Raw genomic sequence first — 115,343 nt, 5'->3', positions numbered from 1 at the left:
TCTGCCACCATTTGGCGTTGGCGGGCGGTGGGCGACCGATGGCGAATGCCGGTCATGGCGATTACCTTGTCCCACAGCTTGTCCGTACCGCTTAGGTACAGCAGCTTTTCGTCTGCGTCCGCCACGGTGCGCACCCCGTCCTCGGACCAGGAGTTGGCCATTTTGTTAATGTAGGCCAGGTTGATGGAGCGGCCCTTTTCTTTTTCGCCACGGTAATAGCCCAGGAGCATCAGGATCACTTCCGGCGGCAGCTCGTAATAGATGTGCATATTCACCAGCATTTCCTGTTCGGCAGTGCTGATGGTGCGCCCCAGCACGGTTTGCGCCTCGGTCAGCAGATCGGACAGGGCACTGTTTTCCCGGCACAGGGTCACAATATCCCGCGGGGTCAGCCGGGGAGGAGACAGGGTCTCTTTTTTCGGCTTTGGCGGTTCCGCTACCGGCGGGTGCACGGTCAGGCTGGCCGGTGCGCCCATAGTGGGGGGTACTTTTGTCATAACCGGGATCTGTACTGTGCTGGGCTCGGCGGGCGCAGGGGCTGCCGGGCTGTTGCCGCTTTGCAGCAGACCCTCGGCCACCCAAAAATCCATAATACTGTCTGCGTCTCGCTCCGGGATACCCAGCGCGCCGGCCAGCTCCCGGGTGCTGAGACTGCCGCCGTGGCGCAAAAGAAGCAGCAGCGCCTGGAGTTGGTAGGCGCTGGCCAGTTTTAAGTAACGATCGGCCACGCAGGTGGGCACGGTAAACACGCCGTCCGTCCACAGGGGGCCAAAGGGGGGAATGGTGTATTGCATAGGTGGAATTTTCCTCTTTTCTGCGCCGGTGGCGCTCTGCTTTTTATTGTAGCAAATCCGCGCTCCCTTGTAAAGCCGCAAGATATGGCGGTGCCGGTAAATTCGGCCACAAGCGGGGTGGGGGCGTGATTTTGTGGTGGACAAATCGGATCTTGCGTGCTATAATTTTGCTGATTTTGAACGGTAGGAGGCGAAATATATGGACAGTTGTGATCACCGAAGTGGCTTGGACGATGGGCAGGTGCCGCCGGAGGGCGCAAGTGTCTATATCGGTTCGCTTTAATTTTTTCGGCCCGGTCCATCGTAGGCAAAGAGTATCACAACGCTTAACGGAATTGTGTATCTTTACACGATGGATTTTTTATGCCCTTTTTGGGCGGAATAGGAGGCTGAATTGGAAAACAAAGCACCAAAGATTGTAGAAGAAATTGTTGCCGTGATTCGGAGCGGGGCAGAAAAAAAGCAGCTGCTCCAGCGGTTGGATGATTACCACGCCAATGATATTGCGCAGAGCTTGTCCTATCTGTCTCAGACGGAGCGGCTGTCCCTGTATGCGGTTTTAGGGGTCGAATGGGTCTCTGAGATCCTGGCGTATGTAGAGGATCCGGAGCCGTACGCCCGCGAGCTGGGCACGGAAAAGCTGGCGGCCATTATCAACGAAATGGACGCCGATGACGCGGTGGACTTGCTTCAAAAATTAGACGCGGCCGACAAGGAGAAGCTGCGCCCTTATTTGGACGAGCATGTGCGGGCGGATTTGCAGTTGATTGCCTCCTACGATGAGGACCGAATCGGCAGCTTGATCACCACCAATTATATCTGTATTCCGAAAACGCTGGATATTCGTACGGCCATGCATGAGCTGATCCGTCAGGCGGGGGAGCACGACAATATTTCCACCCTGTATGTGATGGACGAAAGCGGCAAATTCAGCGGCGCCATCGATCTGAAGGACCTGATCATCGCCAGGCAAAACGATTCGTTGGACGCTCTGATCATTTATTCTTATCCGTATCTTTTCGCGGATGAAAAAATATCCGATTGCATTGAGAAGATTAAGGACTATGCCGAGGATTCTTTGCCGGTTTTGAATCAAAGCCGGCAGATCATAGGGATTATTACCGCCCAGGATGTGGTGGAAGCGGTGGACGATGAAATGGGCGAGGATTATGCAAAGCTGGCCGGCTTGACTGCCGAAGAGGATCTGAATGAGACCACCAGGCAAAGCATAAAAAAGCGCTTGCCTTGGTTAATGATCTTGCTGGTTTTGGGCATGCTGGTTTCCAGCGTGGTGGGTGCCTTTGAGGGCGTGGTTGCCATTTTGCCCATTGTGATTTGTTTTCAGTCCCTGGTGCTGGATATGGCAGGCAATGTGGGCACCCAGTCCCTGGCCGTGACCATTCGTGTGCTGGTGGACGAGGAGCTGGGCGCCAAGGAAAAAAGAAAGTTGGTGGCAAAGGAAAGCAAAGCGGGGATGTTCAACGGATTGCTTTTGGGCGCCTTGGCCGTGGCTTTTCTGGGGGTGTATGTGCGCTTGTTTAAGGGTTATGCGCCGGCACAGGCTTTTCTTATCTCTTTTTGCGTGGGCGTGGCTTTGCTGTTGTCCATGATCGTATCCAGCCTGGTGGGTACGCTGGTGCCCATGTTCTTTAAGAAGATCAAGGTGGATCCGGCCGTGGCCTCCGGTCCGCTGATCACAACGATCAACGATTTGGTGGCAGTAGTGATCTATTACGGCTTGGCGTGGGTGCTGCTTATCCATCTTGCGCATATTGCAGGGTAAACGGCGTGGCGATTTTGCAACCGATTTGCCTTCCCTGTTCGAGTCTCGCGCAAAGATACTACGAACAAAAAAGCACAAGGCATTTCGCCTTGTGCTTTTTGTTGGAGCGGATTACGAGACTCGCCCGGTGCGCTTCTGCGCGCACCGGCACGCACGCGGGCACCGCAACAGTCCCCCGGACTGTTGCTACCCTGGCGGGTTGCCCTGTTCGAGTCTCGCACAAAGATACTACGAACAAAAAAGCACAAGGCGAAATGCCTTGTGCTTTTTGTTGGAGCGGATTACGAGACTCGAACTCGCTACCTCCACCTTGGCAAGGTGGCGCTCTACCAGATGAGCTAAATCCGCAAACGATAGTGTTATTATACCCAGCAGGGACGGGTTTGTCAAGTCCTTTTTTTGCCGATGGGAATAAAAAGTGCCGCCCTCTTGTGGGCATAACGATCGGCACCACAACATATAGGTAAGAAGTGGGGTTTCTCTAAAGAATTTGCCGATATAGTTGCGTACCGGGGCGATCCGTGTTAAAATGAGGGAAGAACCGGGCAGCATTGCCGAAGGGAGGTGGCACCGTGAAGCCGTATAATTACTTTGACGACGAGGAAGAACAGCCGCAGCCGTCTGCGCAGGTGCGCTTGGCTCAACTGGTTGCTGCCTTGCGAAAGGACGGCGCCAAGCTGCGCCGCATGGTGCGCCGGGACGAAGAAATTGTAGAAGAACTGCGGGATTATCCCAACCTGCGCCGGGCTGCGTTGAAGTGGCTGGCGGTGGCGCTGTTTGTGCTGGCAGTGGTGATTGCCATTATCTCCTTTGCCGTGTCCCTGCACAACCAGAGCAAGTGGAACGAGCGTTTTTGCGATCAGGCGGGGCAGGTGTGCACCGATTATATCGCCAAGTACGGCGCCTGCCGCTGGGAGTCCATGGACGAGCGCTACGGCAAGAAAATGGCGCGAATGACCGGCGTGTCTTATCTGCGGCGGATGGATTTTAACGGCGACGGTCGGGACGAACTGCTGATCTGCTATTTGGAAAAGGGCCTGTATTTTTTTGATATTTGGGGCTTTGACGGCAAGAACTTCAGCAAGTTCTACTCCGCCAACGCCTGCTATGCCACCGGCGATGGCAAGCTGGGCAGCTGGGTGGTACTGTACCACACCGGGCGCCGCTACCAGGTGGGGGTGTGCGACCCGCAAAAACCCACGGAAGTGACCCTGTATGCCATGCGGGGCAAGAAGTTCAAAAAGGCCGGCAACTGCCAATATAATGTGGATACCGGCGTGTTTTCCCAAAATGACAAGCCCAATACCGAGGATTTTGAGCGGCTGCAGCTGTCCTGTATTCGGGAGACCCGGGCGGAGGTGCTGGTGGATACGGTGACCGCCGCTATGGAGGAATTCAACACCAAGACCACGGCGGAGATTGAGGCCAGCCTGCCGGATGCCACGCTGAAAAAGCAAGCCTACTATGATGTGGTAGACGATCTGAACCGTCAGTACGGCTCCGCTACCTACAAGACCGAGGGCGGTATCGGCTATGTGGACGGCCTGGCTGTGGTGGAAGAGATTGATTTTGACGGCGACGGCAACAAGGAGCTGCTCACCGTCTATCGCCGCCAGGTGAAAAAGACGGAGAAGAACGACTGGACCGGGGAGCAGACCCTGATCAATGTGCCGGTATACAGCCTGCGGGTGTACAACTGGAACGGCAGCATTGCCAAGTGCATTTTTACCCGGGATCAGATTTGCCAGCCCTTTACAGATGATGAGGAAACGGCCCAAAACACCCAATTTTATATCCTGCGCAAAAGCGGCAAAAAGACGGACTTGTGCTTCAATGCCTATCGGCGGGAGAGCCAGTCGGCGTATACGGCGGCCTCTCGGATCTTTCGGCTCAAGGGAGAGCAGTTCTCTGTGGTGTATGACGCGAAGATGGAGTACGAGTACGGCTACAAGACCTATTATCTGGACGGCGAAAGTGTGTACGAGTCCACCTTTAACACCAAGGGCTATACTGTGCCGTACTTTATGAACGACGCCGGGTACGATGCGGGCGTGTTTACCGTGGTGTACCTGTCCGGCGACAAGACGCACCAGGACGCCATCCGCAGCCGGGTGAGCACCGTGGAGCAGCATATCCAGTCGCTGAACGACGAGTATGTGCCGGAGCGGCTGCAAAATGTGAATTAACATAGGTTTTGTTATCGCACCGGCGGGCGGCAGATTGCCGCCCCTACGATCGGCGGATACAGACCCTGCCGCAGGATTTGCCAGCGGTGACAACAAAAAAGAGGCTTGAACATTGCGTTCAAGCCTCTTTTTGCGCTCTCTAATCATCACACGTTCAGGTGCAATTCTTCAATTTTATCCCGCACTTTCAGCCAGTCGCCAAAGGCGGCTTCTTTGTTATTGGGGTTGCGGAGAATGGCCGCCGGGTGGTAAGTGCCCATAAACAGGGTGCCGTTTTTGTCGATAAATTCGCCGTGCTGGCGGGTGACCCGGAAGTCCTTGTCAATCAGCCGCTGGGCGGCAATGCGCCCTACGCAGATCACCAGCCGTGGGCGAATGATTTTAAATTGCTCCCGCAGCCAATGCAGGCAGGCCTCCTGCTCCTCCGGCTTGGGGTCCCGGTTTTTAGGCGGGCGGCACTTGACCATATTGGCAATGTACACATTCTTCTCCCGGCTCAGGTCAATGCTCTCCAGAAATTGATCCAGCAGCTTGCCGGAGCGACCCACAAAGGGCTGGCCTTGCAGGTCCTCGTTCTCTCCCGGGCCTTCGCCGATTAGGAGAATGTCTGCCGCCGGGTTGCCTACGCCAAAGACCACCTGGGTGCGGGTCTTGCACAGTTCGCATTCGGTGCAGCTGAGGCAGTGGGTTTTCAGTTCGTCTAATGTCATTTTTATCACCTTGCTCATTGTACCAAAATAATGGTTGAAAAACAATAAAAAAAGGTATAAAATATGTGCGTAAGCGAGAATTACAACTTTTTGGAGGTATTATCATGGACAATCAAGTGACTGTTGAGATTTCTGCCCGCCATGTACATTTGAGCCAGGCAGATCTGGAGACCCTGTTCGGTAAGGGCTATGAGCTGACGGTGAAGAAAATGCTGTCCCAGCCCGGCCAGTATGCCAGCAACGAGCGCGTGCGCGTGGTCGGTACCAAGAGCGAGTTCCCGGCTGTGTCTATCCTGGGCCCGGTGCGTAAGGCCACCCAGGTGGAGTTGAGCCTGACGGACGCCCGCTCCATCGGCGTGACCGCCCCGGTACGGGAGAGCGGCGATATTGCCGGTTCCGGCGCCTGCAAGCTGGTGGGCCCTGCCGGTGAGGTGGAGCTGACCGAGGGCGTGATCGCTGCCAAGCGCCATATCCACGCCACTACGGCAGACGCAGAGCGTATGGGTCTGGAGAATGGCCAGATCGTTAGCGTAGAGATTCCCTCTGCCAACGGCCGTAACCTGACCTTTGGCGATGTGGTGGTGCGTGTGTCTGACAGCTATGCCCTGGCTATGCACATTGACACGGACGAGGCCAACGCCGCCGGTATGGCACCCAATACCCCCGGCACGATTATTAAATAAGTATAGGTATTCGGTAGTAAAAAAGAGCACCCACGCGGGTGCTCTTTTTTATATGGAAAATGTGGGCGACGGATCAGCTGCCTTTGTGCCGCCCCTACGATCGGCGGGAGCAAGCCCCCGCCCTACGAAAATCTTGCAACCGCAATGCCTCCCTTGAAAAGGGAGGGGGACCGCCGTTAGGCGGTGGAGGGATTGTGCGCCGTTAGGCGATGCGGGAATTATCACAGCGGCTGCCCTGTGGTTTGATTTCATTTTTTGAGTATTTTATTGGAATTTTTATTTGCTTTTGGTGTGCAAAGCTCGGGGCGTGGTTCGTCCAATTCCCAGGGAAGTTTTATGTTCTCTACGGAAATTGTAAAGTATCTCCCGGTTTGCTCGTTTGGGGAGGCAAAACCGTTGGTGATCACAACGCTTAAAGGAAAATGGTCATTAATTTCAAAATTATGTCCTGTTGATGCGATGCTTCCACAAACGGTATAATCAATGCTGATATAATCTATGGCATTGTCTGTCTCCACAGAAAGCGTTTCATCCGGTTTGGCGGTATCTACCCCAAATTCACTTAAAAAAGCAGATAATTTTGGGAATTTATCTTTTGCTTGTGCGTAAAAATTGCGGCAATATGCGCAGTTGCAAAGCGTATGGATCTCATAATATTTTTTGGTTTTTTCGGTGTCGACAGAAAAAACATAGTCAGCCTTTTGAATGGTTGTCATAGGCACACCTCGTTTTTTGCTATGCGTGCAGTTGGAAATATCGTGAGTGGCAAATTTATATCGGTACATCGTAGGGGCGGATATTATCCGCCCGCTTTTTTGTGCGTTTATCCCCGCAGTCACTTCGTGACAGCACCTAACCGGTGCCCGTCCCCTCTGTCGCTGCGCGACATCTTCCCACACTGTGGGGAGTCACCCCTGGATAAAAACAGGGGGCGCCAAATTTCGTCGGCGGTGGTGGGATTGCACCGAGTGCCGTATTTATTTCACAAACCGGTCGATGGCGTCGGACAGTTCGGTGAGCATTTCCGTATCGCCGTCCTCCACGGCGTGAACGATACAGTGCTCCAGGTGGTCCTTGAGGATCACCTTGCCGGTGCTGTTTAAGGCGGACTTGACCGCCGCCAGCTGCACCAGCACCTGGGAGCAATCCTCGCCGTCCTCTACCATTTGCTTCACCTTTTGCAGGTGGCCGATGGCCCGGGCCAGTCGATTGACCACCTCCCGGGTATGGGTGTGGTCGTGATTGTGATTATGCGCCGGGGTGGGTGCGTGTTTTTCGTCCATCGGCGTCAGATCTTTGCCAGGGCCTGTTCCAGGTCTGCCAAAATGTCGTCAATATCCTCAATACCTACGCTCAGGCGCACCAGATCCGGGCGCACGCCGCAGGCCTCCAGCTGTTCGTCCGTCAGCTGGCGATGGGTGGTAGATGCCGGGTGCAGGCAGCAGGTGCGAGCGTCTGCCACATGGGTGACGATGGCTGCCAGCTTCAGGCTGTCCATAAAGGTGGTGGCAGCTGTACGGCCGCCCTTGACCCCAAAGCTCACCACGCCGCAGGTGCCGTGGGGCATATACTTCTGCGCCAGATCGTACTGGCGATCGCCCTCCAGCATGGCGCACTCCACCCAGGTTACCGCCGGGTGCTGCTTTAAGTAGGCCGCCACTTTCTTGGCGTTCTCGCAATGGCGGGGAATCCGCAGGTGCAGGCTCTCCAGTCCCACATTCAGCAGAAATGCCTCGTTGGGGCTTTGCACCGCACCCAGGTCCCGCATCAGCTGCACCACTGCCTTGGTGATGTAGGCGCCCTTGCCGAATGCCTCGGTGTAGGTAATGCCGTGATAGCTGTCGTCCGGGGTGGTTAAGCCGGGGAACTTGTCATTTTGGGTCCAGTCAAAGTTGCCGCTGTCCACAATGGCACCGCCAACGGTGGAGGCGTGGCCCTCCATATACTTGGTGGTGGAGTGGGTTACAATGTCGCACCCAAAGTCAAAGGGGCGGCAGTTGATGGGGGTGGCAAAGGTGTTGTCCACGATCAGTGGCACACCGGCCTTGTGGGCCACCCGGGCGAACTTTTCAATATCCAAAATCTCCAAGCTGGGGTTGGAGATGGTCTCACCAAAAATAGCCTTGGTGTTGGGGCGGATGGCTGCCGCCAGCTCCTCCTCCGTGGCGCTGGGCGACACAAAGGTAAAGTCAATGCCCAGCTTGCGCAGGGTCACGTTAAACAGATTGTAGGTGCCGCCGTAAATGGCGGTAGAGCTGACAATGTGGTCACCGGCGCCGGCAATGTTAAAGACGGCGTAAAAGTTGGCCGCCTGGCCGCTGCCGGTGAGCATACCGGCCACGCCCCCCTCCAGCATAGCGATCTTGGCCGCCACCGTGTCGCAGGTGGGGTTTTGCAGTCTGGAGTAGAAGTAGCCGCTTTTCTTTAGGTCAAACAGGTCGCCCATCTCCACGCTGGAGTCATATTTGTATGTGGTGCTTTGCACAATAGGCACCACCCGGGGCTCGCCGTTTTTGGGGCGGTAAGCCCCCTGTACACAAATCGTTGACAGTTTCATATCTTTTCCATCTCCGTTAAATTCATATTTTTTTTGCCTTAGGCGTCCTGCCCCAGGAAGTGGGGCATCATCGCCGGGCCGTTCTCCATATAAATGCCGGTGGCCTTAGCGGTCTCCTCATTGATGGTGTCTACCCCCGTCTTGGGCGCGGACTTTTGGTACAGCAGGTAGGGCACCGGGTCGCTGGCGTGGGTGCGGGTCACAATGGGGGTGGGGTGGTCCGGCAGCAGCAGGATCTTGTAATCCTCGTACTGTTCCAGTCCCTCTTCCAGAATGGGCAGTACCCGGCTGTCGATCATCTCAATGGCTTTTACTTTGTTTTCCGGTTCGTTGCGGTGGCCGCACTCGTCCGGCGCCTCAAAGTGCACATACACCAGATCGTTGCGCGTCAGCAGATCCAGCGCCGCCTTGGCTTTGCCCTCAAAGTCGGTGTCAATATAACCGGTGGCGCCGGGCACTTCTGCCACTTCCATACCGGCGCAGTTGGCAATGCCCTTGAGCAGGTCTACGGCAGAGACCATACCGCCCTTGATGCCGTACAGCGCCTCAAAGGGCCGGAGCGCCGGGCGCTTGCCCTCGCCCCACAGCCAAATGCAGTTGGCCGGGCGACGACCGGCAGCCACGCGGGCTTTGTTCACCGGGTGGTCCTTTAGCAGGTCAAAGGACTTTTCCATCATCTCCAGCAGAGGGCGTGCCGTCTCTGCGGTGGAGAGATGGGGGCCGATTACCTTGCCGGTAATGTCATGGGGTGGGGTCATATTGCCTAGCTCTGTGGTGCCGCCGTGCCAGATCAAACAGTGGCGGTAAGATACGCCGGTGTAAAAATCATATTCTCCGCCGCCAAAGGCTGCCTGCACCGCTTCTATCAGCTGGCGAGCCTCCCCGGTGGAAATATCGTCGGCGCAGTAGTCCTCGATCACCTTGTCGGCAAAGGGCTCGCCCTTGTCACTGAGGGTCACCAGGTTGGTGCGCAAGGACACATCGCTGTCTTTCATATCAATGCCGATGGAGGCGGCCTCCAGCGGGCTGCGCCCGGTGTAAAATCGGTGGGGGTCAAAGCCCAGCACGCTCATATTGGCTACATCGGAGCCGGGCTTCAGTCCCGGCGCTACGGTGCGCACCAGCCCTACCTCCGCCTTGGCGGCCAGGGCGTCGATATGGGGCTTCTTTGCCACCATCATGGGGGTTTTGCCGCCCAGGGCGGGCACCGGGTAGTCTGCCATGCCGTCGCACAGCACTACAACATATTTCATACGGATCCTCCTGAAAAGCCTATGCCGCCTGCGAGAGCAGACGGCGGCTGAAATTGCACTTATTTGAAGTATTTAACGCCGGACTCAAAGATCTGCATATCCTTGTTAAAGGGTACGTTCTTGTATAGATTTTCGCCCTTGCGTTCGCAGTGACCCATTTTGCCCAGCACGCGGCCGTCCGGGGAAGTAATGCCTTCCACCGCCCATACGGAGCCGTTGGGGTTAAAGGGCATATCCGTGGCCACATTGCCGTCCGGGTCCACATATTGGGTAGCGATCTGGCCGTTCTCCGCCAACCGGCGCAGGGTGGCCTCATCTGCTACGAACCGGCCCTCACCGTGAGAGATGGGTACGGCAAACATATCGCCTGCCTGGGTGCCTGCCAGCCACGGGGATTTGGTGCTGGTAACCCGGGTGTAAGCCATTTGGCTGATATGGCGGCCAATGGTATTAAAGGTCAGGGTGGGGTCGCTCTCCTGAATGTTCACAATCTTGCCGTAGGGCACCAGACCCAGCTTGATCAGCGCCTGGAACCCGTTGCAGATACCCAGCATTAAGCCGTCGCGGCAGTTGAGCAGCTGGGTGACCGCCTCGGCCACCGCCGGGTTGCGGAAGGTGGTAGCAATGAATTTGCCGGAGCCTTCCGGCTCGTCACCGCCGGAGAAGCCGCCGGGCAGCATCACGATCTGCGCCTGCTTAATTTCCTCCACCATCTTCTCAATGGTCTCGTTAATGGCGGCAGGGGTCAGGTTGCCTACGACTAAAATATGGGGATCCGCACCGGCCTGTTCAAAGGCGCGGGCGGTGTCTACCTCGCAATTGGTGCCAGGGAACGCGGGAATGAATACCCGGGGCCGCGCCACCTTGTTTTGGCTGACGAAAATGGAGCGCTCTTTATAGAGCGGCACATCCTCCACTGCCGCGCTCTTGCCGCTGTCTGTGGGGAACACGCTCTCCAGCTTGCTGCTCCAGGCGGCGATCAGTTCGTCCGCGGTCAACACATCGCCGTCCAAAATAAAGATTCCGTTGCCGTTGACGGTGCCCAGGGCGGTGGCATAGGGCGCCAGGCTGTCGGCCAGGACGCCATCCTCGGGAATTTCTACCACAAAGCTGCCCTCATAGGGTGCAAACAGGGTGGCAGCGTCCAACCCCTGGGCAAAGGTAAAGCCCAGTTTGCTGCCGAAGGCCATCTTGCACACGGCGGCAGCGGCGCCGCCCTCTTTCACCACAGCGGCAGAGAGAACGGACTTGTCCTGCACGCCGGCGCAAACCGCCTGCATCAGGGCCATAGCGTTTTTGTAATCCGGCAGACCGGTGGCCTCATTTACCGGAATTTGCAGCAGATACACTTTGCTGCCCGGGTGCTGCAGCAGGGCGGTGCCGGTGTGAGACGCCTTGCTCATACCCACGGCGAAGCTCACCAAGGTAGGCGGTACATCCAGTTCGTTAAAGGAGCCGCTCATAGAGTCTTTACCGCCAATGGAGGGGGTGCCATACCCGGCCTGTGCGGTCAGGGCGCCCAGCAGGGCAGCAGCGGGTTTGCCCCAGCGCTCCGGCTTGTTGCCCAGGCGCTCAAAATATTCCTGGAAGGTGAGCCGTGCTTCTGCCGGGTCGCAGCCCACGGCAGCCAGTTTTGCAAGGCTCTCCGTTACCGCAAAGGCGGCGGAATGGAAGGGGCTCCAGCGAGATACGCCGGGGATAAAGCCGTAGGCCATCACCGTAGCGTCATCCGTTTGGCCGTGCTCCAGGGGCAGCTTGGCCACCATGGCCTCCTCCGGGGTCAGCTGGTACACGCCGGCGTAAGGCATATTTACCGTGGCGGCGCCGATGGAGGAATCGAACCGCTCCACCAGTCCCTTTTGGGAGCAGACTTCCAGTCGGCACAGATTGGCTTTCAGCGCAGCGGACAGAGACAACCCTTGCAGCTCTGCCGGTACGGTATGTAAATAGTTTTTGCTCTCGTCAATGGGGGCGATGGACGCGGTGGCGTGCTGGGTCACACCGTTGGTGTTCAGGAAATCCCTGCTGATGTCCACGATCTTGTCGCCACGCCAGGTCATTTCCAGTCGATTGTTGTCCGTAACCACGGCCACCGGGGTGGCCTCTAAGTTCTCTTTATAAGCTGCGGCAATAAAGGCGTCCACATCCTTGGGATCCAGCACCACAGCCATGCGCTCCTGGCTCTCGGAGATGGCCAGCTCTGTGCCGTCCAATCCCTCGTACTTCTTGGGTACCTTGTCCAGATCCACGGTCAGGCCGTCTGCCAGCTCGCCGATGGCTACGCACACACCGCCGGCGCCAAAGTCGTTGCAGCGCTTAATGCGGGTGGATACATCCTTGTTGCGGAACAACCGCTGAATTTTGCGCTCGGTGGGAGGATTACCCTTTTGCACCTCGGCGCCGCAGGTCTCGATAGATTCGGAATTGTGGGCCTTGGAGGAGCCGGTGGCGCCGCCGCAGCCGTCACGGCCGGTGCGCCCGCCCAGCAGCACAATGATATCGCCGGGAGTGGGACACGCCCGCACCACATTCTCTTTGGGAGAGGCGCCGATCACTGCGCCGATCTCCATACGCTTGGCCACATACCCGGCGTCGTACAGCTCAGTGACCTGGCCGGTGGCCAGTCCGATCTGGTTGCCGTAGCTGCTGTAACCTTGGGCAGCGCCGGTCGTGATCTTCCGCTGGGGCAGCTTGGCCTCCAGGGTGTCTGCAAAGGCGGTGGTGGGATCGCCGGAGCCGGTAACCCGCATGGCCTGGTACACATAGGCGCGCCCGCTCAGCGGGTCACGAATGGCGCCGCCCAGGCAAGTGGCCGCGCCACCGAAGGGCTCAATCTCCGTGGGGTGGTTGTGGGTCTCGTTCTTAAACTGCACCAGCCATTGCTCGGTCTTGCCGTCCACCGTTACCGGTACTTCAATGGAGCAGGCGTTGATCTCCTCGCTCTCGTCCAGGTTGTCCGCCTTGCCCTGTGACTTCAGATATTTGGTGCCGATGCAGGCCATATCCATCAGGCAAATGTCTTTGTTTTTGCCGGCATACAGGGCGCCGCGCATATCCAGGTACAGGCGCAGGGCGTCCTCTACTGCGGCGGCGTATCTGCTTTCCTCCACGGTGATCTTGTCCAGCTTGGTAGAAAAGGTGGTGTGGCGGCAGTGGTCGGACCAGTAGGTGTCAATCACTTTCAGCTCCGTTAAGCTGGGATCCCGGTGTTCTTCGTTCTTAAAGTAGTCCCGCACCCACTTTAGGTCCTCCACACTCATGGCAAAGCCCATTTGGCTGTGGTAAGCGGCGATTTCGTCATCGCTCTTGGTGATAAAGCCGGCAATGCGCGCAATGTCCGCCGGTACATCGGCAGTCAGATCCAGGCTCTCCGGTTTGGCCATGGTGGCCTCCCGGCTCTCCACCGGGTTGATCAGGTAGGATTTAATCTTATCAAACTCCGCGTCCGTAATGTCGCCGGCAAGGGCGATCACCTTGGCGCTGGCTACCCGGGGACATTCTCCTGCGGTAAGCAGCTGAATACACTGGGCGGCGCTGTCTGCCCGTTGGTCGTATTGGCCGGGCAGGAACTCCATGGCAAACACCCGCTCGCCGGGGGCGAAGGTTACGTCGTCTGCCGTATTGTCCAGATTGTCCTCGGCAAAGACCCCGTGCACGGCACGGCGGAACTCCGCCTCGCTGACGCCCTGCACATCGTAGCGGTTAATAAGCCGCAGGCCGGTGAGCGCTGTAATGCCCACATTTTGGCGCAGATCCGTTAAGATCTGCATGGCCTCAATGTCGTTGCCTTTCTTCTTTTCCACAAAAATCCGATAAACATTTGCCATGGGGGTTCTCCTAACTGATAGTATTCACTCCGGGTGTATAGAATAAAGATATAATAGCACAAATCCGGCCGATTGCCTACCGTTTTATGAAATTTTTACGGACTTTATGAAAATTTTACTAACTTGTAAAAAATCGTTCGCAAATGGGGGAGAAAGTGTGCTATAATGGCTATGGCGCGCAGGCAGGTGGTCTGCCGCCGTTTCAGAAAGAATTTTGCAGAGATACACAGCGCAGAGAAGCAGAGAAAGAGAGGTGGGAGCCACGCAGCGGGAAAATATGGACCCAGCCCCCTATGAAGTTGAATTTATGAATGTGGTGGTGGATAAGGCCAACGATTTGCAGGTGACAGACGCAGACAGTCACTTTGCCCAGTTTGCCGGTGTGCACCCGTCTAAGATCAAACAGGGCAAGCTGTTCCTGTACGACAAATTAAAACCGGCGGACCGGGAGCGGGTGATGCAAAACATCTGCAAAAAGGGCGCCCGATTTACATATATGACCATGGACCTGCTGGACAAAAAGGGCACGCCGCTCTTTGTCCATTGTGTGGGTCAGAATTACGAGGACTCCACCCTGTGCCGCATGACCTTTGCGGATGTGTCCGAGAGCCGGCGGCGCCAGGAGCAGCTGCGGGCCCAGGCGGTGGAGATGAATGAGCTTATCGACCTGGTGTGCGGCGGCGTGTGTCTGTTTAAGGTCACGCCGGAAATGCACATTGAGTGCCTGTATCTGAACAAAGGCTGCTGTCGGTTGTTCGGCACCTCCCAGGAGAGCAGCCGCCTGCGGGCCTATCGGCTGGACGAACTGCTTCACCCGGACGACCGCTCTGGGGTATTCCAGGCCATCGGTCGCGCTATGGCCGTAGGTGAGGAAGTGGATTGCGAGTGCCGGGTGCGGGTGCATGAGGGCGAATTTATTTGGTGCCAGCTGCGAGCGGGTATTCAGCGCTACCAGGGCGAGTGCCCGGTGTTTCACGCCGTATTTACGGATATTACCCGCATTAAGGCGGCGGAGGAAAAGGCGGACCGAGAGGCGCAGCGGATGGTGAGTCTGTTTAAGAACCTGCCCGGTGCCACTTTCTTTACAGGCACGGCCGACCCTTTGCAGCTGGACTTGGTCAGCGAGGATTTTATCCAGTTTATCGGCTATTCCAGAACGGAGTTATTCCAGTTGTTCTCCGGCAATTTGGCGCGACTGATGGATGAGAACGAGGCGGCGGCTGTGGCCGTGCAACTGCGCACCGGCGCAGCGGATCGGCGGCTCTTAACGGTGGAATACACCCTTTATATCGGTGACGCCTGCGCCTTGCGTGTGCGGGACAGCCGCAAAGTGATTGAACATCCGGACGGCTCTAAAGCCTTTTTGGGTGTACTCAATGTAATATGAATGTATACAAAAAGTTAAAGGACGGATATTCGCATTCCGTCCTTTATTTATTTTTCGTTCATTTTTCTTTGTCGATAATCCACAAAAGCCGGTGCCAAAGTTTGGCATGTTTTCGGGGCAAAACCGCGGAAAGTGCGTTGCAATAACTTTATTCATGTTTTATAATTATTATGTATAAATGTTGTCGCGGTGCGCCGAAATACAGGTGCTAAGCGGGCAGTGCAAGGGGTGCTGTCGTTGCGGCAAAGCGGAAGGATGGTTCTATGAAGTTTATGTACAGCAAGAAGCGCTTGCTCAGCGTCTTTTTGTCCGTGCTCACGGTGATCACCGTGCTGACCCCGGCGTTTTCTGCCTGGGCTGGCGACGTGATCGGCGTGTACAACATTCAGCTGTTTTATGAAGACGGCAATGCGGTACAAGATACGGACGAGCAGGGCAACGCCTACCATGAGACGATGAAGGAGGGCGACACGCTGCAGCTGAGCTACAAGCTCATTGACTGCGAGATCCCGGACAACGGCTATGTCAAGTGGTACAGCGAGGCGCCCACTTTGGTGGATGTGGACCAAAATGGCTTGGTCAAGGCCTTTGACTCCTCTAAGGGTGCTGTGATCCACAACTGGATTGACAATGAGGTAAAGCCGGTGCCGCTGGTGGGCAAGATCGCTGGCGCCGCGCTGGAAAAAGCCCTGTTCAATGATAAGGTAAATGTGGACACCATGGACACGGACGAGATCATTGCCATGATTGAAAAGACCATGGGCGCGGATTCTGCCCTGGGCAAGATTTTTGAATCCTATTCCGCCAAATGGATCGAGTCCCTGCGCAAATACCTGGACAATATCAATTCCGTTGTTCATGTTACCCTGTATGACGCCAACGGCGAAGTAAAGGCAGACGACAAGCTGGCTGTGACGGTCACGAAGAACGATGCGTTTTATGCCAACTTCCTGCCCAACGGTACCCATATCACCAATAAGTCCCAGATTGAGACCACGGTAGCCAAGGGCACCACCTGCCAGCTGAGCGCCGTGACCACCCCGGTGCGGCTGCACATGGGCGTGGTCTACTCTGTAAAGAGTTCTTCCGTCTTTACCCAGGGCAAGGTGATTGCCACGGTGGATGACAGCGGTTTGGTAACCTTTAAGAACACCGGTACGGTGACCATCGTTGTGTCGCCGGATACGGAAGGATTTATCAACAATCTGTTAAAGCTGGTCAACTATATTTACAAGTTGGACCATACCGGCACCATTGATACCAAAAAACTGGCGGATATTCTGATCAAGTATTTGGGTATCGACATTGACCGCAATGTGCTGGCGGCACTGTTGGACGCTTGCTTTGCCATTAAGGATATTGTGGGCGATTCTGCCGACGCTGTACAGCTGACGGCTACTGCGGTGAAGATCATCGCCAACATTCTGCTTAAATTGAAATATAATGATACCATCACTTTTAACGTTGTAGACGGTGTGCCTTGCACGGACTTTAACATTACCGGTCCGGATACGGTGCAGGAGGGCGCCCAGATTCAAATGGCCATTACGGACGCAAAACCCGTTGCGGCCGATGTTTCGGATATTACCTGGTCCTCCTCGGATGAAAGCGTGGCCTATGTAGATCCCAAAACCGGTATCATCACCGGTCGTGACGCCGGGGGCAACATGGGCACGATTGCAAACAGTCAAAAGTGCACCATCACGGCGACTTCCGCTGCCAATCAGGTGGTGCGAACCAAAGAGCTTACCGTAACCGGCAAAACCGGGCGGGTGCTTAGCGACGCGGTGATTCACGCCCAGCGGGACTGCAATATCGGCGATCAGCAAACGCTGACCTACACGGTGTACCCGGTGCGTGTAAGCAAGGCCAATAATTTGAACATTACCTGGGGGCTGCTGGACGGTACGGACGCAGACGGCAATCCCAAGTATCTGTGGGCAGGCGACGCCTATGATGAAACGGTGACCGACGAGACCACCGGCGAGACCACCACGGTCCACCACGACGGCTCGGTAGAGGACGGGATCGCCAGGCTGGACAAGGACGGTAACTACACGGCGCTGTCCGGCGGTACCGCCACGGTGGTACTGAAAGCCTCCACCGGCTACAAACTGCTGGATGGCAGCTATTACACCATCTCTGAGGTGCAGACCCAGACCACGATTTTCAACGGTCTGCCGGTGTCCGGCATTGATGTGACTGTTGAAAGTGCCGTAAAGAGTGCTGTTTTGGCCAATAGCGTGAAGTTGCAGCAGCAGCAGACGGAGGTGGCCGGTGAAACGCTGGATTTTGCCACCGTTACTGCCAGCACGGTGTACGATGGCTCCGGTGTGCTGGTTAAGGCCAATGTGGACCCGGCAGACGCCACCAATAAGAATGTAAAATGGTATATTGATAATAAGGATCAGTTTGAACTGAAGGACGAGGACAAGACCGCCGGCACCGTAAAGGTGGTGGCTAAGGCTTCTTGCACCAGCGCCTCCAGCGTACATATTTGGTGCGTGTCTGAGGACGGCGATATTCAGTCCGATGTGGTGACCCTTTGCGTGGTGCGTAACGCCGCAGAGACCAATACCATTAACGGTGACGATCTGTCCGTGATCAACGGCAAGACCCTGGATGTGTCTCACACCATGACCTTTAGCGGCTCCACCTCCTCGGCACAGGCCTGCTACGGCGCCAACTGGTATTCCTCCGATGAGGGCGTGCTGACCGTAGCCCCCAAGGGCAACGACAACGGCGACGCGGTGGTTACCGGTGTGGATGTAGGCACCGCTACCCTGTACTGCGTGTCTGCTTCCGGCGGTATTGTGGCGGAGAAGCAGGTGACCGTGTATCCGGACAAGGATTACTTAAAGCAGGTGATTAACATCTGCGAGGACACGGTGATTGAGCGCACCAACGAAAATAAAACATTATATAAGGACTTCAGCCGAAAACTGGACTATGCTTATTATGTCTATTATGATGAGCCTATGGCTGCCCAGGACAGCTGTAATACTTACGCCCGTGAACTGCTGTACGCTTTCTACAAGCTGGGCGGTTATATCGGCTTGACCGGTGTGACCCTTGTAAACAAGGACGGCTCGGACGCCGGCGCGTTCCGCAGCGTGAAGGTGTCTACCTCTAAGCGGTATGACAGCTACTCTGTGGATTTGGACGCCCAGGTGGCACCCAAGACCGCTATGTATCGCACCATCAAGTGGAGCAGCGATAACGACAGTGTAAAGGTAGACGCCAACGGTATTGTGAAGCCCGCAGGTAACAAGGCCTGCCAGGCCAAGATTACCGTTACCGCCACCGACTATATGGATAATGTATACACCGATAGCATGTATGTGGCCTTTGCCAACGATCCGGTTACCGGCGTTAAGCTGGACACCACGGAGATCGTCGGCGGCAAGGTAGGCGAAAGCCAGACCTTAAAGGCAACGGTGGAGCCCACCGGCTTTGGCATCGTGGGCAAGGCCTCTGTGGCAGATGTGATTTGGTCCACCTCTGACCCGGAGATTGCCACTGTGGATCAGAGCGGCGTGGTTTCCTTTAAGAGCGGTGGCGACTGCGTGGTGACTGTGACCACCTGTGACGGCGGCTATACCGCCCAGTGCAAGGTGAATGTGGTGACCAACTATGATGCCCTGCAAGCCCAGATTGATACCTATAAGTCGCTGGAGCTGACAGAAACCAACTATTACCCGGCCACCTGGCAGGCCTTCCAGGATGCCATTGCCGAGTCTCAGGCGCTGATCGACGCCAACGCATCCAGCCAAAAAGAAGTGGATGCCCAGTTGGAAAAGCTGATCGCCGCTTACAAGGGCCTGGAGAAATATACGCATATTAATAATGTAGAGATTTACTTGGACGGCGAGGAGGCCAGCAACTTCTATCAATATGATGTGTCGCTGCTTACCGACGGCGCATACAAGGATGCTAAGCTGGATCTGAATGTACGCCTGTACCCCAACAATGCCAACTATGCGTCCGTTACCTGGACCTCTTCTACCGACAAGATCGTGATTTCTGAAAATGGCGTGGCCTCTCCCGCCAAGAACACCTCCTTTAATGTGTTGAAGAACGAGGGCTACTACGGTAAGATCACCTGTACGGTTACGGATCACTTTGGCCAGTCTTGGACGGACGATGTGTGGGTCTCCTTTGCGTACACACCTGCCACCGGCATTACCATTTCTGAGTCGGCTGTCAGCGGTTCCATTGGGGATACCCATCAGCTGACGGCGACGGTACAGCCATCAGGCACCTTGGGCGTGGGCAAGGCATCCATCTCTGACTTCTATTGGGAGAGCGATAACGAAAATATCGCCACCGTAGACGATAAAGGCTTGGTGACCTTTGTGTCCACCGGCGCCACCACCGTGCGTGCCATTGCCTATGACGGCGGCTACACCGCCACCTGCTCCGTATCCACCGGCGGTGATCGCAGCGCGCTGCAGGCCGCATTGGAGAAGTATAAAGATACGGATTATCAGGACTATGAGTACACCGTAGGCATTACCTTTAAGCAGGCCTATGAGGAAGCCCAGTCCGTGATGAACGACAACACCAAGACCCAGGACGAGATCAACCAGGCCGCACAGGCATTGATAGAGGCCGGTGCTGCGCTGGAAGGTCATCAGGTCATCAAAGCGCAGTCCGTTGATGTAAGCTATGTGGGTTACAGTCGCAACACCGCCATAGGCAGCTATAATCAGCGCACCAGCGGTACGATTGGTGACAACGATGCCTTGTCTATTGACCTGAGCAAGAACGGTTACGCCAATACGCTGCATGAGAACAACAAGCTGGAGCTGAGCGCCGCCGTCGTGCCGGCGGGTGCAGACAGCAATGGCATCAGCTGGACGGTGGACGACAGCAAAAACATCAAAGCCACGCAGACCGATGGCAAGCTGGTGCTGAGTCCCTCCTCTGCCACTGCCAACGGCTGGGCGAAGGTGACGGTGACCACCACAGACCATTACAGCCGCACGCTGAGCCGCAGCTTTACCGTTGTAATGAGCGGCAGTGTGATCAGCGGCGTTAGCCTGGATCAGACCCAGTTGAAGTTGCTGGTGACCCAGAAGCCGGTACAGCTGAATGCAACGCTTGCCGGTTCCTCTAACAGAACCTTTAATGATGTAACCTGGACCTCCTCGAACCCGGCTGTGGCCACGGTAGAGAACGGACTGGTTACGCCGGTGGATGTGGGCGACTGCACCATTACCGTAAAAACCCTGGACGGCGGCTACACCGCCACTTGTGCCGTAACCGTGCGTGCGGACTACTCCGTGCTGGAAGCCAAGTACGCCGAATACCAAATCCTGGTCAATCAGGCAAAGGGCCAGTATATATACACGGAGGATTCCCTGGCTGTGCTGGAGACCGCCTGTGGCCAGGCCAAGGCGATGATTGACAGCGGTTTGTCCACCCAGGCTGAGATAGACGCCCAGGTGGAGCTGCTGGAGAGCGCCCACAACGGTTTGGTGAAGTACATTATCGCCGAGGGCGTGAGCCTGACGGCAGATACAGAGGCCCAGGCCAATGTGACCATTCCCAATCCGGGTCATATCCGCTACCTGCACAATGAACTGAGCTTGAAGAACAAGACCGTTCAGCTGTCTGCTGTAACGGCGCCTGCCGGCGGTCTGTACCAGAGCATTACCTGGTCCAGCTCCAACGACAAGGTCACCGTCAGCGACACCGGGCTGGTGACCAATACAGACAGCGGCAACCAGTGGGCAGAGATCACCTGCACCATCACCACCGTGAAGGGTGACAGCTTTACCGCCACCACCACGGTTTGCTTCACCCGCTATGCGGTGACCGGTGTAAGCATGGACACGGATATGGTCCATGGCTCACCGCAGGATACCGTGACCATTACGCCCACGGTAACCTCCTCTGCCACCATTGCTTCCTTGGCGCTGCGGGACTGCACCTTTACCAGTGATCACCCGGAGATTGCCACGGTAGACAACAGCGGCAAGATCACCTTTGTTTCGCAGGGCAAGGCCACCATTACCGCCACCACGGTGGACGGCGGCTACACCGCCACGGTGATTGCCTATACGACTTATGATTTCTCCGCCTTGCAGCAGGCTATTGCGGATGCCGGTGCGGTGGATTACAAGGATTACGCTTACGATTACGGTATGGCGTTTAAGACCGCTTACGATAAGGCCGTGGCGGTCAATGCGGACTATGAGTCCTCACAGGATGTCATTGACGCTGCCACCTCCGCACTGAAACAGGCCCAGAATGCCCTGGTCGGCCACGAGTTCGTCGGCCCCGGCGAGATTGGCTTTACCAGCGGCGGCGCTGCGGTGACCGAGGGCAAGGCGCTGGTTGTGGATGACAACCAGCAGGTGACCCTGTCTGCTGCCTATGCCGACGGCGCGATGGTGCAGGATCCGTCCTGGACCACGGCGGCAGAAAACAATGTAACCGCTGCTACGGATGCTGCCGGTAACTTGGTGCTTACCAAGACCAACGCAGATGCCTCCGGCAGCGTGAAGGTGACCTACACCTTGAAGGACGCTTACGATCGGACTTATACCAAGACCATCACCGTCAAGCTGGTGAACCAGAAGATCAACATTGACAGCTTCAAGTTCACTTACGACGGCAATGAGGTAGAATCTGTGTCTTACGGCTGCAGCGGTGTGTACACCAACAAGAGCATTCAGCTGGGCGTGAGCACCTATCCTGCAGACGCAGACGCCTATGTGTCCGCTTTGTGGACCTCCAACAATAAGAACCTGGTGGTGGACCAAACCGGTAAGGTTTCTGCCAGCGGCGCCATGTTCGGCACCAAATACACCGCCACCATCACCTGCACCTTGACCCTGGAGGACGGCTCCACTGTGACCAACTCCATTCAGGTGACCTTTAACAGATTTTAACCCGTCAACGAAAGGACTCTAAGTTATGCAACAAAAAACCAAAAAATGGCTCAGTCTGGTGCTGGCCGTCTTGCTGGTGTCCGCTTGTTTTACGGGTACACTCCTTGTACGGGCGGCGCAGGATGTGGCGATTGATGAGAGCCATTTCCCGGACGCCGGCTTCCGTCAAATCGTGGCAGAGAAGTGCGATAAAAACGGCGACGGCATTCTCTCTGATTCTGAGCGCAGCAGCATCACCCGTATGATGCTGCCTGCGTGGCAGGAGGATGTGCTGGGGGAAGGTACCCCCATTGTCAGCCTGGAGGGCATACAGTATTTCTATAATCTGCAAAATCTCTATTGCGCAGACATTGGGCTGACCTCGCTGGATGTGAGTGCCCTGTCCAAGCTGACCCAGCTGACCTGTATGGACAATGCGTTGGGCACGCTGGATCTAAGCAAAAACACGGCGCTGACCCAGATCAACTGTGCTGCCGACCAGCTGACGGAGCTGAAATTACCTGCCGGTGTGCAGCGCCTGCTGTGCGAGAACAACGCGCTTACCGCCTTGGATTTGTCCGGCTGCACAGCGCTGACTTATCTAAAGTGTGCCAACAACCAGCTGGCGACACTGAATTTGGGTGCCAACACAGCGCTTTCCACCCTGATCGTGTCCAATAACCACCTGTCGTCGCTGGATCTGCGCGCCAATACGGCGCTGGCCGCCGTGACCCTGGGCCAGCAGACCATTACGGTGAACGCTACGCAACAGGATAATGTGTTTTATGCCCCGGTGGACGGTTTGGCTGCGGACGGCGTGGTGTACCAGGATACGGAGAAGTATGAGAACGGCAATTTTGTCACCACGGATTATGCGCTGATGCAAAACGGCTTTACTTATGAGTACGCCACCGGTTCGGATCTGGCCGGCGCCATGACGGTAGATGTGACGGTTGTCAAGGACTTTTATCAGGTGCGCTTTTATGGGGACGAAACCAAGAATGTGCTCCTTTCTGCCGTAGCGGTGAACAGTGGCCAAACGGCGGTTGCACCTACGGACTTTGCTTTGCCCCAGTGTAAGGCGCTGGCCGGTTGGAGCGACACGCTGGAGAATATCACGGCGGATAAAGAGGTGTACGCCCTGTACACGGACGATCACCACTACGCAGTTACCGCCTTTAGAACCGATGGCGTGGCCACCATCTCCTGCACCGGCGGCTGTGGGGTAGACACGCGCACGGTCACCTTCCTGGACAGCCTGAATGCCAAGACCGGCAGCGACCGCTATGAGCGGCTGCTGGATGTGAACGGCGACGGGATCATCAACGCCCGGGATTACGTGCTGCTGGATCGCCAGTTCAACGCTGCTAAATAAAGACGGACAAAATAGCAAAAAGAAACGGACCACCCGTATAGGTGGTCCGTTTTTCGTTGTTATAAAATGGGGCAATGTATTTGCGTAAAATATACATTTGTAGGGTGCGATGAGTGAATTGCACGCAGTGCGGGCGGCAGGTTGCCGCCCCTACGGTCAATCGGTTACAAAAGTGCCCTCGTAGGGGCGGATAGTATCCGCCCGCTGTAAGAACCGTCCGTCAATGCCCTTAAATTATATTCCGATAAAATCGAATGGTAAAGGTGGTACCGACGCCTACGGTGCTTTGCACCTCCACGGTGGCGTTCTCCCGGTTCAGCACGGATTTGCTCAGCGCCAGTCCAATGCCAACGCTGTCTGGCCCGGCGTTTTTGCCCTTGTAAAACCGCTCAAAGATATGGGGCAGGTCCTCTTTTTCGATTCCGCAGCCATCGTCGGCGATCACCAGCTGGCAATAGAGGGCGGTCTGGGTGCCGGTTAGGCGCAGGGTGCCGCCGTTGTCCATGTGTTCCAGGCAGTTTTTGACAATATTCTGTACCGCTTCCACCGTCCACAGCCGGTCGCCCAAAAATTGCCCTTGCCGGCAGTCCACGGCCAGCGTCATTTGGCGCAGCTCCGCTTGAATGATAAAGGGCGCCAGCGCCTGCTCCACCACTGCGGCCAGCTCCACCGGCTCCTTGTGCAGCACTGCCGTGCCCGCGTCAAATTTGCTGATTTTCAGCAGAGAGGTGATCATCCACTGCATTTTTTCCAGCTGGGCGGAAATGCCCTTTAGAAATTCCAGCCGCTTTTCGGCGGGTAGATCCTCTTCCAGCAGCAGATCCGTCATCACCGTCATGGAGGTGATGGGAGTCTTTAGCTGGTGCGAGACGTCGGCCAGCGCGTCCGCCAGGTAGGTTTTGTCCTTTTGCATCAGCTCCGCCTGGGTTTGCAGCTTGCGGGCGGTTTTGTAAATGTTATTCTCCAAAAGGGACAGCTCGCCTTCCTGGTTGTTGGCGGGCACCAGCAGCGGCGCCGTGCCGTTGACCAGGGTGGTCAGGTAATCGGATAGCCGCCGAATTTCTCGGGTTTGATTGCGGGTGTACAGGCAGAATATCGCCAGCAGCGCCCCGCAGCTCACCAGGCAGACGATGCCCATGGTGATGCTTTGCCAAAAGCCCACGCCGATAAGCAGGGCGCTGATCACCAGCCCCAGCACCAGCGCGCGGCGAAAATGTTTGTCCTCGCTCATTCGTCCACCTTGTAGCCCATGCCCCGCACGGTCTTAATGATCTGCGGTTCCACCGGGTCATCCTCGATCTTCTCCCGCAGCCGCTTGATGTATACGCTCAGCGTGTTGTCGCTGACAAAGTCGCCGGCCACATCCCAAATGCTCTCCAGCAGCATATTGCGGCTGAGCACCCGGCCACGGTTTTGCAAAAAGGTCAGCAACAGCTTGTATTCCAGGGCGGTTAAAATCACTTCCTGCCCGTTTTTCAGCACTTTGCCCTCTTTCATCCGCACGGTCAGACCGCTTATACGGATTTCCTCGGTGGCAGCGCCCTTGCTGCGGCGCAGCACCGTCTTGATCCGCGCCATCAGCTCCCGCAGGCGAAAGGGCTTGCTGATGTAGTCGTCGGCGCCCAGCTCCAGGCCCATCACCACATTCACTTCATCGTCAAAGGCGGTGAGAAAGATCACCGGTGTATCGTCCTTGGCTTTAATGGCCTTGCACACATCGTAGCCGCTGCCGTCCGGCAGGGTCAAATCCAGCAGGCACAGGTCGAATCGGCCGGCGCCCACCGCCTCCAGCGCCCGGGCCACCGTGGCACAGTGGGTGACCGTGTAGCCCTCACTCTCCAACGAATAACGCAGCCCCTGGGCAATGGCCGGGTCGTCCTCCAGCATTAGAATATTCATACCACACCTCCTTGGCGTTCTCTCTCCATAGTACCACATTCCGCCCCGCCGTGCAATAGGCATAGGTTGCCGTGTGTTCGCAGGCGGAAGATATCCACGCCTACCCTTTGCGCCATACGCAAAATACGGTGTTGTTGAGATAGAATGAGCATTGCACTTTGTGTGTTCCTGTGTTAAAATCAGGATAGTATTGGCGAGTGTTGAACCGATTTGAGGTTGAATGGATGATCAGAGAAGCAAATGTAAACGACTATATCGATATTCACAAAATCTGCTGTCAGGATTTGGGTTATAACTGTAACGCCGATTTGGTCAAGGAAAGATTGAAGAATCTGGATGCAAGCAGAGAAAAGGTTTTTGTTGCCGTAATAGATGGTAAGGTCGTCGGTTATGTTCATGCGGAGCAATACAACACGCTTTATTTTGAAAGCCTGGTCAACATTTTAGGTTTAGCCGTGTCAAAAGCATATCGCAGAAGGGGCTGCGGCAAAGCCCTTATGCGCGCTGTGGAAAATTGGGCAAAGGTATGCGGCATACACGCCGTTCGGCTGAATTCCGGAAAGGCCAGAACAGAGGCGCACAAATTCTATCGTTCCATCGGGTATGACAACGAGAAAGCGCAGATTCGGTTTTTTAAAAATTTAACAAAATAGATGATGGATCAAATGAAGAATAACCGTGTGAAAACAGATTTCATCGTCAAAAAGCAGTTGCTCGAAATTTTTTGGGCAGCTGCTTTTTCATTTGTCGATTTTATAGCGCTGAAACGGCACGCAATCGGATCATGCCGCAATGGGTAAAGAAAAACAGCACTTCCGTGTTGGAAGTGCTGTTGGGATAATCTGTATAAATTATCTCTTGGAGAACTGAGGAGCACGACGGGCCTTTTTCAGACCGGGCTTCTTTCTCTCCTTCATTCTGGGGTCACGGGTCAGGAAGCCGGCCTTCTTCAGTGCAGGACGCAGGCTCTCGTCATACTGCAGCAGGGCGCGGGACAGACCGTGACGGATGGCACCGGCCTGGCCGGTTACGCCGCCGCCGCTTACACGGCAAACGATGTCAAACTTCTCGGTGGTGTCGGTGATGGCCAGAGGCTGACGCACGATCAGCTTCAAGGTCTCCAGACCAAAGTAATCATCAATATCTCTGTCGTTGATGGTGATCTTGCCGGTACCTGCATAAACGCGTACACGAGCAACAGATTCTTTTCTGCGGCCGGTGCCGTAGAAATACGGATTCGTTTCGTACATAATTCAGATACCTCCCTTACTTATTCCAAGCTTCCGGCTTCTGGGCCTCGTGCTTGTGGTCTGCGCCTTTGAAAATGCGGCATCTGGTCAGCTGCTTGCGACCCAGAGTGCTGTCCGGCAGCATACCCTTAATAGCCAGTTCCATGGCGAAGTCGCTCTTCTCGGCCATCAGGGTGCCATACTTGACTTCCTTCAGGTTGCCGATGTAGCCGGTGTGGTGCTGATACAGCTTCTTGTTCAGCTTGTCGCCGGTGAGAACGGCCTTATCGGTGTTGATGATGATGACAAAATCGCCGCAATCCACATGGGGGGCGAAGATCGGCTTATGCTTGCCTCTCAGCAGGGTGGCAGCCTCAGCGGCTACGCGGCCCAGGGGCTTGTCAGCAGCGTCGATCACATACCATTTGCGTTCGATCTCGTCCGCTTTAGGCATAAATGTTGACATAATCGCTAGTCCTCCGTTGTTCAAATTCTCCGCAGAGCGCTTGGCTCTTTCTGCGTGCCGAAATATAATAGCACAGGCGAGGGGCAAAGTCAACATTTTTGGCAAACAAATTTAATATATCCTGTTGTTGCTCGCTTATTCTCTTGTTATCTCGATTATTCTTGCTAAATGCTCATTTTTAATTTATGGAAAAAAGGAGCGAAATGGATTCTTGCGCGGCGCATTTGGCGGTCGGCGCTTTGGCAGCGTGCGCCGTCGGCGCCAGTGCCCCAGCCTATGGTGCGTATACCGATAATATATAGGAAAAACCGCCGGTGCAGTTGAATTCCTACCTTTTTTGTGGTATTATTGCTGCGGTGATGTGAAATGATGATTTCAACAAAGGGTCGTTACGCCCTGCAAGTGATGCTGGATTTGGCCCAGCAATGCCCGGACGCTTATATTTCGCTGCACGATATTAGCCAGCGGCAGGCAGTGAGTATGAAATATTTAGAGGCCATTGTGGCTATGCTAAATAAAGCCGGTATGGTAGAGAGCCGCCGGGGCAAAAGCGGCGGTTACCGCCTGACCCGGGCGCCGGAGGACTATACCGTGGGCGCCATCTTAAAGCTGACGGAGGGCACGCTGGCGCCGGTGGCCTGTATGGACTGTGACAGCGGCTGCACCCGGGTGCACGCCTGTATGACCCGCCCCATGTGGCAGGAACTGGACCGGTTGATTGACGATTTTTTAGAGAGCAGGACCCTTGCCGACCTGCTGACGGAGGATAAAAAGCATGAAGATTAAAGCGATTTTAGAGCAAAAGCCCACCGTATCCTTTGAGGTGTTCCCTCCCAAGCAGTGGGACAAGATTGAGGGCACCAAGGCAGTGGTCAAGGAGATGGTAAAGAGCCACCCGGCCTTTATGAGCGTTACTTACGGTGCTGCGGGTACCACCAGCGGCTTTACAACGGAGATTGCAAGAGAGATCCTGGATGACGGTGTGACCCCACTGGCGCATCTGACCTGCCTGACCTCTACCCGGGATAAAATTCATCAGGTGGTAGCGGAGCTGCAAGAGAACGGCATTGAGAATATTTTGGCCCTGCGGGGAGATATTCCCCGGGACTTTCAGTTCCCGGCAGAGCAGTATTTTGAGCACGCTTACCAATTGGTAAACGAAATTCGCACGCTGGGCGATTTTTGCATTGGTGGCGCCTGCTACCCGGAGGTGCATCCGGAGAGCAAGAACCGGGTGGAGGATCTGGAGCACTTAAAGCAAAAGGTGGACTGCGGCGTGGACTTCCTGACCACCCAAATGTTCTTTGATAATACGGTGTTTTACAATTTCCGGGAGATGTGCGCCATTAAGGGCATTGATGTGCCGCTGATCGCCGGGATCATGCCCATTACCAAGGCCAGCCAGCTGGAGCGAACGGTGAAGCTGTCCGGCTGCTCTCTGCCCACCAAGTTTGTAAAGATCGTGGAGCGCTTCGGCGATCGGGACGACGCCATGCAGCAGGCAGGCATTGTGTACGCTGCCGAGCAGATCATCGACCTGATGGCCAACGGCGTGGATCATATTCATATTTACACCATGAACAAGCCGGATGTGGCCGGTGCCATTGTGCGAGAGTTGGGCAGCATTATTCATGAATAAGACAGAGATTTTACACTATCTGCGTACCGCCTCACGGGTGGATGATCCCCGGTTGCTGGCGTTGATCGACGACTGTATGGCGGAAGTGGACGCTACGGTGCAGCCCCGCACCCTGGAGCGGATCTTTCCCTGCCGGGTGACGGCGGACGCGCTGGAGGTGGAGGGATTTACTCTCAAGAGCCGCCGCCTGGCGCAAACCATTGCCGGGTGCGATCGGGTGTGCATTTTCGGTGCCACTTTGGGCTTTGAGTGCGATCGGCTGCTGCGCACCTACTCGGTGGACGGTATTGCCCGAGGCGCGGTGATGCAGGCAGTGCTGGCCTCTAAGATCGAGGAGGTCTGCGACGGTATAGAGAACCGGCTGCGCGCCCAGGGGCTGACCCTGCGGCAGCGATATTCGCCGGGCTATTTTGATTTGGATATTACCGAGCAACGCAAGATTTTTGCTCTGTTGGATCTGACCAAGCGCATTGGGCTGACCCTTAGTGACACCTGCCAAATGATCCCCACCAAGAGCGTAACGGCCATTATCGGTATTGAACCCCAGGACGGAGGACAAGCGCATGAATAAGATTCGCTTTTTTGACGGCGGCATGGGCACCATGCTCCAGGCAGCCGGTTTGCTTGGCCCCGGTGCGCTGCCGGAGCCGCTGAACCTGACCCACCCGGAGGAGATCGCCGCCATTCATCAGGCGTATGCGGACGCCGGAGCAGAGTTTATCAGCACCAATACCTTTGGCGCCAACGGTCTGAAGTTTGACAATGTAGAGGAACTGGTGCAGGCAGCCACTGCGCTGGTGCGCCGCACCGGAAAGAAAGTTGTGCTGGACATTGGCCCTTTGGGCAAGCTGCTTCAGCCCATGGGGGAGTTGGCGTTTGACGACGCCTACGACCTGTTTGCCCGCACCATTCGTGCCGGTGCCCCCGGTGCGGACTTGGTGCTTATTGAGACCATGAGCGACACGCTGGAGTTGAAGGCGGCGGTACTGGCGGCCAAGGAAAATTGTGACCTGCCGGTATTTACCACCATGATCATGGACGAAAAAGGGCGGCTGCTTACCGGCGCGGATATTGAAACGGCAGTGACCATGCTGGAGGGACTGGGGGTAGACGCCCTGGGCTTTAACTGCTCCATGGGACCGGATCAAATGCTGCCCCTGGTGGCGCAGCTGCGGGAACTGACTTGCCTGCCCATCATCGTGAACCCCAACGCCGGGCTGCCAGAGTCTGTCAACGGCGAGACGGTGTATAATGTGGACCCGGAAGCCTTTGCGGAGAAGATGGAGGCCATTGCCAAGCTGGGGGTCAGCTATTTGGGCGGCTGCTGCGGCACCACCCCGGCGCATATTGCAAAGATGATCCAGCGGGTCAAGGATATTCCTGCAGTGGTGCACACCCCGGCGCCCCGCACGCTGGTGAGCAGCTATTCCCAAACGGTGGAGCTGGGCAAAAAGCCGGTCATTGTAGGCGAGCGGATCAACCCCACCGGCAAAAAGTTGATGAAAGCCGCCCTGCGGGAAAAGGATATTAACTATCTTATCAAAGAGGGTATTGCCCAAAAAGATAAGGGCGCCCATATTTTGGATGTGAATGTAGGCTTGCCGGAGATTGACGAGCCGGCAATGATGCAGCAGGCGCTGTTTGCCCTGCAAGGGGTGCTGGACCTGCCGCTGCAAATCGACACCTCCGATGTGGAGGCTATGGAAGTGGGCCTGCGCCATTATAACGGCAAGGCGATGCTCAATTCTGTGAACGGCAAGCAGGAGAGTATGCACGCCGTCTTTCCGTTGGTGAAGAAGTACGGTGCGGTTGTGGTGTGTTTGTGCCTGGACGAGAGCGGTATTCCCCCTACGGCAGAAGGGCGCATTGCCATTGCCAAGAAGATCATTGCCACCGCTGCGGAATACGGTATCCCTAAGCACCAGCTGGTGTTTGACGCGCTGGTGATGACCGTCAGCACGGACAAACGCAACGCCATTGAGACGCTGAAGGCGGTGCGGGTGCTGCGCCACGAGCTGGGCGTTGCCACCACCCTGGGCGTCAGCAATATTTCCTTTGGTCTGCCCAAGCGGGAGATGATCAATACCGCGTTCTTTACCCTGGCGCTGGAAGCGGGGCTGTCTGCCGGAATTATGAACCCCCTCAGCGACGCCATGATGAACGCCTATTATAGCTACAACGCCCTGGCGGGGCTGGACGACAACTGCCAGGACTATATCGCTTCGGTGACGGAGACGGCAACAGCTACGCCCGCAGGCACCACGGTGGATCTGAAAACCGCCATTATCAAAGGTATGCGCAAGGAGGCGGGCCAGTGCGCTGCCGGGCTGCTGGAAGAGCAGGACAGCTTGCAAATCATCAACGAGCATATTATCCCGGCACTGGATGTGGTGGGCGACGGCTTTGAGAAGAATAAAGTATTTCTGCCCCAGCTGCTGATGAGCGCAGACGCGGCCAAATCTGCTTTTGATGTGATCAAGGAAAAGCTGCGCACCACCGGCCAGCAAAAGAAAAGCCCCCATAAAATTGTGCTTGCTACCGTGCACGGCGATATTCACGATATTGGCAAAAATATCGTGAAGGTGCTGCTGGAGAACTACGGTTTTGATGTGCTGGATCTGGGCAAGGATGTGCCGGAGGAAACGGTGCTCCAGGCGGTGCAGGACAATAACGCCACGCTGGTGGGACTGTCTGCGCTGATGACCACCACTGTGCCGGCCATGGAGCGTACCATTGAGCTGGTGCACAAGAACACCAATGCCAAGGTGATCGTTGGTGGCGCGGTGCTGACCCGCTCTTATGCGGAGATGATTCACGCGGATCATTACGCCAAGGACGCGATGGAGACCGTGCGCTTGGCAAAGGCGCATTTTGGGATTGAATAAAAGGCAAATCTCTCCGTCGGGCAGGGATTGGGGCACCTCCGGTGCAATCCCCCCTGCGGCTGCGCCGCTTCGCCTAACGGGCGCCCGTCCCCTCTGTCGCTGCGCGACATCTCCCCGCACTGCGGGGAGTCACCCTTTGCAAGGGGGGCAAACCGATCAGGCTCCCTTGTAAAGGGAGCTGTCAGCGTAGCTGACTGAGGGATTATTCTTTTATAACTCTCCCCTCAATAAAAAAGACCGATACCGTAAGTGGTATCGGTCTTTTGTTATACGATTTTACGCCTTATCTGCGGGGACGGCGGTCGCGGCGGTCACGATCATGACCGCGGTGGTCGTCTCTGCGGGGACGGCGGGGGGTATCGTCGATCTCGTTCTCCGGGGTCATACCCTCCAGCTCAATGAGTGCATCCCGACGGGACAGGTTAATGCGACCCTGATCGTCAATCTCAATGCACTTAACCACAACGGAGTCGCCAACATTCACGACATCCTCTACATGCTCGGTGCGCTTTACATCCAGGCGGCTGATGTGAACCAGACCCTCTTTGCCCGGTGCAATCTCTACGAATGCGCCGAAGCTCATCAGGCGGGTTACTACACCGTTGTAGAAGGCGCCCACTTCCGGGTCGGTGGCGATCAGCTTCACCACTTCCACAGCGCCGTTGCACTTGTCCATATCTATACCGCTGATGAACACGCGGCCGTCCTCTTCAATGTTGATCTTCACATCGTAGGTGTTCTGGATCTCCTGGATCACCTTGCCGCCCTTGCCGATTACATCGCCGATCTTGTCCGGGTCGATCTGCAGGGTGAGCATCTTGGGTGCGTAGGGAGACAGCTGCTTGCGGGGCTCGCTGATCACCGGCAGCATGATCTCGTCCAGAATATAGTTGCGGGCCTTATGGGTCTTGGCAAAGGCCTCTTTGATGATCTCCGGGGTCAGGCCGTGCACCTTCAGGTCCATCTGAATGGCGGTGATGCCCTTCTTTGTACCGGCAACCTTAAAGTCCATGTCGCCGTAGAAATCTTCCAGACCCTGAATGTCGATCATGGTCATAAAGTCGCCGTACACGCCGTCGTCACCGGTGATCAAGCCGCAGCTGATACCGGCAACCGGTGCCTTAATGGGCACGCCGGCAGCCATCAGAGACAGGGTGGAGCCGCAGATGGAGCCCTGAGAGGTGGAGCCGTTGGAGCTGAGCACCTCAGACACTACGCGGATGGCGTAGGGGAATTCGTCCACAGAGGGCAGAACCGGCAACAGTGCCTTCTCTGCCAGTGCGCCGTGGCCGATCTCGCGGCGGCCCGGGCCTCTGGAGGGCTTGGTTTCACCCACAGAGTAGCTGGGGAAGTTGTAGTGGTGCATATAGCGCTTTTCGGTCTGCTCGTCCAGACCGTCCAGCTGCTGGGCGTCGTTCATGGGGCCAAGGGTGGTCACAGACAGCACCTGAGTTTGGCCTCTGGTGAACATACCGGAGCCGTGGGCTCTGGCCAGCAGGTCAATCTCTGCGTTCAGGGGACGAATTTCGTCAATGCCGCGGCCGTCCACACGCTTGTGCTCGTCTTTCAGCCAAGCACGCACCACATGCTTCTGTACCAGGTACAGGATCTCCTCGATCTTGCCCTCTTCGCCCTCGAAGCGATCATCGAACTTCTCATGTACTGCGTCATAGATGGGGCGCAGGCGCTCGTCGCGCACATTTTTGTCGTCGGTATCCAGAGCCTTCTTCACATCTTCAATGCAGAAGTCCTCGATCTCTTGCAGGATCGCCGGATCCGGGTCGGAGGACTGGAAGCTCTTCTTGGGCTTGCCCACTTCCTCAACAATACCGTTGATGAAGGCAACGATCTTCTTATTCTCCTCATGACCGGCCATAATGGCGTTGAACATGGTGTCGTCGTCGATCTCGTTACCGCCGGCCTCGATCATAGCCACCAGGTCACCGGTGGAAGCCACGGTCAGGTTCAGATCGTTATGGGCGCGCTGCTCCAGAGTGGGGTTGATGACGATCTGGCCGTCTACCAGACCCACATTCACACCGCTGATGGGGCCGTCCCACGGAATGTCGGAGATGGCAATGGCAGCGGACACGCCGATCATGGCGGTGATCTCCGGAGAGCAATCCGGATCCACGCTCATTACGGTAGCCACAACGCTTACATCGTTGCGCATATCCTTGGGGAACAGGGGACGAATGGGGCGGTCAATGCAGCGGGAGGTGAGGATGGCCTTCTCGGAAGGACGAGCCTCACGGCGCTGGAAAGAACCGGGGATCCGACCCACGGAATACATCTTCTCTTCATAATCCACGCTCAGGGGGAAGAAATCCACGCCCTCGCGGGGTTTGGCGCTCATGGTCACGTTACACAGCACGTTGGTGTCGCCGTAGCGGGCCATAATGGACGCACCGGCCAGACCGCACATTTTGCCGGTCTCCAGGGTCAGCTTTCTGCCGGCCAGTTCCGTTTCCCAAACTTTGTAGTTCTTGAAAAACATTTGGTTACCTCTTTCATAAATAATATTTATCATCAAGGAGGCACAATAGTAATAAATTCAAGCCGCCGCACCCGGTGACCTCAATTTACTACTATTAGTAGAACCTCCTTGGAAGATACGATTTTGCCTTGGACAAAAAAGGCAGACGACAGAAGTGCTCCGTCGTCTGCTTGCGCGTTCTTACTTGTCGATGGTATCGCGGATACCCAGCTTCTTCACCAGGCTACGGTATCTCTCTACATCCTTGTTGTAAAGATAAACCAGCAGGTTGCGTCTGTGACCAACCATTTTCAGCAGACCGCGGCGGGAGTGATGATCCTTCTTGTGGGTCTTCAGGTGCTCGGTCAGCTCGTTAATACGAGTGGTCAGCACAGCTACCTGTACCTCGGGAGAACCGGTGTCGCCCTCGTGGGTTGCGTAAGCCTTGATGATTTCTTGCTTCTCAGCTTGTGTCATAATCTTTCACCTCATTACAGTATTTGCCGATTGGCGGAGGACACAGTTACGGGATCGGTGACTCTCCGTAGGAGCTTGCACCCGATACCGTGTGATCCGTACACAGCGAGCCAATTATAGCACAAACCCCCGCCGTTGTAAAGAGATTTTGCAAAATAGTGGGTGCTTGCCAGGGGCATACAAGATATGGTATAAAAGAAACGGAGCAAAGCCGGTTCTTATCTCCCGCAGGGGGAAAGATGACAAAATTGTCACCAAAACTGTCACCGAACTGACACTTTGGCCGGGTATAATGAGGGCAACAAAGCGAAAAGGAGAGCCATTATGGACATTTTGAGAATTGAGCACTTATCCAAAATTTACGGTAAGGGCGATACGGAGGTACGGGCGCTGGACGATGTGTCCTTTACCGTGCCGAAAGGACAGTTTGTGGCTATTATCGGACCGTCCGGCTCCGGCAAAAGCACCCTGCTGCATATTCTGGGCGGTGTGGATACGCCTACGGACGGGCATGTGTATGTGGACGGAACGGATATTACCACCTTGGACGAGACGGCGCTGGCGATCTTTCGCCGCCGCCAAATCGGTCTGATTTATCAGTTTTACAATTTGATTCCCATTTTGACCGTAGAGGAAAATATGACGCTGCCCTTGCTGCTGGATGACAAAAAGGTGGACCGGGCGCACTTTGATTCCTTGGTGCAGGTGCTGGGCTTGCAGCACAGACTGGGGCACCTGCCCTCAGAGCTGTCCGGCGGTCAGCAGCAGCGGGTGTCTATCGGCCGTGCGCTGATGAACAATCCTGCCATTTTGCTGGCGGATGAGCCTACCGGTAATCTGGACAGCAAAAACTCAAAAGAAATTGTGGAGCTGCTGCGTCAGTTCAACAAGGCACTGAACCAAACGGTTATTATTATTACCCATGACGAGCGCATTGCGTTGGACGCAGACCGGGTGATTGCCGTTGAGGACGGCAAAATTGTGAAGGATGAGGTGATCCGCCAGTGAAGATCATCAATAAGTTAACTTGGCGCCACTTATGGGCGAACAAAAAGCGCACCGTCATCACCCTGTTTGGCATTATCATCAGTGTGGCGATGGTGACGGCGGTGTTTACCAGCGTGGAGTCACTGATGAACACCATGGGTGAGATCACCGCCTCTTATGACGGCGCCTGGCATGCCCAGTATAACGAGCTGAAAAGCAAGGATGTGCAGACCCTGGCAAAGCAAAAGAATGTAAAGGCCATCGGTTTGTCTATGGATCTGGGCGAGATCAGCAGTAAGGCAGATTCAAACAGCAGCAAAAGCCGCACCGATGTGCTGGCTTGCAACCAAAATCTTTTTACGATATACAGTATGAAGCCCGCCACCGGCCGCCTGCCGGTAACCGCCCGGGAGCTGCTGGTGACCAAGAGCTTTATCACCCGCAATGACTTAAAGTGGAAAGTGGGCGACACGGTCACTTTGCCCTTTACCACCTATTCCGCCGATCCGCAGGTTGAGCCGGAGACGGCACAGCGCACCTATACCATCTGCGGGATTTTGGAGAATGACAACCAGCTCACCGGCTTTTACAGCGCCTTTTGCGGGCTGGATGATACGGTAACGGACGCCATGGGCACTTACATTGCCCAGGTGCAGTTTGCCCCTTTGGGCAGCAACACGCCAACGGACATAAAGGCTGCCGCCAAAGCCCTGTACGGTGCTGAGGCGGTAAAGGCGAATGACGGCACCCGGTTCTCTACCCACACGGACTACCTGATGTACAGCGGGGTGCAGATGAACAGTGAGATCACCCGGGCGCTGTACGGCTTTATGGCCATTATTTTGCTGATTATCGTATTTGCCTCCGTGTTTATGATCTATGACAGCTTTGCGGTGTCTTACCAGCAGCGGGCACGGTACTTGGGTATGCTGGCCAGCGTAGGCGCTACCCGGGTGCAAAAGCGGGGCAGCGTGTATTTTGAGGGCTTTATTTTAGGCTGTATCGGTATTCCCATCGGTATTCTTTGCGGTATCGGCGGCATTGCCGTTACCCTGCGTGCCCTTAGCGACAGCTTTATGCAGACGGTGACGGTAGCTACCGGCGACAGTGTGCGGCTGCACGCCATTGTGAACTGGAAGATTTTAGTTGGCAGCGTGCTCATCAGCGCCCTAACCATCTTTATCTCTGCCTGGATCCCGGCGCACCGGGCGTCCAAGGTGACCCCCATTGAGGCGCTGCGCCAAACCAACACCGTGAAGGTGAAAAAGGCAAAGAAGCTGAAAACCTCTCGCCTGCGCCAAAAGCTCTTTGGCTTTGAGGATGTGCTGGCGGTAAAGAACTACAAGCGCAACGCCAAGCGCTCCCGCACGGTGGTGTTTGCCCTGGCAGTCAGCGTCATTCTGTTTCTCAGCACCGCCAACTTTACCGGTATGCTCACCAACGCCCTTGACAATGAGTACGACGGTATGAGCTTTGATGTGTACGAGTGCATTTTTAATACCGACGGGCCGTTGACCGCCTCTCAGGTGGAGCAAGTTAATCGGAAGGTCAGCGATGTGCCCGGAATTGAGAGCATGCGTATTTGTGCCGACAATCAGATGATGGTGGACGGCTTGGATAAGCAGCTGACGGCGGAGGCAAAGAAAGCCAATATGGACCGCTCCGTGAATGTGCTGGGTGTGGACAACGACACCTTTGCCGCCTTGGCAAAGGAGGCAGGCATAGCCCCGTCTGTTTGTCAGGATGACAAAATCCCCACGGGTATTTTAATCAACCGGGTGCAAGTGGCAACGGAGAAGAAGCAAAGACTGGTGTTAAACCCCTTGCAAGGCAGCTTGGCAGGTCAAACCCTTACCGGCTCTATGGAGGGCTATGACAGTGAGGGCAACGAGCTGTATGCCAAGTACACGGCAAAGGTGGCTGCCCAGATGAACAAGGAAGCAAGCAATCTTTTAGGCAGCTTTATGCGCCCCACTTTGGTGGTGCCCATGCACAGCTATCTGGTGCATTTTCCGTCTGTTTTGGCAAAGGGCAATACTGTCAGCTATGCCCGGTACTATATCACTGCCCAGGACCATGACGATGTGTATAACCGGGTGTCCGATGTGCTGGATGAGGTACAAAACGGCATCAGCCATACCGGCTATGACGCGGCGGCACAGGCTCAGACCATGCAGGCGCTGAATGTGGTGGTGATGACCTTTGGCTATGGCTTTATTACGCTGATTACCCTGATTTCCGTTATGAACATTATCAATACCATTTCTTCCGGTATGGAGGAGCGGCGTCGAGAGTTCGCTATGATTAAGAGCGTGGGTATGACGCCCCGTTCCTTTAAGAAGTCCATTTATTTGGAGAATATTCGCTACGGCGTTATGGCGCTGGTATGGGGCTTGCCGGTTAGCTTGGGACTGGATTACCTGATGTACAAGATATTGGGCGGCTCCTTTGACTACGGCTATACCTTCCGCTGGTATTATTATCTGGCGGCGGCGCTGGCGGTGTTTGCCGTGATTGCGATTGCACTGCTGTACGCTGTGGATAAAATTAAAAAGGACAACATCATTGAGACCCTGAAGCGGGACGATATTTAAGCAGTATCCTCCATACCCCGCTTTTGGCAGGCGCCCGGTTTTGCCGGGCGCTTTTTCTGCTCTGCGCTTTGCAGCGGGCATGTTGGGGTTTTCCACACAGCAGCCGGCTTTATTTGGGGAAAACGCGGTGGAAAATGTGCAAAATTACAGGCAGCACAACACAATAGGTATAAAGGCGTTTGGTTGTGCAAAAAAAGGAAAGCAGGCAGACAGCGTGCTTTCCTTTTTGCTTTTTTTATGATTTCGGTTTTTGCTTGTGTTCGTTTTTTCGGCAATGGGCGCAGCGGTTACAGCTTTCGCAGCCGGTACAGCCGCAGTTTTTGCGCCGAATCAAGGCGCGGACAGCCAGGAACAGCGCCGTTCCAATGGCTGCCAGCAGCAGAATGTCCCAAATATTCACAGCAGCGCTCCGATCCCGTGGAACACAAAGGCAACCACCCACGCAATCAAACACTGCCACAGCGCCAGTCCGGCAGCCCACTTGCCGCCCAGTTCCCGCCGCACGGAGGCCACCGCCGCCACGCAGGGGGTGTACAGCAGGCTGAATACCAGCAGCGACCCGGCGGACAGCGGCGACAAAATGCTGCCGATAGTGCCGCCGAACAGGACCTCCAGGGTGGAGACGACGCTTTCCTTGGCCATAAAGCCGCTGATCAGGGCGGTGCAAATGCGCCAGTCGCCCAGACCCAGGGGCGCAAACAGCGGAACCAGAATGCCGGATATCCGGGCCAAAATGCTGTCGGCCGAGTCGGAGACCATATTTAGCTGCAGGTCAAAGCTTTGTAGGAACCAAACCACCACCGTGGCAATGAGAATGACGGAGAATGCCCGCTGCAAAAAATCTTTGGCCTTTTCCCACAGCAGTTGACCCACATTTTTTACACTGGGCAGACGGTAGTTGGGCAGCTCCATGACAAAGGGGATGGGCTCGCCGCGAAACAGGGTGTCTTTATAGAGAAAGGCGGCTCCAATGCCTACCAGGATCCCCAGCAGGTACAGCCCGGACATGATCAGCCCGCCCTTGCCCGGGAAAAAGACGCTGACAAAGAAGGAGTAGATGGGCAGTTTGGCGGTACAGCTCATAAAGGGCGTGAGCAGAATGGTCATCTTTCGATCCCGCTCGCTGGTTAAGGTGCGGGTGGCCATGACCGCCGGCACGGTGCAGCCAAAGCCGATGAGCATGGGCACGATGCTCTTGCCGGACAGGCCGATCCTGCGCAGCAGCTTGTCCATTACAAAGGCCACGCGGGCAATATAGCCGCTGTCTTCCATTAAAGACAGGAAGAAAAACAGGGTGACGATGATGGGCAGAAAGCTGAGCACACTGCCCACGCCGGTAAAGATACCGTCGATCACCAGACTGTGGATGACCGGGTTCACATGCAGTTGGGTCAGCGCCGTGTCCGTTAGGGCGGACAGACGGTCGATCCCCAGTTCCAGCAGCTTTTGCAGTCCGCCGCCGATTACATTGAAGGTTAAGTAAAATACCAGTACCATAATGCCGATAAAGCAGGGAATGGCAGTATATCGCCCGGTGAGAATGCGGTCGATCTTTTCGCTTCGAATCCGCTCCTTGCTCTCCTGGGGGCGGATCACCGTCTGTGCACACAGCCGCTCGATAAAGTCAAAGCGCATATCCGCAATGGCGGCGCTGCGGTCCAGCCCGCGCTCCGTTTCCATTTGGCGGACAATGTGCTCCAGCATCTCCTGCTCGTTGCGATCCAGCTGCAACTGCTGCAGGATCAGCGCGTCGCCCTCAATGGCCTTGGTAGCGGCAAAGCGTACCGGCAGCCCGGCGAGCGCAGCGTGGTCCTCAATCAGGTGGATTACGGCGTGAATACACCGGTGCACGGCACCACCGTGGTCGTCTTTGTCGCAAAAGTCCTGCTTCAGCGGCGGCTCCTGCTGTTTGGCCACATGAACGGCATGGCGAATCAGCTCGTCTACGCCCTCGTTCTTGGCGGCGGAGATGGGAATGATCGGCACCCCCAGCATGGCCTCCATGGTGTTTACATCAATAGAGCCGCGGTTGCCCACCAGCTCATCCATCATATTCAGCGCAATGACCATGGGTATTCCCATTTCCAGCAGCTGCATGGACAGATACAGGTTGCGCTCAATGTTGGTGGCGTCAACAATGTTGATGATGGCCGTGGGCTTATCCTGCAGTACAAAGTTGCGGGAGACGATCTCCTCGCTGCTGAAGGGCGACATGGAATAGATGCCCGGCAGGTCCGTAACCTCCGTGTTTGGGTAGCCGCGAATGGCGCCGCTTTTGCGATCCACGGTTACGCCGGGAAAGTTGCCCACATGCTGCTTGGCACCGGTCAGTTGGTTAAACAAGGTGGTCTTGCCGCAGTTTTGGTTGCCCACCAGCGCATAGGTCAGCACGGTACCGTCCGGTAAGGGGTGCTCGTCCGCTTTGCTGTGGAATTTGCCGTTTTCGCCCAGCCCCGGGTGGTCCTGGTCCTTGGCTCGGTCTTTGAATGTGTGACTGCGGCTGCGGCGCCCAATGGGCTGAATGTCGATTTGCTGCGCTTCTGCCAGGCGCAGGGTCAGCTCATAGCCGTGCACCTGTACTTCCATCGGGTCGCCCATGGGCGCCAGCTTGATGACCGTTACCTCTGCTCCGGGGATCATGCCCATATCTAAAAAATGTTGGCGCAGCGCGCCCGCGCCGCCCACGCGGCGGATTACGGCGCTTTTGCCCACTTCCAGTTCTTTCAGCGTCATCGGTCGGTCTCCTTTTCTCCATATATTTCTATCTCTTTACTGTACTGGATTGCCTGGCTGTTAGTCAAGGCTTACCTGTCTGCGGCAGCCAAATTTCTGCCGTGGAAAAGCAAAGAAAAAGCCGCAAGGCCGGGTGGCTTGCAGCTTTTGGCGTCCCGTAGAGGATTTGAACCTCCGGCCTACCGCTTAGGAGAAGTCTCGGAGGGGCTTTTCTTATTCCCTCGAAATCCTCAAAAATCCTTGATTTTACTGGCTTTTCCGAAATTTTAGTGTTAATAATTTCTCTTATGAAATCTGCTAATTTTACGCCGTCTTTTCCCTTCATTTTAGCAAGGTATTAGCAAATGCAAAGATTTTTGGGGGACATCATTCAGTTAATCTGATACTCGTTGCGAGTGCTAAATCGCCGTAGCACTTTTTCGTTATTTTCGAGTATCTTATCAAATTCGTGTTTTTATTATACTGATTTTGAGTATCAATTTCAAGGCTTTATTTGGGCATTAAAATGGCAACCCTTGCGGATTGCCATTTTTTCGGTCTATATTGTTTTTGCCAATGCCTTTAACAACGCCGCTGCTTCCGGGTTGGATAACAGTTTTGCAATCAGAGAAGCATTTTCTTCTACACTGTTGTCATCGGAATTTTCTTCTTCCTCTACAGGAGTTTCCTGAACCTCTGCCATCGGGTCAAGCAATTCAACGGAGGTTTCAAACTTTGGCATAGGAGCAGTTTTGCCTTCTTCAACATTTTTCAGTCCTTTGGCATTGTAGAACTGTTCCTCAAATTTCTGTGCATTGTAGCGTCTGTCCTCGTCAATGATATGGCTGTAAACATCGGCTACCATATCCATTCTTGCGTGTCCTGAGTCGCCCTGAACGGATTTCATATCGCCGCCGTTCCATTTCAGCTTGTAGGTAATACTTGCGTGGCGGAAGCTGTGAAACACTATATCGGGGAGGTCATTATCCTTTATCAGCTTTTTCAAGGCACGGTTGATTACCTGACCTTTCATCGGTCTGCCTGACGAATGACAGAATACCAAGTTGTAATCAAAATACTCGTCTCCAAAAAGTTCTTTCATTTCATCAATCTGCTTTTTCCTCTCCAACAGCATTTGAGCAACGGTTGACGGTAAGAATATTTTTCTCACACTCGTTTTCGTCTTAGGTGTTTTCAAAACGAGAGAGGTGTTTGTATTTGATAAGGTTCTCGGAAATATACGGATAATATCTTTGTTTTCAAGAACCTCCATTACATCTCTGTTTACACGCTGAAGCTCCTTATTTACATAGATGGAAGCATTGTTGTCTTTCAAGTTTTCCTCAGATATATCAACACAATCCCAAGTCAGTCCAAGCATTTCTCCCATTCGTAGTGAACAGGCGAAGGAAAGATTGATAGCTAAAGAGAGAATGTCATCGTCGCACACTTCGAGAGCGTGCATAAGCGTTTCCGCTGTCCAAATCTCTCGTTTTTGATGTTCCTCTTTCGGTAGGGTTGCATTGAGAACCGGATTTCTTGTCATCAGCTCCCATTTTACTGCCTGATTAAAGGCACTTCTTAAAAACTTATGGATTTCTCTTACGGTATGTACAGTCAGATATTCGTTTTTTGGCTTTTTGTTCTGCACCGATTTTGTCTTGACTTTCAATAGGCTCTGATAGAACTTATCCATTAGTCTCGGTGTCAGTTCTTCAAGCTTCACATCTCCGATAAGCGGAATAATGTAATTATACATAAGACCTTTCTTTGAACGGTAGGTTGACATCGCCCAGTTGTTTACCCCATACACGGAGCAATATTCTTCAAGCAGGTCTGCTACGGTTGTAGCTGTGGGAACGATAAATGTACCGGTTTGCTGTTCAAATTCTATCTGAGTTTTTCTCTTTTTCGCATCTGCATTTGTATCAAAGGTTTCCCATTTCTGATGTTGGGTACCGTCATCATCCTTGTAGGTATATACAACAGAATAACGGTTCTTTCTTTTTACGATAGAAGCCATTCTTCAATCCTCCTTATTCATTATCTAACCACTTATCAAAACTTGATTTTGTAATGCGGTAGCCGTTTTCAAGCATTATCGCCTGAAAACAACCCTGTTTGATAAGTTTATATACAGTCTGACGGGTGATACCTAAAATGTACTGTACTTCTTCTACTGAGTAACTCTTTTTGGAAAATGTACCGCCATTTAATTTGCGGACTTTATCTTCAATCGACATAGTTTTCCACCTCCTCGATTTCCTTGACCTTGGTATATTTAGTCTGTGAACCGTACCATTTATCGAAACTCTCCCTTTTAATACGACGCTTGCCTTCAACCCAGATAAACTCAACGATACCGTCATTCATCAGGTCATTTGCTGTACTCCTCGGGATGCCAAGCACCTTTGCGACAGCAAGAGGAGAGAGCGTTTTGCCGTATTTCTTGCCGGGTCTTTCACCGTTCACTTTTTCATAGTGGAATTGACCTGAATACCAATCTTCAAAGCTGTCCACATCAACCCTCATTTTGCCCATAACCAAGTAAGTCTTAAAACGGCATTGATTGATGAGTCGATATGTTGCGGTCTTTCCAAGTCCGAGTATTCTCATTACATCGGGTACGGACATAGTCTTTTTGTCCTGATAGGTTAGAACTGCCTTTACGACCTTTTTGTTTTCCTCAACACTTTTCTTCGAAGCTCTGTATTCATTTCCGACACGGTATGTTTTGAATATACCGCAGTTCATAAGCTTCAAGGCTTCTTCTTCGGTAACGGAAAGCAGCTTGGATATTTCCTTTACGGAGTAGGCTTCCCACAGAGTTTCCCCCTGAAGCTTTTCGTCGCTGAACAGCTCTGCTAAACGCTCGTTTTCCTCTTTTAGATTGAATAACTCCACTCTCTCGTTGAACATATTAACAAATGCCATCTTCAATTCCTCCTTCCTTACCATCAAGCCAGTTATCAAAGCTCTTTTTTGATATTCGATACTGACCACCGATACGAACATAATGAAAACACTTGCTTCTTAGCAATCTATATACAGAAGTTTTGCTGACCTTCAGAATGTTTCGTAGGTCATCTACTGTATATGCCCGGTTGTCAGTCCCAGCTGGAACGAATGTATCTTGCTTATGATTTAATTCTCCGTTCATTGCATTTACCTCCGATTTAATAATCGTCACTCTGACTACCATATAGCCAATTGACTTTGCAATGGTATTTTCAATCACACATCGCTGTGTGAATTTTATCAGGGCAAGCTGTTACTCCATTTAACGATACTTTTTGAAGAAAAACCAAAGACCAACTTACCGAGCGACAATCTCAAGTACTACCGTCAGCGAAAACGGATGACAACAAGACAGTTGGCGGAAAAGCTGGATATTGTACCATCAACTGTTGTGATGTATGAAAATGGAAAGCAGCCCATCCCTTATGATGTAGCTGTCAAACTGGCGGATATTTTGGAAATTAAAGAGTCTTTACTCTATGATGATTTCTCTCATTTCCTTGCCACACCATATACGGAAGCTTTAAAGAGCGTTAGAATGGTTCTGGGGCTCTCGCTGAAGGCTTTTGCAGAGCAAATAGAGATTGTACCCAGTTACTACTATAAGCTCGAAAGAGGCAATCGCAGACCGTCACGAAAGGTTTATCAGAAGATATGCGCTATGCTCGAAGCCACCGGTCTACAAACTTCACTTTTATGGGAGCATCCATTACAATGAAGGTGAAAGAAAAAATGATTGGAGGAGTGACCTATGGCACAGAATTTGACTTATACCCGTTGCGGTGATTATCTTATCCCTGATATTCAGTTGAACCACACAAGTGATAAACCGCTTGGGAAGTATGGCAGGATGCGCAGAGCGTTTCTTGTGGAAAACAATCCAATACTCTTGGACGACATGATTCTGACGGGGACCTTGTTTCCGCACTTATGGGAAATTGACGAAACAGCTCGCCGTAGAGTAAAACAGATAATGACTGAACTTCTGGAGAAAAATCCGGCTCCGGATAAGGTAATTCAGCAACTTGCCTGGGTGCAACACATGAGTAGTCTGAAATCACAGGCAGAAGAAATCGTAAATGCAGAACTGATTTTTGGCTAACAGAATATAGAATTTTTACTTAGGGCTGACTGTAACAGGTCAGCCTTATTTCTTTGATGGGATAATTCTTGAATTGTATTTATGGCAGTTCCAGAATTGTGCTTTTGACAATTTAGCTATATGGTAGGATGGCAGGAATGCGGATTGGATCAAAATATTTATCGATTGAGAATTGCAATTTGAAATTGAAATTTGAGAAAAAAGAGGTATAATGTTTTTATAGCACAAAATTATGAGAAGTTTACCTGAGAAGTTGCGTTTGTGGGAGGTTGAAACATGGCTGTTTGTTATAATAAATTATGGAAAATTCTTATTGATCGTGGTATGAGCAAGACGGAACTTATTAAGGCAGCAAAAATTAGTACAAATGCCATGGCAAAACTGGGAAAGAACGAAGATGTCCGAGTGGAGGTTTTGGTTAAAATATGCGGAGTGTTAAATTGCTCCATAGATGATATTCTGGATATCATTCCAGAACAGACAGCTTAAGGCAAGGAGGATATACTGATGAGTATTGTTTTATCAAAGAAACAAATGACAGAAGAAGATATCAAATTGAATTATATTACTCCTGCTATTCTGAAAGGCTGGAAAGGTCATATCACGATGGAGACCAGAATCACAGATGGTCGCATCAACATCAGGGGCAATATCGTAGTTCGCAGTAAACCCAAGTTTGTCGATTATTTGTTGTACTTAAACGATGGCAAGCCGATTGCCGTTGTGGAAGCAAAGGATAACAATCACTCTGTATCTCATGGATTGCAGCAAGCGATGACCTATGCTCAGATGATGGATTTGCCGTTTGCATATTCGTCAAACGGTGACGCTTTCTATGAGCATGATTTTCTGACCGGACAGGAGCAACAGATTGAATTGGAGAAATTTCCGACACAAGATGAGCTGATTGCACGTTACTATGCGGAGCTAAATGGTGGAAATGGCATTTCTGTCGTGGAAAAGAAAATTGTTTCCCAGCCGTATTATTCATCTCAGAGTACTTATCCGCCAAGATATTATCAGCGAAATGCAGTGAACAGAACGGTGGAAGCAATTGCAAGAGGACAGCAGAGATTGCTGCTTGTCATGGCTACCGGAACAGGCAAAACATATACTGCTTTTCAGATTGTATATCGTCTGCTCCGTTCTGACCTTAAAAAGAGAATTTTGTATTTAGCGGACAGAAATATTCTTGTAGACCAAAGTATTGCACAGGACTTCGCACCGCTTGAAAAGACAATTTACAAGGTTGATTTTTCTGACAAAGAATGTTTGAGAGAAATTGCATCCCATGAAGTGAATTTTGCCCTCTATCATCAGATGGTGGGTCAGAACGATGAAGAACATTTCAGGCAGATACCGGCAGAATATTTCGATCTTATTATTGTAGACGAGTGTCACCGAGGAAGCGCAAAGGAAGATAGTAACTGGCGCAAGGTTTTGGAATACTTTTCTTCTGCCACTCAGATCGGTATGACCGCTACTCCAAAGGAAAGTGAAAAGGTATCGAACATAGATTATTTTGGAGAGCCGGTTTATATTTACAGCTTAAAACAGGGCATTGAGGACGGCTTCCTTGCCCCGTTTAAGGTCATCAATATCACAACCAACATCGGAGACGGCTGGAGACCATATCAGGGGCAGACCGATATTTTCGGCAATGTCATTGAAGACCGCATTTACAACAACCGGGATTACGATTACACTATCATTCTCCAAGACCGCATTGATGAGGTTGCAAGGGAAATTACGGAATATCTGAAAAGCACCGACAGAATGCAGAAAACTATCGTCTTCTGCGCTTCCGAAGATCATGCAGAACGCATGAGAATTGCCCTTACCAACTATAATCAGGATATGGTGAAGGAGAACCCGGACTATTGCGTGAGAATTACTGGCTCAGATGTATACGGCAAGTCCAAACTTGACTATTTCATCTCTGTATCCGAACCGTATCCCGTTATTGCAACAACATCGGAACTGCTTTCCACCGGAGCTGACTGCAAGATGACCAAGCTCATTGTTCTTGACAAGACGGTTGAGAGCATGACCACTTTCAAGCAGATTATCGGGCGTGGAACCCGTATCAGAGAAAAAGACGGCAAAACACATTTTGTTGTCATGGACTTTCGGAATGTGACAAGGCTATTTTCCGACCCGGATTGGGACGGCCCGGTTGAGCAGGATGAGGGCTTCCAGCATGGCGGCTCCAAGCCAGAGGGTAGCGGTCGTGGCGGTGGTGGAGGTATGCAGCCTCCTGATGACCCTGTGGAAACGCCCGTCGTTGACAGAGATGGCTGCAAGGTAAAAATTATCAACAAGACCGTTTCAGTTTATGATGCGAATGGAAAACTCCTCAGGCAGGAGGACATTATCGACTACACCAGAACCAACATCAAGGGTGAATACGCTTCGCTGTCCGATTTTATCCGCAAGTGGAAAGCGTCGGACAAAAAGAAAACTATTGAGGAATCTTTCACGGCGATGGGCATTGATCTAAAAGCATTGAAAGCAGACCAAGGTATGGAAGATGTGGACGATTTCGATTTCATCTGTTATGTGGCATATGGTAAAAAGCCGCTGACCCGAAAAGAACGGGCTAACAATGTTAAGAAAAAAGACTTTTTCAGCAAGTATTCTGCCGACGCACAGGCCGTTCTTGATATATTGCTGGATAAGTATATGAACCAAGGTATCACAGAAGTTGAGGATATTAAAGTTCTCTCCCTTGCGGATTTTGCCAATTACGGTAAGCCTGCAAAAATTGTCAAGCTGTTTGGCGGCAAGGCTCAATATGAAACCGCTGTTAGAGAGCTTGAGGCAAGTATCTATGAAGAAGTAGAGGTAGGATAAATATGGCGATGCAGTCAGGTTTTATAAAAAGAATTAGAGATATAATGCGTATGGACGCTGGTATCAACGGCGATGCGCAACGAATTGAGCAGATGGTATGGATGCTTTTCCTCAAAGTCTATGACGCAAAAGAAGATGATTGGGAGCTGAATGAGGATAATTATGAATCCATCATTCCCGAAGACCTTAGATGGAGAAATTGGGCGAAAGCTGATGGTAGCGGTCATGCTATGACTGGAGATAAGCTCCTTAATTTTGTCAACAATACCTTGTTCCCGGTTCTGAAAGGCAATGATGTGAAAGATGGTGATTCGGTTCTCTATGAGGGTATCAAGGTGACACCCGATACTCCAATTAAGAAAGCCATTGTCAAGTCCACCTTCGAGGATGCCAACAACTATATGAAGGACGGCGTTTATCTTCGTCAGGTCATTGATGTCATTGACGAGATTGAGTTTGACGATGTGAAGGAAAGCCACGCTTTCGGTTTTGTCTATGAGGAGATTTTGCGGGAGTTGCAATCTGCTGGTTCTTCCGGTGAATTCTATACGCCGAGAGCAGTCACCGAGTTCATGGCATTGATGATAAAGCCGCAGCTGGGCGAAAAGATGGCAGATTTCGCCTGTGGCACCGGTGGATTTATCACCTCTTGGCTTGGACAGCTTTCCAAGCAGGTAACGGACACCGCCGCTCAGAAGCAGCTGGATGATAGCATTTACGGAATTGAAAAAAAGCCTTTTCCCTATCTGCTGTGCGTAACCAATATGCTGCTGCATGACATTGAGATTCCGAACATCTACCACATGAACTCGTTGAAACACAATTTGTTGGACTATACGGATGATGATAAGTTTGACGTAATCCTGATGAATCCTCCGTATGGCGGACATGAGGACAAGTCCATTCAGGGCTTCTTCCCCGACGATCTGGCAAGCTCGGAAACCGCCGATCTGTTCATGTCGGTCATCCTGTACCGATTGAAGAAGAACGGCAGGGCTGCTGTTGTCGTGCCGGACGGCTTTCTGTTTGGTCTGGACAACGCCAAGGTAAACATCAAGAAGAAACTCATTTCCCAGTTCAATCTGCACACGATTGTCCGGCTGCCCGGCTCTGTGTTTAGCCCTTATACCTCAATCACCACCAATCTGCTGTTTTTTGACAACACCAAGCCGACCACAGAGACATGGTTTTATCGGGTAGATATTCCGTCTGACAGAAAGCACTTCTCCAAGACGAAGCCCATGGAGCTGAAGCACTTTGATGACTGCATTGCCTGGTGGAATGACCGAAAGGAAATTACGGACGGCGAAAACTTCAAGGCGCAGAAGTTTACCGCAGATTATCTGCTGAATGAACAGGGCTGCAATATCGACCTGTGCGGCTATCCCCATGAGGAAGAAGAAATCCTTGACCCAATGGACACTATCCGGGAATATCAGGAAAGACGGACTACCCTCAATGCGGAGATCGACAAGGTGCTTGCAGAGTTGGAAGCCCTATTGCCGGGAGGAGTGAGCGAATGACACCGGAACAGTTAAAAGCGAGTATTTTGCAGTATGCCATTCAGGGCAAGCTGGTGGAACAGAGAGCCGAAGAAGGTACCGGCGAGGAACTCTATCAGCAGATTCAGGCGGAAAAGCAACGGCTGATACAGGAAAAGAAAATCAAAAAGGAAAAACCGTTGGCGGAGATTTCCGAAGATGAAATTCCTTTTGATATTCCAGAGAATTGGAAGTGGTGCCGTTTAAGCTCATTGACTTACAATTGGGGACAAAAAACACCAGATAAAACATTTTGTTATATTGATGTTGGCTCAATAAACAATATCTCTCATACCTTAAATATTGAGAATACGGTAGTAGAAGCGAAAGATGCATCATCACGAGCAAAGAAAATTGTCCAAAAAGGCGATGTGATCTTTGCAACCATTAGACCGTATCTTAAAAACATCTGTATTATTGACAGAGATTTTCCGTATGAGCCAATCGTAAGTACCGCATTTGCAGTTATGCATTGCCCCAAGGGTCTGCTTAATAAGTACCTGTATTACTATTTACTGTCTCCCACTTTTATGCGTTTTGCCAATGCAAGCGATAAATCAAAGGGAGTTGCTTATCCTGCAATTGGAGAGAAAGACTTTTTTAATGGGCTTATTGCGCTCCCACCCCTTGCTGAGCAAAAGCGCATCGTTGCCAAGATTGAGGAACTCCTTCCTCTGGTTGACCGCTATGCTGTTGCCTATGAAAAACTGGAGCAGTTTAACGCCAAGTTCCCGGAGGATATGAAGAAGTCCATTCTGCAATATGCCATTCAGGGTAAGCTCGTTGAGCAGCGCCCCGAAGAAGGAACAGGCGAGGAACTGTATCAGCAGATCCAGACAGAAAAACAGCGGCTGATCAAAGAAGGCAAGATAAAAAAAGAAAAACCTCTGCCTGAAATTGCAGAGGATGAAAAGCCTTACGATATTCCTGACAATTGGACATGGGTGAGGTTTGGTGATTTGGGCAGCTATAAAAAAGGGCCTTTTGGTAGTGCAATAACTAAAAGTATGTTCGTCCCAAAAGGAAATGGTGCAATTAAGGTCTATGAGCAGAAGAATGCTATACAAAAAGACGCTACTCTTGGAGATTACTATATCCGCAGAGATTATTTTGAATCTAAAATGAAAGGATTTGAAGTTTTTTCGGGAGATATAATTGTTAGTTGCGCTGGTACAATTGGAGAAACATATGTAATGCCTGACAAATTTGAACAAGGTATTATTAATCAGGCGCTAATGCGAATGAAGATTTTTGAACCATTGTACATACCATACTTCTTAACCTTTTTTGATTTTGTATTGAAAAAGAACGCCAGAAGCGGTAGTAAAGGCTCTGCAATTAAGAATATTCCGCCATTTGAGATTCTTAAAAATTATCTCGTCCCTATCCCACCCCTTGCTGAGCAGAAACGTATTGTTGCCAAACTGGAAGAAATTCTGCCGTTGTGTGAACGGCTAAAATGAGGTGTTTTAATGAAAAATTTAGATCGTAAAGTCACGCTATTGTGTCCTCTTTGCGGTAATGATCAATTTGAGTCGTTAGATGAAGAATTTGAAGATCTTCTTCATGCAAGTGACGATGTACGAGTACGTTGCTCTGATTGCGGTTCGGAATACACGAAACGAGAGTTGCTCGATAACAATGCCGCAATAATTGATAATGCTGTAGATGAGCTTGCGCAAGACGCAATCAAAGAACTGGAAAAAGAATTAAAGAAAGCGATGAAAAAATGGAAGTTTTGATTGGCATATTGAAGGAAGTGGTGCCCTTCATAAAAGATTGGGGTGCGCTAATCATCGCAGGTATATCTCTGTTAGTTGCCATCATTTCGCTGTTTAAATCTTCAAAGGCACAACGTCTCCAGAACAAGGTTAATGAACTGGAGCTCAAGATTAAGCAGAATGAACTGGACAAGATAGCCAAGGAGAAGGAAGATTCGGTACTTGCATGCGTTGAGGCAAGATTTATTACTGTGGGCAAAGGTAAGCATAGACTGAAAGTTTGGAATTCCGGAAATGCGACCGCTTATAATGTAAGCGCTCGATTTGATGGTGATGTTGGAATTATGATTATGGATCGTGAAAAGCAGCCTTTTGAAGAATTGGAGGCAGGAAAAAGCTATGAATTGATTTTAATCACGCATAATGGTTCTGCATCAAAGTTTAGAATAATCACTGAGTGGACAGATTCAAGCGGCAAACAGCATACCAAAACACAAATGGGCGATTTTTCGTAAATTTAATTGCGGTTGTTTTGTTTCGGACTACAAATCACATTTGATAATTAAAAGGAGGGGCATCAATGAATCACAGTGAACGAGAACAATTCTGGCAAACATTATGTTCTTTGCCTGGAAATGATATTGTGGCAGAACGCGAACAACTATTCAAATCAATTAAGTATCCGAAGCTGCTTTTCCGGTATCGACCTGTCAGCACAAAAAGCTTGGAAGCACTCAGAACTAACAGGCTCTATTTTTCTTCTGCGAATTATTATGACGATCCTTTTGATACCTTTCTTCACATCGATATTGAAGCGATCCGGAAAGAGTATTTAAGTGCATTCCAGACTCCGGAAAGTACAGAAGCTGTTGTGGATGGTGTTAAGTCATTGCTTGGAAATATTCTCTCTGAGGAGCAAGCAGCGCAGTTTACGGTTGAGAATGTGACAAACGCGCTTTCTCACGGGCTTACCGAAAGCTTTCTGAATGCAGCGCTTTCACTCCGTGATGAAGTTAAAAAGGATACGTGGTCAGTTTGTTTCTCCGAAAATGGGTTTAATGAGGTTCTGTGGCTGAAATATGCAGATCAGCACAGAGGTTTTGTGCAAATCTACGATCTTGAAAATGAAGACAACTTTTTATGCGGTAAACAAGAAAAATGCGCAAATTGCGGAATCAAGAACTACGGAACGCCGCTATATCCGATTTATTATTCGGACACGCCTTATGATGCAACGAAATTTGCAAAATTCGTTATGCTCCGCAAAATAGCAGAGACAGCAAAAACTCAGATTCCTCAAGAGCTATATGTAGAGATGGGAAATGTGCTATGGGAACAAGAAAGAACGACTCTGATCAAAAAAGAGTGCCATAAATATGATGAAGAATGGCGAATGATTACCGGCTGCATTATGAAACCGCCGATTATGATGGAATGGATCCCCAATGGCATAATTCTTGGTCTGCGAATGGGCGTAGCAGAGGAAAATCTTGTTGTAAGCATGGCAAAAGAAGCCGGAATCAAAAATATTTATAAATCCTACATAAATGCGCAAAACAAGCTGGATGCTTATCCTTTGAAATTGTAATCTTTCCAGCGGGTAAGTGAGTAGTTGAAATGAGGTGAAAGCAATGAGGAGAGAAGAATACGCTTGTCCTAATGGGTGTTCTCTTCCACCCAGAAAAAAGCAACTTAGGGAATATCGCAACGGTACATATGGGTTTAACTTTTATGATTTTACATTCTGTCCTTGTTGCGGCAGTTTAATGCCATATTCGCTAAAGAAGCTCAAAGGATTTTTTGAGGTATACAATATCCACGCAGCGTTATCGGATGCGGTGCAACTCATATATAAATCCGAGTTTGAGTCGGCAGCACGTGAAGCCTTCGTGGCTGTGGAAAATTATCTCAAAAAGAAGTCAGGCCTGGATTCGCATGGATTCGATCTGGCGACAAGAGCACTTTCTTTTGAAATAGACAAGCAAACCGGCGAAATAAAGAGGGCTCCCCTTATTGCAATCAATGATCTGAAAAACGAATCGGAGCGCAATGAGCAGGACGGCATCAGGTATATGCTTATGGGTTTCTTTCAGGGGCCTCGTAATCTGTACCAACACAATCATATTGGCTCCGGTGTAAGCAATTCTATTTCCGTAATCATCGAAGCATCCTTCTTCCTTCATCTGCTTGATGGGCACAGCATTACTCAAAACGGACGGTGGATTCCAGAAACAGTAGATTATCGGGAAATTTATCAAAAGATGCCTAAGCGAATTGATCGCTGGAGGCTGGTACGTCTATTGAAGAAGCGTGCTCGTATGTTGAAGAAGAATCCATGATGTACTAAAAAGATAAAATCTGCCGTTGTGTGAACGGCTGAAATGAGGTGAGCCGCAATGAAGAAATGGGCAAAGAATCCTTGGGTTCTTGGAATTGGAACAACTGTAATAGGTGGCATACATCTTTCTTTGCTACTGGATTGGATTCAGGGTATTGATTGGTTAAGTACCTTTAAGAATGTTATGAGATTTATTTTTAATGGTGTCGTTTCTTTCCTGAATTTTGAAATTAAAGTATGGTGGTTGCTTATTGCTATTGCGATTATCGTAGTTGGATTGTTTGTGGTTGCAAAAATATCGGGTTCCCAGTCAAATAATATACCCCCCCCACATTTTTACAATACACCAAGGATTACATGTTGGGTTATTCATGGGAGTGGACTTATTCTAAAATGTATGATGGGAAATACACCATTAGCAACCTGCATCCAGTTTGCACAAAGTGTGGTATGAGGCTTAAACAAGGCGGTCTGCATGGAACAGAAATGGAGTGCCTCTGCTGCAATACAACTCAAAATTGGGAAGATTCTGTTGCATATGATGCCCAGTTACTGATTGAGGATAATATCAGAAAGAATTACTCGCAAAGCCAGTAACCGATATTACTAAAATATATTTAACTCATTTGATTGGAGGGAAAAATTATGATGCAAATTGACAGTGCAATACTGGCTACAGACAAAGTGATTTGTAAAAATATCAGTAGATTTGATGACTCAGAACGTGGGTTATTGAGTCAGAATATTTTGTCGCAGTTACGTAATTTTGTAGAATATATTGCAGATAAAGTATATGCTAATGGTTCAGACCTCGACCCCAATAATTATGCTCTAAATGTTGAAGCGTTGAAGTATTTGCAAACAAGAGGAGACCTCCGTTTTTTACACCAATTTCATGAGCTTCTTCAAAAGTCGGTGTCACATTACACTTTAGATGAAAATGGTTCTGAAAGACTAATGTTGAAGTACTATGAGTATCTCCTAAAAATAAAAATCTTTCTTAATGATACTTATGGGCTTCATGTTCTGGATAATATTGAAGATTTTCCATTGGATACGGATACAGAACTGTCAGAGTATCATGAGAAAATTGCAGAAAAAATTTACAGTCCAAGTCCGGGATTTTCAACAAGTACATATTCAGATAGATATTATATTCAGAAGATTAAGCCGTTCTTTGTAAACCAGCGAATATACTACGAAGTTACATTTACTGCGGCGAACAGTAAAATGAGCAAATTTGACCGAGTAATCACTTTTTCACGTTATGAAATACTAAGTAACTATGCGGTAAAACTTTCGATTCGTAATGATTCGATCAATGTTTTAGGAAAAGACATGACTATTCAAATTATCGATGGGTGGAATGTATCAATACGTCCCTGCGAATTGGATAATTTTGCAGATATTATCGGAAAACATTCTAAAATCAACACAGGAACAAAAGAGTATTCCGAATTGATGCGATTTTTGACGGAAACTAAAATGCCACTATCCGAGTTGGTTGTGTGCTCAGAACAGTATTATAGTTTTGTAAAAAATCAGATTACAAGTCAGGCAAGAACGACTTATATTTTTGACACCCTTGATCAGTGTAGAGAGATAATCTTATCCAATAAGCCTGGATGTAATGTGCTTAAGTATCTACTGTACCATTTGAATAACAGAATTATTAAATGGCAGCGTTGGAATGATGGCTGTTCGTTGTTGTCAGGGCTAAATTTAAGTTATGGATGTATTCCGTTTGATAGAATGCCGTTTTGTACATCATTGAGAAATCATAATCCACGCATATACGATTTGCTGGATTGCCTATCGGAAAAAGGTAGAGAACATGAACTATTCGCACGCCATATTCAAAATAATACAGAGATAGAAGGGATGTTGTTTACACCCCAAAAGGATATAGTAGGTTTTGATAATATTGATGCGCTGATTAGTACATATAATCGCAAGTTATATCTTCCAAAACACGAACACAGAAAGCTGATGACTTTTCATGATTTTGTGTATATCAAAGGATATGCTGATGATAGCGCATTCATAATTCAAAAATTACGAGATCTAGCAACAAGTGGAATAGCACAATATACCGGATCTGTAGATTCATGGCTGAACAAAGGCTCATATTCTATTGATTCGCCAGAGAAAAAAGACGCATTGCGAAATATGTTTGCAAAATCGCAGGTGGCACTTATTTATGGTTCTGCCGGAACTGGAAAATCAACGCTGATCAATCATATTTCAAACTTCTTTTCTAACCAGAAAAAGTTGTATTTGGCGAATACACATCCAGCAGTAGACAATATGCGCAGGAAAGTAACCGCCAGCAATAGAGAGTTTAATACCATTGCAAGTTTTATTTCCGAAAAGAATCAGCACACAGAATGCGATGTTCTTATTATCGATGAGTGTAGTACAGTAAGCAATTCTGATATGCGAAAAGTCTTAGAAAAGGCAGAGTTTAAGCTTCTGGTTCTTGTAGGAGATGTTTATCAGATTGAATCAATCTATTTTGGAAATTGGTTTGATATTGCACGCAATTTCATTTCCAAAGACTCTATCTTCGAACTAACACATCCATACAGAACGCAAAATGAAAACCTTCTCACCGTGTGGGAAAGAGTGCGAAATCTGGACATTGCAATTTTGGAGCCTATGGTTAAGAGCAAATATTCCATCCGTCTGGATGAATCTATTTTCTCCCATGCAGAAGAAGATGAAATCATTCTCTGCTTAAATTACGATGGATTGTACGGAATTAATAACATCAATCGCTTCTTACAGAACAGTAATCCGAGTCCAGCGATTCAATGGGGTATTGGATTGTATAAAGTTGGCGATCCTGTATTGTTTAATGAATCAGACCGCTTCTCTCCTTTGATTCACAACAATTCGAAGGGGCGTATTGTTGGTATTGCAACAGAGGAAATGAAGATTTGGTTCGAAATTGAGTTGGATTGCGTGATTAATGAATTGGATGCATGGGGGTATGATTTTGAATTGATGGATGCATCTAAAAGCGGAAATTCTATAATTAAATTCAGCGTTGATAAATACAGAAGCACCGATGAAGATGATGATTATTCTGACACAGTTGTTCCATTTCAAGTTGCTTATGCGGTATCCATCCACAAGGCTCAGGGTTTGGAATATCGTTCTGTGAAAATTGTAATTACCACCGAAACTGAAGAACGCATTACACACAATATTTTCTATACTGCAATCACTCGTGCAAAAGAAAATCTTAGAATCTATTGGAGCCCGGAAACGGAAAAGAGTGTGTTGGAAAATCTAACAGTTAGAGATTCCAGGCGAGATGCCAATCTATTGAAGCAACTATATTCTCTGTGATTTTCGGATGTGCTTCTATTGTTCTTGTAAGATATAACAAATATAGCGTTCAGAATGAACGAGCAGCCATCAATGAAATTGATGTTCAAAGGGTATCAGGTAGTTTTCCCTGGTAAGTCATTTTGCAAATTGAGCCGAAGGAGAAAATGCAAAAATGAGCAAAGTGCTATAACTTTGCCCTGCTTGCCAGTTTTCTTCGCACAATATAACTTGTACCCAACTTGGACACAAGTGTAGATTAACTTCTGCTCTAATCGGGCAGAAGTCGGATTAGGAACTTCCGCCCAATTTGGGCGGAGGTGTATCAGTTTTTATTCCCAACTTGGGAATAATTTTGCCCACATATTATAGGCGTTACAAATTGGCAAGCAGTGTAAACCTGTACAGGTTCACTTATTTACGAAGATTCCCCCAGAGGAGAAATTTTCGCAAATTGCTTGTTGGGGAAGCATCCCCAATCCCCTTTGAACGCCACCTGCGGTGTCGGCTGCGCATTCATTCTGAATACTTTTACTTACTAACTTCTGCGCAATTTGCATAGAAGTTCAATTTTCCATAAACGAAAAAATGAAAACATGGGAGAAGTTTCCCCTGATTATTTATGTGATGTATGGCAATCCACTTCCCAACAATTTGTCGGGAAGTCTTGTGGGAAACCCGCCCACAAGTAACAAAAGTGGCAATGCTCGGATACAACTTCATCCCAAGTTGGGTGAAAACTTCGTGCCAACTTGGCACAAAGTTAAAAATGTAGGAAACAAAAAAAAGAAAATCACTTCGACATAATTTGTGTAGAAGTTGAAGGGCTGAGCTTTATGCTTGCGGACGAATTGGACACAAGACAGTGCTACTATTTTCTGAAAATCAACTTCGTCCCAGGTTGGGATGAAGTGCTACGGTGTAACTTGCACCAAAGTAAGGCGTAGAGATTTTGTGTTGCAAATTCTTGATGAGGCGTCTGGAATTTCGTAAATGTCAAAATGACTTCTGGACAATTTGTCCAGAGGTATCATCATGCTTCAATTAGAAAATCAAAAATATCCTTACTACAACTTACGGTAAAATGAAAATCTGCTATTAGCTGCCTGTTCTCAACTTTGGGATATGCTCTTTGGCTGAACTTGACAAGATTGCTTATTTCGACATTTCATGCTATGATAGTCACAAATGAAAATTAAATACTGCTTCATACAAGATTTTATTGATGGGCAAGTCCCATATTTATACAAATATATTTTTAGTCAGTCCGAACTGTCGGAGCTGTTACATGGAAGCATCAAGTCAGATACAGAATCTTTTGTGTCTGTTATTGTTGCATCTGTGTAGCAGCTTTTTTCATTATCTGACCTTGAACCAAGTTGGTCCGAGGTCAGAACCACAGACAGAAACGGAGGGAACTATTTGATTGCAGTAATTCACAGAGGACAAAAATTCAAAGAAACTATGGAAGCTTTTCAGCAGAAACGAGCGGAGTTTGTCGCACAGGAAATCAGAAATTTTGATGCAGAAACCTTGTATGTGTTTCTGGAATGGATTCGTGGCAATGCCCACAAACTTGATAGAATAACTGGGGTGGCGGTATGATATGAGCGGAGGTGACTATCCATGAAGAAACAGAGAAAAATTGAAAAAGATAATCGTGGTGTTGCGATATACGCCCGTAAATCCCGAATCACCAACAAGGGTGACAGTATCGGTGTTCAGTTCAAACAATGTGCGGATTACGCCAAAAAGGAATTGGGGTTGGATGAGGAGTATGAATTTTTACAATACGAGGACAAAGGACTCAGCGGATATTTTTCAGACAGACCGGATTTTCAGAGAATGCTGCATGATGTGCAGGACGGAAAAATCAAAGCAATCGTATGTTACAAGCTGGATCGTGTCGGCAGAAAAACAGCCGACCTAATCCGCCTGATGGATTTCTTGGAAATGTACCATGTTGACCTGCTGATTTGCTCAAACGGTATCAATACTGCCAGCGGACTCTATAAAATCTTCATTCAGATATTTGCGGTCATTGCGGAATTTGAAAGGGATACTCTGACAGAAAGAATTGTAGATAATATGATGGAACTTGCAAAGGACGGTCGATGGCTCGGCGGCAATACACCGATGGGATTTACCGCTCGACGTGTAACAACCGGAAGCGGTAAGGGCAAATCAGCCTACAGCTACTTAGAAAGTCTGCCAGAAGAAAAATGTATGGTTCAGCGTTTGTATGAAATTTTTCGAACCACTCGCAGTATCCAGACCACTGCAAAGCAGATGAATGAGGAAGGATTTCACACTCCTTCCGGTGCTGCATTTAACGCATCCACCACAAGACTGGTTTTGAGAAATCCTATCTATTGTACTGCTGATAAACGCAGCTATGATTATTTCATCGACCATGACGGCAATGTGTTTGGAGATATGATAGAGTTTGACGGAACTCACGGATTGTCGGCTTACAATAAAACTGATCAGGAAAAGTATGAAGGCAGTGACAGCACATTTATCTCTCCAAAATATGTTCAGACCATTGAAAGCAAGCCTGTTAGCGAGTGGATTATTGCGGTCGGAAGGCATGAAGGCTTTATTTCAAGTGAACAATGGATTGAAGTGCAGGAACTTCTGGATGCTATTGCAGAGAAATACAATCGCCCTCACAGAAAGACCAACGCATTGTTGGCAGGACTGGTGCATTGTCCTTACTGCGGCAGACGACTGAGTGTAATTTCCGAGTCCGACCGCTGGACGAACGGAAAACCTCGGTTCAAATATGTTTGTCCCGGTTACCGCAAGAAGGAATGTAATTTCAAAGCGGTAGATGGCGTTCTTCTGGATGAATTTGTCGTACAGCAGCTATCTGAACTGTCGGATGAAAACAGCGAGCGTTTCAGAAGGATTCTGGAAATTAAAATCGAGGAGGTTCTGGAACAGTCACAGACGGTACAGGAACATAACATCATTAAAAAGAAACGTGATAAGCTGAAAGCGGATATTGCAGCACAGACAAGAAATCTGCGTGAAGCAGATGGCAGTATCAAGCAATTTATTCAAGAGGATTTGCAAAATCTGGCTGAAGAACTGAGGGAAACGGAGCGGCAGCTTTCCAAACTGGATGAAAGCAGAAAGAACAATATGATTGCCATCCGTGACTTGGAAATGACAAAGGAAAGGCTGCTCTCCTTTGCAGAATATGCAAAGGATGCGCAGCCGGAAGTTCTGGTCACTTTGATCCAAACTATTGTAGAAAGAATTTATATTGTGGATAAGAATGACGAGCGTTACTGCCACATCTTTATCAAAGGCTGTTCCGGAGAAGATTACACCGGCTTCTTCCAGACAGCCGGTTACATAGAGCAAAAAACTACCCCTGTGTGTGATTCAGAACAGTATTGCATTGGCTATATGGTACTTAAAATCGGAGTTTTTGTTAATTATGCGACTGGCTCAATCGTATACTTGACAGCCGGAGCTTTCGTTATCAATATTATCGAGCCAACGGTCAAAGCTCTTTTTCGATATTCTGTAATGACCGCCGACCTTTACAAAATGGAATACACCAGAATTTACGAGAGCATAAGCGGTGTTCTTCCCAATATTGAGAACATCCATTATTTCTTCGACGGTATAAACTCTTTTTTCATAACCGGAACTATATTCGGAAGTATTTGGCTGTTGGTTCATTGCTTCAATTTTATCTTCAAACATTATTGCCACCTCCAGAACCGTTACGGCGGTGCTTTTTGAAAATCATATACTCATAGCCATAGCCAACCTGACATTTATCGCACACTTCCTTTTCCGACTGAAAAGGGTCAAGTCTTTTTACGATGTTCTCAGGGATAGATTGAAACTCGCTTCTGCAACGAGGGCAAAGACTCAATACAACTCCTTTTCGCTCATTTTTGGGTTTTATGGGAATGCCAACCGCAAATTTTAATCCACGCCTGATTTCCTTGATTTTACTGGAGTCGGTTATCCTGCCGACAAAATTATCAAGCTCGGTGGCTTTATCAACAGTTCGAAGTTGTTCGAGCATAACCATTGACGGCTCTTTCAATCCGCAATCCGTATCCAGTTCAATGTGTGTATTCATAGTCGTTTTCTTTTTAACGGCAGTAATAGCCGCAACAACAACTGTGGGACTATTTTCATTCAAACGATTTGTTTGAATCACAAGTACGGGTCTTATTCCCGATTGAACGCTGCCGTTGGTAACACCCAAATCACAGTAATAAATATCTCCCCATCTGATATCCTTAATATCTTTTTCCTTCATATGTAATTCCTCGCTTTCAAAGTTCGTGAGGGGAAATTCTTATCCGGAATAAAATTAACCCCTTCACTTGTTTGAACTGGGAGAGCGTTTTTGGGGGGTGTTTTTTCAAAATTTCTTAAATATTTTTTTGAACGCAAAAAAAGCCGCCTATTTTAAATTTGAGGTCAATAGACGGAGGGTAGAAATTTTCATATTTATGATGTATAATATGTGATATTAAAGATTGATAAATCGGAATTTGAGAAGGTAAGTGAATGGGATACCATGGAGGAATATGATAATGTCGAAAGATGAGTATTTGATAACCGATACGCCCCTCAAAGCGTTGACGGTTTTTGCAATGCCAATGATTCTTGGAAGTTTTTTTCAGCAAATATACAATATGGCCGACAGTCTGTTGTACAAAGAAGATTTTGCATGGATGAAAAAAACAAACCTTGTTGAGGTTAAATTGAGTTTTCCATTGTATTGTATTGCTAATGAATAAGAATAAGAAAAAGAACAGACAATGCTGAATACTCTGGAAACAAGAATATCTGAGTATAGTATGTAAGTTCGTAACAGAATGAAAGGAGCGATTCAAATGAGCAATTTGGAAAATTATATGAAACAGCAAGCAATTTTTTGTGAACAAAATGATAGCATTAGTAAGAATCTGTATTCAGAGTATGGTGTAAAAAGAGGCTTACGAGATGAAAAAGGCCAAGGTGTGTTGACAGGGCTTACAAATATTTCTGATATAAAAGCTTTTGAATATCATGATGGAGTAAAGAGCCCATGTGATGGCGAGTTATCTTATCGTGGTTATAATATAAAAGATTTAGTAACAGGAGGTAAAGGAAAAAGGTTTATCTTTGAAGAAGGAGCATATCTTCTTTTATTCGGAGAATTGCCAACTAATACACAGTTAATGGAATTTCAGGGAAAACTATCTGATTGTATGGAACTACCGACTGACTTTACCAGAGATGTCATTATGAAAGCACCTACATCAGATATTATGGGTTCTATGACTCGAAGTATTCTTACATTGGGCTCTTACGATAAGGAGAAAGAAAGTCTTGAAATTCCGAATGTGCTAAGGCAGAGTATGCAGTTGATCGCAGTATTTCCTATGTTAGCAGTATATGCATACCATGCTTATTGTCATTATGAAAAAAACGAAAGTATGTATATTCATAGACCTGAAAAAGATTTATCTATTGCTGAAAATTTCCTGCGCCTATTAAGACCAGATACAAAATTCACAGAACTGGAAGCAAGAGTACTGGATATAGCATTATTGTTACATATGGAACATGGTGGTGGTAACAATTCTACATTCACTACACGGGTAGTAACATCTTCAGGTTCAGATACTTATTCTGTTATTTCAGCAGCAATGTCATCCTTAAAAGGAAAAAAACATGGCGGTGCAAATCTGATGGTAATGAATATGATGGATGATATTAAAAGTCATGTGAAAGATTATGAAGACGAAGAGGAAATTACATCATATCTGAGTAAGATTTTGAAGAAAGAGGCGTTTGATCAGAAAGGACTTATTTATGGAATGGGACATGCTGTGTATTCTATTTCAGATCCGAGAGAAAGGGTGTTCAAAGGCTTTGTAGAACAACTCGCAAGGGATAAAGGACGTGAGAAAGATATGACCCTTTATAACAATATTGAGAAGATTGCACCTAAGTTGATTGCAAAGCAGCGTCAGATATTCAAAGGAGTAAGTCCTAATATAGATTTCTATAGTGGTTTTGTGTATGATATGTTGAATATTCCAAGAGAATTGTACACGCCATTATTTGCGATAGCAAGAATTGCTGGTTGGAGTGCACATCGCCTGGAAGAATTGATAACTACAGATAAGATCATTCGACCAGCATATAAGAGCCTAGTCAGCAAAAAAGAATATATAGAAAGAGAGGAACGATAATATGGGAGCAGGAACCAGTGCAGAGGAGTTTTTTTTAAAGAGCATCAATGTTGAAAGCATATTTGAATTTATTGAAAGAACAGATTATTTGTTCCTTTATAGTATAAAGGAATGTGTTGAAAAATCAGACTGTCATGAAGGAGTATATCTTTCAGAAGTGGCAGAATACATGAAATTATCGATTCCAGAAACATCTAAGATGGTAAAAAGTCTTGAAAATAAAGGATATATTATCTGGAAATTAGATGAAAAAAAAGAAAGAACATACCTTGTTTTGACGAACAAGGCAATTGAATTAAGTAATTGTCAGAAAGAAAAAATGATAGAAGCTTATGAAAAAATCATATCGAATATACAAGAAGATGACCTGGCAGTTACACAGTGTACATTGAGAAAAATCCGACAGCTTATGGAAGAAATAAAATAGTGATTAATACAACGGAGTAAGAAAAGCTCCTTCATATATTAGAATAAAAATATGACTGTTTCTTTAAAAAGAAGCCGGTCATATTTTTTTATGAAAAATAAATTTTGTTGAGGTTAAATTGAGATTGACTTTGTATTGTATAAGTATAAAATAAAAAGGAATCATGTGATGTACAATGAAAAAGTATAAAATATGTAAAATCCTTCTTGTTATACTGTCAATTTTTTTATGTGTGGTTTTTTATGAATCATTTGGAATCTGTATTGCATATAAAAAACAGCCGGAAGTGTCTAATACCATCAAAAAAGAAACACAAAATGATTCGTGGAACGAACGCAGCGAGAATATGGAACGAGCAGTGATCATAGAAAAAAATCCAGAAGCACTTTTACAAAGAGTGCGTTTGATCCGAAATGCAAAAGAAGACATTATTCTTTCTACTTTTGCATTTCAATCAGATGAAAGTGGAAAATTGATCTTAGGAGCACTGCATGATGCGGCAGACAGAGGTGTACATATTCGTCTGTTAGTAGATGGAATGGATAGCTGGATTGATATGGAAGGAAATCCGTATTTCTATGGATTATCTTCCCATGAGAATGTTGAAATTAAACTATATAATAAGGCCAATCCGTTGAAACCATGGAAGATGATGGGTAGAATGCATGATAAATATTTGATTGCAGATGGAAAGAGATATATTCTTGGGGGAAGAAATACACACAATTATTTCCTGGGTGATTTTCCGGGACATAAGAACTATGACAGAGACGTGTTAGTGGTTTGCGATGAACCTGAGAAAGAAAATTCAGTTAACCAGTTGTTAGAGTATTTTGAAACGATATGGGAACAAGAAGACAGTGGTTATTTTCATGACAATAAAAAACTGGCAAATAGAAAATCTGTAAAGAACGCAGTTTTAGAGCTGCAGAACGGCTATCAGAAATATTTTGAAGAGAATAAGGAAAGAATCTGCGATACCGATTACACGGACGAAACTTTTGAGACAGAAAAGATTGCATTAGTGTCAAATCCTATTTACACAGGTTCCAAAGAACCGGTAGTGTGGTATCAGTTGGGAGAATTGATGAAAAATGCAAAAAATCGTGTGAAGATCCACACGCCATATATTATCTGTGATGATATGATGTGTAATACATGCGAGGAGATTTCAGAGAACGTTTCAGATTTTTCTATCATGACAAATTCAGTTGCGAATAATGGGAATCCATTTGGGGCTGCCGATTATGCGAAAAACAGAAATAGAATCTTAAGTACAGGAATTAATATCTGGGAATATGAAGGCGGTTATTCATACCACGGAAAAAGTATTCTGATTGACGATGATCTGTCTGTAATCGGTTCCTTTAATATGGACATGAGAAGTGCATATCTGGATACGGAACTGATGCTTGTAATTCGCAGTAAAGATATTAATAAACAGTTGGAAGAGGACATGATGGAATATGAAAGAGTGTCCCGCCAGGTATTGGAAGATGGAACCTATCGTGATCCATATCATGTAGAGCCAATCGAATTAACAAAGAAACGTCAGAGAATATTATTTTTGGTACAGCATCTGCTTGGATGGGCAAGGTATCTGTTTTAATAAGGAGGAAGGAAAACGTGTTTCAAATATTGATTGTAGAAGATGATAAAGAATTAAGCCAGCTATTCCAAAAAGTGCTTGAGAAGAATGGATATCAAGTCAAAAGTGCATCGGATGGAGCACAGGCATTAGAAGTATTGGATAAGGAATATATTGATCTGATCATTTCTGATATTATGATGCCGGTTATGGATGGCTATGAACTGGTGTCAGAACTTCGCTCAGCAGGATATCAGATACCAGTGCTTATGATCACTGCGAAAGGTTCCTTTGATGATATGCGCCAGGGATTTCTTTCGGGAAGTGACGATTATATGGTAAAACCGGTAAATGTGAATGAAATGGTTTTAAGAGTCGGAGCACTGCTTCGACGTGCACAGATACTGAATGAACACAAAATTGTGATCGGTTCAACAGAGTTTGATTATGATGCAATGACGGTTACAACTGATAAGGAAAGTCTTGTTTTGCCTAAAAAAGAATTCCTGCTTTTATATAAGCTTGCAGCTTCGCCAGGCAGAACATTTACAAAACAACAGTTGATGGATGAAGTATGGGGATACGAGACGGAGGCAGACCCACATACGATAGAGGTACATATAGGAAGAATCAGAGAGCGTTTTAAAGATAACCCTGATTTTGAAATCGTAACAATGCGTGGAATTGGATACAAGGTGGTGAAAAAATAATGGAACAAAAGAAAGAAAAAGGATTGCGGATCCGATCCTGTCTGACTGGTGCAATCTGGCTGGCACTTTTATTTTCAACAGTCATATCTGCTTTATTATTTGCTTTTTTGAATCATTTTTTTAATCTGCCGGGCAGCATACCTGTGCTTGGCTGGCTTTTGATTTTCAATACATTGATTGCAGGGCTGATCACTTCCTTTATTAACGCAAAGTTACTGGAACCAATTACCAGACTTAGTAAAGCAATGAAGGAAGTTTCTCAGGGAGATTTTGAACAGCATTTGGAAACGAACAGCCGTATAGCAGAAATTGGAGAATCTTATCAAAGTTTTAACGTTATGACAAAAGAACTTCGTGCAACAGAGGTGCTGCAGATGGATTTTGTATCTGATGTTTCTCATGAGTTTAAGACCCCGATTAATGCCATTGAAGGATATACAATGCTGCTTCAGGGAGAAGAACTGTCTCCGGATCAAGAGGAATATGTAGAAAAAATCTTATTTAACACCCAAAGACTTTCCGGATTGGTTGGTAATATTTTGCTGTTATCCAAGTTAGAGAATCAGAATATACCAATGAAAAAAACAGAATATCGTCTGGATGAACAGATCCGTCAGGCAGTTCTTTCATTGGAAACAAAATGGACAGAAAAAGAAATTGGTTTTCAGGTAGAATTGGAGGAAGTTAAATATACTGGGAATGAAGGACTTTTTATGCATATCTGGATAAATCTTTTGGATAATGCGATTAAGTTCAGCCCTTCAAAGGGGACAATTACGATGTTTCTGAAACAAGAACAGGATTCTGTTAAGTTCATTCTGGAAGATGAAGGACCAGGAATAGAGGATGATGTAAAATCCAGAATATTTGACAAGTTCTATCAGGTAGATGGATCTCATAAAGCAGAAGGAAATGGCCTAGGTCTTGCACTTGTAAAACGGATTGTAGATAGTGCCGGAGGAACAATCAAAGCAGAAAACCGTGAATATGGTGGATGCAGATTTGTTATAGAGCTGCCAAAGCAGAAAGATGAGATTATCTAGTTTTAAGATAAATTAGAAGATGGGAGAATTTATATGACATTTTATCAGGAGTTGCAGTTAAATCAGGCAGGTTCTAAAAACCTGTTGAAAAAGAGTGAAACACTAAAAGAAAAATTATATCACATGTGGGTATATCTGGTGAAGATAGCTGCTACAATGGCATTTTGTTTTTTCTTTGTTAGTATTTTCAGCATCCTATTTGGAAATGAGAACAGCATTGTAGGTGTAGTAGTCTTATTATGTCTCATGGTGTTTAGGAATGCGGATCTGGGGATCCACACCGGACAATCTACGATGCTTTTGGCTTTGTTCTTTGTAATTATGACTGTATGTCCGCATTTAGCAAATCAGTTTTCACCGGTATTGGGAATGCTGTTAAATATTGCGGCACTGGCTGTGTTGATTCTGTTCGGATGCCATAATCCATCCATGTTTAATCAATCTACATTGGTTCTTGGGTATCTGCTGCTATATGGTTATGATGTTACGGGAAAAAGCTATCAGATGCGATTAGTCGGAATGGCTTTAGGTGCAGCACTTACCTGCTTCGTATTTTATCGAAATCATAAAAACAGAACTTATAAAAGAAATCTGAAAGATCTGATACAAGAATTTGATATCACTTCTTCCAGAACAAAATGGCAGATATGTCAGATTTTATGCGTACCGATTGTCCTTTGTATTGCAGAACTTTGTAATATGCCACGTGCAATGTGGGCTGGTATTGCGGCCATGTCCGTGATTTTGCCGTCTATGGAAGATATGCACTACAGAGTCCGCAAAAGGATTGTCGGAAATATTGCAGGTATTATATGTTTTACAGTATTATATTTTCTGCTTCCTTCGTCAATCTATGCATATATAGGAATTCTTGGTGGAATCGGTGTAGGATTTTCAGCACAATATGGCTGGCAGGCAGTATTTAACACATTTGGTGCTTTAGCCATTGCTGCAGAGACATATGGACTACAAGGAGCGGTTAGTCTTAGAGTGATTCAAAATGTTTTTGGTGTTGTGTTTGCTTTAGCATTTTGTGTTATATTTTATTGGTTTATGCCTAAAAAAAAGGAAAGTGAGGTGACCGTACATGCAGAGTGAAGTGAATCAGGAAGAAAATTTGAATAGAATTATTACGGTTCCTAATCTTCTTTCTTTTTTCGGCTTTGTCTGATTCCGGTAATTATATGGAGTTATTGTGTAAAGAAAAATCTTCTGTTAGCTGGTGAAATCTTATTGCTGTCTGGTCTTACGGATCTTGCTGATGGATATATCGCAAGAAGATTCCATAGGATTAGTAATTTAGGAAAAATACTTGATCCAGTGGCTGATAAGCCGACACAGACAGCGATGTTAATCTGTCTGTTTACTCGTTTTCCTCATATGCTTCTTTTAATCGTAATAATGGCAGGTAAGGAGCTGTATATGGTAGTCAGTGGATGTCTTGTGATACGAAAGACAGGAAAAGTACATGGTGCAGACTGGCATGGAAAGATAGTAACCTTTTTATTATATGGAACTGCAGCGGTGCATATTATATGGTTCCACATTACACCGATGGTATCAGATCTGTTGATTGGTTTGTGCGCTATAATGATGGTCATATCGGTCGCTCTGTATATTATCCAGAATACCAGGACTCTTAAGGGAGAGACTGTATAAGCAATTTTATATTGCAATGACTAGAAAATATTTAGGAGAAGATAGATATAAACGGTAAGTCAAACACACAAACTATGGAGTCTTTAGTCGGTTTAATAAAACTTTAGATAGAAAGTAAATCATTCAATGTCATTTAGATAAGGTTTTTTATGACAAAAAGACAGATTACATATCTGCCTCATAATGCAGTATAATGGTAACGAGATTTATGCAACCCGATACATGAAATTCCTATTTCTCTTTGGACGGAGGTGGTTAGGATATTTTCGATTGTACTTGACAGGTGTCAGATACTTTTGTATGAGAAGCATGGACTCTGTTTCGTTACCATCGTGTTTGAGATATGCCCTGCATATGTTTACTCCATTTGAAACGGATTTACTCTGCATCTGGAGCATAAACTGAATATACTCGCGGAAAGAAAGTTTGCGGTTCCTGGTAAAATCACTTTCCGGATTACGGCAGAACATGGAGTGAATTTCATCGAGTTCTGTGATGCAGTTGTCGAGTGTGGATTTTAAATTAGATAAGAAAAAATCAGCCATAATGAGCCTCCTTGAAATATGTTTATAATCAAGGCTTGCGCAACATATATTGGCTTACTTGTCAACTGTTTTTTGTAATATTTTTAAAGTTTTTTGGTAAAAAACAGTGGCTTTCTATGACAGAAAACCACTAAAATGATGCTTAACTGAATGGCATTGCTTTATCACCACTTTGAAAATGGTTGTTTTATGGCGGATAGTCAGACCGTTTTGGATATAAGAGATGATCTGGGAGCAACCATGAATGAATGCAGGTAAGCGACCGAAAAGTACCGCACAGGACGGAGTGCATATTTACGGCTCAGACAGTTGTTTATGAGATTGTTTGCAGGACTATTATAGCAGAAAGAAGAGGTGTTCGATATGTGTACAGCAGCAACTTACAAAACAAAAGATTTTTATATGGGCAGAACGCTTGATTATGAATTTTCCTATGGGGAACAGATCACGATAACGCCAAGAAATTACGAATTTGATTTCCGGTTTGCTGGGAAGATAAAAAGCCATTATGCTTTGATCGGAATGGCATTTGTTGCAGGAGGTTATCCGCTTTATTATGATGCTGTTAATGAAAAAGGCCTTGGAATGGCAGGTCTTAATTTTGTCGGCAATGCGACATATGAAGAGGCTTTGCCGGAAGATGAAACAGAAGTCAGCCAGGTGGCACAGTTCGAGTTCATCCCATGGATCCTTACACAGTGTGCTACTGTAGCAGAGGCGAGAGAGAAGCTGGCAGCAATGAGACTGACAGGCACAGCCTTCAGTGAACAGCTGCCGACAGCACAGCTTCACTGGATCATTGCAGACAAAGACTCCTGTATCGTTGTTGAGTCTATGAAGGATGGGCTACATGTATATGATAATTCGGTAGGAGTGCTTACCAATAATCCACCATTTCCTGGTCAGATGTTTGCACTTAATAATTATGCCGGAGTATCCAGAAAACAACCGGAGAGTACTTTTGCAGGAGTATTACAGCTTGATGCATATAGCAGAGGAATGGGTGGAATGGGAATACCTGGAGATCTTTCCAGCCAGTCAAGATTTGTGAAAGTTGCCTTTACAAAATTAAATTCGATCTCCGGTGAAGAAGAGGATGAGAGTGTAAGCCAGTTCTTCCATATCTTAGGATCCGTAGATCAGCAGCGTGGATGCTGTGAGGTGACAGAAGGCAAATATGAGATCACGATATACACGTCCTGTTGTAATACAGCAAAAGGTATTTATTATTATACGACTTATGATAATCATCAGATCACAGCGGTTGACATGCATGCGGAAAATCTAGATTCAGATCAGCTGATCTGTTATCCGCTTCTGTCCAAGGGCGAAGTCAGATGGCAGAATAAATAATACGAAAATGCACGGAGAAAGCATAACGCAGAACAACAGAAGGAAAGACCATGAAAGAAGTTAAAACACCGAAAAAACCACTGGCATATTATTATGGGATTGTGTTAATAGTGCTGATCGTATTTAATCTGGTTGTCACACCAATCCTTATGGAGCATAAGGTGAAAGAAACGGATTATGGCACTTTTATGAGCATGATCGAGAAGAAGAATATTGGTGAAGTAGAAGTTAATGACAATCAGATCATCTTTACAGATAAAGATCAAAAAAATATTTATAAAACAGGTCTGATGAACGATCCGAACCTGACGGACAGGCTATATGAATGTGGAGCAGTATTCGCAAAAGATATCGATAAACAGATGTCACCGATCATCAGCTTCCTGCTGACCGGGGTTTTGCCATTGATCCTTTTTATCGCACTGGGAAATTATATGGCGAAGAAACTGATGGAGCATGCCGGAGGAAAAAATTCGATGGCTTTTGGAATGGGAAAAAGCAATGCGAAGATTTATGTGCAATCCAGTGAGGGAATCCGTTTTTCAGACGTTGCAGGAGAAGATGAGGCGAAAGAAAACCTTTCAGAGATCGTTGATTATCTTCACAATCCGAAGAAGTATACCGATGTAGGTGCGTCTATGCCAAAAGGTGTCCTTCTTGTAGGACCTCCGGGAACCGGCAAAACAATGCTTGCGAAAGCAGTGGCGGGTGAATCAAATGTACCATTTTTCTCAATGTCCGGATCAGAATTCGTTGAGATGTTTGTCGGTATGGGAGCTTCCAAGGTTCGAGATCTTTTCGGACAGGCAAAGGAAAAGGCACCATGTATCGTGTTTATTGATGAAATTGATGCCATTGGTAAAAAGCGTGACGGACAAATGGGCGGAAATGATGAGAGGGAGCAGACCTTAAACCAGCTTCTTACAGAGATGGACGGATTTGAAGAAAATAATGGTGTCATCATTCTTGCTGCAACGAACCGTCCGGAGTCGTTAGATCCGGCACTTACACGTCCGGGACGTTTTGATAGACGTGTGCCGGTTGAACTGCCGGATCTTGCAGGCCGTGAAGCAATTTTAAAGGTTCATGCAAAGAAGATAAAAGCATCTGATGATGTTGACCTGCATACGATTGCACGTATGGCATCGGGTGCATCCGGTGCGGAGCTTGCCAATATTATAAATGAAGCAGCATTACGTGCTGTCCGTAGTGGAAGGACCGTTATAAATGAATCTGATCTCGAAGAAAGTATAGAAGTGGTTATTGCAGGATATCAGAAGAAGAATGCGGTTCTTTCAGATCAGGAGAAGAAGGTTGTTGCATATCATGAGATCGGACACGCTCTTGTAGCTGCATTGCAGAGTCATTCAGCACCGGTCCAGAAGATCACGATCATCCCGCGTACCTCAGGTGCACTCGGCTACACTATGCAGGTTGAGCAGGGTGATAAATATCTGATGACGAAAAAAGAACTTGAGAATAAGATTGCTACATTTACAGGCGGACGTGCGGCAGAGGAGATCGTATTTGGTGAGATCACGACCGGAGCCTCCAATGATATCGAACAGGCAACAAAAATTGCAAGAGCGATGATCACCCGCTACGGCATGACAGATGAATTCGACATGGTGGCAATGGAAAACGTGACCAACCAGTATCTTGGCGGCGATACGTCTCTTTCCTGTTCCGCAGATACACAGAAGGAAATTGATGAAAAAGTCGTGCAACTCGTAAAAGCAGAGCATGAAAAAGCAAGAAAAATCCTTGCTGAAAACAGGAAAAAACTGGACGAACTGGCTATGTACCTGTATGAGAAGGAAACAATTACAGGTGACGAATTTATGGATATTTTAGACAGAAAATAATGTAGTTAATTAGATAATCAATGTCATTTAGATAAGGCTTTTTATGATGAAAACAGTATATCATATGCGTTCATGCATTGAAAATACTGTTCAGTTAAGAAATGCTGTATTTTTTAGGTGCACTAATGCGTAGAAAGCAGGTGTATGATGAGTTCAAATCATTTTTTGTGTATGACAAAAAGACAGATTGCATATCTGCCTCATAATGCAGTATAATGGTAACGAGATTTATGCAACCCGATACATGAAATTCCTATTTCTCTTTGGACGGAGGTGAATAGGATATTTTCGATTGTACCTGACAGGAGTCAGATACTTTTGTATGAGAAGCATGGTCTCTGTTTCGTCACCGCCGTGTTTGAGATATGCCCTGCATATGTTTACTGCGGTGGCGAAATTAATTTTATAGACGTGTTTGGTATTTTTAGATGTTTTTACCACAGTGTGAGAAGTCACTAATTCACAGAAATTATACAGAATCATACGGGCATTGATTTCCTGAAGGATTCCATCATACTTGCTGCGCCCCAGATCAATCAGGATGCCGTCCGTTTCATGAAGGAGCTTTACGGCATCGACATGGAGAAAAAGCAGTATTCTAAGCTGATATCAAGCATCCCGGAGCCAGACATCTCCATCTCCATGGGTTGTGATGTAGGTTGTCCGTTTATCGGCAGAGCGTTTGATGACAACTGGAAACTTGAAGATCCGACAGGAAAAACGGATGATGATTTCAGGGGGGTTATACAGCAGATCGAGAAGAATATTCTAGAATTAAAGAAAAAATGATTGCAATATAAATTCCAGTTTATCGAACTAAAACATAAGACCGCTTACATCGTGTAGGCGGTCTTATTTCGTGGCAAGATTATTTGATTTTGAGCTTTCTCTTCTTGGCAGAAAGCACTTTGCAGAGAACATCATCGACGACGTCGGTGTATCTGCCTTGTGCAATTAGGTTGTTCTTCAAGCGAACAAGGGAATGAATAGTCTGTCTGTATTCATCATCGGAAAGATATAAATGATATTTCTGTTCTTTCAAAGCAACCACCTCCTGCACTGCAATTATATAACAGGAAATGGTATAGGTGCAGTTTGCGAATAATTCTCCATTATTGAAAAATGAACGAATTAACAGAGTAACGACCGCCTTGTCTATTAGCAGGATTTTTGGCTCGATTTTTTCCGCCATTAGCAGAGAGGGCAATTTCATTAGCAAAACAGCGATTTTTTTGCTAATTTTTATTAGCAAGCCGTCCACCTGAAAGGTGGACGACATTAGTCCTAAATTCCATTAGCAGACGGAGAATTTGCTAATGAAAATTTTTGATTTTTTCGTTTTTGCTGTTTCTTCGTAAAAATGAAAAAACGCCGGAAACCCTTGATTTCACTGGGCTTTCCGGCAGAGTTTTTGGCGTCCCGTAGAGGATTTGAACCTCCGGCCTACCGCTTAGGAGGCGGTCGCTCTATCCAACTGAGCTAACGGGACGGGTGTAGGTATTTTGTTTGAAAATGATGTAGGGGTCGATACCTACATCGGCCCACATAATCCCTCAGTCACTTCGTGACAGCTCCCTTTACAAGGGAGCCAAATCGGGTACAACATCTTAGCCCCCCTTGCAAAGGGTGACTCCCCGCAGTGCGGGGAGATGTCGCGCAGCGACAGAGGGGACGGGCGCCAGTTAGGCGGATGCGGCGTAGCCGCAGGGGGGATTGCGCGGTTTTCATTCCCTAATTTCATGTAGCAGCTCTTTGCGCTGCGGGCTAAAAGCAAACGGATAAAGAAAAAGCCACCCTATAGGTGACTGCTTTCCTTCAAGTTCCTATGGTGACCCGGACGAGAATCGAACTCGTGTTACCGCCGTGAAAGGGCGGTGTCTTAACCTCTTGACCACCGGGCCATGGTGGCTTTAACTGGATTCGAACCAGTGACACCACGGGTATGAACCGTGTGCTCTAGCCAACTGAGCTATAAAGCCATACTGAAAAACTTGCAAACAGAATTATAGCCGATTGCGCCCCGTTTGTCAACACTTTTTTTGCAAAAGAGATCAGAATGCCGACGGATTAGCACATTTGTTTGACAAGGCAGGGGGCAAATGCTATACTGTCTTTAATAAAAAACAGGAAAAAGCGGACGGAAGGGAGGTCCCGAACATGGACGCTGTCAGCGGGATGCAGCAAAAGATTCTGCGCTATATTCAGCGCACCTTGGACGAGCGGGGCGTGGCGCCCTCCGTGCGGGAGATCGGTGACGCCGTGGGGCTTAGCTCCACCTCCTCCGTGCAATACAATTTGAACAAACTGGAGCGTATGGGCTGCATTGAGCGGGACCCCAACTGCAAGCGCACCATTCGATTGCCCGGCCGCGCGGCCCAGGTGGCCCAGGTGCCGCTGCTGGGCACGGTAACTGCCGGTGTGCCCATTCTTGCTACCCAGCATATTGAGGAGTATATTCCTGTGTTCGGCGCTCGGCCGGGGGAGGAGCTGTTTGCCCTCCATGTGCGAGGCGACAGTATGATCGGCGCCCATATTGAGGACGGCGACATTGTGGTGGTGGAGCGCACCCCGGTGGCGGAGAACGGCCAGATCGTGGTGGCGATGATCGACGAGGAGGCCACGGTGAAGCGGTTTTATAAGGAGCACGGTCACTTCCGCCTGCAACCGGAGAATGATGCCTACGCCCCCATCATTGTGGACGAATTGGTGGTGCTGGGACGGGTTAAGTTCGTGATCCGGCAATACTATTAAGAGTTTAACCGGCGGCAGCGCCGGTATGCAGAGGTGTTTGAGATGAGCGAAAACTGTAATCATAACTGCAAGGGCTGCCAGGCAGACTGCGGCAGCCGCAAGGCGGACTTTAAGCAGCCTGCCAACAAATACAGTCATATCAAGAAAGTCATCGGTGTGGTCAGCGGCAAGGGCGGCGTAGGCAAGAGCCTGGTCACCTGTCTGCTGGCGGCCGGGTGCGCCAAGGCGGGACTGAAAGTGGGTGTGCTGGACGCGGACATTACCGGTCCCAGCGTGCCTAAGTCCTTTGGGGTGCACAGCCGGGCTATGCAGGACGGCGAGTGTCTGCTGCCTGCCGTTACAGACGGCGGCATTAAATTGATGAGCATTAACCTGCTGCTGGAGAGCGAGAGCGCCCCGGTGGTGTGGCGTGGCCCGGTGATTAGCGGGGTCATTAACCAGTTTTGGTCCGATGTGCGCTGGGGAGAACTGGACTATCTGTTTGTGGATATGCCCCCGGGCACCGGCGATGTGGCGCTGACCGTGTTTCAGGGCCTGCCGGTGGACGGGATCGTGATCGTTACCACCCCCCAGGATCTGGTGCAGATGATCGTGGAAAAGGCTTTCAATATGGCCAAGATGATGAAAGTGCCGGTGCTGGGTTTGGTGGAGAATATGAGCGCTTATGTATGCCCGGACTGCGGCAAGTCCCACCCGCTGTTTGGTACGTCTAAGGTAGAGGAGACGGCGGCGGCGCTGGGCGTGCCGGTGCTGGCGAAATTGCCTTTGGACCCGGCGGTGAATGCGCTGGTGGACGCCGGTCGGGTAGAGGATGTGCAGCGCCCGGAGCTGCAAGATTTTATTGATGTACTGAAAGGCTATGGTGATTAAGATGGCTAAGCGTCAGGATTATATTAGTTGGGACGAGTATTTTATGGGCATTTCCCTGCTCAGCTGTTTGCGCAGTAAGGACCCCAATACCCAGGTGGGCGCCTGCATTGTCAACGGCGACAATCACATTGTCAGCGTGGGCTACAACGGCTTGCCCCGAGGTTGCAGCGATGACGAGTACCCTTGGGACCGCACGGCCGATGCCCCCAACAAAACCAAGTATCCCTTTGTGTGCCATGCGGAGCTGAACGCTATTTTGAACGCCGGGGGCAACAGTCTGAAGGACTGCCGCATTTATGTGGCGCTGTTTCCCTGCAATGAGTGCGCCAAGGCCATTATCCAAAGCGGCATTAACGAAGTGATCTATATCAGCGACAAGTACGCTGACTCGGACGCCACGTTAGCCAGCAAGCGTATGCTGGCCTCTGCCGGGGTCAAGCTGACCCGCTTTGCCAGCAACAAGACCATTACCATCTCGTTTGACGAAAAGGAAGTTTAATTATGCCAAACCCGGTTGCCATCGGCGAGACGGCGCCTCAAACGGCGCTGCCGGCGCAGGTGGATATTTACGATTTTGACAAAACCCTGGTGCCCTTTGACAGCGGCTCCCTGTTTATCGGCTACTGCGCCCTGCATTATCCTTGGGTGCTGGTGTATTTGCCGGTTTGGTTCATTGCGTGTCTGCTGTTTGCCTTGCGGGTTTTGTCTTTGCAAAAGTTTAAGAACCTGTGCTTCGGCTTTTTGCCCATGGTGCCGGTGCAGCGGGCGGCAAAGGGCTTTTGGGAGAAGCATTTGCACCAGGTGTATCCCTGGTTTACCCAAAAGAAACGCCCGGCGGTGATCATCAGCGCGTCACCGGATTTTTTGCTGGAGGAATTGCAGCGCCGACTGGGGCTGCCGTATCTGCTGTGTACCCGGCACAACCTAAAGACCGGGCGTATTTTAGGGCAGAACTGCCGGGGTGAAGAAAAGGTGCGCCGCTTTCACCGGGCGTTCCCCGGTGTGCAGGTGGTGGATGTGTACTCCGATTCTTTGGGTCACGACAAACCCATTTTTGGTCTGGCAACCGGCACCTGTTACCATGTGACCGGCCATGCACCCCATGCCTTTAACTACCGAACCCAATATAAAGACTGACATTGTTTAAGGATTTTCCGGAATGAGAAAGAATTTACCTATTATTTTGCTGTCTGCACTGGTGGTGATCGGGCTGCTGGTGGGGGTGGGCTATTATTTTCAGACCTACCGCCACGGCAAGGCGCCGGAGGAAGGACTGACGGTGGTTACCGCCGAGAGCACCACCGTTTCTAATAAACGCACCCTTTTGGCAGAGAATAAAGAAGGCGACTTTCAGCTGTATGCCCAGGGGGACAAGGCCATCTTGGTCCATCAGGGCAAAAGCAAGACCTTTTCCGGCTGGAGCCATTACCTGACCAAGGAACGACCCAAGCTCTACTATACGGATCTGAACGGCGACAAAAAGAAAGAGCTGGTGGTGCGATTGGTCAGTGGTATTGATCGGTCCACCGGGCAGGAGCTGTACACCTATGACCTGTATGTGCTCACCCCCCACAAGCAAAAGAACGGCAGCTTTGAATACGATCTTGTGGTTGCCGACCGAGAAAGCTGGAAGCGGCCCTTTACCCAGGCGGTGAAGTGCAGCGTCACCCAGTTGAAGAATGACCCTATGCGGGTGCAGGTGGCCATGGGCAATGCCTCCGGCAGTCTGAGTTTTGACGAAAAAACCGGTATTTCCACCTCCAAGTACACCGCATTTTCCCGGGCGGAAACGAATACGGACGGCACCCCGCAAACCATTTACGGCTGGGACTACGGTATCGGCACCTACACGGTGGAGGACGGGCAGATTAAAGTCAAAATCGCCGTGCGTATCGACTACAAGCCCTCCCGCCAGATCAAGATTGCGGGCTACGTCCACTGTGGCCTGGATTATTTGGGGGGCGGCTTCTCCTTAAAGAAAGGCAGCGTTTACTATCGGGCTGCCAAGAACTACCGCATTACGGACCCCCGGGATGTGGCGGAGCGGGACTGGACCTATACCCTCACCAATGCTTCCGGCACCGCAGGCATTACCGAGCCGCAGCTGAGCCGGGTGGAGGGTACCCTTACCGTGCCGGACAGCGGCGCGGACGGGGTGCGATCCTTCAGCGGGATGGACAGTCAGATCAAGGCGGTGAGCGCCGTGCGCTTTACCAACAAGCAGATTGTGCTGACGGCAGCGGAGGGCTACAGCTTTATGCAAAATACGGCGAATGCCCGGGACTATGCGGTGCAGATCACCCGGAACAAAGTGACCTACCGTATTGATAAAAGTGCAAAGATCACAGAGGCGGATGGCCGCAGTGTGCTTACCTTTACGCTGGACAAAAGCTACAAGCGCAGCGACCTGCAAAAGGTGACCCTGCGCTTTGGTGCATAGAATTTTCCGCTTGCTGTAAACATTGCGCGCATTGGTTGACAGACACTGCTTTTGTGTTATACTATTTTCGGAGGCGTTATTATGAACCAAGTCATGATCTCGGCGGACTCCACCTGCGATCTGCCGGTGGATCTGCAACGGCAGCGCCATGTGTACTGCTTTGCCCTGTCTATTTTGCTGGGCGATACGGCGTATGCAGACGGGGTGGAAATTCGCCCGGCGGATATTTACGCCGATGTGGCGGAGAACCATCGCCTGCCCAAGACGGCGGCGGTGCCCCCCGGTGTGTATTATGACAAATTTAAGCAGTGGACGGACGCCGGGTGCAGCGTGGTGCACATTGGACTGTCCTCCGCCATTTCCTCCAGCTATCAGAACGCCTGCACCGCTGCGGCGGATCTGGACAATGTATATTGTATCGACTCTAAAAATTTGTGCATGGGCATGGGGCTGCTGGTACTGCGCGCCTGCGATCTGCGGGACAGCGGTATGGACGCCCGGCGGATCGCCGCCAAGGTGAGCCGGTTGGTGCCCAAGGTGTCTTCCACCTTTGTGCTCAGCGACTTGGAGTATTTGTATAAAGGTGGGCGCTGCTCCGGCGTGGCCCGCTTCGGCGCCAATGTGCTGGGGATCAAGCCCAGCATCGCCGTCACCCCGGAGGGCAGTTTGGAAGTGTCTAAAAAATATCGGGGCAAGATTGATAGTGTTTACCGCCAGTATGTAACGGACCGACTGCTGGATTTGAAGCGCATGGACACCGGCCGAATTGTGCTGGCAGACAGCGGCGGTGTTGCGCCGGATACGCTGGCGTTTTTGCGAGGCGTGATCAGCGGCAAGACCGGGTGCAAGGAATTGATCCTGGCGGATGCCGGGTGCACCATTTCCAGTCACTGTGGGCCGGGCACGCTGGCGGTGTTTTATCTGCAAAAATAAGAGCGTGGCTTTTATTAAATAAAAAGAAATGTGAGGAGACACGAGGTGATCGTATGCGCGTAAAAAGCAAGAGCGCGGTGCTGCATATGTTGCTGGGCAGCCCCAATTACATCAGCGGTCAGGAGCTGGCCAATCGGCTGGGGGTCAGCCGCCAAACCGTCGGCAAGTGTGTGCAGCAATTGCGGGAGGAAGGGTACAAAATTGAAGCCACCCAGCGACTGGGTTATAAGTTCCTGGGCGACAACAATCTGGTTACGGCAGAGGTGCTTACCCCCCGGCTGCATTGCCCGCTGGAGCCCATTTATTATGCTACGGTGGACTCCACCAACACGGAGGCCAAGCGGCTGCTGAACGCCGGGTATCGAGGCAATTTTTTGGTGGTGGCAGATGAGCAGACCGCCGGCCGCGGCCGCCAGGGCAAGCAGTTTTATTCTCCCCGGGGCACCGGGATCTATATGACCGTGGTGGTCCATCACGGTCGACGGCTTCAGGACGCGGTGTCTGTGACTACCGCTGCCGGTGTGGCGGTGTGCCGAGCCATTGAGGAATTGACGGACAAGCACCCGCAGATCAAGTGGGTCAACGATGTGTACATAGACGACAAGAAGATCTGCGGTATTTTGACAGAGGCCGTTGTGGGGATGGAGAGCGGCTTAGCCGAGGCCATGATCATCGGCATCGGCGCCAATATGCAGACGGAGCAGTTTCCGCCGGAAGTGGAGAACGCCGCGTCTTTGGACGCTGATGTGAGCCGGGCGGACATGATCGCCGCGATTGCGGACCATTTGTGGGAGATCTTGGACGACGGTTACGAAAGTTATATTGATTATTACCGCAGTCACAGTATGCTGCTGGGCAAGGCCGTTACTTTTATCCGGGACGGCGTGACCACCCCGGCTACGGCTATCGGTATTGATGAGATTGGTGGGCTGGTGGTGCGCCTGGAAGACGGTAGCGTGATTACCCTGCGCAGCGGTGAGATTACCGTGCGCCCTCGGTGCACAAAAAAATCTTGACAATCGGCTGAATTCTGTTATAATAATTAAGCCGCATATTGCGGGCTGGTAAGTTGCGCTCTTTTGGCGCGCGCCTGCCGTAGCGAGTTTAAGTAAAGGAGAATGACAGATGTACGCAGTTATTGTTACCGGCGGTAAACAGTACAAGGTGTCTGAGGGCGATGTGCTTTATATCGAGAAGCTGAACGCCGAGGCAGACGCCGAGATCACCTTTGACACCGTACTTGCAGTAGGCACCGACGACGGGCTGAAGGTAGGCAAGGATTGTGCCAAGGCTGCTGTTAGCGCTAAGGTCCTGAAGAACGGCAAGGCAAAGAAGATCACCGTCTTTACCTACAAGCCCAAGAAGGACGAGAAGCGGAAGATGGGTCACCGTCAGCCTTATACCAAGGTTGAGATCACTTCCATCAAGGCATAATGATTTCCATTGATTTTTTCGCAGCGCAGGGAGCGCTTACGGGCTTTTCCGCCCACGGCCACGCAGACACAGCCCCTTATGGAGAGGACATTGTTTGCGCCGCTGTATCCAGCGCCTGCCTGCTCACTGCCAACACCATAACCGAGGTGCTGCACCTGCCGGCCGCAGCGGAGATGAAGGATGGGTTCCTTCAGTTGCGGCTCAGTGGGGATACCGCCCCGGCGCAGGTGCTCCTGCAAGGGCTAAAGCTCCATTTGAGCGCCCTTTCAGAGCAGTACCCGCAAAGTATTCAAGTTTTGATTTCGGAGGTGTAAGTCATGCTCAAGTTAGATATTCAGCTTTTTGCACATAAAAAAGGTATGGGTTCTACCAAGAACGGCCGTGACAGCGAGTCCAAGCGCCTGGGCGCCAAGCGCGCAGACGGTCAGTTCGTGCTGGCCGGCAACATTCTGTATCGCCAGCGCGGCACCCATATTCACCCCGGCACCAATGTAGGCATCGGCTCTGACGATACCCTGTATGCACTGGTGGACGGCACCGTGAAGTTTGAAAAGCTGGGCAAGGACAGAAAGAAAGTTTCTGTTTATCCCGTAGAGCAGTAATGCAAACCAAGAGAGGGTAAGGGCAGTAGGCTCTTACCCTTTTTTATTTTGTTTTTTTGGAGGAATGGGTATGAAGACAGCGGTAGTTACCGGCGCATCCGGCGGCATTGGATTGGAGACGGCGCGGGCGCTTTTGGCAGACGGCTGGCAGGTGGTGTGCCTAAGCCGCCATGCCTGCCCGTTGGAGGGGGTGCGCAGCATTCCATGCGATATAACGGACAGCGCCCAGGTGCAGGCGGCCTTTGCGGCCGTTGACCGGGTAGACCTGCTGGTGAATAACGCCGGGTTCGGTATTTCCGGCGCGGTGGAATGCACCGGGGAGGCAGAGATGCGCCGCCAGTTTGATTTGAATTTTTTTGCATGGGTCACGGTGATTCAGGCGGCTTTGCCGGCCTTGCGAGAGAGTCGGGGGCGTATTCTCAATATTTCCTCCGCCGCAGCGGTGTTTTCCATTCCATTCCAGAGCTTTTACTCTGCCACCAAGGCGGCGGTGGAAAGCTTGACCTGCGCCCTGCGCAGCGAGCTGGCGCCCTTTGGTATTACCGTTGGCGCCCTGCGGCTGGGGGATGTAAAGACCGGCTTTACCGCCGCCCGTCAAAAGAGTGGCTCCGGTGACGATTTGTACGCCGGGCGCATTGCGCGCAGCGTGGCGGTGATGGAGCGCGACGAGCAAAACGGTATGCCCCCGGCTGCCATTGCCGCCGCTGTGGTTCGTGCCGCCCATAAGAAGCGTCTACCCCCGGTGACCACCGTGGGCATCAAGTATAAGCTCCTTTGCGGGTTGAATAAGCTGCTGCCCCTTTCCGCTGTCACCGCTCTGGTGGCCAAGATCTATATTCCGGAGAAGTAAGGCGCCGTTACTGCACCGCGGAGATTGAAACCGATTTTCCTTCCTTGTAAAGGAAGGTGTTGAGCGAAGCGAAACGGAGGGATTAACCCCCCGCCCATACGGCTACAAGCCATAAAAAAGGCCACCCATAGTGGGTGGCCTTTCATTTTGTGAGTAGAAATTACAATTCGATTTTGCCGTTTTGTTTTTCGTATGCGGCGATGGCGTCGCGGATCAGAATGAGAATTTCACTGTTGGCAGAGCGCCCTTCGTAATCCGCAACCACATGCAATTTGTTGAGCATTTCCTCATCAATGCGAATGGACAGACTCTTGATCTTGCCGGCCATAATATCACTCCAAACTGTGTTTATTATGGCTTTATTTTATATTCTATATGTGCTACAATGTCCTAAATGAATGCAAAGTGCGTTCATAATATGTTTGTTGTGGGGTCAAAATGGAAAAGGTGTGTAGTGGATTTGGGCATAGAACCGTGTTTGGCAATATTGAATCGGCAGTGCAGGCTTGCGTAATACAGGCGATTGAAATGGGGTGTACGGTTTTTTACACCGGTGCCATGGGCGAATTTGACCGTGTGTTCATTTCTGCTGTGCGTGCTGCCAAAAGGCGTTACCCCGCTTTGGGATTACGGTTGATTTGCGTGAAGCCGTATTTAACAAACGAAATGAATACCCACAAGGCGCAGTATGACGCACTGTATGATGATGTGCTTGTGCCGGAGGAGCTGGTGGGCTTGTATTACAAGAGGGCGATACCTGCACGCAACCGATGGATGGTGGATAGAAGCGATATGGTCATCGGATATGTGATACGCCAAACCGGTGGTGCGTATGCGGCAGTTCAATACGCCCGGACACAGGGGAAAGTGGTATGCCCTGTTATTGCCAGCGATCAATGAAAGCGGCTTGATGCCCGCATCGAGCCCTACAAAAATTTATGTAGGGTGCGGTGTCCACACCGCACCGCGGAAGTCACTCTTTGCAAGGGAACCGGAGATTTTGAAACCGATTTGCCTCCCTTGTAAAGGAAGGTGGCAACGCCGATAGGCGTTGACGGAGGGATTAACCCCGACCCATACGGTCACAAGCCATAAAAAAGACCACCCACAGCGGGTGGCCTTTTTGTTATCCATAAGTGTTTACTTTGTATCAAAGCGGAATTCGGTGGTGGTGGTGAAGGGCACGCCGGCTTTGACGAATTCTACCGGGAAGTTGGGGCAATGAAGGCTGTCCGGGTAGAACTGGGTTTCCAGCGCTACGCCCCGGCGGTAGGTAACCTTGGAGTCGCCCTTGCCCGGGTTGCCGTCTTTCTTTAGCCAGCCGCCGCAATAGACCTGCACACCGGGCAGGTCCGTCCACACGGACAGCCGCCGTCCGCTCTCCGGCTCCCACAGCACCGCCGCTTCTGCAAAGGCTCTGGGGTTCGCCTTGGTCAGGCAGAAATTGTTATCATAGCCGATACCGGGAATCACGGCACGGAAAGGCGCATCGATCCGCTCCCCGATGGGGTGGGGGGCAGAAAAGTCCATCATCGTACCGGTCAGGTCGCCCAGCTCGCCGGTGGGCAGTTGGTCGTCGTCCGTCTCTGTAAACCGATGGGCGTGGACAGTGAGCACATGCTCCTCAATGGTCTTTGCCGGGTTGCAGGACAGATTAAAGTACACATGGTTGGTGGGGTTGGCTACCGTGTCTCGGTCACTGTCTACCCGGTAGGCCAGCCGCAGGGTGTTCTCTTCCGTCAGCGTATAAGTCACCTGCAAGGTGAAGTTGCCGGGGAAGCCGTCCTCCATATCCGGCGAAAAGCGGGAAAAGGTGATGCTGTTCTCAGCGGTGTCCTTCACCTGCCACAGGTGAAAGCTCATACGCCCGCCGCCGTGTAGGGTCCACTGCCCCTGATTCATGGGGGTGTGGTAGGTTTGGCCCTGAAAGTCAAAGGCGGCGCCGCGAATACGGTTGGCCCAGCGACCCACCACCAGTCCCTGGTAGCCCAGGTCCGGGTCTGTATAGAGAGCCGGGTCGTCAAAGCCCAGCACCACATCGCCCAAATTACCGTTCCTGTCCGGCATATACAGGCGCACGATCCCGGCGCCCAGGGTTTGCAGCGATACGCTGGCGCCCCGGCTGTTGGTGATGGTATACAGGTCCACTTGCTCCCCGGAGGGCAGATGGCCAAAAACAGTCTTTTCAATCATAACAAATGCTCCTTGCCGGGCGAAAATGCCGCCCAATTTTTCCATTTTCAGTATAAACGAAAGGGGCGGGAATTGCAATACTTCTTGACTTTTTCTCCCTTTATCAGTATTCTGTTAATAATAAGAAGTATAATTTGCCTTTTGAAATGCAGATAAAAAGGATGTTGAACCTATGGATACGATTTTACAATTCTTGACCGGCGTGCTGCGGTATGTGCTGCCGGTGCTGGCACTGCTGATCCTGGCGGTGTGCGTGATCTCTCTGTTTCGCAACCGCCCCCGGGTGCACAAGATGGCCCAGCTGGTGGACCAAAATAACGGCTCCGTGATGGATATTACCCACTGGGAGACCTCTATCGGCAAGAGTAAGGCCAACGATGTGGTGCTGCCTTTGCCCAGCGTCAGCCGCTTTCACGCGGTGATCGCCAAGAAAAAGGACGGCTGGATGGTAACGGACACCTTCTCCAAGAACGGCGTGCAGGTGAACGGCGTGCCGGTGGACCAGCGGGCACCGCTGGCGGACGGGGATATTCTGATGATCGGCACCATTCCACTGCAATTCCTGTGCAAGGAAGCCATCTCAACCGACGACCGCAGTCAAATGCGCACCGCCGCCCGGCAGAACCGGGGTCAAACGGTGGCCTATGGCGTATTGGTGGACGCAGAGACCCACCGCCCGGTCTATATCAAAAAGCAGGATGTGCTTATCGGTCGAGGCGAGGACGCGGATATTCAGCTGCTCAGCCCCACGGTCAGTGCCCACCACGCACGGCTGCGCCGCACCTCCAAAGGATGGGCGGTGTATGACCTGGACAGCCACAACGGCACCAAGCTCAACGGTCGGTTTATTACGCAGCCCCAGCTGATTTTTGACGAAGATATGCTCACCTTTGGGGACAAGGTGTTTCTGTTTTACGAAAAATAAGAAAGGAGCAGCCCTATGCCAAAGAAGAAAACGGCAGCCACCAAGCAAAAGAAGCTGCCCCGTATTAAACCCATTAACAACTTTGCCCTTTTAATGGTGCTTAGCGTGTTTCAGCTGCTTAGCGGCACGGCGGCCGCCGGCGGCACCGGCACCTTTGAAGTCAAGGTGCTGCTGTGCACGCTGGCGCTGATCGTGCTGGAGTGGCTGTATGTGAGTGTGTTTTACTTTGCCATGCACCGGCGGAATTTTGAGTTGGAATTCATTGCCTTTTTCCTATCCGGGGTGGGCATTACCGTCATCGGCAGCATTAAGCCGGACGACGCCTTTAAGCAGCTGCTGATGCTGATCGCCGGGGTCATCGGCTTTATTGTGCTGGTGTTCCTGATGGGTGATGTGGACCTGTGTATGCGCCTGCGCCTGCCGGTGGCGGTGGCGGCTATTTTGCTGCTGATCGTCAACATTGCCATTGCCAAGGTGACCCACGGCGCCCGCAACTGGATTACCATATTCGGTGTGACTTTCCAGCCCTCGGAATTTGTAAAGGTTGCCTTTATCTTTGTAGGCGCTGCCACGCTGGAAAAAATCCAGACCTCTAAGAACCTGTATGCCTTTATTGCCTTTTCGCTGGTGTGCGTGGGGGCGCTGATCGTCATTAAGGACTTTGGTACGGCGCTGATCTTTTTTGTAACCTTTCTCATTATCGCCTTTATGAACTCCGGCGATATTAAGACCATTTTTCTGGCCTTGGCCTCTGCGGCTATGGGCGGGTTTATTGTGATTAAGTACAAATCCTATGTGACCGCCCGTTTCTCCGTGTACCGCCATGTGTGGGAGCATTATAACGACAGCGGGTATCAGCAGACCCGGGTACTGGTGGGTCTGGCCTCCGGCGGACTGCTGGGGCTGGGCATCGGCGCCGGCACCACCCGCGGTGTGTGGGCACGCACCACAGACCTGATCTTTGGCGTGATCTGCGAGGAATGGGGCTTTCTTTTTGGGCTGCTGCTGGTGCTGTCCTTTGTGGCTATCGCCGTGTCTGCACTGGTCAACAGCATTGCCGCCCGCTCCACTTTCTACTCCATCGCCGCCGTGGCGGCAGCGGGCCTGCTGCTGTTCCAAACGGCGCTGAATATCTTTGGCATTACCGATGTGCTGCCGCTTACCGGTGTGACCCTGCCCTTTGTGAGCCAGGGCGGTTCTTCCATGATCTCCTGCTGGGCAGTGCTGGCTTTCATTAAAGCCTCCGATGTGCGGACATACAACTATCTGGGAGGTGTGCGCAAGAAATGAAGATGATTACCAAGCGGGGCATTTTCCTGTGGATCCTGGCAGTTGCCTTTCTCTTTGGGCTGGGCTTTATGACTTACAGCCTGGTGGAGAACGGCGACACCTGGGTGATGAAAACCTACAATACCCATATTTACAAAAACGGCGATTTGATCGGCGCCGGCACCATCAAGTCTGCGGACGGCGCAGTGTTGGCAGAGACCAAGGACGGCAAGCGGGTGTATGCTGAAGACCCTACGGTGCGCAAGGCCACCCTGCACACGGTGGGCGACACCAAGGGCTTTATCTCCTCCGGTATTCAGTCCGTGTATAAGGCCGATTTAACCGGCTACAACCTGCTGTTCGGCGTGTATTCCATTGAGCGCTACGGCAAGGGCAACAACATGCAGCTGACCATAGACAGCCGGGTGTGCGCCAAGGCGTACAGTCTGCTCAGCGACTACAAGGCAGGCACCGTGGGTGTGGTCAATTACAAAACCGGTGACATTGTGTGCGCTGTGTCCACCCCCTCTTATGACATGGAGGACGAGCCGTCGGACCTGAACACCAATTCTGCCTATGAGGGCGTGTATATCAACCGGCTGATGACCGGGCTTTATACCCCCGGTTCCACTTTTAAGCTGGTGACCGCCGCCTGTGCCATTGAAAATATTCCGGACTTGATGGACCGCACCTGGGAGTGCACCGGGGAGTATGACCCGGGCAAGGGCGAGCCCATCCGCTGCAACGGCGTGCACGGCCGCCTGACCTTTAAGCAAGCGCTGGCCAAGAGCTGCAACGCTACCTTTGCCCAGATCGCCATTGAGCTGGGGCCGGAGAAGCTGGCAAGCACCGTAGAGACCTTGGGGCTGACCAGCCGAGTTACCGTCAGCAACAAGCTGAATTCCGAGCAGGGGCGCTTTTTCCTTGAAAAGAGCGACCCGGACGATTATGTGGGTTGGACGGGCATCGGTCAGGGCGACACGCTGCTGCCTCCCATTGCCATGCTGCGCTATATGGCGGCCATTGCCAACGACGGCAAGGCGGTGTCCTTTAACGAGGTGAATTCTCTGGCCTCCCAGGCGGGCAAGGCGCTGAATTTGAATATTACCAAGAACGAGACCCAGTTGCTGAGCACAGAGACTGCCGCTCAGCTGAAGAAGCTGATGCGCAATAATGTAAAAGCCCAGTACGGCGAATATAACTACAAGGGCTTGCACCTGTGCGCCAAAAGCGGTACGGCTGAGGTGGACAAGGACACGGACCACAACACCGCTTGGTTTGTGGGCTTTATGGACGACGTGGACCACCCGTATGCCTTTGTGGTAGTGGTGGAGCACGGCGGCTCCGGCTCGCAGACGGCCGGTCCCATTGCCGGCTCCGTGCTGCGTACCTTGGTGGACAAGGAGAGTAAGTAACCGTGGCGTACCAGTGGACAAAAACAGACGCAGCCGCCCCGGAGCGGGTGCTGCTTATCGGTCTGGACTGCGGCGATTATGACGCAGAGGCTTCTATGGCAGAGCTGGAGCGGCTGACGGATACCGCCGGCGGCCTGGTAGTGGGTCACACGGTGCAAAAGCGCCCGGCGCCGGAGGGCGCTACCTACATCGGCAGCGGGCTGGTGGAAAGCCTGGCGGAATTTTGCCGGCAGAACGAAGTGGATTTAACGGTGGCGGACGGCAGCCTGACCCCGGTGCAGGCCCGTAATTTGGAGCGGGCACTGGGCACGGCTGTCATCGACCGTACCGCATTGATTTTGGATATTTTTGCCGCCCGGGCGCGGAGTAGCGAGGGCAAGCTGCAAGTGGAGCTGGCCCAGCTGCAATACCGGCTGCCCCGGTTGGGCGGGCAGGGCAATTCTTTGTCTCGATTGGGCGGCGGTATCGGCACCCGCGGCCCCGGCGAAAGCAAGTTGGAAAGCGACCGGCGCCATATTCGCCGCCGGATTACTGCCTTGCAGCGGGAGTTAAAGACCGTGCAGGAGCGGCGGGAGCGGATGCATCTGCGCCGCCAAAAGAACCGGGCGCTGACGGTAGCGCTGGTGGGCTATACCAATGCGGGTAAGTCCACTTTGATGAATGCGTTAACGGACGCGGGCGTGCTGGTAGCGGATCAACTGTTTGCCACCTTGGACCCCACCGCCCGGCGGCTGGTGCTGCCCTCCGGCCGTCAAGTGATGCTGGTGGATACGGTGGGACTGGTGCAGCGGCTGCCCCATGAGTTGGTGGATGCCTTTCGCTCCACTTTGGCAGAGGCAGCCTGGGCAGATGTCATTCTGGATGTGTGCGACGCTTCCGACCCGGCCTGCAACAGCCAAATGCAGGTGACTGCCCAGGTGCTGGACAGCTTGGGCTGCGGGGGCAAGCCTCTGCTTCATGTGCTGAACAAATGCGACCGGGTGCCGGAGGAAGAGCGCTTTCCACTGCTGGGCACCAGCGTGCGAATCAGCGCCCGCACCGGCGAAGGTCTGCCACAGTTGCTGGCAGAGATTGACCGGTTGCTGCCCGGGCAGTGGGCGAGAGCGGCACTTTGTATTCCTTTTGATCGGGGCGATCTGACGGATCGGCTCCACCGGGAGGGTAAGGTGCTGGCAGAGGATTACACCCCGGCAGGTACCCGCCTGCAAGTGCTGGCCGACCCGGCGCTGCTGGAAGAACTGCGCCCCTATTTTATTTAACAGAACAGTCCTAATTTGCCCTGCCGCCGCATACTTTGTTATGAGGTGGTAGAGTATGAAAGTGATGACGGTAAAGCTGAACCCTAAGACGGTGTTCGGCCTGATTTTAGTAGCCGCCGGGGTGCTGGTGGTGCTGCTCACCTTCCTGGCCAATCATGTCAAGACCGGAGACGCGGCACCCTCTGCGGCAGAGTCTGCGGGACTGACCTGTGCGGATGTGCAGGCAGGTGCCCGGCTGCTGACCGATATGGGTTGGCAAGTAGGCGACAGCAACCAAAAGACCATTACCGTGCCGCGCAACTGGGACGCGGTCTATACCGAGTACAACGCCCTGCAACAGCAGCAGGGCTACGACCTGACCCCTTATAAGGGCAAGCAGGTACAGCTATATACATACGAGATCACCAACTACACCGGCTACGACCAAGGCATCGTGGCGGATCTGTTGGTCAGTAATGGCAGAGTGATCGGTGCAGATCTGTGCAACACCTCTGCCAAGGACGGCTTTATGCTGGGATTGGAAAAACGCAAATGAGCGAACGGATCGAAAAAATACTGGCCCGAGAGTTGAACGAGCCCCGCAGCCGGGTCAAAACGCTGCTGCAAAAAGGGCAGGTGACTGTGGACGGCGTGGTGGCTCGCGCCGGGCAGCAGGCAGACCCGGACACCCAAGAGATTTGCCTGGCAGGCGAACCCATTGCCTGCCGGGCTTTTGTGTATTTGATGCTCAACAAACCCACAGGGGTACTCTCTGCCACGGACGGCAAGGGAGAGCCGACGGTACTGGATTTGGTGCCTTCGGCACTGAGGCGCAAAGGGCTGTTCCCCGCCGGGCGGCTGGATAAGGACACCACCGGCTTTGTGTTGCTGACAGACGACGGCGCCTTTGCCCACCGCATTCTCAGCCCCCGCAGCCATATTCCAAAGACCTATATCGCCACCCTGGACAAACCGGTGCCCCCTACGGCTGCCGCGGCCTTTGCCGGGGGGATGGAGATGGACGGCAAGGTACTGCAGCCGGCGCAGCTGACGATTTTATCTGCCCATCCGCCCCGGGCGCAGGTGGTGCTGCGGCAGGGTATTTATCATCAGGTCAAGCGCATGTTTGCCCGGGTGGGCTGCACCGTCACTGCCCTGCACCGCACCGCCATGGGCGCGTTGGAACTGGATCCAACGCTGGCGCCGGGGGACTGTCGTGCATTGACCCCGGCGGAGGTGGCGCTGTTGGCAAAAGACACCGTACAATAGGTGTTAAGAACTGCGCGGCAACAACATATTGTGGTTTTGGTATGAAAAAGTCGGCCGTTTATGCAAGTCGCACAAAAAATAATAAAAATTTTTGTCGAAAGGTTGCAATTTGATTAAAGGCATTGTATAATATGACCAATAAAGGGTGATTGAATTTGTGCAATTTTATCCCTTTTATTTGATAAAGAATTGACAAAGGGGTTGGATCCTGATGCCCAACAGACTGTTTCAAGGCATTATAAACCAAATGCGTGAGGTGCTGGACCGTACCATCGGTGTGGTGGATGAGAGCGGTACCGTGATCGCTTGCAGTGAGCTGGGCCAGATCGGCGAGGCACGCAAGGGCATTATCTCTGCCGGCGTGTTCAGCGGGGCACAAATCTGTGTGGATAACTGCACATATAAGGCCTTTGGCAACTCCGTGCACCCGGATTATGCGGTATTTGTGGACGGTACGGACGATATGAGCAAGCATTATGCGGACATTATCGCCGTGTCGCTGGACCAAATCAAGCAGAATAACGACGAGAAATTTGATCGTTCCAATTTTGTAAAGAACGTGATCCTGGACAATATTCTGCCCGGCGATATTTATATCAAATCCCGCGAGCTGCATTTCAATAATGACGCTTCTCGCGTGGTCTTTCTCATTCGGGTGACGCAGGATACGGATGTGTCCGTCTATGATGTGATTCAAAACTTTTTCCCGGACAAGACCAAGGATCTGGTTATTGACATTAACGAGAAGGACATTGCCTTGGTGAAGGAAGTGCGCCCCAATGTGGACAGCAAGGATTTGGAAAAGCTGGCGCGCTCCATTTGCGACACCCTTTCCACCGAGTTCTACTGCAACGCCGTTGTGGGTATCGGCACGCGGGTTACCGGCATTAAGGACCTGGCCCATTCTTTTAAGGAGGCTCAGGTTGCGCTGGAAGTGGGCAAGGTGTTTGACACGGAGAAGTCCATTATCAGCTACGAGAATTTGGGTATTGCCCGGCTGATCTACCAGCTGCCTACCACCTTGTGCGACATGTTCCTGAAAGAGGTGTTCAAGCGGGGCTCCATTGACAGTCTGGATCAGGAAACCCTCTTTACCATTCAAAAGTTCTTTGAGAACAACCTGAATGTGTCTGAGACTTCCAGAAAGCTGTTTGTCCACCGAAATACATTGGTGTACCGACTGGAGAAAATCAAAAAGCTCACCGGCTTGGATTTGCGGGAGTTTGACGACGCCATTGTGTTCAAAGTGGCGCTGATGGTCAATAAGTATCTGGATTCCAGTCCCATAAAATATTAACGGCATTTGCGGCACCTTTTGGTGCCGCTTTTTTGTTTGGACAAAAGCGGAAAAATTGCGGTGCAATTTAGTAGCATGGCGGGTGGCAGATTGCCGCCCCTACGGGAGCGTTATTGTAACCGGTTGACCGTAGGGGCGGATAGTATCCGCCCGCTTAATCCCGCAGGTCGGCGCCGGTACGCCGGTGCGATCGAGGGGATAAAAACGGGCCGATGCCCACATCGGCCCGTACAAAAGTATAAAGATTGCGGCGAATATAGCCGAATAATCCCTCAGTCAGCTGCGCTGACAGCTCCCTTTACAAGGGAGCCAATGCGGTTGCAAAATCTAAGCCCCCCTTGCAAAGGGTGACTCCCCGCAGTGCGGGGAGATGTCGCGCAGCGACAGAGGGGACGGGCGCCCGTTAGGCGGAGCGGCGTAGCCGCAGGGGGGATTGGCCGAAGGCACATTTCACTCCGGTTACAAAATTCTTGTAGGGTGCGATGCTCACATCGCACCGTAGCAAGCAAATTTGCCCGGCCTGTTTCGCCTAAATTTTAACAATTCTGTCACATCTTTTACAAAATAATAACAAGTAAGGGGTTGATTTATCCCTTGATTTGCTATATATTATAATTAACTATATAGTGCCGTAGTGTTACCCTTAGCCTGCGGCGCCAAGTTAAAAGAGGTAAAAATTGTGATTGAATTCAGAAATGTATCTAAGGTGTACGACTCTACGGACACCCACGCCCTCAATCATGTGAATATTAAGATTGAGGATGGCGAGTTCGTGTTTGTGGTAGGCTCCTCCGGCGCCGGCAAGTCCACCTTTTTGAAGCTCATTATGCACGAGGAAAAGCCCACGGAGGGCGAGGTGATCTTTAACGAGTATTCCTCCGCCACTTTGAAGAAGCGGCAGGTGCCCTATTACCGCCGCACCATGGGTATTGTGTTCCAGGACTTCCGCCTGATCCCCAAGATGACGGTGTATGACAATGTGGCCTTTGCCATGCGGGTGATCGGCGCTAAGGAGAAGGACATTCGCAAGCGGGTGCCTTATATCCTTCAACTGGTGGGGCTGAGCCAAAAGGCGCGCTCCATGCCCAATGAGCTGTCCGGCGGCGAGCAGCAGCGTGTGTCCCTGGCGCGCGCGTTGGTGAACAATCCCAAGGTCATCATCGCGGACGAGCCTACCGGCAATGTGGACCCGGAGATGAGCCACGAGATCGTGGAGCTGCTTACCAAGATTAACAACGCCGGCACCACCGTGATCATGGTGACCCATGAACACGATCTGGTGCGCTCTTTCCAGCGGCGGGTAATCGTGATCAAGAACGGCGAAGTGGTCTCCGACACCCCGGATCCCACCCATGCCCGGTTTGAGAGCAGCGAGCCCCGCAAAGAAACGGATATGTTCTTTTACGAAGAGGGCACTTCCATTGACCTGTCCAAGACGGCAGATGCCCGGACGGACGAGGATGTGTTTGACAACTTAGAGTCCCTGGCGGACGAGACCCCGGCGCAGGCAGCGGCCACCCCGGAGGATGAGAACGGAGGTGCGGCAGAATGACCGGCGCAAGTTTAAGATATTTAATTAAAGAGGGCTTTCGCAACACCTGGACCAATCGGATGATGTCCATCGCGTCCATTTGCGTATTGATGAGTTGTTTGGTGCTCATCGGCTCTGCATCTATGATATTTTTGAATATGGACTCTCTGCTCTCCCGCATTGAGGAGGAGAACGTGATCATGGTCTATATTAAGGATGACGCGAACCAGGCCGCCATTGACACCATGGGTCAGGAAATTAAGGCCCTGGGCAATGTGAAGGAGCTGGAGTATGTGCCCAAGGAAAAGGCGTGGGCACAGCAGCTGGAAACCATGGAGGACGCCCAGGCCAAGTTCTTTACCCAGATCAGTTCGGATATTCCGCTGCCCAATGCCTACAAGGTGACGGTAGCCGATCTTGGCAAGTTTGATCAAACGGTCAAAGGACTAAAAGGGCTGAAAAATGTAGACACCATTCGAGAGAACAAGGACCTGGCGCAAAAGCTGGTGTCCATTCGGCAGGGCATTACGGTGATCTCCGTTGTGATCATCGGCGTGCTGTTTGCCATCTCTCTGTTCATTATCTCCAACACCATTAAGTTGACGGTGTATTCCCGCCGGTTGGAGATCAGCATTATGAAGAGCGTGGGCGCCACCAACAGCTTTGTGCGCCTGCCCTTCGTGGTAGAGGGTATGATCCTTGGTATCGTGTCCGGCGCTGTGTCGCTGGGGCTGGTATGGGGGCTGTACGAGCTGGCGGTGCGCCAGTTCGGCGACCTGCTGAGAAGCCTGTCCCTGTCTGCGCTGCCCTTTGCCCCCTATGCGCTGCAAATGCTGGGCATCTTTGTTGCCATCGGTATTATTAGCGGTGTGGGCGGCTCCATGATCACCATGCGCAAGTACCTGAATAAGGAAGGTAGTGAGATTAGTGCAGTCTAAATCCAAAATTTGGTTGCGGCGGCTGTTTTGCCTGCTTTGCAGTCTTGTGTTGGTGCTGACCGCCGGGGTAAGTTCCGCCTTTGTGGCAGAGGCTAAGTCCCGCTCGGAGCTGGAGAGCGAAAAAAGCAAAATTCAGTCCCGAATCAACAGCACCCAAAGCAAGCTGAACAGCTTGTCCAAGCAAAAGAAAGATACGCAGGAATATATCAACACCCTGCAGGAAAAAATAAGCCTGTTGCAGGACAAGATCTCCAATTTGGAGAGCGACAAGAACGCCCTGCAATCGGAGATTGACGCCACCCAGGCGAAGATTGAAAAAACCGCTGCGGATATTGAGGAGACCCAGCGTCAAATTGACCAAAAGCAAAAGGAATTTGACGCTACATACGCTGAGTATTGTCAGCGGCTGCGGGCTATGTATATCAGCGGCAGTGCCTCCACTCTGGAAGTGCTGCTCACCTGCTCTGACCTGTCCAGTCTTTTGACCCGGTCGGAGATGATCAAGTCCGTCTCCCAGCAGGACAGTGCCACCTTGGACAGCCTGATGAAGAAGATGGAGGAGATCGAGGCGCAAAAGCAGAAGCTGGAGGAAAAACGCAACCAGCTGAATGCGGACAAAAAGAGCCTGGAGTCGGACAAAGCCGCTCTTCAGAAGAATATTAACGATATTTCTTCCACCAAGGCGGATCTGGACAGCGAGGCCGCAGAGTGCAATGCCCAAATGCGCAAGCTCTCCAAGCAGAGCTCCGAGTACCAGGAAGCCATTGAGACGGATCAAAAGCAGTTGCAGCAGGTGCAAAATGATATCAGAGCCGCCATTGCCGCCGCCGGTTCTCACGGCTCCGGCAGCATCAGCGGTTCTCACGGCTCCGGCAACGGTCGGTTGCGCTATCCTACGGACAGTCGCTCCATTTCTGCCGGGTATCCCAACTACTCCAGCGGTCGTTACCACGGGGGTATTGACTTCCCGGTATCCACCGGCTCCAATGTGTATGCAGCCGCCAGCGGCACGGTGATTTTGGTTAAGTACCTGAATTACAGCTACGGTCGGTATTTGATCATTGACCACGGGGACGGCCTGTCCACCCTGTATGCCCATAACAGCCAAATTTTGGTGAGCGTGGGCGAGAAGGTCAGTGCCGGTCAGGTGGTGGCCAAGAGCGGCTCCACCGGCAACTCTACCGGCCCCCACTGCCACTTTGAAGTGCGCGTCAACGGCTCCCAAGTGAACCCGCTGAGTTATCTGTAAATAGAAACGGCGACGGCGCCCCACCGTGGGCTGCCGCCGTACCATACAACAAGAATAGACCACAAAGGAAGTGAAGCCAGTGAAGCGGCAAAGACATGGAAAACAAGTTTTGGCTGTTTTGCTGGCTTTCTGTCTGTTTTTACCGGCTGTGTTCTCCACCCCGGCGGCTGTGCCGGCGGCGGACACCGGGCTCAACAGCCAAATGACGCCGGAGGAACAGCAATCCTACCTGGAAATGAAGCTGCGCCAAACGGAAAAAACCTTGGAGACCCTGGGCAAGCAAAGCAAGGACACCCAGGCATACCTGGACGCCCTGGATCAGAAGATCGGCTACCTGCGCAGCCAGTTAAAGCTGACGGAGCAAAAGGTGGACACGGCGGAGAACCGCATTACCGTGCTGCAAAAGCAGCAGAAGAAAAATCGGCAGGATCAGGCGGCGCTGCAGCAGCAGATTACAGACACCAAGCAGCAGATCACTGTGCTGGACGCCCAGTTTCAGCAGAACTATCAGCGCTACTGCCAGCGGCTGCGGGCCATGTATATCAGCGGCGAGACCAATGTGCTGGCGTTCCTGCTGGGCAGCACAGACATCGGCCAGCTGCTCACCCGCTACGAGATGGTGGCAAGGGTTGCCAAGCAGGACACGGCGCTGCTCCGGTCCGTACAGACAGAGGGCACCCGGCTGGAACAGGCCAAAACGGATTTGACCACCCGGCAAAAAGACCTGCAAACCAAAAAGACGGCATTGGCCGCCAGCCAAACGGAGTTGGAACAGACGGTGACCACCTTGCAGGCGGATCAGAAAGATTTGACCACCCGGCGACAGGTGCTTACCGACCAGCAGACAGAGGCCAACCGGCTGCTCAAGCAGTTGACGGATAAGACCAAGGCCTATACCGAGTACCGGGATGTGACCCAAAACGATCTGGATGAGATCGACCGCCAAATTGAAGAAGCGGCAAAGAAATATACAACCACCACAACCACAACAACGACCACAACAAAGAAGCATACCACGACAAAGCACGGCGAGAACGCAGGCACGACGGCTTCCACCACAAAGAAGCACACCACCACGGAGAGCAAGCGGCTGCGCCTAACCTATCCGGTGCCCAGCCAAACCCGCATTACCACTGCGTTCCATGGCTACGCCGGCCACTCCGGCTGCGATTTTGCATGCGCCAGCGGCTCCCGCGTTGTGGCGGCAGAAAGCGGCACGGTAATCGTGTCGGCCGATCTGACGAACAGCGACGGCAGCTACCGCAGCTATGGGCGCTACATTGTGATCGCCCACGACAAGACGGACAGTGTCGGCAATTCGGTGTATACCCTGTACGCCCACAACAGTCGGCGGGTGGTATCTGCCGGCACACATGTGCACCGTGGCCAGCTGATTGCTTACAGCGGCTCCACCGGTAACTCCACCGGCCCGCACTGCCACTTTGAAGTGCGCACCCCCACCGCGTCGTATAACGACTGCGTGAACCCGGAAATTTATTTGCCCTAATGCGTCAAGGAGATGGAACAGAATATGAAAAAATACAGTCAAAAGCTCCTGGCGTTGGTGCTGGCGTGCGCCCTATTGTGCGCCCTGCCCGGGGGTAGCGCCTGGGGTGCGGAGACCGCGGAGAGTACCACGGCGGCGGAGACCACCACGGACAAGGCGGCGGAAAACGCCAAAAAGGATCAGGCCAAAAAGAGCCTGGAGCAGCAGCAAAAAGAGCTGCAAAAAAGCATAGAAGAAAGCGAAAAGAAGCTGGCGGAGCTGGGCAAAAGCTCCAAGGTGACCCAGGATTATGTGGACACTTTAGATCAAAAAATCGGCGCCATGAACGACCGACTGACGGTGCTGCAAGCCCAGGTGGACGAGAGCCAAAAGGCCATTGACACGCTAAAGCCCCAAATCGCCGCCAACAAAAAGCAGCTGGACGCCCTGCAAAAGGAAGTGGACGCCGGCCAAAAGGAACTGAACAAGCTCAACGACCGGTTTGAGGCCACCTATCAGGCCTATTGCTACCGGCTGCGGGTGATGTACATAAGCGGTGAGTACAGCATTATCTCCGCACTGCTGGGGTGCAAGGATATTTCCGGCTTCCTTACCCGGTACGAGATGATCAAGGCCGTGTCCAAGAGCGACACGGAGCTGCTGCAAGAGGTCAATGGCAAGATGGAGGAGATCTGTTCCAAGCAAAACGGCCTGAACCAGCAAAAAGCGCAGTACCAAAAGGTCAAAAAAGACCTGGACGAAAAAAACAAAACCTTAAAAGCTAAGCAGGCCGCCATTGAGCGGGACCAGGAGGGTATTGCCGCCAGCAAGGTGATCCTGGCCCAGGACCGGGCGGAGAGCGACGCACTCTTGGCGCAGCTGACAGCGCAGAACCGAATGTACACCGAGTACCGTAACGAGGACGAAAAGCTGCAGCAGCAGGTGGAAAGCGAGATCGACGCCCTGATCAGCGGTTTGAAGAACGCAGACGAGGTGACCACCCTGTCCAAAAAGGACAAGGAGCACACCACCTCTAAGAACAACACCGCCGGGGGCAAGGCCCAAGGGGTTTACAGCCACTCGGACGCGGCGCTGAATATGACTTATCCGGTGCCCGGGCACTATACTGTCAGCGCCGGGTTCCCCAATTACTCCAGCGGCAAGTACCACGGTGGGCTGGACTTTCCTTGCGGCGTAGGCTCCAAGGTGGTGGCCGCCCAGTCCGGGGTGGTGATTACCGTCAAGCGGCTGGATTACAGCTACGGCTACTATGTGATGATCTATCACGGCACAGACAGCCACGGCCGCAGCGTGGTGACCCTGTACGCCCACAATTCGTCTATTTTAGTGGGCACCGGCCAAACGGTGAAGAAGGGTCAGCAGATCGCCAAGAGCGGTTCTACCGGCAATTCCACCGGGCCCCACAGCCATTTTGAAATTCGGCTGAATGGCACCCGGGTGAACCCCACTTACTATTTGAGCAAATAACATGAACAAAATCAATTACGATCGTATGTGTATGGCCGTGATCCGGCAGCAAACGGCGGCAGGGCGAGTACCCACCCTGCTGCTGCACAGCTGCTGCGCCCCCTGTTCCAGCGCCACGCTGGAGTGGCTGTCGCAGTATTTTCAGATCACGGTCTTTTATTATAATCCGAATATTGCCCCGGAGGGAGAGTTCCAAAAGCGCTTGGCGGAGCAGCGGCGGCTGATCGCGCACCAGCCGGCAGTGCACCCGGTGCAGCTGATCGCCGGGGACTACGAACCGGCGGCCTTTGCGGCTGTTGCCAAGGGGTATGAGGACTGCCCGGAGGGGGGCGCCCGCTGTATGCGCTGCTATCGCCAACGACTGGAAAAGACGGCGGCGCTGGCCAAGGAAATGGACTTTGACTATTTTTGCACCACCCTGAGCATCAGCCCCTTAAAGGACGCCCAAAAGATCAATGCCATTGGGCAGAGCGTAGGGGAGCAGTACGGGGTGGCCTGGTTGCCCTCGGATTTTAAGAAGCAGGAGCGGTACAAGCGCTCCATTGCGCTGTCTCGGGAGTACGGCCTGTATCGCCAAAACTTCTGCGGCTGTGTGTATTCTAAGCAAGAGAAGGAGAAACCGGTATGACCAATCCCCTGGCAGACCGTATCCGCCCGGAAAGCCTGGAGCAGGTGGTGGGCCAGCAGCACTTGCTGGGACCCGGCAAGGCTCTGCGGCAGCTGATCGAGAGCGGCGATATTCCCAATTTGATTTTTTACGGCCCGCCGGGGGTGGGCAAGACCACGGTGGCGTCCATTATTGCCAAGCGCACGGATCGCGCCTTGCGGCGGCTTAACGGCACCAACGCCTCTACGGCGGATATTCGGGCACTGGTGGCAGAGCTGGACACCCTGTCCGCGCCTAACGGCATTTTGCTGTATTTGGACGAGATCCAGTATTTTAACAAACGCCAGCAGCAGTCCCTGCTGGAATACATAGAAAACGGCAAGATCACCCTGATCGCCAGCACCACGGAGAACCCGTATTTTTATATTTATCCGGCAGTGCTCAGCCGGTGCACGGTGTTTGAGTTCAAATCCGTCACCCCGGCAGATGTGGTGCCCGCGGTGGAGCGGGGATTCCGTTTGCTGGAGGAGGAGAACGGCACCCCGGCAGAGTTGGCGGACGGCGTGGCCCGCACCCTGGCAGAGCGGGGCGGCGGTGATGTGCGCAAGTCCCTGGGCGCGGTGGAAAACTGCTACTTTGCTGCCCAGGTGACGGACGGTAAAAAGCGGATTACCCCAGAACTGGTGGATCAGTTGACCCAAAAAAGCGGTGCCCGCTATGATCGGCTGGGCGACGAGCATTACGATATTATTTCTGCCTACCAAAAATCTATGCGGGGATCGGACCCGGACGCTGCGCTCCATTATTTGGCGCGGCTGCTGGAGGCGGGGGACCTGCCCTCCGCCTGTCGGCGGCTGATGGTCTGTGCCTGTGAGGATGTGGGGCTGGCGTATCCCCAGATCATTCCCATTGTTAAGGCGGCGGTGGACGCGGCCCAAATGCTGGGTCTGCCGGAGGCACGGCTGCCCCTGGCGGACGCGGTGGTGTTGGTGGCCACCAGTCCCAAGAGCAATACCGCCCATGACGCCATTAACGCGGCTATGGCGGATGTGCAGCGGGGCAATTATTCGCCCATTCCCCGCCGACTGCAAAACAAGCACTACGACGGTGCAGACGCCAAGGTGAAAGGGCAGTTTTACAAATACCCCCATGAATATGAAAATCACTGGGTGGAGCAGCAGTACCTGCCGGATGTGCTTAAGGGCACGCAGTATTATCATTTTGGCGACAACAAGACCGAGCAGGCCGCCCATGCCTACTGGGAGCGGGTGAAGAAGAGGAAACTGTAAATATGACCAAGAAAGAACGATTTTTGCGGGTGGCGGCTGCCTTGGAGCAACTGTACCCGGACGCCAGATGCTCTCTGTTCTCCGGCAACGCCTTTGAACTGCTGGTGGCGGTGCGTCTGTCTGCCCAGTGTACGGACGCCCGGGTGAACCAGGTGACCCCGGCGCTGTTTGCCAAGTACCCCACATTAGAGGACTACTGCAACGCCGATGTGGCGGATATAGAGCGACTGATTTACTCCTGCGGGTTTTACAAGACCAAGGCGGAGAATATTATAGAAATGGCACGCAAAGTACGAGACGACTACGATGGTCGGGTGCCGGACACCATTGAGGATCTGCTGACCCTGCCCGGGGTGGGACGCAAAACCGCCAACCTGATCGTGGGTGATGTGTACGGCAAGGAGAGCGTGGTGGTAGACACCCACATGATCCGCATTGCCAATCGGCTGGGGCTGGTGGCAACGAAAGATCCCAAGCAGATCGAATTTGCCTTAAAGAAGATCATTCCCCCGGATATGGGGTCGGATTTTTGCCACCGCATTGTGCTGTTTGGGCGGGATATTTGCCCGGCCCGCAGCCCTAAGTGCGAGAGGTGTCCCCTGGCAGACGGTACTTGCCGCCGTGTAGGTGTGGCTGCCAAAAAGTGAAGAATTGAGGACGAGAAAATGCAAGCAAACAGCGGCAATATCATATTGATCGGTATGCCCGGCAGCGGCAAATCCACCTGCGGGGTGGTGGCAGCCAAGCTGCTGCTGAAGAATTTTTTTGACACGGACCTGCTGATCCAAAATCGGGAGGGTCAGCGCCTGCAACAGATCATTGACGAAAAAGGGCTGGACTACTTTGCTCGGGCAGAGGAGGAGGCCGTTTTGTCCCTGGATATTGCCGGTACGGTGATCGCCACCGGCGGCTCCGTGGTGTATTCCCCGGCGGCCATGGAGCACCTGCGCCGCATGGGCAAGGTGATTTATCTGCATCTGGAGTATGAGACCATGTGCCGCCGTATTCAGAATTTGGACAGTCGAGGCGTGGTACTGCAAGCGGGCTACACCTTGCAGGATATGTACAAGGAGCGGCTGCCCCTGTACCGCCGGTATGCAGATGCAGTGATTAAGTGCGACAACAACACGGTGGAACAGACCGCCCAGCAGATCGCCCGCTGCGCCCGATAAAAGGAGAAAGAAATGGAGAAGAGAAGAAAGGCGAAAAAGAGATTTTCTGCCCTCACCAGCTTTTTGCTGGCGCTGGCTCTGCTGACGGGCACGCTGGGCGCGCTGCCGGCAGAGTGCTTTGCCGCCCAACCTGAAAAGGCGGCGTTTCACAGCACTTACGGTTTTCGCCTGGGCAGCAGCGCCAAGATGGAGCTGCAATTCCGGGATAAATTAGAGAAGAATTACAAGGTCAACGGCAACACCTACTACGGCAGTCAAACCGATCTGAGCCGCCAACTGCGGGACCAGATGGTAAAGCGCAGCGACCAGGTGGTGCTGCGCTTGGCCACCGATCGGCGGGGGTTGACCGGCAGGAGCAACAGCGCCACACAAGCGCGTGAGGAGCTGTTTTTGGGTCTGCTTAATGACGCCACCGCCCAGCGGAACTCCGTTTCTGCTCGGGATGGGGACTATCTGCGCTGGCAGCTGGGCAGCGTTAGCGGTGTGCTGTATGCGGACGGCAGCAAAAACGGGGTCTATTACTACCGGGTGATTTATTACGGCTTGGGTTATTACACCACCGCCGCCGAGGAGCAGTGGGTGGATCGGTATGTGCAGAAGTATGTGCGCCGGGTGGACCGAAACAAAATGAGCGATTATGACCTGGCGAAGAAGGTGCACGACGATGTGTGCCGTGCTACGGTCTATGATATGGAGATGGACAGCCGCTACGACGACTATGATTTCTCTGCCTATGGGTGCCTGTATGTGGGTCGTTGTGTGTGCCAGGGGTATGCGCTGGCGTACTACCGGCTGTGTCGGGAGCTGGGATTGTCGGTGCGCTTTGTGTACTCGGATCCGCACGAGGGCTGCCACGCCTGGAACTTGGTACAGGTGGGTGGCAAATACTATTATGTGGACTGCACTTGGGACGATACCTACCATGAAGGCAATATCGTCTACAACTTCTTCCTAAAGAATTACACGGATTTGCAGGCGATGGACAGCGACTACCACGAGCACCGGCTGGACGACGGCGTGTATGCAGACGCGGACTTGACCCGCAACTATGTGGACCGGGTGGCCGCCCGCAGCTATGAGCCGCTGCTGCCCAATATGGGCAATGTGGTGGTGCGCCTGAGCCAAACCCAATTTACTTACAACGGCAAGGCACAGGGGCCCAAGTTGACGGCTACCTACGCCGGGCAGCCCTTTAGCGGCTACACCGTCCGCGGCGGCACCGCTACCAATCCGGGTACGTACACCGTGACCCTGCGGGGCACCGGCGGCGACAGCACCGGGCGCACCTACACCATTCGACCGGCTAAGGTACAGCAGATCAAGATCACCAAGCGGGAGCCAAAGGCGCTGACCTTCAGCTGGCAAAAGGCTGTGGGGGCGAGCACCTACCGCTTGCAGCAAAAGAAAAACGGCAAGTGGGTCACCGTTAAGACCGTCAGCGGCAACAGCGCCAAAATCGGCGGTTTGTCCCCGGCTACCACTTACACTTTCCGGGTTACGGCTTACAAGGGCGGCATTGCCGGTGCGGATGGCAGCAATTATGTGACCTGCACCACCCCGCTTACTCCGGCGGCGCCTAAGCTGACAGCCGGCAAGGGTACGGTCACGGTGAAGTGGAAGAAGGTGACCGCTTCCGGTTATGAGGTGCGCTATTCCACCCGATCGGATATGAAAAAGGCCAAGACGGTGAAGATCAGCTCCGGCAAGACGGTGCAGAAGAAATTAAGTAAGCTCTCCCGTCATAAAAAATATTATGTGCAGGTGCGGGCGGTTAAGACCCGCAAGAGCGCAGACGGCAAAACGGTGACCTATCGGGGCGCCTGGTCCGGCAAAAAGAGCATTTCTACCAAATGAATACCACCTTTTGCGTCGGATTTTCTACTTGCAGGGCGGCGCAAAAAGTGCTATTATAGTAAAAATATTCTTCACGGAATAGGAATTTATTGATAACGGAGGTAATGTAATGAGCGAATACGGCGCAAAGTTTGTAAAAGAAGGGCTGACCTTTGACGATGTTCTGCTGATCCCGGCAGAGTCCGATGTGTTGCCCAACGAAGTGGATTTGTCCACCAAGTTGACCAAGGATATTACCCTGAATATCCCCTTGATGACCTCTGCCATGGACACGGTCACCGAGTCCAATATGGCCATCGCCATTGCCCGTGAGGGCGGTATCGGCGTGATTCACAAGAATATGACCATTGAGGATCAGGCCACTGAGGTCGATAAGGTAAAGCGCTCGGAGAACGGCGTCATTACCAATCCGTTTTTCCTCTCTCCCCGGCACTTGGCCCAGGACGCAGAGGATCTGATGCGTAAATACAAGATCAGCGGTGTGCCCATCTGCGAGGCGGACGGCACGCTGGTGGGTATCCTTACCAACCGGGATATGCGGTTTATGACGGACTTCTCCGTGCCCATCTCCACTGTGATGACCCCCAAGGATAAGCTGGTCACCGCGATGGCCGGCACCACCCTGGAGGAGGCCAAGAAAATTCTGATGCGCTCCAAGGTGGAGAAGCTGCCTCTGGTAGACAAGAACGGCAAGCTCACCGGTTTGGTGACCATTAAGGATATTGAAAAGAGCGTTAAGTACCCCAACACCGCCCGCGACGAGAAGGGTCGCCTGTTGTGCGCTGCCGCTATCGGTGTAACCAAGGATATTATGGATCGTGCCGGCGCGCTGGTCAACGCCCAGGTAGACGCCCTGATTTTGGACTCTGCCCACGGTCATTCCGCCAATATTTTGAAGGCAGTGGAGCAGGTGAAAAATGCGTTCCCGCAGATCTCTCTGATTGCCGGTAATGTGGCCACCGCAGAGGGCACCGAGGCTTTGATCAAGGCCGGTGCAGATGCGGTAAAGGTGGGTATCGGCCCCGGCTCTATCTGCACCACCCGTGTGGTTGCCGGTATCGGTGTGCCCCAGATCACAGCGATTTATGACGCGGCAGAGATGGCCGACAAGTACGGTATCCCGATCATTGCAGACGGTGGTATTAAGTATAGCGGCGAAATCGTAAAGGCCATTGCGGCCGGCGGTTCCGTGGTGATGGTCGGCTCTTTGGTGGCCGGCTGTGAGGAGTCTCCCGGTGAGACGGAGATTTACCAGGGTCGTCAGTTTAAGGTGTACCGCGGTATGGGCTCTTTGGGCGCCATGAACAAGGGTTCTGCCGACCGTTACTTCCAAAACGGCACCAAGAAGTTCGTGCCGGAGGGCGTAGAGGGTCGTGTACCTTACAAGGGCCCGGTAGGCGATACCGTGTTCCAGATGATGGGCGGTTTGCGCTCCGGTATGGGCTATGTGGGCTGCCACAGCATTGCGGAGCTGCGCACCAATGCCAAGTTTATTAAGATCACCGGTGCAGGTTTGGTGGAGAGCCACCCCCACGATGTGTATATCACCAAGGAGGCGCCCAACTACTCCGGCAGCCGCCAGGATTGATTTTAGGAAAATGATGTTTCAAATGCCGAGATCCAGCCGTTTCTCGGCATTTGTCCGCTTTTGAGGTGAGTCTATGGCACAGCCGCAAAGCCGCTGGGTGCGGTTTAAGAGGTTCTTAAAACGGAATATGACCCCCACCTGGGCCAAGCATTTTTCGTACCAGGTGTTCAGCTTCCTGGTGTCTGTGGCTATGGTGATCGGGGTGGCTAATTATGCCATCACTCGCTCGTATGACGAAAGGAAGTTGACTTTTGTGGATGGATTTACCATTACGGCCCATACCGGCGCATTTCATACAAACCAAAACAGCCTGGAGGCTGTGCAGGCGGCGATTGACCATCAGGTAGAGGCGATGGAGATTGATGTGCGCCAGCGGCCGAACGGTATTTTGGTGATGGCCCACGACTTGGTGGTCAAAAACAGCGACGGCGTGCCCCTGGCAGACGCCTTTGCTCTGCTGGAGCCGACTGCCATTCGCTTGAATTTGGATATTAAGGAGACCAAAGTGCTGGGTGCGCTCCATGATCTGTTGGTGGAGTACAACCTGTACGATCGGGTGTTTCTCACCGGGCTGGAGGTGTGGAATATGAACGCCGTAAAAGCTTCCACCTGCCGTGACCTGCCCTATTATCTCAATTATATTCCCTCCCGGTTCCAGATTTTTTCTGCGGATTACCAGCAGCGCCTGCTGAAAATACTGGAAGAGAGCGGCGCCATCGGGCTGAACTGTAATTATAAGCATGTGGGCGGTCGGCTGAGCAACTTCCTGCATAAGAACGGGTACAAACTCTCTGTTTGGACCGTAGATCGGCGCGATACCATGAAGCGCATTTTGGTGGCGAAACCGGACAATATCACCACCAAGCAGTACGACAAGCTGCAAGATGTAATCGCCCGGTGGGGGAAGAATAAATAAACGCAAAAAGGAAAGAGCACCCATGTGGGTGCTCTTTTTTGTGTGGGTTTTCGTAGGGTCGGGGCTTGCGCCTGCCCTGTATTTATGGCTGTGTAATCTCTTCGTCAACGCCGGATTCAAAATACTCCTGCAAGGCGGACCAAATGCGGGCCTCTACCTGATCCGGCCCGCCGCTGCCGTCCACGATGAGAATGTGCTCTTCCGTTTTTAATCGGTCAAACACCTGCCGATACCCGGTGCGAATTTGGCGAGCCAGTTCTGTTTTTTCATAGAATTCCGCGGCGCCGCCCCGGTGCGCTCTCCGGCGGGCACATTCCTCCGGGTCCACATCGACAAACACTACGGCGTCCGGGCGCAGGGTGCGCCGGGCAAAGGCGTTGTATCGCAGCAGATCCTCTAAATCAGAGGTGAGGGTCTGGTAGGCGAAATTGGAAAAATAGTACCGATCGCACAGCACCGTTTGGCCGGCTTCCAATCGAGGCAGCAGGTCCTTTGCAATATGCTCCACCCGGTCGGCGGCATACAGCAGCGCTACCGTCTCCGGCGCCAAGGCCAGCTTTTTTTGGCTGAACTGTTGACACAGTATCCCCGGGGCGCTGTCGCCCGGCTCCCGGGTACAGTAAACGGCGTTTGTGCCCAGCTTTTCCGTCAGTCGAGCACCCAGCCGCTCCAATTGGGTGGTCTTGCCGCTGCCGTCCAGTCCCTCAAATACAATGAATTTGCCCTGTTTCATACGCCCACCTCATTTTGTTTCTCTCCCCAGTATAGCAAAATTTCACCCCCCGGGCAAGACCAAGGCGAAAATTGGGGGGATAATCTGAAAATTCCCTTGCAATATAGAGCCAAAATCGGTATGATATAGGGGATCACAAAAATCGCGCCGGGGCGCTTGCGCCGGCCTATTCAATGGGGTAAAAAGATGAACAAGTATGCAAAGGATCCGCAGGAGCTGCGGCGCATTTGCGCCAACCTGACTTTTGCAAAACAGCTGGGACTGATTGACGACGACAGTCTGGAGGCGGCAGAAGAACGCTGCCGTCGGGAGAATGCCCGCCGTGGGGAAAAGCTGGCTGCCGGGGAAGTGGTGTACGGCTTGACCGCCTATCCGCTACCGGCGTATCTGCAATATGAATGCACCCGCTTTCGGCTGGCATTCGCCGGGGAGCGCAAGCAGGTGCGTTACGATTATGCGCCGATTACCGCCCGGGAAGAAAAAGCCTATTACAGGGCCAACAAGGACCTGTTTACGCGCTATATGGGGGACAAATTCCGTTTCCGTGAAGTGAAGCAGGTGGTTCATAAGAAAATGCGAGAGGAGGAGTATGACCGTGCCGTCCAAGACTTATTACGTTAGTTCTCTTCACGGCAGTGCCGATTTTGACGGCCTGACCCCGCAGACGCCGTTCTTGCACCCGGCGCAGGCCAGCGCCCTCTCTTTGCAGCCCGGTGACAAGGTGCTTTTAGAGCGGGGCAGCGTGTTTGCCGGAGAGGCCATGCACCTGAAAAACTGCGGCGATATTGCCGGTGCGCCCATAGAGATCGGCGCTTACGGTACGGGCGATGCCCTGCCTTGTATTGCGGCAAACGGTACCGGTGTATGGTACCAGGATTACGGTACACCGCTGGATTTTGACGGCCATGTATATCGGGGAGAAGTGTCCTCCGCCGTACTGCTCTATGATGTGGAGAATATTGTGCTGCGGGATCTGGAGATCACCAACGATGCGCCCTTTACCGATATGGAAAGCTACTGCGCTGCAGACAAGATGGATCGTACCGGCGTGGCGGTGGTAGCCCGGGATCGGGGCACCCTGCACAGCATTACGCTCACCGGACTGTTTGTCCATGATGTGAAGGGCAATGTATACAACAAGCACATGAATAACGGCGGCATTTATATGACCGCCCTGACTCCGGCCGATGAGGCCAAGACCGGCGTGGCTCGGTATGACGGTGTAACGGTGGAGAACTGTATGGTCCAGCAGGTGAGCCGCTGGGGTATTGCAGTGGGTTACAGCTATCGGCACCGGGACTTTGCTGCTAAGGAACTGGCAGAAGAAGCTTTCTTAAAATACGGCCACGAAAATATTACCCTGCGGGGCAATTATGTGGTGGCTGCCGGGGGCGACGCGATTACACCCATGTACGCCCTGCGCCCGCTGGTGGAGTACAACACGGCGGACAGCTGTGCCGTTGAGATGAACGACCGCTATTACAAATACCCGGGCAAGCGCCAGGGCAAGGTGGCGGCGGCCATTTGGCCCTGGAAGTGCAAGGACGCCCTGCTGCGGTACAACGATGTGGCAGATACCAAACTGAACCAGGACGGTATGGCCTATGACGCAGACTCCGGAGACGGCACCGTGTATGAATACAATTACTCCGCTTACAACGAGGGCGGAGCCATGATGTTTTGCCTGGGCGAGGCGGTGCACAGCACCTATCGCCACAATGTAAGCTACCGGGATCTGGGGGGCGTGCTGTCGCCTTCCGGCAACCCGGACGGTTTGGTAGAGGGCAACACATTTTATATGGAGCCGGGTGTGCCCTTGAGGCGCAAACGCAACCACGGCAAGATGAAACTGGTGAACAACACCGTCGTTCCGGCGGACAGCAAGGAAGATTGAGGTAACAAACTATGGCAAACAGAAAGGGCAGAGTCACCATCCCCACCGACCTGGATGTGGTGCCCCAGACCAAAGAAATTATGGAGCGCTGGGGCGCAGACGCCCTGCGTGACTGCGACGGCACAGAGTTCCCCCAGGAGCTGAAAGACACCGGCGCCAAGATCTACGCCACCTACTGCACCACCCGCAAGGACAACGCCTGGGCCAAGGCGAACCCGGACGAGGTGCAGCAGATGTACATTATGACCCCGTTCCATACGGCGGTGAAGGACACGCTGGAGATCCACCTGATGGACCACCTGTACCCGGCAATGCTGAAGGTGAATACCTATGATGATATTCAGCGTTGGTGGGAAGTGATGGACCGCACCACCGGTGCGCCGGTGCCGGTAGAGGACTGGCGTTATGATGGGGAGAGCGGCAATGTGGTGATCCGCACCGTGCCCTTCCACCAATACACCGTCAGCTTTTTGACCTACATTATGTGGGACCCGGTGAATATGTATAACGCGGTGGTCAACGACTGGAAAGACGCGGAGCCGCAGATCACCTTTGATGTGCGCCAGCCCAAGACCCATGCCCACTCTATGGAGCGGCTGCGCCGGTTTTTGGACGAGCACCCGTATGTGGATGTGATTCGCTTTACCACCTTCTTCCACCAGTTTACCTTGGTATTTGACGAGATGGCGCGGGAGAAATGGGTGGATTGGTTCGGCTATTCTGCCTCTGTCAGCCCCTATATCTTAAAGCAGTTTGAGCAGGAGGTGGGCTACAAGTTCCGCCCGGAGTTCATTATTGACCAGGGTTATATGAACAACAGCTACCGGATTCCCACGAAGGAATTTAAGGACTTCCAGGCGTTCCAGCGCCGGGAGGTGGCTAAGCTGGCCAAAGAGATGGTAGACATTGTGCACAGCTACGGCAAAGAGGCTATGATGTTTATGGGCGACCACTGGATCGGCATGGAGCCGTTTATGGAGGAATTCGCCACCATCGGGCTGGATGCTGTGGTGGGCAGCGTAGGCAACGGCGCCACCTTGCGGCTGTTTAGCGATATTAAGAATGTAAAGTACACGGAGGGTCGCTTTCTGCCCTATTTCTTCCCGGATGTGTTCCACGAGGGGGGCGATCCCATTATGGAGGCCAAGACCAACTGGGTCACCGCTCGCCGTGCCATTCTGCGCAGTCCCATTCAGCGGATCGGCTACGGTGGCTACTTAAAACTGGCGCTCCAGTTCCCGGACTTTGTGGATTACATTGAGTCCGTGTGTGACGAGTTCCGCACCCTGTATGACAATATTCAGGGCGTGACCCCCTATTGCGTAAAGAAGGTGGCCGTGCTCAACTGCTGGGGCAAAATGCGCGCCTGGGGCAACCATATGGTGCATCACGGTCTGTATTATCGGCAGAATTATTCTTATTTCGGCGTCATTGAGGCGCTCAGCGGCGCACCCTTTGATGTGGCGTTTATCAGCTTTGAGGATATTAAGAGCGATCCTCACTTCCTGGATCCGTTTGACGTGATCCTGAATGTGGGCGACGCAGATACCGCCCAGACCGGCGGCGCCTACTGGTGTGATGAGGAGATCGTCACCCGGGTAAAGGCCTTTGTCTATAACGGCGGCGGCTTCATCGGCGTGGGCGAGCCGGCAGCCCACCAGTGGCAGGGCAAGTTCTTCCAGCTGGACGATATTCTGGGCGTGGAAGAGGAAAACGGCTTTGCCCTGAACACGGACCGCTACAACACCACCGCCCACCCGGATCACTTTATCTTGGCGGATACCAACGGCGATGTGGACTTTGGCGAGGGTAAGAAGAACATTGTGGCTCTGGAGGGCGCTCGGGTGCTGCTCCAGAACGAAACGGAGCTGCCTTTTGCGGTGCGCAACGGCTGTGAGGTGCAGATGGCGGTCAAAGAATTCGGCAAAGGCCGCGGCGTGTATATCAGCGGTCTGCCGTACAGCTTTAAGAACAGCCGCGTGCTGTACCGTGCAGTGCTGTGGGCGGCTTCTGCGGAGGCGGAGCTGCACAAGTGGTTCTCCACCAACTACAATGTGGAGGTCCACGCTTATGTAAAGAACGGCAAATACTGCGTGGTCAACAACACCTATGAGCCGCAAGACACCACCGTGTATGTGGGCGACGGCAGCGGGTTTGACCTGCACCTGGAGCCTAACGAAATTAAGTGGTATCAGATTTAACAGGCATAAAAAAACCGGCAGGGAACTTTCCTGCCGGTTACTTTTTGTGCAAAAATAAAAAGAAACGACAATCTTCGGAAGAAAATTGTCGTTTCTTTGGTGGGCAGGGATGGATTCGAACCATCGAAGTCGTAGACGGCAGATTTACAGTCTGCTCCCTTTGGCCACTCGGGAACCTACCCATATAAATGCGGAGAACGGCGTTGCCAACTCCGCCGTGGAGCTGGTGAACGGACTCGAACCCCTGACCTGCTGATTACAAATCAGCTGCTCTACCAACTGAGCTACACCAGCATTTCTTAACGCCTTAATACTATAACACAACAAAAAATGATAGTCAAGCCCAAATTGCAAATTTCCAAAAATTCCGTTACTGGCAAAGGGCGCGCGCCTGCATAGACTAAAAGTGAGGTGATGTTATGTGCGGAATTGCAGGAATTCTGCGTGAGGATGTGGATCTGCGGGAGCGAGAGCAGCTGCTGTGCCAAATGAGCGACAGCCTGCGAAGCCGTGGCCCGGACGACAGCGGGCGATACTTAGAGCCGGGGGCGGCGCTGCTGCACCGGCGGCTGGCGATTATTGACCCGGCAGGTGGGCGGCAGCCCATGCGCTTTGGCGATTTAGTGATCGCCTATAATGGCGAAATTTACAACACAGCAGAAGTGCGCCACCTATTGGAAAGCGCCGGGTACAGCTTTGAGACCACCTGTGATACGGAAGTGGTGCTTAAGGCCTATCATAAGTGGAAAGCCGGGTGTTTGGAAAAGCTCAACGGCATTTTTGCTTTTGCGGTGTATGATACCCGCCGGGGCACCCTGTTTGCTGCCCGGGACAGGATCGGGGTAAAGCCCCTGTTTTACTGCAAAAAAGGGCGACTGTTTGCCTTTGCCAGCCGGATCCCTACCTTGCTGCTGCTCCCGGAGGTGGAGCCGGTGGTGGATCGCAGCGGGTTGGCAGAGATCTTTATGCTGGGGCCTGCCCGCTCCCCGGGGAACGCGGTGTTTCGGGATCTGGCGGAGCTGCCTCCGGCCTGCTACCTGACCTATGACCACGGCACTTTGCAGGTGCATCGGTACTGGAAGCTGCACGCCGCGCCCCATACGGACAGCCCGGCGGACACCATAGAGCGCACCCATCAGCTGGTGACGGACGCGGTGGAGCGCCAGCTGGTCAGTGATGTGCCGGTATGTACTTTTCTTAGCGGCGGGCTGGACTCGTCCATTATTTCCGAGATCGCCGCCCGGAAGATGGCGGCGCAGGGGGAGCGGCTGTGCACCTACTCGGTGGATTATGAGGACAACGACCGCTACTTCCAAAAGAGTCTGTTCCAGCCCAATGCAGACAGCGATTATATCGGCCTAATGGCCGGGGCCATCGGCTCCGATCACCGCAATGTGGTGCTGAATAATGTGGATGTGGCAGAGGCGCTGGTGGAGGCCACCCTGGCCCGTGGCGTGCCGGGCTTTACGGATGTGGATTCCAGCTTGTTGCTGTTTTGCAGGCAGGTGCACCGGGACTTTAAGGTGTGCCTGTCCGGCGAATGCGCCGACGAGATCTTTGGCGGCTATCCCTGGTATCATCGGCAGGAGATCTTGTTTGCGGACACATTCCCCTGGTCCCGCAGCGTAGACGTGCGCCAAAGTCTGCTGCGCCCGGGGTTGCTGCCGGAGGGGGCGGACTATGTGCAGGCCGCCTACCGCCGCACGGTGGCAGACACGGAGGTGCTGGACACAGACAGCCCGCTGGAAAAGCGTATGCGCCAGATGTTCCGGCTGAATACCGACTGGTTTATGCAAACACTGTTGATGCGCAAGGACGCCATGAGTATGCACAACTCCCTGGAGGTGCGTGTGCCGTTTTGCGACTGGCGGCTGGTGGAGTACGCCTACAATATGCCTTGGGCGCTGAAGTCGCCGGAGGGGCGGGAAAAGGGCGTGCTGCGCAAGGCCTTTGAGGGGGAGCTGCCCTATCAGATCGCCTGGCGCAAAAAAAGCCCGTACCCCAAGACCTTTAATCCGGCGTATTTTGCCCGGGTAAAGGCGCTGGCAGAGCCGGTGCTGACGGACACCGCCTGCCCGCTGTATGAGCTGCTGAATCGGGACGCGGTGGTCGCTCTGTGCCAAAACCCGGACACCCTGCAAGAGCCTTGGTACGGCCAGCTGATGCGCGGGGCACAGGTGGTGGCGTATGTGGTCCAGATCTACGGCTGGGTTCAGGCTTACGGCGTGACCTTTGACTTGTAATTCTCCCGGGATTGTGCTATACTGAGGCTGTGTTTCCCTGCCCGGTTTTGCGCCGGGCGGGGGGCGTGCAGTAGGCAGTGTCTGCCGTAGAGAGGAAGTGGTACATTTGACCAATGCAGAATATATTGAGGCCATCGGCGCCCGCTGTTCCCGCCGTACTTACAGCCACACGCCGCCGGATCCCCGGGTGCTGGAGATCTTGCAGGAGATGGTGGACGCCGTCAATCGCCAAAGCGGGCTTTCCTTTCGTCTGTTGGCGGATGGCACGGCCCCCTTTACCCTGTTTACCGGCAAATTTGCGCTGGTGGCTGTGTGCGGGCCGGACACGGAGTGGGCCAGAATTCAAAGCGGCTACTTTGGCGAAAGTATTGTTTTGCAGTGTGTGTACCACGGGCTGGGCACCTGCTGGGTAACGGGTACATATAATGAGAACAAGCTCTACCAAATGCTGGATTTGCCCCGGGATCTGCGCCTGTACGGCGTGATCACCATCGGCAATGTTAAGCCCGGCAAGAGCATGAAAGAGAAGATGATGTACAACGCCACCCACAAGACCAACAAGCCCTACCAAAAGATGATGGAGGCCTGCGACCGGGCGCTGCCGGAGCCGTATGTGTTTGCCATGCAGATGGTGGAAAAGGCGCCGTCTGCCACCAACCGACGGTGCGTGCGTTTTCGCTACGAGGAAGGCAAGATCTCTGCCTCGGTGGACGCGCCGTACTCGGACAAGAGCCTGGACTTTGGTATTGCCCAGCTGCATTTTCAGTTGGGCGCCGCCCACAAGGGTGTGCAGGGCAAGTGGAACAAAAAAGGGGAGTTCGTCACCGACGATAAGGTGATCAAATTCCCAACGCAATCAGAGGGGGAAAAAGAAAATGAGTGAAACCGCAGTGAAAAAAGAGAAGAAAAAGTGGTCCACCGGCAAAAAGGTGGCAGTGATCCTGTGCAGCGTGCTGCTGGCGCTGATCCTGATTGTGGTCAGCGGTGGGTTGATCTATCTGCACAACTACTGCCAGGTGAAGGACTACACCGTCACCGCTATGGGCAATCATGATGTGACCTTGATCGCCCACCGTGGGTTCCGTGCCGTGGCACCGGAGAATACGCTGCCTGCCTTTGAGGAGGCCGGCAAGGCCGGATTTACCGGCGCCGAGTGCGACACCTATCGCACCAAGGACGGGGTGTGGGTCATCTCCCACGACAGCCATACTTACCGTATGATGGATCAGCACGCCTTTGTGGAAAAAAAGACCTACGACGAGCTGCTCACCTACAATACGGACAATGGGGTGAATATCGACCAATATCCCAATTTGAAAATTTGCACCTTAGAGGACTACTTAAAGACCTGTGTCAAGTACAATATGACCGCCGTGATCGAGCTGAAAGGCAAGAACAACACGGAGCATTATGACGAGATCTTGAAGCTGGTGGCGGACACCGGTGCCAAGCCGCTGTTTATCTCCTTCCATTTGGAGAATTTGCAGCAGATCCGCAAGCTGTCCCAGGATGTGCCGGTGTGGTATTTGGTACAGAAGATCGACGACCAGGCCATTGCAGACGCCAAGGCTCTGGGCGGAGAGTGCGGCATTGACTTTAACGGCAACAAGGACGAAAACACCAAGGAAGTGGTGCAAAAGTGCCTGGATGCCGGGCTGGAAGTGGGCGCCTGGACCATTGACAATATGGACACGCTGCAAAGCCTGAAAGACAAGGGTGTTACCTACATTACCACCGACAGCATCACCTATTAAGTCTGTATAAAATAAAAAGCAAAATTGCCCCGGCGCCCTTTGTAGGCGCCGGGGCTTTCTGTACCCGCCGGAAAGAAAAGTGCAAAAAATCAAAAAAAGACTTGACATCCGGTTAGAAATCGTGTATATTTATGTTGTACTCATTACAAGTCAGTAATAATTACAACATAAAGAGAGGTGATCCCAACGGAAACGGCAGAGATCGTACAAATCTTTAAGGATCGAGGGTTTAAGGCAACGCCCCAGCGCATTGCCGTGTACAAGTATCTGTGCGAGCACCGCACCCACCCGGATGTGGAGAGCGTGTACCGGGCAGTGCTGGAGGACAATCCCGCTTTCTCAAAGACCACGGTGTACAATGCCCTGCAAGCCCTGGACGCCTGCGGTCTGATCATTCCGGTGACCATTGACAGCGGCCGAATCCACTACGATGCGGACACCCGCTTCCACGGGCACTTCCGGTGCGAAAAATGCGGGCGGATCTATGACTTTATCCCGGACCTGATAGGTATTCAGGGACTGGACGGCTTTACCGTCCACCACAAAGATGTGTACTTCAGCGGCATTTGCAGCTGTTGTCAATAAATGTGTTATCCAAATCATCTAAAAAGGAGAAAGACGATTATGAGCAAAAAGTATTATTGCCCGGTATGCGGGTATGAGAGCGACACCCCCATTGATGTTTGCCCCATTTGCGGCGCTAAGATGGCCGTGCGGGAGAACGAGGAGCGCACTTGGGCTGCCGAGCACCAGGTAGGCATTATTGACGGCGTGGACGAGGAGATCGTCCAGGGCCTGAG

Annotated in this window: 99 protein-coding genes, 6 tRNA genes and 6 pseudogenes (2 of these 111 cut by a window edge); 79 read left to right on the top strand and 32 right to left on the bottom strand. The window is 51.4% G+C overall.

The genetic code is table 11. The annotated features are described in order from the left end of the window. On the bottom strand, positions 1-794 hold the 5' portion of the coding sequence (locus OGM59_08915; GenBank protein ID UYI90807.1) for a DnaD domain protein. 271 nt of this gene lie to the left of the window's left edge; only the first 794 of its 1,065 coding nucleotides appear in the window; its start codon is at positions 792-794; the stop codon falls past the left edge of the window. 394 nt (positions 795-1,188) lie between these two features. On the opposite strand from OGM59_08915, the gene mgtE reads away from it, so the two are divergent. Beyond that, positions 1,189-2,577, top strand: a complete 1,389-nt coding sequence (mgtE, locus tag OGM59_08910) for a magnesium transporter (GenBank protein UYI90806.1) — start codon at positions 1,189-1,191, stop codon at positions 2,575-2,577. 272 nt (positions 2,578-2,849) lie between these two features. Here mgtE and OGM59_08905 read toward each other — a convergent pair. Continuing rightward, a tRNA-Gly gene (locus tag OGM59_08905) sits at positions 2,850-2,925 on the bottom strand. A gap of 224 nt (positions 2,926-3,149) precedes the next feature. Between OGM59_08905 and OGM59_08900 the strand changes: the two genes are divergently transcribed. Beyond that, positions 3,150-4,763, top strand: coding sequence for a hypothetical protein (locus tag OGM59_08900; protein ID UYI90805.1), 1,614 nt, complete (start codon positions 3,150-3,152; stop codon positions 4,761-4,763). A gap of 146 nt (positions 4,764-4,909) precedes the next feature. Here the strand turns inward: OGM59_08900 and OGM59_08895 are convergent, their stop codons facing one another. Further along, the gene (locus tag OGM59_08895) at positions 4,910-5,473 is read right to left on the bottom strand and encodes a uracil-DNA glycosylase (GenBank protein ID UYI90804.1); all 564 of its coding nucleotides are present in this window, start codon (positions 5,471-5,473) and stop codon (positions 4,910-4,912) included. Positions 5,474-5,577: 104 nt separating this feature from the next. Here OGM59_08895 and OGM59_08890 point away from each other — a divergent pair, with 104 nt between their 5' ends. Beyond that, positions 5,578-6,156, top strand: a complete 579-nt coding sequence (locus OGM59_08890; GenBank protein ID UYI90803.1) for a phosphate propanoyltransferase — start codon at positions 5,578-5,580, stop codon at positions 6,154-6,156. Between the two features lie 248 nt (positions 6,157-6,404). Here OGM59_08890 and OGM59_08885 read toward each other — a convergent pair whose 3' ends face one another. From OGM59_08885 to OGM59_08865, 5 genes are all read right to left on the bottom strand, one after another. After that, positions 6,405-6,872, bottom strand: a complete 468-nt coding sequence (locus tag OGM59_08885; protein UYI90802.1) for a hypothetical protein — start codon at positions 6,870-6,872, stop codon at positions 6,405-6,407. Positions 6,873-7,133: 261 nt separating this feature from the next. Next, the gene (locus OGM59_08880; protein UYI90801.1) at positions 7,134-7,439 is read right to left on the bottom strand and encodes a metal-sensing transcriptional repressor; all 306 of its coding nucleotides are present in this window, start codon (positions 7,437-7,439) and stop codon (positions 7,134-7,136) included. 5 nt (positions 7,440-7,444) lie between these two features. After that, a complete protein-coding gene (locus OGM59_08875) occupies positions 7,445-8,713 on the bottom strand; it encodes an O-acetylhomoserine aminocarboxypropyltransferase/cysteine synthase (protein ID UYI90800.1) in 1,269 nt (422 codons plus the stop codon). A gap of 38 nt (positions 8,714-8,751) precedes the next feature. Then, positions 8,752-9,966 (bottom strand): cofactor-independent phosphoglycerate mutase, encoded by a 1,215-nt coding sequence (locus tag OGM59_08870; protein UYI90799.1) that lies wholly within the window; start codon positions 9,964-9,966, stop codon positions 8,752-8,754. 59 nt (positions 9,967-10,025) lie between these two features. Then, positions 10,026-13,793, bottom strand: a complete 3,768-nt coding sequence (locus OGM59_08865) for a phosphoribosylformylglycinamidine synthase (GenBank protein ID UYI90798.1) — start codon at positions 13,791-13,793, stop codon at positions 10,026-10,028. Between the two features lie 277 nt (positions 13,794-14,070). On the opposite strand from OGM59_08865, the gene OGM59_08860 reads away from it, so the two are divergent. The 3 genes from OGM59_08860 to OGM59_08850 all read left to right on the top strand — a co-directional run bounded on the left by OGM59_08860 (position 14,071) and on the right by OGM59_08850 (position 23,433). Continuing rightward, positions 14,071-15,180, top strand: a complete 1,110-nt coding sequence (locus OGM59_08860; protein ID UYI90797.1) for a PAS domain-containing protein — start codon at positions 14,071-14,073, stop codon at positions 15,178-15,180. 263 nt (positions 15,181-15,443) lie between these two features. Beyond that, positions 15,444-22,079: an Ig-like domain-containing protein gene (locus OGM59_08855; protein ID UYI90796.1), complete on the top strand. Its 6,636-nt coding sequence runs from the start codon at positions 15,444-15,446 to the stop codon at positions 22,077-22,079. A 25-nt stretch (positions 22,080-22,104) separates the two neighbouring features. Continuing rightward, a complete protein-coding gene (locus OGM59_08850) occupies positions 22,105-23,433 on the top strand; it encodes a hypothetical protein (protein UYI90795.1) in 1,329 nt (442 codons plus the stop codon). A 229-nt stretch (positions 23,434-23,662) separates the two neighbouring features. Here the strand turns inward: OGM59_08850 and OGM59_08845 are convergent, their stop codons facing one another. Together OGM59_08845 and OGM59_08840 are read right to left on the bottom strand one after the other, a co-directional pair. Continuing rightward, positions 23,663-24,664 (bottom strand): HAMP domain-containing histidine kinase, encoded by a 1,002-nt coding sequence (locus OGM59_08845; protein ID UYI90794.1) that lies wholly within the window; start codon positions 24,662-24,664, stop codon positions 23,663-23,665. Next, positions 24,661-25,332 (bottom strand): response regulator transcription factor, encoded by a 672-nt coding sequence (locus OGM59_08840; protein ID UYI90793.1) that lies wholly within the window; start codon positions 25,330-25,332, stop codon positions 24,661-24,663. The genes OGM59_08845 and OGM59_08840 overlap by 4 nt, the downstream gene beginning before the upstream one ends. Positions 25,333-25,556: 224 nt before the next feature. Between OGM59_08840 and OGM59_08835 the strand changes: the two genes are divergently transcribed. Further along, on the top strand, positions 25,557-25,985 hold the full coding sequence (locus OGM59_08835) for a GNAT family N-acetyltransferase (protein UYI90792.1): 429 nt from the start codon (positions 25,557-25,559) through the stop codon (positions 25,983-25,985). Positions 25,986-26,183: 198 nt separating this feature from the next. Here the strand turns inward: OGM59_08835 and rpsI are convergent, their stop codons facing one another. Beyond that, positions 26,184-26,582 (bottom strand): 30S ribosomal protein S9, encoded by a 399-nt coding sequence (gene rpsI / locus OGM59_08830; GenBank protein ID UYI90791.1) that lies wholly within the window; start codon positions 26,580-26,582, stop codon positions 26,184-26,186. A 16-nt stretch (positions 26,583-26,598) separates the two neighbouring features. Continuing rightward, positions 26,599-27,027 (bottom strand): 50S ribosomal protein L13, encoded by a 429-nt coding sequence (gene rplM / locus OGM59_08825; GenBank protein UYI90790.1) that lies wholly within the window; start codon positions 27,025-27,027, stop codon positions 26,599-26,601. Positions 27,028-27,393: 366 nt separating this feature from the next. Here rplM and OGM59_08820 point away from each other — a divergent pair, with 366 nt between their 5' ends. From OGM59_08820 to OGM59_08805, 4 genes are read left to right on the top strand one after another with little or no spacing between them, the layout of a single operon-like run. After that, on the top strand, positions 27,394-27,813 hold the full coding sequence (locus OGM59_08820; protein ID UYI90789.1) for an Rrf2 family transcriptional regulator: 420 nt from the start codon (positions 27,394-27,396) through the stop codon (positions 27,811-27,813). Then, on the top strand, positions 27,803-28,666 hold the full coding sequence (gene metF / locus OGM59_08815) for a methylenetetrahydrofolate reductase [NAD(P)H] (GenBank protein UYI90788.1): 864 nt from the start codon (positions 27,803-27,805) through the stop codon (positions 28,664-28,666). The genes OGM59_08820 and metF overlap by 11 nt, the downstream gene beginning before the upstream one ends. Beyond that, on the top strand, positions 28,659-29,237 hold the full coding sequence (locus tag OGM59_08810; protein ID UYI90787.1) for a Vitamin B12 dependent methionine synthase activation subunit: 579 nt from the start codon (positions 28,659-28,661) through the stop codon (positions 29,235-29,237). The genes metF and OGM59_08810 overlap by 8 nt, the downstream gene beginning before the upstream one ends. Further along, positions 29,230-31,551, top strand: coding sequence for a homocysteine S-methyltransferase family protein (locus OGM59_08805; GenBank protein UYI90786.1), 2,322 nt, complete (start codon positions 29,230-29,232; stop codon positions 31,549-31,551). The genes OGM59_08810 and OGM59_08805 overlap by 8 nt, the downstream gene beginning before the upstream one ends. A gap of 283 nt (positions 31,552-31,834) precedes the next feature. Here OGM59_08805 and OGM59_08800 read toward each other — a convergent pair whose 3' ends face one another. Continuing rightward, entirely contained in the window at positions 31,835-34,048 is a 2,214-nt protein-coding gene (locus OGM59_08800; protein ID UYI90785.1) for a polyribonucleotide nucleotidyltransferase, read from the bottom strand. Between the two features lie 180 nt (positions 34,049-34,228). Next, positions 34,229-34,504 carry a 30S ribosomal protein S15 gene (rpsO, locus tag OGM59_08795; GenBank protein ID UYI90784.1) on the bottom strand — a complete coding sequence of 92 codons (276 nt, stop codon included), beginning with the start codon at positions 34,502-34,504 and terminating at the stop codon, positions 34,229-34,231. Positions 34,505-34,828: 324 nt separating this feature from the next. On the opposite strand from rpsO, the gene OGM59_08790 reads away from it, so the two are divergent. Genes OGM59_08790 through OGM59_08780 form a run of 3 tightly spaced genes read left to right on the top strand, consistent with a single transcriptional unit; the run spans position 34,829 to position 38,326 of the window. Beyond that, entirely contained in the window at positions 34,829-35,512 is a 684-nt protein-coding gene (locus OGM59_08790) for an ABC transporter ATP-binding protein (GenBank protein ID UYI90783.1), read from the top strand. Then, positions 35,509-38,085: an ABC transporter permease gene (locus OGM59_08785; protein UYI90782.1), complete on the top strand. Its 2,577-nt coding sequence runs from the start codon at positions 35,509-35,511 to the stop codon at positions 38,083-38,085. The genes OGM59_08790 and OGM59_08785 overlap by 4 nt, the downstream gene beginning before the upstream one ends. A 40-nt stretch (positions 38,086-38,125) precedes the next feature. Continuing rightward, a complete protein-coding gene (locus tag OGM59_08780) occupies positions 38,126-38,326 on the top strand; it encodes a hypothetical protein (protein UYI90781.1) in 201 nt (66 codons plus the stop codon). Here OGM59_08780 and OGM59_08775 read toward each other — a convergent pair. From OGM59_08775 to OGM59_08750, 6 genes are all read right to left on the bottom strand, one after another. Further along, a complete protein-coding gene (locus OGM59_08775; GenBank protein UYI90780.1) occupies positions 38,321-38,485 on the bottom strand; it encodes a hypothetical protein in 165 nt (54 codons plus the stop codon). The two genes, OGM59_08780 and OGM59_08775, sit on opposite strands and share 6 nt — an antisense overlap. Next, the gene (feoB, locus tag OGM59_08770) at positions 38,482-40,818 is read right to left on the bottom strand and encodes a ferrous iron transport protein B (GenBank protein UYI90779.1); all 2,337 of its coding nucleotides are present in this window, start codon (positions 40,816-40,818) and stop codon (positions 38,482-38,484) included. Before feoB ends, OGM59_08775 begins: the two co-directional genes overlap by 4 nt. 538 nt (positions 40,819-41,356) lie before the next feature. After that, positions 41,357-42,820 (bottom strand): site-specific integrase, encoded by a 1,464-nt coding sequence (locus tag OGM59_08765; protein UYI90778.1) that lies wholly within the window; start codon positions 42,818-42,820, stop codon positions 41,357-41,359. A 13-nt stretch (positions 42,821-42,833) separates the two neighbouring features. Further along, complete coding sequence (locus OGM59_08760) at positions 42,834-43,040, bottom strand: helix-turn-helix domain-containing protein (protein UYI90777.1); 207 nt, start codon at positions 43,038-43,040, stop codon at positions 42,834-42,836. Next, complete coding sequence (locus tag OGM59_08755; GenBank protein UYI90776.1) at positions 43,030-43,731, bottom strand: helix-turn-helix domain-containing protein; 702 nt, start codon at positions 43,729-43,731, stop codon at positions 43,030-43,032. Before OGM59_08755 ends, OGM59_08760 begins: the two co-directional genes overlap by 11 nt. Beyond that, positions 43,718-43,957: a helix-turn-helix domain-containing protein gene (locus tag OGM59_08750; protein UYI90775.1), complete on the bottom strand. Its 240-nt coding sequence runs from the start codon at positions 43,955-43,957 to the stop codon at positions 43,718-43,720. The genes OGM59_08755 and OGM59_08750 overlap by 14 nt, the downstream gene beginning before the upstream one ends. A 198-nt stretch (positions 43,958-44,155) precedes the next feature. Between OGM59_08750 and OGM59_08745 the strand changes: the two genes are divergently transcribed. The 14 genes and pseudogenes from OGM59_08745 (at position 44,156) to OGM59_08680 (ending at position 59,514) form a co-directional block, all read left to right on the top strand. Next, positions 44,156-44,533, top strand: coding sequence for a helix-turn-helix domain-containing protein (locus OGM59_08745; GenBank protein ID UYI90774.1), 378 nt, complete (start codon positions 44,156-44,158; stop codon positions 44,531-44,533). A 33-nt stretch (positions 44,534-44,566) separates the two neighbouring features. Beyond that, positions 44,567-44,917 carry a TnpV protein gene (locus OGM59_08740; GenBank protein UYI90773.1) on the top strand — a complete coding sequence of 117 codons (351 nt, stop codon included), beginning with the start codon at positions 44,567-44,569 and terminating at the stop codon, positions 44,915-44,917. Between the two features lie 276 nt (positions 44,918-45,193). Then, positions 45,194-45,406, top strand: a complete 213-nt coding sequence (locus OGM59_08735) for a helix-turn-helix transcriptional regulator (GenBank protein UYI90772.1) — start codon at positions 45,194-45,196, stop codon at positions 45,404-45,406. Positions 45,407-45,424: 18 nt separating this feature from the next. After that, positions 45,425-47,770 carry a DEAD/DEAH box helicase family protein gene (locus OGM59_08730; protein UYI90771.1) on the top strand — a complete coding sequence of 782 codons (2,346 nt, stop codon included), beginning with the start codon at positions 45,425-45,427 and terminating at the stop codon, positions 47,768-47,770. Between the two features lie 2 nt (positions 47,771-47,772). Continuing rightward, on the top strand, positions 47,773-49,293 hold the full coding sequence (locus OGM59_08725; GenBank protein ID UYI90770.1) for a type I restriction-modification system subunit M: 1,521 nt from the start codon (positions 47,773-47,775) through the stop codon (positions 49,291-49,293). Further along, positions 49,290-50,774 carry a restriction endonuclease subunit S gene (locus OGM59_08720; GenBank protein UYI90769.1) on the top strand — a complete coding sequence of 495 codons (1,485 nt, stop codon included), beginning with the start codon at positions 49,290-49,292 and terminating at the stop codon, positions 50,772-50,774. Before OGM59_08725 ends, OGM59_08720 begins: the two co-directional genes overlap by 4 nt. Before the next feature lie 9 nt (positions 50,775-50,783). Beyond that, on the top strand, positions 50,784-51,053 hold the full coding sequence (locus OGM59_08715; protein UYI90768.1) for a hypothetical protein: 270 nt from the start codon (positions 50,784-50,786) through the stop codon (positions 51,051-51,053). Then, a complete protein-coding gene (locus OGM59_08710; GenBank protein ID UYI90767.1) occupies positions 51,041-51,547 on the top strand; it encodes a hypothetical protein in 507 nt (168 codons plus the stop codon). Before OGM59_08715 ends, OGM59_08710 begins: the two co-directional genes overlap by 13 nt. Positions 51,548-51,612: 65 nt before the next feature. After that, positions 51,613-52,620: a hypothetical protein gene (locus tag OGM59_08705; GenBank protein UYI90766.1), complete on the top strand. Its 1,008-nt coding sequence runs from the start codon at positions 51,613-51,615 to the stop codon at positions 52,618-52,620. 43 nt (positions 52,621-52,663) lie between these two features. Next, positions 52,664-53,371 carry a TIGR02391 family protein gene (locus OGM59_08700; GenBank protein ID UYI90765.1) on the top strand — a complete coding sequence of 236 codons (708 nt, stop codon included), beginning with the start codon at positions 52,664-52,666 and terminating at the stop codon, positions 53,369-53,371. Between the two features lie 57 nt (positions 53,372-53,428). After that, a complete protein-coding gene (locus OGM59_08695) occupies positions 53,429-53,824 on the top strand; it encodes a hypothetical protein (protein UYI90764.1) in 396 nt (131 codons plus the stop codon). 191 nt (positions 53,825-54,015) lie between these two features. Continuing rightward, positions 54,016-56,724, top strand: a complete 2,709-nt coding sequence (locus OGM59_08690; protein ID UYI90763.1) for an ATP-dependent RecD-like DNA helicase — start codon at positions 54,016-54,018, stop codon at positions 56,722-56,724. Positions 56,725-58,125: 1,401 nt separating this feature from the next. Next, positions 58,126-58,308: a hypothetical protein gene (locus OGM59_08685; protein ID UYI90762.1), complete on the top strand. Its 183-nt coding sequence runs from the start codon at positions 58,126-58,128 to the stop codon at positions 58,306-58,308. Positions 58,309-58,329: 21 nt separating this feature from the next. Further along, a pseudogene (locus tag OGM59_08680) lies at positions 58,330-59,514 on the top strand (recombinase family protein). Between the two features lie 648 nt (positions 59,515-60,162). On the opposite strand, the gene OGM59_08675 reads toward OGM59_08680, so the two are convergent. Both OGM59_08675 and OGM59_08670 read right to left on the bottom strand, forming a co-directional pair. Then, positions 60,163-60,423 (bottom strand): helix-turn-helix domain-containing protein, encoded by a 261-nt coding sequence (locus tag OGM59_08675; GenBank protein UYI91771.1) that lies wholly within the window; start codon positions 60,421-60,423, stop codon positions 60,163-60,165. Then, positions 60,416-60,994, bottom strand: coding sequence for a type II toxin-antitoxin system PemK/MazF family toxin (locus OGM59_08670; protein UYI90761.1), 579 nt, complete (start codon positions 60,992-60,994; stop codon positions 60,416-60,418). Before OGM59_08670 ends, OGM59_08675 begins: the two co-directional genes overlap by 8 nt. Positions 60,995-61,274: 280 nt before the next feature. Here OGM59_08670 and OGM59_08665 point away from each other — a divergent pair, with 280 nt between their 5' ends. The 8 genes and pseudogenes from OGM59_08665 to OGM59_08630 all read left to right on the top strand — a co-directional run bounded on the left by OGM59_08665 (position 61,275) and on the right by OGM59_08630 (position 68,351). Further along, on the top strand, positions 61,275-61,481 hold the full coding sequence (locus tag OGM59_08665; GenBank protein ID UYI91778.1) for a hypothetical protein: 207 nt from the start codon (positions 61,275-61,277) through the stop codon (positions 61,479-61,481). 78 nt (positions 61,482-61,559) lie between these two features. Then, complete coding sequence (locus OGM59_08660) at positions 61,560-62,924, top strand: citrate/2-methylcitrate synthase (protein UYI90760.1); 1,365 nt, start codon at positions 61,560-61,562, stop codon at positions 62,922-62,924. 1 nt (position 62,925) lies between these two features. Next, the gene (locus OGM59_08655; GenBank protein UYI90759.1) at positions 62,926-63,351 is read left to right on the top strand and encodes a MarR family transcriptional regulator; all 426 of its coding nucleotides are present in this window, start codon (positions 62,926-62,928) and stop codon (positions 63,349-63,351) included. Between the two features lie 175 nt (positions 63,352-63,526). Continuing rightward, positions 63,527-64,960, top strand: coding sequence for a phospholipase D family protein (locus tag OGM59_08650; GenBank protein ID UYI90758.1), 1,434 nt, complete (start codon positions 63,527-63,529; stop codon positions 64,958-64,960). Further along, complete coding sequence (locus OGM59_08645; GenBank protein UYI90757.1) at positions 64,939-65,649, top strand: response regulator transcription factor; 711 nt, start codon at positions 64,939-64,941, stop codon at positions 65,647-65,649. Before OGM59_08650 ends, OGM59_08645 begins: the two co-directional genes overlap by 22 nt. After that, positions 65,649-66,692, top strand: coding sequence for a HAMP domain-containing histidine kinase (locus OGM59_08640; GenBank protein UYI90756.1), 1,044 nt, complete (start codon positions 65,649-65,651; stop codon positions 66,690-66,692). Before OGM59_08645 ends, OGM59_08640 begins: the two co-directional genes overlap by 1 nt. A gap of 33 nt (positions 66,693-66,725) precedes the next feature. Further along, on the top strand, positions 66,726-67,790 hold the full coding sequence (locus OGM59_08635) for an FUSC family protein (protein UYI90755.1): 1,065 nt from the start codon (positions 66,726-66,728) through the stop codon (positions 67,788-67,790). Further along, positions 67,780-68,351, top strand: a pseudogene (locus OGM59_08630) (CDP-alcohol phosphatidyltransferase family protein). The gene OGM59_08635 and the pseudogene OGM59_08630 overlap by 11 nt, the downstream one beginning before the upstream one ends. Positions 68,352-68,557: 206 nt before the next feature. Here the strand turns inward: OGM59_08630 and OGM59_08625 are convergent. Then, the gene (locus OGM59_08625) at positions 68,558-68,896 is read right to left on the bottom strand and encodes a hypothetical protein (protein UYI90754.1); all 339 of its coding nucleotides are present in this window, start codon (positions 68,894-68,896) and stop codon (positions 68,558-68,560) included. A 159-nt stretch (positions 68,897-69,055) separates the two neighbouring features. On the opposite strand from OGM59_08625, the pseudogene OGM59_08620 reads away from it, so the two are divergent. From OGM59_08620 to OGM59_08605, 4 genes and pseudogenes are all read left to right on the top strand, one after another. Continuing rightward, positions 69,056-69,238 (top strand): annotated as a pseudogene (locus OGM59_08620) (hypothetical protein). 21 nt (positions 69,239-69,259) lie between these two features. Then, positions 69,260-70,249 carry a choloylglycine hydrolase gene (gene bsh, locus OGM59_08615; GenBank protein ID UYI90753.1) on the top strand — a complete coding sequence of 330 codons (990 nt, stop codon included), beginning with the start codon at positions 69,260-69,262 and terminating at the stop codon, positions 70,247-70,249. Positions 70,250-70,299: 50 nt separating this feature from the next. Further along, positions 70,300-72,114, top strand: coding sequence for an ATP-dependent zinc metalloprotease FtsH (gene ftsH / locus OGM59_08610; protein ID UYI90752.1), 1,815 nt, complete (start codon positions 70,300-70,302; stop codon positions 72,112-72,114). Between the two features lie 525 nt (positions 72,115-72,639). Beyond that, positions 72,640-72,903, top strand: a pseudogene (locus OGM59_08605) (arsenate reductase ArsC). Between the two features lie 79 nt (positions 72,904-72,982). Here OGM59_08605 and OGM59_08600 read toward each other — a convergent pair. From OGM59_08600 to OGM59_08585, 4 genes are all read right to left on the bottom strand, one after another. Further along, the gene (locus OGM59_08600; GenBank protein UYI90751.1) at positions 72,983-73,156 is read right to left on the bottom strand and encodes a hypothetical protein; all 174 of its coding nucleotides are present in this window, start codon (positions 73,154-73,156) and stop codon (positions 72,983-72,985) included. Between the two features lie 370 nt (positions 73,157-73,526). Then, a tRNA-Arg gene (locus tag OGM59_08595) sits at positions 73,527-73,603 on the bottom strand. Between the two features lie 337 nt (positions 73,604-73,940). Further along, positions 73,941-74,015, bottom strand: a tRNA-Glu gene (locus tag OGM59_08590). 1 nt (position 74,016) lies between these two features. Then, positions 74,017-74,093: transfer RNA gene (locus tag OGM59_08585), tRNA-Met, on the bottom strand. A 178-nt stretch (positions 74,094-74,271) separates the two neighbouring features. On the opposite strand from OGM59_08585, the gene lexA reads away from it, so the two are divergent. The 11 genes from lexA to OGM59_08530 all read left to right on the top strand — a co-directional run bounded on the left by lexA (position 74,272) and on the right by OGM59_08530 (position 81,994). Beyond that, a complete protein-coding gene (lexA, locus tag OGM59_08580) occupies positions 74,272-74,865 on the top strand; it encodes a transcriptional repressor LexA (protein UYI90750.1) in 594 nt (197 codons plus the stop codon). A gap of 42 nt (positions 74,866-74,907) precedes the next feature. Then, positions 74,908-75,735: an Mrp/NBP35 family ATP-binding protein gene (locus tag OGM59_08575; GenBank protein ID UYI90749.1), complete on the top strand. Its 828-nt coding sequence runs from the start codon at positions 74,908-74,910 to the stop codon at positions 75,733-75,735. 1 nt (position 75,736) lies between these two features. Further along, positions 75,737-76,234 (top strand): dCMP deaminase family protein, encoded by a 498-nt coding sequence (locus OGM59_08570; protein UYI90748.1) that lies wholly within the window; start codon positions 75,737-75,739, stop codon positions 76,232-76,234. Positions 76,235-76,236: 2 nt separating this feature from the next. After that, positions 76,237-76,872, top strand: coding sequence for a haloacid dehalogenase-like hydrolase (locus tag OGM59_08565; protein UYI90747.1), 636 nt, complete (start codon positions 76,237-76,239; stop codon positions 76,870-76,872). A 22-nt stretch (positions 76,873-76,894) separates the two neighbouring features. Further along, positions 76,895-78,175: a hypothetical protein gene (locus OGM59_08560; protein UYI90746.1), complete on the top strand. Its 1,281-nt coding sequence runs from the start codon at positions 76,895-76,897 to the stop codon at positions 78,173-78,175. 81 nt (positions 78,176-78,256) lie between these two features. Next, the gene (locus OGM59_08555; GenBank protein ID UYI90745.1) at positions 78,257-79,108 is read left to right on the top strand and encodes a DegV family protein; all 852 of its coding nucleotides are present in this window, start codon (positions 78,257-78,259) and stop codon (positions 79,106-79,108) included. A 53-nt stretch (positions 79,109-79,161) separates the two neighbouring features. Further along, positions 79,162-80,124, top strand: a complete 963-nt coding sequence (locus OGM59_08550; GenBank protein UYI90744.1) for a biotin--[acetyl-CoA-carboxylase] ligase — start codon at positions 79,162-79,164, stop codon at positions 80,122-80,124. A gap of 109 nt (positions 80,125-80,233) precedes the next feature. Next, a complete protein-coding gene (gene rplU / locus OGM59_08545; protein UYI90743.1) occupies positions 80,234-80,542 on the top strand; it encodes a 50S ribosomal protein L21 in 309 nt (102 codons plus the stop codon). Then, entirely contained in the window at positions 80,542-80,856 is a 315-nt protein-coding gene (locus OGM59_08540) for a ribosomal-processing cysteine protease Prp (protein UYI90742.1), read from the top strand. The genes rplU and OGM59_08540 overlap by 1 nt, the downstream gene beginning before the upstream one ends. Positions 80,857-80,859: 3 nt before the next feature. Further along, complete coding sequence (gene rpmA, locus OGM59_08535; protein UYI90741.1) at positions 80,860-81,144, top strand: 50S ribosomal protein L27; 285 nt, start codon at positions 80,860-80,862, stop codon at positions 81,142-81,144. A gap of 70 nt (positions 81,145-81,214) precedes the next feature. Next, positions 81,215-81,994 carry an SDR family NAD(P)-dependent oxidoreductase gene (locus tag OGM59_08530; protein UYI90740.1) on the top strand — a complete coding sequence of 260 codons (780 nt, stop codon included), beginning with the start codon at positions 81,215-81,217 and terminating at the stop codon, positions 81,992-81,994. 160 nt (positions 81,995-82,154) lie between these two features. Here OGM59_08530 and OGM59_08525 read toward each other — a convergent pair whose 3' ends face one another. Beyond that, positions 82,155-82,322, bottom strand: coding sequence for an Arc family DNA-binding protein (locus OGM59_08525; GenBank protein UYI90739.1), 168 nt, complete (start codon positions 82,320-82,322; stop codon positions 82,155-82,157). A 200-nt stretch (positions 82,323-82,522) separates the two neighbouring features. On the opposite strand from OGM59_08525, the gene OGM59_08520 reads away from it, so the two are divergent. Then, on the top strand, positions 82,523-82,894 hold the full coding sequence (locus OGM59_08520) for a DUF1273 domain-containing protein (GenBank protein UYI90738.1): 372 nt from the start codon (positions 82,523-82,525) through the stop codon (positions 82,892-82,894). Between the two features lie 240 nt (positions 82,895-83,134). Here OGM59_08520 and OGM59_08515 read toward each other — a convergent pair whose 3' ends face one another. Further along, complete coding sequence (locus tag OGM59_08515; GenBank protein ID UYI90737.1) at positions 83,135-84,187, bottom strand: galactose mutarotase; 1,053 nt, start codon at positions 84,185-84,187, stop codon at positions 83,135-83,137. Positions 84,188-84,359: 172 nt separating this feature from the next. Here OGM59_08515 and OGM59_08510 point away from each other — a divergent pair, with 172 nt between their 5' ends. The 19 genes and pseudogenes from OGM59_08510 to OGM59_08420 all read left to right on the top strand — a co-directional run bounded on the left by OGM59_08510 (position 84,360) and on the right by OGM59_08420 (position 105,718). Beyond that, positions 84,360-85,112 (top strand): FHA domain-containing protein, encoded by a 753-nt coding sequence (locus OGM59_08510; GenBank protein ID UYI90736.1) that lies wholly within the window; start codon positions 84,360-84,362, stop codon positions 85,110-85,112. 15 nt (positions 85,113-85,127) lie between these two features. Continuing rightward, positions 85,128-86,402 carry an FtsW/RodA/SpoVE family cell cycle protein gene (locus OGM59_08505; protein ID UYI90735.1) on the top strand — a complete coding sequence of 425 codons (1,275 nt, stop codon included), beginning with the start codon at positions 85,128-85,130 and terminating at the stop codon, positions 86,400-86,402. Continuing rightward, positions 86,399-87,796, top strand: coding sequence for a penicillin-binding transpeptidase domain-containing protein (locus OGM59_08500; GenBank protein ID UYI90734.1), 1,398 nt, complete (start codon positions 86,399-86,401; stop codon positions 87,794-87,796). The genes OGM59_08505 and OGM59_08500 overlap by 4 nt, the downstream gene beginning before the upstream one ends. 2 nt (positions 87,797-87,798) lie before the next feature. After that, complete coding sequence (hflX, locus tag OGM59_08495; GenBank protein ID UYI90733.1) at positions 87,799-89,055, top strand: GTPase HflX; 1,257 nt, start codon at positions 87,799-87,801, stop codon at positions 89,053-89,055. Between the two features lie 55 nt (positions 89,056-89,110). Next, positions 89,111-89,590, top strand: coding sequence for a DUF4830 domain-containing protein (locus OGM59_08490; GenBank protein UYI90732.1), 480 nt, complete (start codon positions 89,111-89,113; stop codon positions 89,588-89,590). Then, positions 89,587-90,303: an rRNA pseudouridine synthase gene (locus OGM59_08485; protein UYI90731.1), complete on the top strand. Its 717-nt coding sequence runs from the start codon at positions 89,587-89,589 to the stop codon at positions 90,301-90,303. Before OGM59_08490 ends, OGM59_08485 begins: the two co-directional genes overlap by 4 nt. A 211-nt stretch (positions 90,304-90,514) precedes the next feature. Continuing rightward, positions 90,515-91,600 carry a helix-turn-helix domain-containing protein gene (locus OGM59_08480; GenBank protein ID UYI90730.1) on the top strand — a complete coding sequence of 362 codons (1,086 nt, stop codon included), beginning with the start codon at positions 90,515-90,517 and terminating at the stop codon, positions 91,598-91,600. 679 nt (positions 91,601-92,279) lie between these two features. Continuing rightward, positions 92,280-92,936 (top strand): annotated as a pseudogene (gene ftsE / locus OGM59_08475) (cell division ATP-binding protein FtsE). 212 nt (positions 92,937-93,148) lie between these two features. Further along, the gene (gene ftsX, locus OGM59_08470; protein UYI90729.1) at positions 93,149-94,069 is read left to right on the top strand and encodes a permease-like cell division protein FtsX; all 921 of its coding nucleotides are present in this window, start codon (positions 93,149-93,151) and stop codon (positions 94,067-94,069) included. After that, the gene (locus OGM59_08465) at positions 94,059-95,318 is read left to right on the top strand and encodes a peptidoglycan DD-metalloendopeptidase family protein (GenBank protein UYI90728.1); all 1,260 of its coding nucleotides are present in this window, start codon (positions 94,059-94,061) and stop codon (positions 95,316-95,318) included. The genes ftsX and OGM59_08465 overlap by 11 nt, the downstream gene beginning before the upstream one ends. A 616-nt stretch (positions 95,319-95,934) precedes the next feature. Continuing rightward, a pseudogene (locus OGM59_08460) lies at positions 95,935-96,765 on the top strand (peptidoglycan DD-metalloendopeptidase family protein). An 84-nt stretch (positions 96,766-96,849) separates the two neighbouring features. Then, complete coding sequence (locus OGM59_08455; GenBank protein ID UYI90727.1) at positions 96,850-98,292, top strand: peptidoglycan DD-metalloendopeptidase family protein; 1,443 nt, start codon at positions 96,850-96,852, stop codon at positions 98,290-98,292. Position 98,293: 1 nt separating this feature from the next. Next, complete coding sequence (locus tag OGM59_08450) at positions 98,294-98,920, top strand: epoxyqueuosine reductase QueH (protein ID UYI90726.1); 627 nt, start codon at positions 98,294-98,296, stop codon at positions 98,918-98,920. Then, a complete protein-coding gene (locus OGM59_08445) occupies positions 98,917-100,188 on the top strand; it encodes a replication-associated recombination protein A (GenBank protein ID UYI90725.1) in 1,272 nt (423 codons plus the stop codon). The genes OGM59_08450 and OGM59_08445 overlap by 4 nt, the downstream gene beginning before the upstream one ends. Before the next feature lie 2 nt (positions 100,189-100,190). Further along, positions 100,191-100,835, top strand: coding sequence for an endonuclease III (gene nth, locus OGM59_08440; protein UYI90724.1), 645 nt, complete (start codon positions 100,191-100,193; stop codon positions 100,833-100,835). An 18-nt stretch (positions 100,836-100,853) separates the two neighbouring features. Further along, positions 100,854-101,360 carry a shikimate kinase gene (locus OGM59_08435; protein ID UYI90723.1) on the top strand — a complete coding sequence of 169 codons (507 nt, stop codon included), beginning with the start codon at positions 100,854-100,856 and terminating at the stop codon, positions 101,358-101,360. 12 nt (positions 101,361-101,372) lie between these two features. Next, positions 101,373-103,214, top strand: a complete 1,842-nt coding sequence (locus tag OGM59_08430) for a fibronectin type III domain-containing protein (protein UYI90722.1) — start codon at positions 101,373-101,375, stop codon at positions 103,212-103,214. A 109-nt stretch (positions 103,215-103,323) separates the two neighbouring features. Beyond that, positions 103,324-104,802 (top strand): IMP dehydrogenase, encoded by a 1,479-nt coding sequence (guaB, locus tag OGM59_08425; GenBank protein ID UYI90721.1) that lies wholly within the window; start codon positions 103,324-103,326, stop codon positions 104,800-104,802. 73 nt (positions 104,803-104,875) lie between these two features. Next, entirely contained in the window at positions 104,876-105,718 is an 843-nt protein-coding gene (locus OGM59_08420; protein ID UYI90720.1) for a glycerophosphodiester phosphodiesterase, read from the top strand. Positions 105,719-105,800: 82 nt separating this feature from the next. Here the strand turns inward: OGM59_08420 and tmk are convergent, their stop codons facing one another. Beyond that, positions 105,801-106,451: a dTMP kinase gene (tmk, locus tag OGM59_08415; protein UYI90719.1), complete on the bottom strand. Its 651-nt coding sequence runs from the start codon at positions 106,449-106,451 to the stop codon at positions 105,801-105,803. A 186-nt stretch (positions 106,452-106,637) separates the two neighbouring features. Between tmk and OGM59_08410 the strand changes: the two genes are divergently transcribed. The 3 genes from OGM59_08410 to gnpA are packed head-to-tail and all read left to right on the top strand — an operon-like array spanning position 106,638 to position 110,546. Beyond that, entirely contained in the window at positions 106,638-107,072 is a 435-nt protein-coding gene (locus OGM59_08410) for a hypothetical protein (protein ID UYI90718.1), read from the top strand. Beyond that, positions 107,041-108,345, top strand: coding sequence for a polyhydroxyalkanoate depolymerase (locus OGM59_08405; GenBank protein ID UYI90717.1), 1,305 nt, complete (start codon positions 107,041-107,043; stop codon positions 108,343-108,345). Before OGM59_08410 ends, OGM59_08405 begins: the two co-directional genes overlap by 32 nt. 11 nt (positions 108,346-108,356) lie before the next feature. Continuing rightward, positions 108,357-110,546 carry a 1,3-beta-galactosyl-N-acetylhexosamine phosphorylase gene (gnpA, locus tag OGM59_08400; protein ID UYI90716.1) on the top strand — a complete coding sequence of 730 codons (2,190 nt, stop codon included), beginning with the start codon at positions 108,357-108,359 and terminating at the stop codon, positions 110,544-110,546. 97 nt (positions 110,547-110,643) lie between these two features. Here gnpA and OGM59_08395 read toward each other — a convergent pair. Continuing rightward, positions 110,644-110,728: transfer RNA gene (locus OGM59_08395), tRNA-Tyr, on the bottom strand. Between the two features lie 36 nt (positions 110,729-110,764). Beyond that, positions 110,765-110,840, bottom strand: a tRNA-Thr gene (locus OGM59_08390). A gap of 125 nt (positions 110,841-110,965) precedes the next feature. Between OGM59_08390 and asnB the strand changes: the two genes are divergently transcribed. The 5 genes from asnB to OGM59_08365 form a co-directional block, all read left to right on the top strand. Continuing rightward, positions 110,966-112,789 carry an asparagine synthase (glutamine-hydrolyzing) gene (asnB, locus tag OGM59_08385; protein UYI90715.1) on the top strand — a complete coding sequence of 608 codons (1,824 nt, stop codon included), beginning with the start codon at positions 110,966-110,968 and terminating at the stop codon, positions 112,787-112,789. A gap of 106 nt (positions 112,790-112,895) precedes the next feature. Next, positions 112,896-113,672 carry a nitroreductase family protein gene (locus OGM59_08380; protein ID UYI90714.1) on the top strand — a complete coding sequence of 259 codons (777 nt, stop codon included), beginning with the start codon at positions 112,896-112,898 and terminating at the stop codon, positions 113,670-113,672. Next, positions 113,665-114,543, top strand: coding sequence for a glycerophosphodiester phosphodiesterase family protein (locus tag OGM59_08375; GenBank protein ID UYI90713.1), 879 nt, complete (start codon positions 113,665-113,667; stop codon positions 114,541-114,543). The genes OGM59_08380 and OGM59_08375 overlap by 8 nt, the downstream gene beginning before the upstream one ends. A gap of 177 nt (positions 114,544-114,720) precedes the next feature. Further along, on the top strand, positions 114,721-115,128 hold the full coding sequence (locus tag OGM59_08370; GenBank protein ID UYI90712.1) for a transcriptional repressor: 408 nt from the start codon (positions 114,721-114,723) through the stop codon (positions 115,126-115,128). A gap of 39 nt (positions 115,129-115,167) precedes the next feature. Next, positions 115,168-115,343: the 5' portion of an NADH peroxidase gene (locus OGM59_08365; protein ID UYI90711.1), read on the top strand. Its footprint extends 361 nt past the window's final position; only the first 176 of its 537 coding nucleotides appear in the window; the start codon lies at positions 115,168-115,170; its stop codon lies beyond the right edge, outside the window.

The sequence above is a fragment of the Oscillospiraceae bacterium genome, from assembly GCA_025757685.1.
Lineage (GTDB): Bacteria > Bacillota > Clostridia > Oscillospirales > Acutalibacteraceae > CAG-217.
This window is presented reverse-complemented; position numbering and strand designations above follow the sequence as displayed.

Bases quoted from the DNA above. Each gene is read 5' to 3' on its own strand.
- OGM59_08895 (UYI90804.1), bottom strand. From the start codon at position 5,473: ATGACATTAGACGAACTGAAAACCCACTGCCTCAGCTGCACCGAATGC.
- OGM59_08890 (UYI90803.1), top strand. From the start codon at position 5,578: ATGGACAATCAAGTGACTGTTGAGATTTCTGCCCGCCATGTACATTTG.
- OGM59_08885 (UYI90802.1), bottom strand. From the start codon at position 6,872: ATGACAACCATTCAAAAGGCTGACTATGTTTTTTCTGTCGACACCGAA.
- OGM59_08880 (UYI90801.1), bottom strand. From the start codon at position 7,439: ATGGACGAAAAACACGCACCCACCCCGGCGCATAATCACAATCACGAC.
- OGM59_08875 (UYI90800.1), bottom strand. From the start codon at position 8,713: ATGAAACTGTCAACGATTTGTGTACAGGGGGCTTACCGCCCCAAAAAC.
- OGM59_08870 (UYI90799.1), bottom strand. From the start codon at position 9,966: ATGAAATATGTTGTAGTGCTGTGCGACGGCATGGCAGACTACCCGGTG.
- OGM59_08865 (UYI90798.1), bottom strand. From the start codon at position 13,793: ATGGCAAATGTTTATCGGATTTTTGTGGAAAAGAAGAAAGGCAACGAC.
- OGM59_08860 (UYI90797.1), top strand. From the start codon at position 14,071: ATGGACCCAGCCCCCTATGAAGTTGAATTTATGAATGTGGTGGTGGAT.
- OGM59_08855 (UYI90796.1), top strand. From the start codon at position 15,444: ATGAAGTTTATGTACAGCAAGAAGCGCTTGCTCAGCGTCTTTTTGTCC.
- OGM59_08850 (UYI90795.1), top strand. From the start codon at position 22,105: ATGCAACAAAAAACCAAAAAATGGCTCAGTCTGGTGCTGGCCGTCTTG.
- OGM59_08845 (UYI90794.1), bottom strand. From the start codon at position 24,664: ATGAGCGAGGACAAACATTTTCGCCGCGCGCTGGTGCTGGGGCTGGTG.
- OGM59_08840 (UYI90793.1), bottom strand. From the start codon at position 25,332: ATGAATATTCTAATGCTGGAGGACGACCCGGCCATTGCCCAGGGGCTG.
- OGM59_08835 (UYI90792.1), top strand. From the start codon at position 25,557: ATGATCAGAGAAGCAAATGTAAACGACTATATCGATATTCACAAAATC.
- rpsI (UYI90791.1), bottom strand. From the start codon at position 26,582: ATGTACGAAACGAATCCGTATTTCTACGGCACCGGCCGCAGAAAAGAA.
- rplM (UYI90790.1), bottom strand. From the start codon at position 27,027: ATGTCAACATTTATGCCTAAAGCGGACGAGATCGAACGCAAATGGTAT.
- OGM59_08820 (UYI90789.1), top strand. From the start codon at position 27,394: ATGATGATTTCAACAAAGGGTCGTTACGCCCTGCAAGTGATGCTGGAT.
- metF (UYI90788.1), top strand. From the start codon at position 27,803: ATGAAGATTAAAGCGATTTTAGAGCAAAAGCCCACCGTATCCTTTGAG.
- OGM59_08810 (UYI90787.1), top strand. From the start codon at position 28,659: ATGAATAAGACAGAGATTTTACACTATCTGCGTACCGCCTCACGGGTG.
- OGM59_08805 (UYI90786.1), top strand. From the start codon at position 29,230: ATGAATAAGATTCGCTTTTTTGACGGCGGCATGGGCACCATGCTCCAG.
- OGM59_08800 (UYI90785.1), bottom strand. From the start codon at position 34,048: ATGTTTTTCAAGAACTACAAAGTTTGGGAAACGGAACTGGCCGGCAGA.
- rpsO (UYI90784.1), bottom strand. From the start codon at position 34,504: ATGACACAAGCTGAGAAGCAAGAAATCATCAAGGCTTACGCAACCCAC.
- OGM59_08790 (UYI90783.1), top strand. From the start codon at position 34,829: ATGGACATTTTGAGAATTGAGCACTTATCCAAAATTTACGGTAAGGGC.
- feoB (UYI90779.1), bottom strand. From the start codon at position 40,818: ATGACGCTGAAAGAACTGGAAGTGGGCAAAAGCGCCGTAATCCGCCGC.
- OGM59_08765 (UYI90778.1), bottom strand. From the start codon at position 42,820: ATGGCTTCTATCGTAAAAAGAAAGAACCGTTATTCTGTTGTATATACC.
- OGM59_08760 (UYI90777.1), bottom strand. From the start codon at position 43,040: ATGTCGATTGAAGATAAAGTCCGCAAATTAAATGGCGGTACATTTTCC.
- OGM59_08755 (UYI90776.1), bottom strand. From the start codon at position 43,731: ATGGCATTTGTTAATATGTTCAACGAGAGAGTGGAGTTATTCAATCTA.
- OGM59_08750 (UYI90775.1), bottom strand. From the start codon at position 43,957: ATGAACGGAGAATTAAATCATAAGCAAGATACATTCGTTCCAGCTGGG.
- OGM59_08745 (UYI90774.1), top strand. From the start codon at position 44,156: ATGACAACAAGACAGTTGGCGGAAAAGCTGGATATTGTACCATCAACT.
- OGM59_08740 (UYI90773.1), top strand. From the start codon at position 44,567: ATGGCACAGAATTTGACTTATACCCGTTGCGGTGATTATCTTATCCCT.
- OGM59_08735 (UYI90772.1), top strand. From the start codon at position 45,194: ATGGCTGTTTGTTATAATAAATTATGGAAAATTCTTATTGATCGTGGT.
- OGM59_08730 (UYI90771.1), top strand. From the start codon at position 45,425: ATGAGTATTGTTTTATCAAAGAAACAAATGACAGAAGAAGATATCAAA.
- OGM59_08725 (UYI90770.1), top strand. From the start codon at position 47,773: ATGGCGATGCAGTCAGGTTTTATAAAAAGAATTAGAGATATAATGCGT.
- OGM59_08720 (UYI90769.1), top strand. From the start codon at position 49,290: ATGACACCGGAACAGTTAAAAGCGAGTATTTTGCAGTATGCCATTCAG.
- OGM59_08715 (UYI90768.1), top strand. From the start codon at position 50,784: ATGAAAAATTTAGATCGTAAAGTCACGCTATTGTGTCCTCTTTGCGGT.
- OGM59_08710 (UYI90767.1), top strand. From the start codon at position 51,041: ATGGAAGTTTTGATTGGCATATTGAAGGAAGTGGTGCCCTTCATAAAA.
- OGM59_08705 (UYI90766.1), top strand. From the start codon at position 51,613: ATGAATCACAGTGAACGAGAACAATTCTGGCAAACATTATGTTCTTTG.
- OGM59_08700 (UYI90765.1), top strand. From the start codon at position 52,664: ATGAGGAGAGAAGAATACGCTTGTCCTAATGGGTGTTCTCTTCCACCC.
- OGM59_08695 (UYI90764.1), top strand. From the start codon at position 53,429: ATGAAGAAATGGGCAAAGAATCCTTGGGTTCTTGGAATTGGAACAACT.
- OGM59_08690 (UYI90763.1), top strand. From the start codon at position 54,016: ATGATGCAAATTGACAGTGCAATACTGGCTACAGACAAAGTGATTTGT.
- OGM59_08675 (UYI91771.1), bottom strand. From the start codon at position 60,423: ATGTTTGAAGATAAAATTGAAGCAATGAACCAACAGCCAAATACTTCC.
- OGM59_08670 (UYI90761.1), bottom strand. From the start codon at position 60,994: ATGAAGGAAAAAGATATTAAGGATATCAGATGGGGAGATATTTATTAC.
- OGM59_08665 (UYI91778.1), top strand. From the start codon at position 61,275: ATGTCGAAAGATGAGTATTTGATAACCGATACGCCCCTCAAAGCGTTG.
- OGM59_08660 (UYI90760.1), top strand. From the start codon at position 61,560: ATGAAAGGAGCGATTCAAATGAGCAATTTGGAAAATTATATGAAACAG.
- OGM59_08655 (UYI90759.1), top strand. From the start codon at position 62,926: ATGGGAGCAGGAACCAGTGCAGAGGAGTTTTTTTTAAAGAGCATCAAT.
- OGM59_08650 (UYI90758.1), top strand. From the start codon at position 63,527: ATGAAAAAGTATAAAATATGTAAAATCCTTCTTGTTATACTGTCAATT.
- OGM59_08645 (UYI90757.1), top strand. From the start codon at position 64,939: ATGGGCAAGGTATCTGTTTTAATAAGGAGGAAGGAAAACGTGTTTCAA.
- OGM59_08640 (UYI90756.1), top strand. From the start codon at position 65,649: ATGGAACAAAAGAAAGAAAAAGGATTGCGGATCCGATCCTGTCTGACT.
- OGM59_08635 (UYI90755.1), top strand. From the start codon at position 66,726: ATGACATTTTATCAGGAGTTGCAGTTAAATCAGGCAGGTTCTAAAAAC.
- OGM59_08625 (UYI90754.1), bottom strand. From the start codon at position 68,896: ATGGCTGATTTTTTCTTATCTAATTTAAAATCCACACTCGACAACTGC.
- bsh (UYI90753.1), top strand. From the start codon at position 69,260: ATGTGTACAGCAGCAACTTACAAAACAAAAGATTTTTATATGGGCAGA.
- ftsH (UYI90752.1), top strand. From the start codon at position 70,300: ATGAAAGAAGTTAAAACACCGAAAAAACCACTGGCATATTATTATGGG.
- lexA (UYI90750.1), top strand. From the start codon at position 74,272: ATGGACGCTGTCAGCGGGATGCAGCAAAAGATTCTGCGCTATATTCAG.
- OGM59_08575 (UYI90749.1), top strand. From the start codon at position 74,908: ATGAGCGAAAACTGTAATCATAACTGCAAGGGCTGCCAGGCAGACTGC.
- OGM59_08570 (UYI90748.1), top strand. From the start codon at position 75,737: ATGGCTAAGCGTCAGGATTATATTAGTTGGGACGAGTATTTTATGGGC.
- OGM59_08565 (UYI90747.1), top strand. From the start codon at position 76,237: ATGCCAAACCCGGTTGCCATCGGCGAGACGGCGCCTCAAACGGCGCTG.
- OGM59_08560 (UYI90746.1), top strand. From the start codon at position 76,895: ATGAGAAAGAATTTACCTATTATTTTGCTGTCTGCACTGGTGGTGATC.
- OGM59_08555 (UYI90745.1), top strand. From the start codon at position 78,257: ATGAACCAAGTCATGATCTCGGCGGACTCCACCTGCGATCTGCCGGTG.
- OGM59_08550 (UYI90744.1), top strand. From the start codon at position 79,162: ATGCGCGTAAAAAGCAAGAGCGCGGTGCTGCATATGTTGCTGGGCAGC.
- rplU (UYI90743.1), top strand. From the start codon at position 80,234: ATGTACGCAGTTATTGTTACCGGCGGTAAACAGTACAAGGTGTCTGAG.
- OGM59_08540 (UYI90742.1), top strand. From the start codon at position 80,542: ATGATTTCCATTGATTTTTTCGCAGCGCAGGGAGCGCTTACGGGCTTT.
- rpmA (UYI90741.1), top strand. From the start codon at position 80,860: ATGCTCAAGTTAGATATTCAGCTTTTTGCACATAAAAAAGGTATGGGT.
- OGM59_08530 (UYI90740.1), top strand. From the start codon at position 81,215: ATGAAGACAGCGGTAGTTACCGGCGCATCCGGCGGCATTGGATTGGAG.
- OGM59_08525 (UYI90739.1), bottom strand. From the start codon at position 82,322: ATGGCCGGCAAGATCAAGAGTCTGTCCATTCGCATTGATGAGGAAATG.
- OGM59_08520 (UYI90738.1), top strand. From the start codon at position 82,523: ATGGGGTGTACGGTTTTTTACACCGGTGCCATGGGCGAATTTGACCGT.
- OGM59_08515 (UYI90737.1), bottom strand. From the start codon at position 84,187: ATGATTGAAAAGACTGTTTTTGGCCATCTGCCCTCCGGGGAGCAAGTG.
- OGM59_08510 (UYI90736.1), top strand. From the start codon at position 84,360: ATGGATACGATTTTACAATTCTTGACCGGCGTGCTGCGGTATGTGCTG.
- OGM59_08505 (UYI90735.1), top strand. From the start codon at position 85,128: ATGCCAAAGAAGAAAACGGCAGCCACCAAGCAAAAGAAGCTGCCCCGT.
- OGM59_08500 (UYI90734.1), top strand. From the start codon at position 86,399: ATGAAGATGATTACCAAGCGGGGCATTTTCCTGTGGATCCTGGCAGTT.
- OGM59_08490 (UYI90732.1), top strand. From the start codon at position 89,111: ATGAAAGTGATGACGGTAAAGCTGAACCCTAAGACGGTGTTCGGCCTG.
- OGM59_08485 (UYI90731.1), top strand. From the start codon at position 89,587: ATGAGCGAACGGATCGAAAAAATACTGGCCCGAGAGTTGAACGAGCCC.
- OGM59_08480 (UYI90730.1), top strand. From the start codon at position 90,515: ATGCCCAACAGACTGTTTCAAGGCATTATAAACCAAATGCGTGAGGTG.
- ftsX (UYI90729.1), top strand. From the start codon at position 93,149: ATGACCGGCGCAAGTTTAAGATATTTAATTAAAGAGGGCTTTCGCAAC.
- OGM59_08455 (UYI90727.1), top strand. From the start codon at position 96,850: ATGAAAAAATACAGTCAAAAGCTCCTGGCGTTGGTGCTGGCGTGCGCC.
- OGM59_08450 (UYI90726.1), top strand. From the start codon at position 98,294: ATGAACAAAATCAATTACGATCGTATGTGTATGGCCGTGATCCGGCAG.
- OGM59_08445 (UYI90725.1), top strand. From the start codon at position 98,917: ATGACCAATCCCCTGGCAGACCGTATCCGCCCGGAAAGCCTGGAGCAG.
- nth (UYI90724.1), top strand. From the start codon at position 100,191: ATGACCAAGAAAGAACGATTTTTGCGGGTGGCGGCTGCCTTGGAGCAA.
- OGM59_08435 (UYI90723.1), top strand. From the start codon at position 100,854: ATGCAAGCAAACAGCGGCAATATCATATTGATCGGTATGCCCGGCAGC.
- OGM59_08430 (UYI90722.1), top strand. From the start codon at position 101,373: ATGGAGAAGAGAAGAAAGGCGAAAAAGAGATTTTCTGCCCTCACCAGC.
- guaB (UYI90721.1), top strand. From the start codon at position 103,324: ATGAGCGAATACGGCGCAAAGTTTGTAAAAGAAGGGCTGACCTTTGAC.
- OGM59_08420 (UYI90720.1), top strand. From the start codon at position 104,876: ATGGCACAGCCGCAAAGCCGCTGGGTGCGGTTTAAGAGGTTCTTAAAA.
- tmk (UYI90719.1), bottom strand. From the start codon at position 106,451: ATGAAACAGGGCAAATTCATTGTATTTGAGGGACTGGACGGCAGCGGC.
- OGM59_08410 (UYI90718.1), top strand. From the start codon at position 106,638: ATGAACAAGTATGCAAAGGATCCGCAGGAGCTGCGGCGCATTTGCGCC.
- OGM59_08405 (UYI90717.1), top strand. From the start codon at position 107,041: ATGACCGTGCCGTCCAAGACTTATTACGTTAGTTCTCTTCACGGCAGT.
- gnpA (UYI90716.1), top strand. From the start codon at position 108,357: ATGGCAAACAGAAAGGGCAGAGTCACCATCCCCACCGACCTGGATGTG.
- asnB (UYI90715.1), top strand. From the start codon at position 110,966: ATGTGCGGAATTGCAGGAATTCTGCGTGAGGATGTGGATCTGCGGGAG.
- OGM59_08375 (UYI90713.1), top strand. From the start codon at position 113,665: ATGAGTGAAACCGCAGTGAAAAAAGAGAAGAAAAAGTGGTCCACCGGC.